Source organism: Commensalibacter sp. M0355 (assembly GCF_016101365.1).
In the GTDB taxonomy this organism is placed as follows: Bacteria; Pseudomonadota; Alphaproteobacteria; order Acetobacterales; family Acetobacteraceae; genus Commensalibacter; species Commensalibacter melissae.
This window is the reverse complement of sequence record NZ_JACFQQ010000002.1, coordinates 179234-294576: the sequence shown is the minus strand read 5'-3', so window position 1 is coordinate 294576 and position 115343 is coordinate 179234. Positions and strand designations below refer to the sequence as shown.

At 36.9% G+C, this 115343-nt stretch carries 97 protein-coding genes, 1 tRNA gene and 1 other RNA gene (2 of these 99 running past the window's edge); 57 read left to right on the top strand and 42 right to left on the bottom strand.

Annotated elements, in window-relative coordinates; genetic code table 11:
• A protein-coding gene (locus H3T44_RS05080) for a glycosyltransferase (protein WP_198196417.1) crosses the window boundary here: on the bottom strand, positions 1-372 show its start. It extends 1638 nt beyond the left edge of the window; the window shows 372 of its 2010 coding nt (coding positions 1-372); it begins with the start codon at positions 370-372; its stop codon lies off the left edge, out of view.
• Positions 373-559: 187 nt separating this feature from the next.
• On the opposite strand from H3T44_RS05080, the gene H3T44_RS05075 reads away from it, so the two are divergent.
• From H3T44_RS05075 to H3T44_RS05065, 3 genes are all read left to right on the top strand, one after another.
• Positions 560-2101 (top strand): OprO/OprP family phosphate-selective porin, encoded by a 1542-nt coding sequence (locus H3T44_RS05075; protein WP_198193356.1) that lies wholly within the window; start codon positions 560-562, stop codon positions 2099-2101.
• Between the two features lie 212 nt (positions 2102-2313).
• Positions 2314-3708 carry an OprO/OprP family phosphate-selective porin gene (locus H3T44_RS05070; protein WP_198196415.1) on the top strand — a complete coding sequence of 465 codons (1395 nt, stop codon included), beginning with the start codon at positions 2314-2316 and terminating at the stop codon, positions 3706-3708.
• Between the two features lie 180 nt (positions 3709-3888).
• A complete protein-coding gene (locus H3T44_RS05065) occupies positions 3889-5391 on the top strand; it encodes an OprO/OprP family phosphate-selective porin (RefSeq protein WP_198196413.1) in 1503 nt (500 codons plus the stop codon).
• A 4-nt stretch (positions 5392-5395) separates the two neighbouring features.
• On the opposite strand, the gene H3T44_RS05060 is transcribed toward H3T44_RS05065, so the two are convergent.
• The 3 genes from H3T44_RS05060 to H3T44_RS05050 all read right to left on the bottom strand — a co-directional run bounded on the left by H3T44_RS05060 (position 5396) and on the right by H3T44_RS05050 (position 11122).
• Positions 5396-9970, bottom strand: a complete 4575-nt coding sequence (locus tag H3T44_RS05060) for an AAA family ATPase (RefSeq protein WP_198196411.1) — start codon at positions 9968-9970, stop codon at positions 5396-5398.
• A 21-nt stretch (positions 9971-9991) separates the two neighbouring features.
• Complete coding sequence (locus tag H3T44_RS05055; protein ID WP_122123344.1) at positions 9992-10624, bottom strand: thioredoxin domain-containing protein; 633 nt, start codon at positions 10622-10624, stop codon at positions 9992-9994.
• Positions 10625-10777: 153 nt separating this feature from the next.
• A complete protein-coding gene (locus H3T44_RS05050) occupies positions 10778-11122 on the bottom strand; it encodes a DMT family protein (protein WP_110438778.1) in 345 nt (114 codons plus the stop codon).
• 260 nt (positions 11123-11382) lie between these two features.
• Between H3T44_RS05050 and H3T44_RS05045 the strand changes: the two genes are divergently transcribed.
• Positions 11383-12342 carry a carbohydrate kinase gene (locus H3T44_RS05045; RefSeq protein WP_122123345.1) on the top strand — a complete coding sequence of 320 codons (960 nt, stop codon included), beginning with the start codon at positions 11383-11385 and terminating at the stop codon, positions 12340-12342.
• Positions 12343-12372: 30 nt separating this feature from the next.
• Here the strand turns inward: H3T44_RS05045 and H3T44_RS05040 are convergent, their stop codons facing one another.
• From H3T44_RS05040 to H3T44_RS05020, 5 genes are all read right to left on the bottom strand, one after another.
• Entirely contained in the window at positions 12373-13356 is a 984-nt protein-coding gene (locus H3T44_RS05040) for a hemolysin family protein (protein ID WP_198196409.1), read from the bottom strand.
• Positions 13357-13358: 2 nt separating this feature from the next.
• On the bottom strand, positions 13359-13856 hold the full coding sequence (gene ybeY / locus H3T44_RS05035) for an rRNA maturation RNase YbeY (RefSeq protein WP_198196407.1): 498 nt from the start codon (positions 13854-13856) through the stop codon (positions 13359-13361).
• A gap of 14 nt (positions 13857-13870) precedes the next feature.
• On the bottom strand, positions 13871-14956 hold the full coding sequence (locus tag H3T44_RS05030) for a PhoH family protein (RefSeq protein WP_370552728.1): 1086 nt from the start codon (positions 14954-14956) through the stop codon (positions 13871-13873).
• Positions 14957-14968: 12 nt separating this feature from the next.
• Positions 14969-16351, bottom strand: coding sequence for a tRNA (N6-isopentenyl adenosine(37)-C2)-methylthiotransferase MiaB (miaB, locus tag H3T44_RS05025; RefSeq protein ID WP_198196405.1), 1383 nt, complete (start codon positions 16349-16351; stop codon positions 14969-14971).
• Between the two features lie 275 nt (positions 16352-16626).
• Positions 16627-17406: a 1-acyl-sn-glycerol-3-phosphate acyltransferase gene (locus tag H3T44_RS05020; protein ID WP_196424224.1), complete on the bottom strand. Its 780-nt coding sequence runs from the start codon at positions 17404-17406 to the stop codon at positions 16627-16629.
• A 458-nt stretch (positions 17407-17864) separates the two neighbouring features.
• On the opposite strand from H3T44_RS05020, the gene H3T44_RS05015 reads away from it, so the two are divergent.
• A complete protein-coding gene (locus H3T44_RS05015) occupies positions 17865-19904 on the top strand; it encodes an autotransporter assembly complex family protein (protein WP_232347515.1) in 2040 nt (679 codons plus the stop codon).
• A complete protein-coding gene (locus tag H3T44_RS05010) occupies positions 19904-24184 on the top strand; it encodes a translocation/assembly module TamB domain-containing protein (RefSeq protein ID WP_198196403.1) in 4281 nt (1426 codons plus the stop codon). The genes H3T44_RS05015 and H3T44_RS05010 overlap by 1 nt, the downstream gene beginning before the upstream one ends.
• Positions 24185-24330: 146 nt before the next feature.
• Here H3T44_RS05010 and dld read toward each other — a convergent pair whose 3' ends face one another.
• The 3 genes from dld to H3T44_RS04995 all read right to left on the bottom strand — a co-directional run bounded on the left by dld (position 24331) and on the right by H3T44_RS04995 (position 27856).
• Positions 24331-26061 (bottom strand): D-lactate dehydrogenase, encoded by a 1731-nt coding sequence (dld, locus tag H3T44_RS05005; protein WP_198196401.1) that lies wholly within the window; start codon positions 26059-26061, stop codon positions 24331-24333.
• Between the two features lie 207 nt (positions 26062-26268).
• A complete protein-coding gene (locus H3T44_RS05000; protein ID WP_122123352.1) occupies positions 26269-26856 on the bottom strand; it encodes a CarD family transcriptional regulator in 588 nt (195 codons plus the stop codon).
• A gap of 118 nt (positions 26857-26974) precedes the next feature.
• On the bottom strand, positions 26975-27856 hold the full coding sequence (locus tag H3T44_RS04995; protein WP_110438787.1) for a bestrophin family protein: 882 nt from the start codon (positions 27854-27856) through the stop codon (positions 26975-26977).
• Between the two features lie 407 nt (positions 27857-28263).
• On the opposite strand from H3T44_RS04995, the gene H3T44_RS04990 reads away from it, so the two are divergent.
• Positions 28264-30132 (top strand): site-specific DNA-methyltransferase, encoded by a 1869-nt coding sequence (locus tag H3T44_RS04990; RefSeq protein WP_198196399.1) that lies wholly within the window; start codon positions 28264-28266, stop codon positions 30130-30132.
• Between the two features lie 10 nt (positions 30133-30142).
• Entirely contained in the window at positions 30143-32788 is a 2646-nt protein-coding gene (locus tag H3T44_RS04985; RefSeq protein ID WP_198196397.1) for a DEAD/DEAH box helicase family protein, read from the top strand.
• A gap of 94 nt (positions 32789-32882) precedes the next feature.
• On the opposite strand, the gene H3T44_RS04980 is transcribed toward H3T44_RS04985, so the two are convergent.
• Both H3T44_RS04980 and H3T44_RS04975 read right to left on the bottom strand, forming a co-directional pair.
• On the bottom strand, positions 32883-33602 hold the full coding sequence (locus H3T44_RS04980) for a GNAT family N-acetyltransferase (RefSeq protein ID WP_198196396.1): 720 nt from the start codon (positions 33600-33602) through the stop codon (positions 32883-32885).
• A 113-nt stretch (positions 33603-33715) separates the two neighbouring features.
• Positions 33716-34627 carry an AraC family transcriptional regulator gene (locus H3T44_RS04975; RefSeq protein WP_198196395.1) on the bottom strand — a complete coding sequence of 304 codons (912 nt, stop codon included), beginning with the start codon at positions 34625-34627 and terminating at the stop codon, positions 33716-33718.
• 187 nt (positions 34628-34814) lie between these two features.
• On the opposite strand from H3T44_RS04975, the gene H3T44_RS04970 reads away from it, so the two are divergent.
• Both H3T44_RS04970 and H3T44_RS04965 read left to right on the top strand, forming a co-directional pair.
• The gene (locus H3T44_RS04970) at positions 34815-35840 is read left to right on the top strand and encodes an aldo/keto reductase (protein ID WP_198196394.1); all 1026 of its coding nucleotides are present in this window, start codon (positions 34815-34817) and stop codon (positions 35838-35840) included.
• 77 nt (positions 35841-35917) lie between these two features.
• Positions 35918-36907 (top strand): aldo/keto reductase, encoded by a 990-nt coding sequence (locus tag H3T44_RS04965; RefSeq protein ID WP_198196393.1) that lies wholly within the window; start codon positions 35918-35920, stop codon positions 36905-36907.
• Between the two features lie 131 nt (positions 36908-37038).
• Here the strand turns inward: H3T44_RS04965 and rlmN are convergent, their stop codons facing one another.
• The 3 genes from rlmN to H3T44_RS04950 all read right to left on the bottom strand — a co-directional run bounded on the left by rlmN (position 37039) and on the right by H3T44_RS04950 (position 40717).
• The gene (gene rlmN / locus H3T44_RS04960) at positions 37039-38244 is read right to left on the bottom strand and encodes a 23S rRNA (adenine(2503)-C(2))-methyltransferase RlmN (protein WP_198196392.1); all 1206 of its coding nucleotides are present in this window, start codon (positions 38242-38244) and stop codon (positions 37039-37041) included.
• A gap of 35 nt (positions 38245-38279) precedes the next feature.
• Positions 38280-39515 (bottom strand): bifunctional glutamate N-acetyltransferase/amino-acid acetyltransferase ArgJ, encoded by a 1236-nt coding sequence (gene argJ, locus H3T44_RS04955; RefSeq protein WP_198196391.1) that lies wholly within the window; start codon positions 39513-39515, stop codon positions 38280-38282.
• 251 nt (positions 39516-39766) lie between these two features.
• Positions 39767-40717, bottom strand: a complete 951-nt coding sequence (locus H3T44_RS04950) for a peptidylprolyl isomerase (RefSeq protein ID WP_198196390.1) — start codon at positions 40715-40717, stop codon at positions 39767-39769.
• Positions 40718-41002: 285 nt separating this feature from the next.
• Here H3T44_RS04950 and secA point away from each other — a divergent pair, with 285 nt between their 5' ends.
• The 16 genes from secA (at position 41003) to glmM (ending at position 58710) form a co-directional block, all read left to right on the top strand.
• Positions 41003-43645, top strand: coding sequence for a preprotein translocase subunit SecA (gene secA / locus H3T44_RS04945; protein ID WP_198196388.1), 2643 nt, complete (start codon positions 41003-41005; stop codon positions 43643-43645).
• Positions 43646-43708: 63 nt separating this feature from the next.
• The gene (locus H3T44_RS04940; RefSeq protein ID WP_122123364.1) at positions 43709-44458 is read left to right on the top strand and encodes a YebC/PmpR family DNA-binding transcriptional regulator; all 750 of its coding nucleotides are present in this window, start codon (positions 43709-43711) and stop codon (positions 44456-44458) included.
• A 5-nt stretch (positions 44459-44463) separates the two neighbouring features.
• Entirely contained in the window at positions 44464-44970 is a 507-nt protein-coding gene (gene ruvC / locus H3T44_RS04935; protein WP_198193336.1) for a crossover junction endodeoxyribonuclease RuvC, read from the top strand.
• A complete protein-coding gene (gene ruvA / locus H3T44_RS04930; RefSeq protein WP_155567929.1) occupies positions 44967-45593 on the top strand; it encodes a Holliday junction branch migration protein RuvA in 627 nt (208 codons plus the stop codon). Before ruvC ends, ruvA begins: the two co-directional genes overlap by 4 nt.
• Positions 45590-46648, top strand: coding sequence for a Holliday junction branch migration DNA helicase RuvB (gene ruvB, locus H3T44_RS04925; protein WP_155580231.1), 1059 nt, complete (start codon positions 45590-45592; stop codon positions 46646-46648). The genes ruvA and ruvB overlap by 4 nt, the downstream gene beginning before the upstream one ends.
• 5 nt (positions 46649-46653) lie before the next feature.
• Positions 46654-47118 (top strand): YbgC/FadM family acyl-CoA thioesterase, encoded by a 465-nt coding sequence (locus tag H3T44_RS04920; protein WP_196424922.1) that lies wholly within the window; start codon positions 46654-46656, stop codon positions 47116-47118.
• A 152-nt stretch (positions 47119-47270) separates the two neighbouring features.
• Positions 47271-47996, top strand: coding sequence for a protein TolQ (tolQ, locus tag H3T44_RS04915; RefSeq protein ID WP_155566679.1), 726 nt, complete (start codon positions 47271-47273; stop codon positions 47994-47996).
• A 5-nt stretch (positions 47997-48001) separates the two neighbouring features.
• A complete protein-coding gene (tolR, locus tag H3T44_RS04910; protein WP_110438801.1) occupies positions 48002-48457 on the top strand; it encodes a protein TolR in 456 nt (151 codons plus the stop codon).
• Between the two features lie 25 nt (positions 48458-48482).
• Positions 48483-49484: an energy transducer TonB gene (locus tag H3T44_RS04905; protein WP_370552727.1), complete on the top strand. Its 1002-nt coding sequence runs from the start codon at positions 48483-48485 to the stop codon at positions 49482-49484.
• A gap of 55 nt (positions 49485-49539) precedes the next feature.
• On the top strand, positions 49540-50898 hold the full coding sequence (tolB, locus tag H3T44_RS04900; RefSeq protein ID WP_198196384.1) for a Tol-Pal system beta propeller repeat protein TolB: 1359 nt from the start codon (positions 49540-49542) through the stop codon (positions 50896-50898).
• A 224-nt stretch (positions 50899-51122) separates the two neighbouring features.
• A complete protein-coding gene (gene pal, locus H3T44_RS04895) occupies positions 51123-51608 on the top strand; it encodes a peptidoglycan-associated lipoprotein Pal (protein ID WP_110438805.1) in 486 nt (161 codons plus the stop codon).
• Between the two features lie 149 nt (positions 51609-51757).
• Positions 51758-52696, top strand: coding sequence for a hypothetical protein (locus tag H3T44_RS04890; RefSeq protein WP_198196382.1), 939 nt, complete (start codon positions 51758-51760; stop codon positions 52694-52696).
• A gap of 14 nt (positions 52697-52710) precedes the next feature.
• On the top strand, positions 52711-53991 hold the full coding sequence (gene tilS, locus H3T44_RS04885; RefSeq protein ID WP_155571796.1) for a tRNA lysidine(34) synthetase TilS: 1281 nt from the start codon (positions 52711-52713) through the stop codon (positions 53989-53991).
• A 201-nt stretch (positions 53992-54192) separates the two neighbouring features.
• Positions 54193-56166 carry an ATP-dependent zinc metalloprotease FtsH gene (ftsH, locus tag H3T44_RS04880; protein WP_155571797.1) on the top strand — a complete coding sequence of 658 codons (1974 nt, stop codon included), beginning with the start codon at positions 54193-54195 and terminating at the stop codon, positions 56164-56166.
• Between the two features lie 118 nt (positions 56167-56284).
• Positions 56285-57304, top strand: coding sequence for a dihydropteroate synthase (gene folP, locus H3T44_RS04875; protein ID WP_198196380.1), 1020 nt, complete (start codon positions 56285-56287; stop codon positions 57302-57304).
• A 50-nt stretch (positions 57305-57354) separates the two neighbouring features.
• Positions 57355-58710 carry a phosphoglucosamine mutase gene (gene glmM, locus H3T44_RS04870; RefSeq protein WP_198184843.1) on the top strand — a complete coding sequence of 452 codons (1356 nt, stop codon included), beginning with the start codon at positions 57355-57357 and terminating at the stop codon, positions 58708-58710.
• Between the two features lie 9 nt (positions 58711-58719).
• Here the strand turns inward: glmM and H3T44_RS04865 are convergent, their stop codons facing one another.
• Positions 58720-59415 (bottom strand): type 1 glutamine amidotransferase, encoded by a 696-nt coding sequence (locus H3T44_RS04865; RefSeq protein ID WP_198196378.1) that lies wholly within the window; start codon positions 59413-59415, stop codon positions 58720-58722.
• A gap of 130 nt (positions 59416-59545) precedes the next feature.
• Complete coding sequence (locus H3T44_RS04860; RefSeq protein ID WP_110438811.1) at positions 59546-60082, bottom strand: peroxiredoxin; 537 nt, start codon at positions 60080-60082, stop codon at positions 59546-59548.
• A 116-nt stretch (positions 60083-60198) separates the two neighbouring features.
• On the opposite strand from H3T44_RS04860, the gene H3T44_RS04855 reads away from it, so the two are divergent.
• Together H3T44_RS04855 and ykgO are read left to right on the top strand one after the other, a co-directional pair.
• Positions 60199-61116, top strand: coding sequence for a hydrogen peroxide-inducible genes activator (locus tag H3T44_RS04855; protein WP_110438812.1), 918 nt, complete (start codon positions 60199-60201; stop codon positions 61114-61116).
• 86 nt (positions 61117-61202) lie between these two features.
• Positions 61203-61328, top strand: a complete 126-nt coding sequence (ykgO, locus tag H3T44_RS04850) for a type B 50S ribosomal protein L36 (RefSeq protein ID WP_110438813.1) — start codon at positions 61203-61205, stop codon at positions 61326-61328.
• Positions 61329-61415: 87 nt separating this feature from the next.
• Here the strand turns inward: ykgO and H3T44_RS04845 are convergent, their stop codons facing one another.
• The 4 genes from H3T44_RS04845 to H3T44_RS04830 all read right to left on the bottom strand — a co-directional run bounded on the left by H3T44_RS04845 (position 61416) and on the right by H3T44_RS04830 (position 64897).
• Positions 61416-62156 carry an OmpA family protein gene (locus H3T44_RS04845; RefSeq protein ID WP_198196376.1) on the bottom strand — a complete coding sequence of 247 codons (741 nt, stop codon included), beginning with the start codon at positions 62154-62156 and terminating at the stop codon, positions 61416-61418.
• 58 nt (positions 62157-62214) lie between these two features.
• Positions 62215-63042, bottom strand: a complete 828-nt coding sequence (locus H3T44_RS04840; protein WP_198184981.1) for an inositol monophosphatase family protein — start codon at positions 63040-63042, stop codon at positions 62215-62217.
• 170 nt (positions 63043-63212) lie between these two features.
• Positions 63213-63779: an elongation factor P gene (gene efp / locus H3T44_RS04835; protein WP_110438815.1), complete on the bottom strand. Its 567-nt coding sequence runs from the start codon at positions 63777-63779 to the stop codon at positions 63213-63215.
• Positions 63780-63865: 86 nt separating this feature from the next.
• Positions 63866-64897 carry a lysine-2,3-aminomutase-like protein gene (locus H3T44_RS04830; protein WP_198196374.1) on the bottom strand — a complete coding sequence of 344 codons (1032 nt, stop codon included), beginning with the start codon at positions 64895-64897 and terminating at the stop codon, positions 63866-63868.
• 105 nt (positions 64898-65002) lie between these two features.
• On the opposite strand from H3T44_RS04830, the gene epmA reads away from it, so the two are divergent.
• Positions 65003-65989 (top strand): EF-P lysine aminoacylase EpmA, encoded by a 987-nt coding sequence (epmA, locus tag H3T44_RS04825; RefSeq protein ID WP_155571803.1) that lies wholly within the window; start codon positions 65003-65005, stop codon positions 65987-65989.
• A 139-nt stretch (positions 65990-66128) separates the two neighbouring features.
• On the top strand, positions 66129-66866 hold the full coding sequence (locus tag H3T44_RS04820) for a fasciclin domain-containing protein (protein ID WP_155569083.1): 738 nt from the start codon (positions 66129-66131) through the stop codon (positions 66864-66866).
• Positions 66867-67269: 403 nt separating this feature from the next.
• Here H3T44_RS04820 and thiE read toward each other — a convergent pair whose 3' ends face one another.
• On the bottom strand, positions 67270-67905 hold the full coding sequence (gene thiE / locus H3T44_RS04815; RefSeq protein WP_110438819.1) for a thiamine phosphate synthase: 636 nt from the start codon (positions 67903-67905) through the stop codon (positions 67270-67272).
• A gap of 112 nt (positions 67906-68017) precedes the next feature.
• Here thiE and H3T44_RS09190 point away from each other — a divergent pair, with 112 nt between their 5' ends.
• Together H3T44_RS09190 and H3T44_RS04805 are read left to right on the top strand one after the other, a co-directional pair.
• The gene (locus tag H3T44_RS09190) at positions 68018-68401 is read left to right on the top strand and encodes a GtrA family protein (RefSeq protein ID WP_370552726.1); all 384 of its coding nucleotides are present in this window, start codon (positions 68018-68020) and stop codon (positions 68399-68401) included.
• A 66-nt stretch (positions 68402-68467) separates the two neighbouring features.
• Complete coding sequence (locus H3T44_RS04805) at positions 68468-69424, top strand: glycosyltransferase family 2 protein (RefSeq protein WP_198196371.1); 957 nt, start codon at positions 68468-68470, stop codon at positions 69422-69424.
• A 73-nt stretch (positions 69425-69497) separates the two neighbouring features.
• Here H3T44_RS04805 and H3T44_RS04800 read toward each other — a convergent pair whose 3' ends face one another.
• Positions 69498-70412, bottom strand: coding sequence for a class I fructose-bisphosphate aldolase (locus H3T44_RS04800; RefSeq protein ID WP_110438822.1), 915 nt, complete (start codon positions 70410-70412; stop codon positions 69498-69500).
• A 112-nt stretch (positions 70413-70524) separates the two neighbouring features.
• Positions 70525-70767 carry a hypothetical protein gene (locus H3T44_RS04795; protein ID WP_198196369.1) on the bottom strand — a complete coding sequence of 81 codons (243 nt, stop codon included), beginning with the start codon at positions 70765-70767 and terminating at the stop codon, positions 70525-70527.
• Between the two features lie 303 nt (positions 70768-71070).
• Between H3T44_RS04795 and H3T44_RS04790 the strand changes: the two genes are divergently transcribed.
• The 5 genes from H3T44_RS04790 (at position 71071) to H3T44_RS04770 (ending at position 73306) form a co-directional block, all read left to right on the top strand.
• Positions 71071-71346, top strand: coding sequence for a hypothetical protein (locus H3T44_RS04790; protein ID WP_198196367.1), 276 nt, complete (start codon positions 71071-71073; stop codon positions 71344-71346).
• A gap of 39 nt (positions 71347-71385) precedes the next feature.
• Complete coding sequence (locus tag H3T44_RS04785; protein WP_122124259.1) at positions 71386-71727, top strand: cell division protein ZapA; 342 nt, start codon at positions 71386-71388, stop codon at positions 71725-71727.
• A gap of 8 nt (positions 71728-71735) precedes the next feature.
• Positions 71736-71892, top strand: a non-coding RNA gene (gene ssrS / locus H3T44_RS04780) — 6S RNA.
• A 20-nt stretch (positions 71893-71912) separates the two neighbouring features.
• A complete protein-coding gene (locus H3T44_RS04775) occupies positions 71913-72485 on the top strand; it encodes a 5-formyltetrahydrofolate cyclo-ligase (protein ID WP_198184853.1) in 573 nt (190 codons plus the stop codon).
• A 2-nt stretch (positions 72486-72487) separates the two neighbouring features.
• Positions 72488-73306 carry a TIGR00282 family metallophosphoesterase gene (locus tag H3T44_RS04770; protein ID WP_198196365.1) on the top strand — a complete coding sequence of 273 codons (819 nt, stop codon included), beginning with the start codon at positions 72488-72490 and terminating at the stop codon, positions 73304-73306.
• 13 nt (positions 73307-73319) lie between these two features.
• On the opposite strand, the gene H3T44_RS04765 is transcribed toward H3T44_RS04770, so the two are convergent.
• Complete coding sequence (locus H3T44_RS04765) at positions 73320-74576, bottom strand: energy transducer TonB (RefSeq protein ID WP_198196363.1); 1257 nt, start codon at positions 74574-74576, stop codon at positions 73320-73322.
• A gap of 150 nt (positions 74577-74726) precedes the next feature.
• On the opposite strand from H3T44_RS04765, the gene H3T44_RS04760 reads away from it, so the two are divergent.
• A complete protein-coding gene (locus tag H3T44_RS04760) occupies positions 74727-75395 on the top strand; it encodes a DNA-3-methyladenine glycosylase (RefSeq protein ID WP_232347514.1) in 669 nt (222 codons plus the stop codon).
• 2 nt (positions 75396-75397) lie between these two features.
• On the opposite strand, the gene H3T44_RS04755 is transcribed toward H3T44_RS04760, so the two are convergent.
• The gene (locus H3T44_RS04755; protein ID WP_230882835.1) at positions 75398-76414 is read right to left on the bottom strand and encodes an NAD(P)H-quinone oxidoreductase; all 1017 of its coding nucleotides are present in this window, start codon (positions 76412-76414) and stop codon (positions 75398-75400) included.
• A 156-nt stretch (positions 76415-76570) separates the two neighbouring features.
• Between H3T44_RS04755 and ruvX the strand changes: the two genes are divergently transcribed.
• Positions 76571-77038 carry a Holliday junction resolvase RuvX gene (gene ruvX, locus H3T44_RS04750; RefSeq protein WP_110438828.1) on the top strand — a complete coding sequence of 156 codons (468 nt, stop codon included), beginning with the start codon at positions 76571-76573 and terminating at the stop codon, positions 77036-77038.
• On the opposite strand, the gene H3T44_RS04745 is transcribed toward ruvX, so the two are convergent.
• Positions 77024-77401, bottom strand: a complete 378-nt coding sequence (locus H3T44_RS04745) for a hypothetical protein (protein WP_198196361.1) — start codon at positions 77399-77401, stop codon at positions 77024-77026. The genes ruvX and H3T44_RS04745 overlap by 15 nt on opposite strands.
• Before the next feature lie 314 nt (positions 77402-77715).
• Here H3T44_RS04745 and H3T44_RS04740 point away from each other — a divergent pair, with 314 nt between their 5' ends.
• Complete coding sequence (locus tag H3T44_RS04740; protein WP_198196359.1) at positions 77716-79353, top strand: chloride channel protein; 1638 nt, start codon at positions 77716-77718, stop codon at positions 79351-79353.
• A gap of 77 nt (positions 79354-79430) precedes the next feature.
• Here the strand turns inward: H3T44_RS04740 and H3T44_RS04735 are convergent, their stop codons facing one another.
• The 5 genes from H3T44_RS04735 to H3T44_RS04715 form a co-directional block, all read right to left on the bottom strand.
• Positions 79431-80096, bottom strand: a complete 666-nt coding sequence (locus tag H3T44_RS04735) for a transaldolase family protein (protein WP_122123392.1) — start codon at positions 80094-80096, stop codon at positions 79431-79433.
• A gap of 356 nt (positions 80097-80452) precedes the next feature.
• Positions 80453-81898, bottom strand: coding sequence for a type I glutamate--ammonia ligase (gene glnA / locus H3T44_RS04730; protein ID WP_155566629.1), 1446 nt, complete (start codon positions 81896-81898; stop codon positions 80453-80455).
• A 145-nt stretch (positions 81899-82043) separates the two neighbouring features.
• Positions 82044-82382 carry a P-II family nitrogen regulator gene (locus tag H3T44_RS04725; RefSeq protein WP_198184983.1) on the bottom strand — a complete coding sequence of 113 codons (339 nt, stop codon included), beginning with the start codon at positions 82380-82382 and terminating at the stop codon, positions 82044-82046.
• A 294-nt stretch (positions 82383-82676) separates the two neighbouring features.
• Positions 82677-84191, bottom strand: a complete 1515-nt coding sequence (locus H3T44_RS04720; RefSeq protein ID WP_198196357.1) for a hypothetical protein — start codon at positions 84189-84191, stop codon at positions 82677-82679.
• A gap of 40 nt (positions 84192-84231) precedes the next feature.
• Entirely contained in the window at positions 84232-85740 is a 1509-nt protein-coding gene (locus tag H3T44_RS04715; protein WP_155566631.1) for an aminotransferase class V-fold PLP-dependent enzyme, read from the bottom strand.
• A 255-nt stretch (positions 85741-85995) separates the two neighbouring features.
• Between H3T44_RS04715 and H3T44_RS04710 the strand changes: the two genes are divergently transcribed.
• Together H3T44_RS04710 and H3T44_RS04705 are read left to right on the top strand one after the other, a co-directional pair.
• Positions 85996-86550, top strand: coding sequence for a cysteine hydrolase family protein (locus tag H3T44_RS04710; RefSeq protein ID WP_198196355.1), 555 nt, complete (start codon positions 85996-85998; stop codon positions 86548-86550).
• A gap of 26 nt (positions 86551-86576) precedes the next feature.
• Entirely contained in the window at positions 86577-87839 is a 1263-nt protein-coding gene (locus H3T44_RS04705; protein ID WP_198196353.1) for a hypothetical protein, read from the top strand.
• A 2-nt stretch (positions 87840-87841) separates the two neighbouring features.
• On the opposite strand, the gene H3T44_RS04700 is transcribed toward H3T44_RS04705, so the two are convergent.
• Both H3T44_RS04700 and uvrA read right to left on the bottom strand, forming a co-directional pair.
• On the bottom strand, positions 87842-88780 hold the full coding sequence (locus H3T44_RS04700) for a GlxA family transcriptional regulator (protein WP_198196351.1): 939 nt from the start codon (positions 88778-88780) through the stop codon (positions 87842-87844).
• 46 nt (positions 88781-88826) lie between these two features.
• Complete coding sequence (gene uvrA, locus H3T44_RS04695) at positions 88827-91691, bottom strand: excinuclease ABC subunit UvrA (protein ID WP_198196349.1); 2865 nt, start codon at positions 91689-91691, stop codon at positions 88827-88829.
• A gap of 141 nt (positions 91692-91832) precedes the next feature.
• Here uvrA and ssb point away from each other — a divergent pair, with 141 nt between their 5' ends.
• From ssb to H3T44_RS04665, 6 genes are all read left to right on the top strand, one after another.
• Positions 91833-92348 carry a single-stranded DNA-binding protein gene (gene ssb, locus H3T44_RS04690; protein WP_155580256.1) on the top strand — a complete coding sequence of 172 codons (516 nt, stop codon included), beginning with the start codon at positions 91833-91835 and terminating at the stop codon, positions 92346-92348.
• A gap of 446 nt (positions 92349-92794) precedes the next feature.
• On the top strand, positions 92795-95518 hold the full coding sequence (gene gyrA, locus H3T44_RS04685) for a DNA gyrase subunit A (RefSeq protein ID WP_370552730.1): 2724 nt from the start codon (positions 92795-92797) through the stop codon (positions 95516-95518).
• 3 nt (positions 95519-95521) lie between these two features.
• Complete coding sequence (coaD, locus tag H3T44_RS04680) at positions 95522-96043, top strand: pantetheine-phosphate adenylyltransferase (RefSeq protein WP_110438841.1); 522 nt, start codon at positions 95522-95524, stop codon at positions 96041-96043.
• Between the two features lie 37 nt (positions 96044-96080).
• The gene (locus H3T44_RS04675; RefSeq protein WP_198196345.1) at positions 96081-96566 is read left to right on the top strand and encodes a peptidylprolyl isomerase; all 486 of its coding nucleotides are present in this window, start codon (positions 96081-96083) and stop codon (positions 96564-96566) included.
• A 97-nt stretch (positions 96567-96663) separates the two neighbouring features.
• A tRNA-Lys gene (locus H3T44_RS04670) sits at positions 96664-96739 on the top strand.
• 443 nt (positions 96740-97182) lie between these two features.
• A complete protein-coding gene (locus tag H3T44_RS04665; RefSeq protein WP_198184865.1) occupies positions 97183-98874 on the top strand; it encodes an alpha-keto acid decarboxylase family protein in 1692 nt (563 codons plus the stop codon).
• 69 nt (positions 98875-98943) lie between these two features.
• Here the strand turns inward: H3T44_RS04665 and H3T44_RS04660 are convergent, their stop codons facing one another.
• On the bottom strand, positions 98944-99705 hold the full coding sequence (locus H3T44_RS04660; RefSeq protein ID WP_198196343.1) for an ABC transporter ATP-binding protein: 762 nt from the start codon (positions 99703-99705) through the stop codon (positions 98944-98946).
• 5 nt (positions 99706-99710) lie between these two features.
• The gene (locus tag H3T44_RS04655; RefSeq protein ID WP_198196341.1) at positions 99711-100559 is read right to left on the bottom strand and encodes an ABC transporter permease; all 849 of its coding nucleotides are present in this window, start codon (positions 100557-100559) and stop codon (positions 99711-99713) included.
• Between the two features lie 337 nt (positions 100560-100896).
• Between H3T44_RS04655 and mqo the strand changes: the two genes are divergently transcribed.
• Positions 100897-102384: a malate dehydrogenase (quinone) gene (gene mqo / locus H3T44_RS04650; protein WP_198196339.1), complete on the top strand. Its 1488-nt coding sequence runs from the start codon at positions 100897-100899 to the stop codon at positions 102382-102384.
• Positions 102385-102429: 45 nt separating this feature from the next.
• Here mqo and H3T44_RS04645 read toward each other — a convergent pair whose 3' ends face one another.
• The 3 genes from H3T44_RS04645 to H3T44_RS04635 all read right to left on the bottom strand — a co-directional run bounded on the left by H3T44_RS04645 (position 102430) and on the right by H3T44_RS04635 (position 105193).
• Entirely contained in the window at positions 102430-103731 is a 1302-nt protein-coding gene (locus tag H3T44_RS04645) for a multidrug effflux MFS transporter (protein WP_198196337.1), read from the bottom strand.
• Between the two features lie 170 nt (positions 103732-103901).
• Positions 103902-104723, bottom strand: coding sequence for a fructosamine kinase family protein (locus H3T44_RS04640; protein ID WP_198196335.1), 822 nt, complete (start codon positions 104721-104723; stop codon positions 103902-103904).
• Entirely contained in the window at positions 104720-105193 is a 474-nt protein-coding gene (locus H3T44_RS04635; protein ID WP_198196333.1) for a low molecular weight protein-tyrosine-phosphatase, read from the bottom strand. The genes H3T44_RS04640 and H3T44_RS04635 overlap by 4 nt, the downstream gene beginning before the upstream one ends.
• 308 nt (positions 105194-105501) lie before the next feature.
• Here H3T44_RS04635 and H3T44_RS04630 point away from each other — a divergent pair, with 308 nt between their 5' ends.
• From H3T44_RS04630 to H3T44_RS04610, 5 genes are read left to right on the top strand one after another with little or no spacing between them, the layout of a single operon-like run.
• On the top strand, positions 105502-107976 hold the full coding sequence (locus H3T44_RS04630; RefSeq protein WP_198196332.1) for an adenylate/guanylate cyclase domain-containing protein: 2475 nt from the start codon (positions 105502-105504) through the stop codon (positions 107974-107976).
• Positions 107973-109001, top strand: coding sequence for an ABC transporter permease (locus H3T44_RS04625; protein ID WP_122123409.1), 1029 nt, complete (start codon positions 107973-107975; stop codon positions 108999-109001). Before H3T44_RS04630 ends, H3T44_RS04625 begins: the two co-directional genes overlap by 4 nt.
• Positions 109002-109003: 2 nt before the next feature.
• The gene (locus H3T44_RS04620; RefSeq protein ID WP_110438850.1) at positions 109004-109693 is read left to right on the top strand and encodes an ABC transporter ATP-binding protein; all 690 of its coding nucleotides are present in this window, start codon (positions 109004-109006) and stop codon (positions 109691-109693) included.
• A gap of 45 nt (positions 109694-109738) precedes the next feature.
• Positions 109739-110695, top strand: a complete 957-nt coding sequence (locus H3T44_RS04615) for an MlaD family protein (RefSeq protein ID WP_110438851.1) — start codon at positions 109739-109741, stop codon at positions 110693-110695.
• The gene (locus tag H3T44_RS04610; RefSeq protein WP_110438852.1) at positions 110692-111636 is read left to right on the top strand and encodes a hypothetical protein; all 945 of its coding nucleotides are present in this window, start codon (positions 110692-110694) and stop codon (positions 111634-111636) included. Before H3T44_RS04615 ends, H3T44_RS04610 begins: the two co-directional genes overlap by 4 nt.
• A 17-nt stretch (positions 111637-111653) precedes the next feature.
• On the opposite strand, the gene H3T44_RS04605 is transcribed toward H3T44_RS04610, so the two are convergent.
• Complete coding sequence (locus tag H3T44_RS04605; RefSeq protein ID WP_198196330.1) at positions 111654-112052, bottom strand: DUF423 domain-containing protein; 399 nt, start codon at positions 112050-112052, stop codon at positions 111654-111656.
• A 410-nt stretch (positions 112053-112462) separates the two neighbouring features.
• On the opposite strand from H3T44_RS04605, the gene H3T44_RS04600 reads away from it, so the two are divergent.
• From H3T44_RS04600 to H3T44_RS04590, 3 genes are all read left to right on the top strand, one after another.
• Positions 112463-112984, top strand: coding sequence for a hypothetical protein (locus H3T44_RS04600; RefSeq protein ID WP_198184875.1), 522 nt, complete (start codon positions 112463-112465; stop codon positions 112982-112984).
• Positions 112984-113592 carry an NUDIX hydrolase gene (locus tag H3T44_RS04595; protein ID WP_198196328.1) on the top strand — a complete coding sequence of 203 codons (609 nt, stop codon included), beginning with the start codon at positions 112984-112986 and terminating at the stop codon, positions 113590-113592. The genes H3T44_RS04600 and H3T44_RS04595 overlap by 1 nt, the downstream gene beginning before the upstream one ends.
• Before the next feature lie 239 nt (positions 113593-113831).
• Positions 113832-115343, top strand: the 5' portion of a protein-coding gene (locus H3T44_RS04590; protein ID WP_198196326.1) for a glucan biosynthesis protein G. The gene runs 45 nt beyond the window's last position; 1512 of the gene's 1557 nt are visible here — the first part of the coding sequence; it begins with the start codon at positions 113832-113834; its stop codon lies beyond the right edge, outside the window.

Sequence of the window (115343 nt, the reverse complement as noted above, 5' to 3'; positions counted from 1 at the left end):
TTTTATAAAAGTAAAAGGATTTATAATAATTAATATTAAAGCCGTCGTTAAGCGGCTCAGAGCCCGAATTTTTACTGATGAAACTGATTGTAAAGCGGAATTAAAAATTTTGGCGATTGGATAGATTCGTAAACAGTTCGTTTTCTCAGGAAGATAAACAAGAGATACACGCCAAAAGTTGGGAAGAAACCTACCGGAGACAAGATAAGTTAAAGGTTCAAATGTTGGGTCATCCCTATGGTTTATATATAGATACAATGGGATCGTTTTGGGTAATTTTTTATGTAATTTTACGGAAATCAGGCACCATTTTTTTTGATATTTAGAGGGTAATAACCTTTCAAAATAGAAAAAATCTCGGAAAAGTGACATCTCATCTCACGTTTGTTATTCGACAATTATTTTAAATTATAAAATTATTAAAAACTTAATTTGGTTTATTTTAACATTTTTGAATAAAAATTGAAATATTTGTGAAATTATATTTCAATCTTAAGTGGCTTATAAATGGGTATTGAGCTTATTTTCGTCTAATAAAATTATATAGGGGTCATTGATAATGGTAAACAATATTGAAGCCGTACAAAGTAACCTCTCATATGGACGTAAAAAAGGGTTTTTACGATCATGTACAATGGGTATTCTTTTTTTGAAGATCTCGATTTCATTTTCTTATGCAAATGTCTATCAGACTAACCGATGGAGATCAAATATAACTCCTTTTTTAAATAAAGAAAAAGAAGAAAAAAAAGACAAAGATGAAAATGATCAACAGGCTGAATATATTTGTTATGAAAAATCCATCCGTTGCACAATGTGGAATGCGGATAGGGTCGTAAATGTTGATCCATATAAAGACCTTCATTATCAAGTAGGTTATTCAACGCTTGCCTTTCCAAAGGGAAGACCGACATTTTATTCAGCGAGTAAAAAACTTAGTATCGCTTTTGGTCTTTATATTAATTACGACATTGGGGCTTTATTAGGTCCAAACAAACGAGCGAATGGACCAAAAGTTTCAAGTTATCAAGGAACTTTACGTCGTGGACGTCCGATTATTGTTGTAAAATATACTGATTTCGCCTTAACGGTTACACCAGATATTGGACGTTTTGGACTTGAACATCATGATCTGTTCGGAGCGGATTTGAAATATACAGGTATTAAGAATCTGGTAATTGGAGGGGGTTTACTCCAACCCACTTTATCAATGTTGGATTCTGAAACTTCCAGGGGATTTTTTCTTGCAGAACGACCCATGGTTATTGATATGTTAAGAAATGTTGCCGGAGGGGAACCTCGTGCTGGTTTCAATGTTATTCATTGGGGGCAGCGATACCTTATCAGTGTTGGCTATACAGGGCAACGCGTTGGTAAAAAATTTACCAATTTTCAACAGGGGCAGAAGGGAGGCGTTTTAAGATTGGCGGGTCGTCCAATAGCTTCAAGAAATATTGATCTTCATTTGGGCGTAACAGGAACATTTGCCGTTCATGGTGAAAATAGAAAATATTCTATTGTAAGTTATAATGAATCCCGTCTTTTCCCTTCCGCGGCAGATTTTAAGACAGGAACCATCAATGGTGTCAACAGTATATGGGCTGTAGGTCCTGAATTTGCCTTACGATGGAAAAGGTTGATTTTTCAAGGGGAATATTATTCATTTTTTATGCCAAGAAAGAATGAGGGATATGGACATAATGATAATCTTCATTTTTGGGGATGGTATGGAAGTTTAAATTACGCGATTTTCGGGGCTCATCGTCATTATTTACCGTCTCGCGCTATTTTTGCAGCACCAGAAGGTTCACTGTTTAATCCTGCCGCTGGGGATTGGGGAGCTTTGGAATGGTCAGTCCGTTGGAGTTATCTGAACCTCAATAGTCATGCTGGGGATTATGAAAATAACAAATATGCAGCAGGGGTGCAAGGTGGAAAACAGAAAGTCATAGCAACGGGGTTTAACTGGTATCCGTCACCACATTTCAGGGTGATGATTGATTATAATCATATAATTTCATCACGTTCTAGAAACAATTTATGGCATTTAAGAAAAAAGGATAGCAATCTAATAATTTCACGTTTACAACTAACTTTTTAAGGTTTTGAAGTGCTATTTTTAAAATTTATTTAACATGAAAAATTATTTTTTCCAAATATTATAATACTATATTTTAACGTAAATAAAAATATATTACAAAAATATTGTATACATAATCAATACTGGATACATTAATATTTGAAAAAAATAATTGAAAATTCTTTCAAAGATTAAACAGGTCTTTATTAAAGAAAATCCATGGAAATTGTAAAATGCGAAAATCTTATGAAACTTCTATGGCTTTTTCAAAATTCGGGATTTATTCAATATCATTATATTTTTTATTGAATTGGGTTTCAGCCGCTAAAGCCAATGATGATTCTTTATTCCAAACAAATCAGGTTACTTATTTGGATCCATATAAAAATATAATTTATGATATGGGTGATTTTAAAATCAGCTTTCCCAAAGGTAGATTTTTATTAAAATCAATGAATAATCATTTCAGTCTATCAATTGGAACGTCCATTCAATATGATATTGGTGGTTTCATAGGATCCGATAAAAAACATAATCAACCCGATATGGGTGGGTCACAGGCTGTATTGAGGCGTGCAAGATTTATCATAACAATTGCCTATGATAACTTTAAAATTATTGTTGCTCCTGATGTTGGACGTGGTGCATTGGTTAATGATTCATTTCATGAGATTAATCTTAATTATACCGGGTTTCATCATACAGATTTATCCATTGGTTTGATACAACCATCAGTCACTTTGCTGGGATCTGAAACATCTGCAGGATTTACCCTGGTAGAACGCCCCATGATCATTGATCTTGTAAGAAATATAGCTGGTGCGAATGCCAGAATAGGATTTACAGCCTCTCATTGGGGAAAAAATTATTATATTGGCGCTTCAGTTACCGGACAGCGTTTTGGTAAATTTTATCAGGATTTTCAAAAGAATCAAAAAGGGGGAATTATTCGTGCTGTCATCCATCCAATAAGATTTCAAAATTATGATTTGCATATGGGAGTGAGTGGAACGGTCGCATTTCATGGAGATAATCGGAGATATTTCATGAATGCACTGCCAGAGGCCTTTATCTGGCCGGGGCGTCCCTATATTCGTACCGGAAAAATTAACGGGGTAAACAATGTTTGGGCAATAGGTCCTGAATTCGCCTTTAGATTCAACCGTTTTATTATTCAGTCAGAATATTACTCAATTGATTTGCAAAGAAATTCGGAAAATAATTCACGCCGATCAAATTTAAAGTTTGCTGGATGGTATGTCAGTACAAATTATGTCTTGTTTGGTCAACCAAGACAATATTTTTCCGAACGTGCCTATTTTTCTGCACCAAAAAATGCACTTTTTAATCCAGCGGTAGGGGATTGGGGAGCACTGGAATGGACAGCACGCTGGAGCACCATGAATTTAAACAGCCATCGATACGATTGGGATAACGGCAAACCAAAAAATATACATGGTGGAAAACAGCACGTTATCGCAACAGGTTTCAATTGGTATCCAGCTGATCAGATGCGATTTTCGCTTGAATATAATTATGTTTTTGCCACTCGTTCAAGAAATAATTATTATAATAGTGCTGGTCGTAAAAGTAATATTCTCATTTCTCGTATCGAATTTAATTTTTAGAAATTTAATTCTCCCAAGGGCTTGATTTTTAGAGGTAAGGCTTTAAGCTGTTTTTGAGAATATACAAATTTAAAAGGATTTGAATGATTATTCATTACTGAAATGAGACAAAATTTATAAACAGAACTGCTCTGTTTAATCTTTCTTCAGTTTAAAGCTGTTAATACAGTAGGATCCTTCATGGTTCAAAAAAATCGAATAAATAGTGTAGAGGCCTTATATAGGAATATAAGACCTATTTTGTCATGTTCATTTAATATTATTGTTTTAAAAGCTACTATTTCTTTTGCCTATGCTCAAACAGAATGTATTTCTAATTCATTGATTTCTGCGTTGCCTAATTCCAGAAACAAACAATCCATCTACCTATGTTTGGATCATAAACAGGATTGTACAATGTGGAATGCTGACAAAATTCGAAACATTGATATTTATAGGGATATTTCTTATCAAATAGGTCATTTCAATTTGAATTTTCCCAAGGGACGTCCAACTCTGGTCTCCATTGATCGTCGATTCAGTATCTCTCTTGGGGCAAGTATACAGTTTGATATTGGTGGGATTATAGGTCCGGATAATAAACGCAATGGATCCAGAATGGATGGTTCACAGGCATTTTTGCGTAGGGGGCGATTTAATGTTGCTATCCGCTATGATGATTTCATCATTAACATAACACCGGATGCAGGGCGCCCAGCATTGGTTAATAATTCCATTTATGAGGCCTATTTAAAATATGTCGGATTTGAAAACACTATTATCGCTATCGGTCTGTTACAACCTCCCATAACTATGCTGGATACTGAAAGCTCAAATGGATTTATTCTGGTTGAACGTCCAATGATTGTTGATCTGGTTAGAAATTTAACAGGATCAGATGCCCGTCTTGCCTTGATGATGACTCACTGGAATAAACGGTATTATCTTAGCGCTTCAGTTACCGGGCAAAGGTTGGGAGGAACCTATCAGGATTTTCAAAAAAATGAACTTGGCGGTATTGTAAGAGCGGCGGTAAGACCTTTAGCTATCAATCATTATGATATGCATTTGGGTTTATCAACAACTTTTGTGACACATGGTGATAGCCGAAAATATTCATTAAGTACGGGACAGGAGGGGCAAGTTTGGTTGGGCCGTCCTTATTTGCGAACAGGAACTATTCAGGGTGTAAATAATATATGGGCAATAGGACCTGAATTTGCGGTAAGATTGAATCGTTTTCTGATACAGTCTGAATATTACTCCATGTTTTTGCAACGGGTTGCGGAAAAGTTAGGCAATAGGCCCAATTTGCATTTTTCTGGCTGGTATATTAGCGTCAATTATGTCCTGTTTGGACAACCAAGATCTTATGATGAAAGTAAAGCTGTTTTCACTCCCCCTGTCGGGAGCTTTTTCAATCCTGTCGCGGGAGAATGGGGAGCTTTGGAATTGTCAATCCGATGGAGTAACATGAACCTTAATCATTATAAATATCGTATGAATGAAAACGGTCATTATCTTGGGGTTCAAGGAGGAAAACAAAATATATTTGCAACAGGGTTGAATTGGTATCCCTCGTCACATATGCGGATATCACTTGATTATAATCATGTAATGGCGACACGGTCTAGAAAAAATTACTATAATTCAACTGGACGCACAAGTGATCTGGTTTTGTCCAGGGTACAATTTACATTTTGACAAACTAATAAAGTTCCAGTTGTTCATGTTGTTTATTTTGTTGAATTTTAACAGCATCTTCAAGATCAATTGAAATCAGTTGGCTTATGCCGCGTTCCTGCATCGTGACACCATAGAGGCGTTGCATGTGACTCATGGTAAGTTGATGATGGGTTACAACTAAAAAACGTGTCCCTGCCTGTGACATGTCAGACAACAATTTACAGAAACGTTCAACATTGGGATCATCTAGAGGGGCATCAACTTCATCAAGAATACAAATTGGAACAGGATTACATCGGCTGACAGCAAATACAAGTGATAAGGTTGTCAACGCTTGCTCACCACCAGAAAGTAAAGAGAGCGTTGAAAGATTTTTTCCTGGAGGTTGAGCATAAATTTCCAAACCGGATTGTAATGGATCTTCATGAGGTAAAAGCTTAAGATAGGCTTGTCCGCCATTAAACATACGGGTAAATAATTCCTGAAAATGATGATCCACTTCCTTAAAAATAGCGTTTAATTTGCTTCTTCCCTGTTTATTAAGTTTACAGATAGATTCACGTAACTGTTGGATTGCTGTGGTTAATTCATTGAATTCGTTTTCAAGATGGTTAAGTTCTGTCAGTTTTTCCTGATATTCGAGGTCTGCCCGCAAATTGACAGCTCCAAGCGCTTCCCGCTGTGCCTTTAATGATGCAATTGAATTTTTTAATTTTTTTTCTGCCTGATCATCCAGATCATGATCATTTCTTTCGTTTGACAGGTTTTTGATTTCGTCGGTAATGTCGCTATCAAGTTGAGCAAATACAATCTCGGCTTGTTCTTTTTTGGTTTCGGCTTTTATAAGTTGTTCTTGAATTTTATTTTTTTCCAGCTTTATATTTTGTAAATTCTGTTCGGCATTTTTTTTTGCTTGATCATATTCTATATTTCTTTTTTGCAATTCTTGATAATTTGCAGCAGATTGCCGTTCTGCATTTTTAAATTCATTAAGTTTGGATTTTAAGATCTCAGGTAGTTTATCTATATCTTTAAGTTGAATTTCAAGATTCAGTATTTTTTTAAGAATTTGCTCTTTTTCGTTTTGTCTTTCCCTGAAATGTTCTTGCCATTTGTCCAATTGCTGAGCAAGGGATTTTTTTTGAATGTCCAGATTATCTTTTTCTTGAAGAATTAAATGATAGTCAAGCCGTTTTTTTTCTTTTTCTGTTTCATTAATTCCATAGTCCTCTTTCAGTTTTTTTAATTTATTTTCCATTTCTTCACAATTAATGCGATGATTAAGATTATATTCTGCTTGATGAAAAAGAACGGAAATTTCTTTTAGATCGTTTTCAAGTTTCTGACATCGTGGAGTCAGGGCATCCAGTCGGCTTTGCTGCTGAATAGTAATTTCCTTAAGAGATTGATAAGAAAGCTGAGCCTGATTTAATTCAGTTTCCGTTTTTAGAAAAAATTCATTTTCATTATCTAACTTTTTGCTAAGCGTATTGATCGTATCTTCAATAACATGAACAGATTGGAACATTTCTTTAGGATTTTCTGCTTGATTAAGTTGTCTTTCCAAATTATTTAAATTTTCCCTATTTCTATCAATCTCTATTTCAAGATGTGCAAGTTTTTCCTGTAGAGATTCAATCTGGATTTTGTTTTGTGCATTTTGGTTCAAGCGTTGTTGATATTGTTCCTTGACTAAGGAATATTGATGTTCAAATCTATTAAAATCCTCTTTTTTTTGCTGAACAATCCGTTCTTTTTCTTGTTCTATACGTAAATATTGATAAATTTTCTCTTTATCTGGCAAGGGTATCTGGGTCTTTTTATGTGCTTGTTCAAAATATAATTTTTTTGTTTTAAGTTCGTTTTGAGCCTGTTGGACAGCAGGTTCAATGGCGTTAAATTGAGTCTCGGCCATTCTGGCTTCATTTTGCAAAGCGTAAAAATCCTGAGTAATTATTTGTGCCCGTTTTTCAATATCCCTATATTTGCTTTTGTTTTGCAATAATTTATTTTTAAATTGTATTTGTGTATTTTTTAATTGTTCATACAACTTTTCTATCTGTGGTGATTTTTGTAAATGACGTTTTAAATCCTCTTCGATATTTTGCAGAAGGTGTTTTTGAATCAATCGTTGAGCAGATTTGTTTTGAATGGCATGTGTTTGGTAATAACCATCCCAGCGCCAGATATCTCCTTGTTGAGTAGCCAGCATTTGTCCTGGTAAAAGATAGGGAAAAAGTTTATTCCCTTCTTCAACTGAATTTACAATTCCAATTTGCTGAAATGCTCTTTGTAAGGGCGGAGGCGGGGAAATAATATCAAACAGGGTTGGCAATGCACCTGTTAATGTTGTCTTGATATTACTTAGGGTAACCCAGCCCCGGGATGCATCAAGACCAGTTGGTGCATCAATAGTGTCGTCAAAAATTGCAGCTATAGTTTTTATCCATTTCTGAGGTATTGATAAAGGATCAAGAACGGCTGGTAATTCAGTATTGATGTTTTCCTCTGATGTTTGTTTAAGGATTTGTGCCAATCCTTGTTGTCTTGCTTCTAAATTACGAATTTCACTTTCATGTTGTTGGACAATGGAAGACTGTTTTTCCAAAGCTTCTGTATTTTTCTTTAGATTACTTTCAATTTGTTCAATTAATTGATGCTGTTTTTTTAATTGTAAATTAATATTTTCATATTGTGTTTGTTGTTCCTGAAGATATTCAGGAGCAATTATCTGTTTTGCCAGATATTCCTGTTGTTTGGTTAAAGTCTCGAATGAATTCTGTGCCTGTTGCAAGTTGGTATGGATTATGTCAAGATTCTTTTTGTTTTGATCATGGATCTGTAATGCTTGATTATAAGAATTTTCCTGTTCAAGGCGTTTTTTTATGGCTGCTTGGTGATCCTCGAGTGCCAAATCAATTTCTTTTTTATTTTTTTCAAGAGTAATTTGTGTGTTGAACAACTTTTCCTGAAATTGCTGTTGTTCTTCTGTTGCTAAAGACTGACTTTGCAGTTGAGTGATCTGATTTATAACATTTTGATAATTATCATTTAATCGCTTTTCTTGTGATTTGATTTGTCTTATTGTCTGATTGAGATCATTATAATTTTTTTCTACCTGTTGAGAATGATAAGTTTGTTTTTCCTTTTCAAATTCCTTGGACTGAATGGTTTTCTGAAGAATTTTTCGGTTTGCTTCAATCTCCTCTAGTTTTTTTTCGAGAATATTTAGTTGCTCTCGTTTTTTTTGCAGTTTTTCAGCTGAAGGAAGTTTTTCAAGACAACTTTTTTGTTCGGATAAAAGCTGTTCATATTCGGATTGAAATTTGGTTTTTTCATCATTCACCTGATTAAAATATTGCGTTATCTCATGATTTTTATTTATAGATGCAGACAGTTTTTTTTCATCTTCATGGATTAAATCAAGCAGGATAGCACTTTTTTCTTCTAGGGTTTTAACCTCCTGTTCAATCTGGAGAATTTTTGTTGGATGATGGTCAAGTTTTTCATTAATTGTGTTGATTTTGATTAGAATATTTTCCTGATCGGATTGATTATTTTCAAGATGAGACTGTATGTCTATCAGTTGGGTTTTGTTTTCTCTCAGCCGGTCATTCAATTGTTTTATTTCTTGTGTTTTCTGATTTAATTCATTTTCAAGTCTAGAAATCTGCTGGCGCTGATGATCACAATGAACGCGCGTCTGAATTTCCTGTTGATGCAGGGTAGCAGATTCTTTTTCCATAGCTTTCAGATTGTTGTGCAAATCCAGAATACAATTTTCTTTTTCCCTAATTCTACTTAGAATAATTGAAATTTGCATTTTAAGATCAAGAAGCTGTTTTTGCGCTCGTTGGTAATAAAGTATCTGCAAATTGGTTTCTTTATCGCGTACAGCTGTAGATATCTCACGGTATCTAGTGGCTTGTACAGATTGTTCTTTAAGTGTTTGGGTTTGATTTGTCAGCTGCTCTTTCAGGTCATTTAATCTGTCTAGATTTTCTTCAGTTGCTTTTAATTTCAGCTCTGCCTCTCGTCGACGGTTATATAACCCAGATATCCCTGCAGCCTCTTCTAGAACCTGTCTTCTTTCCTCTGGTGAGGCGGAAATAAGTTGTGCTATGCGATTTTGACTTATAATTGCTGTTGAACGTGGACCTGATCCAAGATCAGCAAATAGTGTTTGAATGTCCCTGGCGCGTTGTATTTTTCCATTAAGGCGATATTGACTGCCTCCTTCCCGTTCAATTTGGCGGGAAATCTCAATTTGATTTTGGTTATGAAAACAGTTTGGAATAACCTCATCAAACCCGTTTTCGGTTTGGTTTTTAATATTTTCAAGAGTTATTGCAACTTCGCCAATGTTAAAGGCTGCACGTCGTGCAGTTCCTGCAAATATGACATCATCCATTCCTGTACCCCGCAGGGAACGGGCGGAACTTTCCCCCATAACCCAGCGAATAGCCTCTACAATATTTGATTTACCACATCCATTGGGACCAACTATACCAGTTAATCCGGGTAAAATATCAAGTGAAGTCGTATTTGCGAAACTTTTAAAACCAGAAATTTTTAAATGGGTAAAATATATTGGCATATAAGTTTGTTGGTAATGAAATTATGAAGGTACAGTTCTTGTCAACGCATCATTAACTTCCTGATCAAATTTATCAAGCGTTAATTCACCGACAACCTTTTTACCGTTGAAGATAAAGGTTGGTGTACTGTCTATTTTGAAATGTTTTTCAGCGTAATTGCTTTCTTCCAATATTATTTTTTGAATTGCGTCATCATGAGTTACCTGCTGAAAACGCTCTTTGGACATACCAGCTAAAATTGAATATTTTTGCAATTCTTGCAAGGGATCAGCATTTTCATTGAAAGCCCATTGATCAAGATTACTCAGGAGGGCTGTAATAAACGGTTTATATTGATCTACTGGTAGGGAGCGTGCCACAATCGCGGCTTTTAGAGCTACTTTATCTAGGGGAAAATCTTTAAAAATGTAGAAAACTTTGCCAGTATCAATATATTTTTTTTGTATTTGGGGAAGTATATCATGTGCAAAACGTCCACAATGCACACAGGTTAGCGAAAACCATTCTTCAACATGAACTTTTGCATTGGAATTCCCGAGTGTACGAGGAGTTGAAAAATTTTTAGGTATTTCCGCATGAGTGGGAATTTTGGTCGCCATAATAGTCAAAACAGGCAAAACTGAGGCTAGTAAGGAGCGTCGTGTTATGGACATGATATTATTTCCAGTAAAATAAGTTCAAGTATGAGAGAAATTACAATTTAGATAATAATCCAAAGGATTGGTAAAATTATTAATTATTTCTCATTTATAATTTTTATAACAAAGAAAAACCATACAGTTCTGGAAAGCAAGTTAAAAAAATTCTCAACCACTACGAAATATAAAGTATACAGCACCCATAACGCATAAACCGGCCCATAAATAATCAAGCTTAAAAGACTGATGCATGAAAAATATGCTGAAAGGGATAAATACGGAAAGAGTTATTGCTTCCTGCATGATCTTTAACTCACCAAGGGATAGTTTTGTAAACCCAATCCTGTTGGCAGGAACCTGGATAAGATATTCTCCAAGAGCGATGCCCCAGCTGATTAATGCAGCTATATACCAGGGTTTGCCGGATAATGTTTTTAAATGACCATACCATGCATAGGTCATGAACAAATTTGAGCAGACAAGCATCAATGCTGTAATAAGCCAAACAGGCATATATTTTCCTTATGTTCGTAGGGTTGTTGGTGATATCAATCTTGGAATGATTGAAATGAATAAGGTGTAAAGAGTAATATTATTTCCAATATAATTTATTTAAAAATGAATTTTTAAATAAATTGGGATTGTTATTTGTGTCTCGATTTCTATTTTTTAAAATATTAATACTGGTTTTTTAATTTGTATTCCCTAATATAATGTTGGTAACATCTTGGTGATTCATCAAAATATGCAGTATTTTCAAAAAGGAGATTTGGATGATTATTGTTTGTGGTGATGTTTTAATTGACTTCATTCCCGATAAAACAAAAGATGGTGCAGATTGCTATTGTCCAGCCCCGGGCGGATCTTGTGCAAATATATCTGTTGCAATAGGTCGTCTTGGTGGCGCTGTCGGATTTATGGGAGGAATTTCCACTGATTTTTGGGGTGAGAAATTGATGGAATTTCTCGAAACATCCAACGTTGATGTAAGATATGTTGCCAGGGGAAACCAACAAACAACCCTTGCCTTTGTTGAATTGGGCAATGAAGAACCCGCCTATGCCTTTTATGATGAAAATACTGTATCGAGATTATGGGTCCGTTCACAATCACCCGGATTTTCCGACGATGTCAATTTGATCCACATTGGTTCTACTTCTCTGATTGAACCTCCTATTTCTGAATCTTGTGAGCAGATGTTCAGAATGGAAAAAGGAAAAAGAATTTTATCAATTGATCCAAATTGTCGACCCAGCAATACACATCATCCAGCTGTTTATAGAGCACGTATGGCACGTCTGACAGCCATGGCGGATATTATTAAATTATCCAAATCTGATCTGGAATTCTTATTGCCTGACACCAGAGTTGATGATGCTGCCAAACATTGGATCAATCAGGGTACCTCCATTGTTATCATTACACGTGGAAGCCAGGGTGTTCTTTGTTATTTGCCAGGTCATGAAGTCATTGAGGTTCCACCTGATTATATTGATAATGTAGTGGATTCAATCGGGGCAGGGGATACCTTTATGGCGGCAACCCTGACCTATTTACAAAAAAATGGATTTTTGACACTTGACAAAATTAAGACTATCACGCCTGCTGAAATTACCAAAGCCTTAAAATATGCATCGGTTGCTGCGGCAATGATTTGTGAACGGCGTGGAGCCAATCCTCCTTGGGAACAAGAGGTTGATGAACGGATTAAAAGGAAAGCTATAAAATTATAGAGTGATATGAACCCTGTTTGATAATCAGGGTTATATATTGTTTGAATTGGTTTCTGATAGGGTGTCTGAATCGTTGGATGTGGGTAAAGACCAGTTCTGAGGGATATGCATTCGCAGACGACGTATATGTCGCGGGTCAGCCTCCAGAACCCTGAATATCAATCCAGATGGGTGAGTTAATACCTCTCCCTTGGTCGGAATATGTTCAGCCAGATGGAAAACAAGTCCACCCAACGTATCCATATCTGAATTTTTTTCTTCTTCGGTCAAGAATGTTCCAATTTTTTCCTCAAGATCTTCAAGATGTGCTCTTGCATCCACATCCAGCGTATTGTTTCCCCGTTCGATAATCATGTTGGCCTCAGGTTCATCATGTTCATCAGCAATATCGCCCACGATTGTTTCCACCAGATCTTCAATCGTTATCAATCCATCAATGCTGCCATGCTCATCAATTACCAGCCCCAAATGAATCCGGTGTACACGCATTTGTAGCAGGAGATCAAGAACTGGTATTTGAGGTGCGATAAAAAGGGGCTGTCGAATGACTTTACCAAAATCGAAATCTTCACTGTGTCCAATATAGGAAATAAGATCCTTAACGTGCAACATCCCCTGGATATTGTCTAATTCCTGATGATAGACAGGAACTCGGGAATGATTTTCATGCTGCATAATTTCCAGTGCCTGCTTGAAACTGATTGAATCATCAATGGCAAATATATCAGCCCTTGGTATCATTACATCATCAGCCGTTTTATCTTTCAATCTCAATATATTGGAGATCAGTAATCGCTCATGCGGATTGAATTCCTCCTTGTTGTCATCGGGAATTGTAGTTAAATGATTGTTTCTGTCATCTACAAGGTTGACAATTGATTGTCGCAAATTGTGCTGATGTCTTTGATGGAACCAACGTTTAAAAAAAGATTTGTAACGGTTTGGCTTTGTGTTTGATTGTGACTGTTCTGATGCGGTATTATTCGGCGCATTATTACCTGGCGCACGAAACATGGCTATATACTCCCAAAAGACGAGTTTTTCCAGGGATTCGGGATCCCGATTTTACCTAAAAGATAGGATTCCTTCATTTCCATGGTTTTTGTTTCATTACATTTAAGGTGGTCATATCCCTTTAAATGCAATAAGCCGTGAAAAATAAGGTGTGTCAAATGATGGCGCATTGGTTTTCGGGCTCGACGGGATTCTTTTTGAATGGTTTCCAGGGCAAGAATAATGTCCCCTCCATAGGATTGGGGATCTGGATGCTCAAAAGTAAGAACATTTGTAGGCTTATTTTTATTCCTGAATTGGCAATTCAATTTTTGTATTGTCTGGTCATTGGCAAAACAAAGCGTGGTTTGTTCAGCAAAAGGTTGCAGGGTATAAATACGGTATATCAATTCCTTGAGATCAGGAATCAGTTTATACCACCTCTTGTCTTGTATAATTACTACTTCATTAAAAAGAAAATCAAGAATTTGATATCGATATTGCCGGAAGAGGGATGTCATCAGGAAATTTCTTTCTAGGATTTATTCTCGGAAGATATTTTTAATTTTGCTGACTGTTTGTCATAAGCCCTTACAATACGATTAACAAGAGGATGTCTGACAACATCTTCTGCCTTGAAACGAAGAATCTCAATACCGGAAACACCCTGTAATGTATCAACTGCATCCTTTAATCCTGATTTGATCATGGGTGGCAGATCAATTTGGCTAAGATCGCCGGTTATGACCATTCGTGAACCAGCCCCTAACCGTGTCAAAAACATTTTCATCTGAGCAGGAGTGGTATTTTGGGCTTCATCAAGTATGACATAGGCATGTTCAAGTGTTCTACCTCGCATAAAGGCAAGAGGAGCCACTTCAATTTCCCCGCTGGTCAGTCTTTTGACAACTTGATCTCCTGGCATCATGGCGTATAGAGCATCGTAAAGGGGACGAAGATATGGGTCAATTTTGTCTTTCATATCTCCAGGAAGAAACCCCAATCGCTCGCCAGCCTCTACAGCGGGACGAGATAGAATAATACGATCAATCTGACCAGATAAAAGCATGGAAACTGCCTGGGCTACAGCAAGAAATGTTTTTCCTGTTCCAGCGGGGCCAATTCCGAAAACCATTTCATTTCTTGCCAGCATTTTCAAATAGTTTGCCTGTCCCGTTGTGCGAGGTGAAATGGTACCTTTACGTACAGAAATTGTTGGAATTGATTCTGGTTGTTTGAGTTCCATGGATTCAGGAGGTTCATTTTGTTTTGATGGATAAAGAATGGATAAGAGTCCGTTATAGGCCATGCGTATGAAATTATTAACGATGGTAGAGTTAATTTCATTATGGGTATATATATGTTGATACAGATTGCTTACTACTGTTTTAGCAAGTTCAACCTGTTGGATATCCCCTTCAATGACCAGATAGTTTCCCCGACAACCCATGGTGACCTGAAGTTCGTTTTCAATTTGAACCAAATAGCGGTCATGATCTCCCAACATTTGAGCCAGTAATAAATTGTCAGGAAATTGCAGGGTTGTTTTTAAAAAAGATTCGTTTTTTACTTCTTCTGATAAAAGAATGGGATAAATCTGTAGGGAAACTTTATTATTCAAAATGGTTCCTTTTTAAACTAATGTTCCTGAAAGCGAATTTGTCAAAGATTTATCAATTCTAACTTGACATTCCCGACCGATTAGCGATGTGTCACCCTGAATGTGAACCGCTTGCAAATAGGGGGATTTTCCCGTTATCTGACCTTGTTTTCGACCTTTACCAACAAAAAGGATGGGAATGGTACGTCCGACCGTATTCTGGTTAAATTGATCTTGCTGTTCTCTTAACAAAGTCTGTAAGGCCTGAAGACGAGCATCTTTTTCTTCTTCCCTAACCTGATTCATGGAAATAGAGGCAGCCGTTCCGGGTCGGGGAGAATATTTAAAGGAAAAAGTTTGTGAAAACTGAACGTCACGGATAAGCTGCATGGTATCTTCAAAATCTTTCAGGTTTTCACCCGGATGACCGACAATAAAGTCTGAAGATAAAGCAATATCAGGACGTGCCTTGCGTAATTTATCAATAATCTTACGGTATTCATCAGCTGTATGCCCACGGTTCATGGCCTTGAGAATACGGTCTGATCCGGACTGAACCGGCAAATGCAGAAATGGCATTAACGCAGGTAAATCACGATGTGCGTTGATAAGGCTGTCATCCATATCCCTTGGATGGGAAGTAGTGTAACGAATACGGCTTAATTCTGGTAATGTTGAAAGTTTTTCTGCGAGACGAGCCAGATTCCAAATGTTTCCGTCGGGACCCTCTCCATGATAGGCATTGACGTTTTGACCCAGTAAAGTGATTTCCTTTACGCCAATACTGCAAAGATGAGTAGCTTCATCAAGAATTGCCTGAACTGGACGACTGACTTCAGCACCACGTGTATAGGGAACAACACAGAATGAACAAAATTTGTCACATCCCTCTTGAATTGTTAAGAAAGCACTGTAACCTGTATTTTCCTGAGGTGTGGGCAAAAAATCAAATTTGCTTTCAACAGGAAAATCGGTTTCGATTATATTCCCCGATTGCCGGGCCACTTCCAAAATCATTTTTGGAAGACGGTGATAAGTTTGAGGACCTAACACGATATCAACATAGGGAGCCCTCTGAAGAATGATATTCCCCTCAGCTTGAGCTACACATCCAGCCACTGCTATAAGGGTGGGGTTCCCCAGCTGATTGCGATATTCCTTTATCTGTTTCAAACGTCCTAGTTCTGAAAAAACCTTTTCAGTGGCTTTATCGCGTATATGGCAAGTGTTAAGAATGAGAACATCCGCCTTTTCAGCTTTATCCGTTACTTTGTATCCTAATGGACGCAGCAAATCGACCATTCGGTTGCTGTCATAAACATTCATTTGACATCCCCATGTGATTATATGCAGATATCGCCGTGATGTTTCATTATCTAAATTTGCATTTGTCAAAGTAAAGTCTCGTTGAACCATATCAGGATTTGGCCTTGGTATTAGGATATTTTTGAATTACAATAAAATACACTTTTTATAAAAAGACAGGAATAGATACAAGCTATTTATCCATTAATATATGAAAATTAATATTCAAATTGAAGATAAGTAAAAGGTTTTTATTATTTAAATATGAATTAATATTTTGTATATCAAGAAATGTTGCAAGAAAAAATTGAATTAGTTCATTAACATTTATATAATTTAATACAGGTATGATAAATCGTAATTCATATTTTATCGGATAGAAAATATTAAATTATTTTCTTTATTTCATCTTTAGAATGGTTTGATCTTAATGCAACAGTACCCTTGGCAATAATATCCCAGGTTTCCTGCGCAAGATGTTTACGGGTCTTGAAATTTTCTGGATATAAAGGATCATGAAAAATAACGGATGCATGCATATCGGAATATTGACTGAGATTCCATAAATGTGGTGCCAATTCCATATCACCATACCAGCAGTAAATGGGTCGGGTGAACCTGTTGACAGGTAACATGTCCAAACGATCATATGTAATTGAGATTGGTTGAATAATGGGTGTTTTATAAGTTATGGTGTTCTTACCATGGGGTTTTGCCAATGCAAAAAAAGAGGACATAAAAGGGTATAAATGCGATCCATCAGAAGAGGTGCCTTCTGGAAATAAGATTAGGCTATCATTGTTTCTTAATCTTGATTGTAGTTCAATTTGTTCTTTAGCTGTTGAGTGTCGTTGTCTGCTGACAAAGGAAACGCGGCCAAGTTTACATAAAATACTGATAAGAGGCCAGGTTCCGACCTCCTTTTTTGCAACAAAACATCCAGGCAATAATCCGCCTATAGTGACGATATCCAGCCATGAACAATGATTGGCAATGTATAAGATTGGACGATCCTGTCCTTTTTTTGAGTCCAGGGCAATAATCTTGCCGAAGGTATGAAGGCGTAGCCCCAGTAATTTTCCCACAATATACCAATAATACCTTGCAAAATTGGTTTTTAATTTTCCAGGGAGTTTGACAAAGATTGATTGTACTGGAATAGCCATTCCAGTCCATCCCAAAATGGTGAAGATTCTGAGTATTGCCCTAATTTTTTTCAAAAATTTAGGATTATAGGTATTAACTGCATTTTCATTATTGTCAAATAATGAATTGAAACCTATACGTGACCTATCTTTAATTTTTTTATTATTTGACTGAAGAATAATATTCTTAATTTTGGATAACATAAATAACAAAATTCATAATTTTAACAAAAAATAAAATACAGTTTTCTCAGTATTGTAATATAATAGTAATAATCACGGGCTTTATAATTGTTATCTGAAAATATGTGTAACGACAAGATTTATTCATAAAGAAAAATTTAAAATAATTTACCAAATTTTTGGCGTTTTTTTATTTTAATGTATTTTTCTTTTGAAGAGTTCCTTTAATGTTTATAAAAGAAAATACTTTTTATAAAATCCAATTTTTATTCAGTATACTATAGGGAATATGCGTTTTGTCATCTTTGTGGTTTTGGTTTGAAAACGAAAAATCCATACAATATAAAGGTGATAATACAAAATTAGGCATTCGTGATTATTTCATATTCATAGTGTTATTTATTTTGAGCTGTTTTAAGCAGGGAGTAGCTGCAGATCCTCAATATTATAGAGTGAAAATATATTCAACAGGAAATGAGACAATTGATAAAGTTTTGTCAAACACATCCAATTTGGTTACTTTACAAAAAACAAATGCTGTAAATGCGTTTGCGTTGGCTGGTCGAATTAAAAGTGATTATGCCCGTTTTAAAAATGCTATGGACAGTTTCGGATATTATGATGCGAAAATCAGTATCAAGGTTGGAACTGCGGCTGCGTTACATAATCAAAAAAATGTAAAATTGAATAAAAGAGAGCAATCCGATGATATATTCAAACATGAAAAAGATATCATTGCCAATGGAATAATTGATGGTGCAAGTACGGATTTACCAAATTTTATTGATAAAGTGCCTGTCCAGCAGGATGTTATCATTATTGTTCATATCCAAAAGGGATCCCAATATCGCATAGGTCAGTTAGAGTTCAAGAACTTACAAAAAAATGAAATCATCCAGTTATCAGCTAGGCAGCAAAGGGAATTCGGATTGAAAATTGGTGATCCTGCCGTTTCCGCTGATATCGTTGCCGCTCGGGACAAACTGATCAAGGGGTTGCAGGAAGAGGGACATGCCTTGGCTAAAATGGGAGAGCCCGTTGCCTATCTGCATCCAGACAATAAAACCTTGAATGTTGTTTTTGATATGAATATGGGTCCTGTAGTGGACATAGGTGATATCGATTTCAAGGGTTTGAAAAAGGTCAACGCGAAATATATTCGTCGCCGGTTGTTATTGCATGCTGGACAGTTATATCAACCCTCAACTATTGAAAACGCACGCATGGATCTTTCTTCAACTGGTGTTTTTTCGAGTATTGATATGCACGTTGCAGATCATGTTGATCAATCGGGTCGAATACCATTAACCATAACCTTTAAAGAGGCTAAACGAAGAACCGTAAGTGTTGAAGCGGGATATTCGACGGATCTTGGGGGAAGGTTAGGTGCAAAATGGACGCATCATAACATATTTGGTAATGCCGAACAGTTAAAATTGGCAGCCATAGCGACGGGTATAGCAGGAACAGCCCAACGGGGACTGGGATATGATGTGTATGCGGATTTTACAAAACCTGATTTTGGACATCGTAACCAGGATTTTAATGCACGTGTTGAAGCTGTAAAACAGAAACTGTACTCGTATAATCAAACAGCGTTTCTTGCAAAGGTTGGAATGACAAGAAAATTTGGTAAATGCTGGAGCATGTCAGCTTATTTGGGTGGAATACAAGAACATATTATTCAGCGAGGTGAAAGAAACAATTATACCATGATCAACCTTCCACTGGGTGCGGCATATGATGGAACAGACTTGGCCAATCCAATGATGTCTCCAGATCACGGAATGAAAGCGTCTGTCTCTATAACGCCGACGGAATCTTTTGGAGACAAGACTATATTTTTTGCAATCATGCAAGGAACAGCCTCTACCTATTTTGATTTAACGCATCTGGGATTAACGAAACCTGGTCATTCAATTTTTGCATTTCGTGGAAACATTGGCAGTATTCAAGGGGCCTCACGAATGAATCTTCCTCCTGACCAACGTTTATACGCAGGAGGTACTTCAACTGTAAGAGGATTTCGTTTCCAGGGTGTCGGTCCTCAATTTAAGGGGAGTAAATATGCAAAAGGGGGAAAGGCAATGGATACGGGAACGGCTGAATTCCGGCAAAGAATACTTGGACAATTTGGTGCCCAAGCCTTTATTGATGCCGGTCAGGTCAGCAGTGACAGTATGCCTTTTGAGGGGAAGGTTCAGGTAGGTGTTGGTGGTGGATTTCGATATTATACGCCTATGGGGCCCATACGTTTAGATATCGCAGTACCCGTTAAGCGACCATATCGAGGAGATCGGTTCGAAGTTTATATAGGTTTGGGGGAAACCTTTTAATGTCTCAATCTAGTAAGGGATCTGAAAAGAAGCAATCCATTGACAAAGTGCCAAGGAATATAAAGGTTAGAAAAGTCAAATATTCTATAATCAAGGGTATATTATGGTTTCTGGCAAGTATACTCATATTGCTCGTAGCTATGGTTTTTGCATTATTCATTTATCTTAATACGCAGAGTGGAAAAGAATTTCTTTCAGATAAAATTGATGTTTGGACCGATCATTCCATAAATGTTAAGGGGATTCACGGGAATTTTCCTAATCATCTGATTGTTGAAGAAATCACGTTGAAAAAATTGCCATCAACGGATAAACCGTGGTTAATATTAAAAAAAGTCAAACTTGATTGGTCTTTTTTTGAATTACTGTATAAAAAATTATTTATTCAAAGTATTTTGGCTGAAGAAATAGATATTGAGGATTTACCAAAATCCACACAATCACCAGAAGCATCATATTCCACATCATCCGATTTGTCATTTTTTTGGTTATCTGCCTCGATTAACCATTTACAAATTAATAAATTGCATCTTGCTCAGACAGTTTTTTCAAAAACGTTTGATTTAAAAGTTAACGGAAAACTATCGACTTCTAATTTATTATTCTTTCTAGATGAATTTAAACTGAATGCATTGCCTGACACAAATTTGGAGCTTGATGGTGAAGAACTTAATAAATCAACAAATCTTTCCTTGAAGTTAACAGTTAAAAATCATCAGGTTTCAAAAGGACAGTTAACTTTTTTGGCAAAATCCAATCCAGATGGAATTCTTGAACGTTTATTAAAGTCCGATCAATTAACTCCTTTATCATTTAATTTGTCGCTTGATGGACCGTTTGATTTATTGAATACAAAAATGGAACTGAAATCAAATCAGACGTATTTAAGGGAAAATGGACATATTGACCTTAATCATTCAAAAATGAATGTTGATTTATCCGGTCATTCTCCAGCAGTGACCTTGAATCCACAAATTCATTGGGATGGATGGGATCTAGATGCCAGATTGACTGGATTATTAACAAAACCAATCGGTCAGGGAAAATTCAAACTGGTCAATCTAGCGGCTGGTAAAATGTTTTTGAATAATCTTATTGTTTCTTTTTCGGGAGAGCAAAATGATGATTTGCAAGCCATAAATTCAAGGCAAATCGATAGAGCCCATATACATTTAATTGCAGAAGGGTTGCGTGTTCCCGGAAAACATCCAATGATGTTTGCCAAAGTCCCAATTATAGCTGATGCTGTATATGGAATAAATGAACCTGAACAATCAATTGATTTTCGAGTTCAACATGACCTTGTGAAGGCTGTGGGACATATCTTTTTTCAACCTGTCTTAAAAGGATCAATTGATCTGGCTCTACCACATTTAAGTGATATAGCCGAATTTACAGGTGTTAGGTTGGGAGGTCAATCAGTATTCAATCTTGCTTTTACAATGCCAGAGCATGCAGATAATCCAATTTTATTTGATTTGGATGGTCCCATACAGGTTAATCAAGGATTACCTGAAATAGTAAATATGGTTGGATCCAAGGGACATCTCGGTATTCATGCACGTATTTTCCATAAAGAAAAACCTGATATCTATTTGGATAATTTGACAATATCAGGTCAAAATTTATCAATTCAAGGTAATGGACATTTATTGGATCAACAGGTCAGGGCGGTTGTTAATCTTAATATAAATAATCTTATGGCACTTTCCCCGTTATTGACGGGTCAGGGAAAGGCGGTTTTAAAAGCTGATGGATCTCTGGAAGATCTGGGTTTGAAATTTGAAATGGATACTAAATTTCAAACATCATCAAAAAGAGATTATGCAATAGCGCCAAGCGATTTAAAAATGAAGGCTGAGCTGAATCATTTATTTGCGCTACCAACGCTTTTGGTATCCTTGAACGGAAATCTTGACCGTTCACCGATAGAAATGGAACTTTTGGCAAGTCAAAAGAAAAATACTGATAATTATTATTTTAATTTAAGAAAATTGAATTGGCGATCCTTGAATGGTCTCGCTGATTTTAGTATTTCCGGTAAAAATATAATTCCTAATGGTAACCTTGATATAAAAATAACTCGACTGGCCGATTTTAAAAAATTGGTTCGACAGAATATTGAAGGCAATCTTGCCTTACAAATCCATTCCTCACCGCATACAAACCAAAAATTATTCGTTAATGCAATTAGCAAAGTGAATATGCCTAATTACAGGTTCAATAATTTGCTTTTAACGGGTTATCTTGATCATCCATTAGACAAACCCTTAATCAATTTAAAGGCGCAAATTTCGGATTTTCAGCTTCCACAGGCAAAAGGTAATATCCGGTTAAGTGCCAATGGTTTTATCGATAACTTGAAAGTAATGGCAAATGCTGATTTTCCTTCGTTAATGCAAAGTAAAGGTGCATTTGATACAGCACTAGTGTTGGATTTGAAGAAAAAAAATGTTTTTTTACAAAAACTAAATGCATTGGCAAAAGGTGAAAATATACACCTGACTGTTCCAGCCAAGGTGGATTTTGGGGAGAAAATAGCCATAGATCATTTTCGTTTAACCTTGGCTCCTCCAAATGCGCCCTTGGCCATTATCGATTTGACTGGAGTAATTATGCCAACATTAAATTTGAATGCTAGTATTCAAAATGTGACTCCTGCCATTTTAAAACCTTTTTTACCTCAGTTACAGGCTAATGGAACCTTGGATGCCCAGGCCAGGTTAAAAGGGACGTTGGAAAAACCCACAGGTTCAATTCAAATTAAAGCAACGAATATTAAAATGCTTACAGGAGAAGTCGCCTCTCTACCTGTTGCACAATTGATTTCTCGGACAAATTTGATGGGTAAAAATGCCCAAACGCATACGCATTTACAGATGGGAAAGAAATTTGATTTGAATATGAATGGTTTAATACCTTTAAATTCAAATGGTAAGATGGATTTGAATCTCGAAGGGAAAATTGATTTGGGATTGGGAAATGCGATTGCGGGTGTCTATGGTCAGCAAGTCAAGGGCAATATCAATCTTGCCATGCAAATTGCGGGTAGTTTTATGGAACCGATTGTTAATGGAACTTTACAGCTTTTCAAAGGAAGTTTTAGAGATTACGCACAAGGGACAAGTATTCAGGATATACAGGCAAAGCTTGTTGGGAAAAAAGATCATATAACCCTTGAATCACTTACTGCCAAGGCGGGACATGGGGATATATATGCCAATGGACAAATTGGAGTTTTTCAACCGGGTATTCCGGTAAGCTTGCATATGAATATGAAAAATGCCCGTCCATTGGTTAGTGATTTGTTAACAGCCATTCTTGATGGCGATATCGATGTTAGTGGAATGGCAAAATCAAAAATTGATATGAAGGGAATAATTCGGATCAAACATGCCGAGATTAATATACCGCATTCTATTTCAAGTTCTGTTGTTCCATTAAAAGTAATTCGTCCAGGTGACAAGATTGAAACAGAAAGCAGGCCAAATCTTCCAGGACCCATTATCGGTTTGGATTTAACCATTAAATCTGCCGGTCAAATCTTGGTTCAAGGTTTCGGACTGTTTACAGATATGGCAGGCGCATTGCATATCACTGGAACAGCTGATGCGCCTTCAGTTGCGGGGGGAATGAAAATGCAAAACGGTCATATTGATCTTTCAGGAATATCATTGGATTTCACAAGGGGTGTGATCGGGTTTCAGGGAAGTAATGTAGATCGCAAGATTGATCCCTCTCTGGATTTTGAGGTAAAAAAAACGGTTGAAGGAAACACGGCCAGATTATTGATTACAGGTTTTGCAAGTTCACCCAAAATCACGTTAACCTCTTCCCCTCCATTGTCACAAGACAGGGTTCTAGCCATTCTATTATTTGGTGTTGATTCACAAAGTCTTTCGGCAACCCAAATGGCAGAAATAGGATTGGCATTGGCAACGTTGGGTGGACAAAGTGCAGGGATTGATCCCTTGGGTACCGTGAGAAAAAGCCTTGGATTGGATCGACTTTCTTTAGGAGGGGGGAGTCGTAGCAATGAAAATGGAGGCTCCAATAATGGGGCAAGTGTTGCTGCAGGGAAGTATGTGGCAAAAGGTGTTTATATTGGTGCCAAACAATCTACAGGCAATGCAGGTACACAGGCCGAGATGCAGATTGATATCACCAAACACTTGAAAGCTACTGCAGCGGTTGGAACGGGAAAAGATAATTCAAGATTTGTTACCCCAGATAATGATCCAGGTAGTAACGTGGGATTGCTTTATGAATTTGATTATTAAGGTAAATCAGAAAATATAAATTTTAATTTGATATCAAGAATTTATACAACCAATCAGGAATTCGCTTATTTAACATTAAAAAGAAGACGATTTGAATATGTTTTGAAAAGGTATTATTATTCAAGCGTCTTTTTTTCTTAAAGCTGTTATTCTTTCCAGTTTTTTAATTTGCTAGTTTTTCCAATGCCAGGATTGAAAGCATTGCAAGGATCAAGGTCTTTGTAAAAATTCTTCAAAGGATCTTTGGCTGGATAAAGATGACCGACATTATGTTCAGCGGGATATTCCGCTCCTCTTTGATCAAGAATTCTCAACATTTTTTCTTCAAGTGCAAATACATCATATCCTTTTTGAATAATATAATCCTGATGAAAAACGTGACAAAAGAAATGACCGTAATATAATTTATGGAGAATTGGTTCTTCTATTTCTTCAGGCAAATGTTCCACCCATTCTTTATCATTACGGCGTAGGGCAACATCAATGGCCAGAATATTTTCAACCGTATCCGTATGGACATTCCTGTAACGAACAGCAGCGCCTGCCACGGCAAAGCGATGCAGGAATGCTTTGCGACCTTCTTCGGCATTGCATTCAAAAAAGCTTCCCGATGTTTTTTCTTTAAAATAAGATTTTAAATGGGAACGAACAGGTTCAATTTCTTTTTTGCCCACTTTCAATAGCAAATGATGTTCATATTTTTTTGCATATTCGTTCATTCGTTCCGGCAAATGCTGGGGAAATAATTTGCTAAAAAACTGCATTGCCTTGTCACTGAAATGTTTTGGGAAAAACGGGATTTTATTTGTAATAAAATCAAATTTGTTTTTCAGAGAAAATAATTGTGGAATATGTGCAGTACCCAGACAATTTATAAAAATGAATGTATCTTTTCCGTAAATAGCGGCAATATTGTAAGCATCTTGATGGATATACTCACCGGATATGGGAACTATTTTCTTGCTGAGCATATTATATCGAATATTGGTAAGATCATTTGGATCGTTTGTACCGATATAAAAAACTCTTGTTTCCTTTTCCTGTGGAAATGTATCAAGGCGTACAGCAAAAATTGAGAGTTTACCGGCACATCCAGAGGCTTCATATAAATGATTGGGATCGGCATTATAACGGGCGGGTGTAGGGGCATCAACTTCGCAGACATGATCTCTATAATGATGGTCTGAACAGCATTTATCAGATTGTTTTATCAATTCATGATCGAAATTACCGTGATCAAGTCGTCCCAGAATTTCCTCAGGTGTGTTTCCCAACTCAACGCCAAGATGATTAACAAGTTCTAATTTACCCTCTTTATTACATTGGGCATAAAGGGCCATCTCGGTATAGGCGGGGCCTCGCTGTACCAATGCCCCACCAGAATTATTGCTTATTCCTCCAAGAACTGAAGCACCGATGCATGATGATCCGATTACAGAATGAGGATCACGATGATAGGGCCTTAATTTTTGTTCAAGTTCATTTAAAGTCGCCCCGGGAAGACATATTACCTGTTCACCATTATTAATCACATAAATTTTTTTCATTTTCATGGTGTTAATAATGACAATGTCACGATCATAATCATTGCCATCGGGGGTAGATCCACCAGTCAGTCCAGTATTGGCGGCCTGCATGATAATTATTACATTTGATTCTATACAGGACTTGACAACATTCCACTGATCCAGAATATGTTCTGGCGTTACAATTGCTATTGCTTTCCCAGATCCATATCGAAAACCATTACAATATAATCCCATTTTGGATGGGTCAGTTATAACGTTTCTGCTTCCAGATATTTTTGTTAATTGAGCAATCAAATTTTGATTGGATGTATTATGAGAGGCAGAAATCGATTTTTTTTGAAAAAACATTTTGTATACGCTTTTGACAATCTAAAAAATTATTTAGGTTCTAATAATTTTTATAAATAGTTAATAAGCCTTTTATCATACTTGTTTAATATCATTTGTAAAGACTAACAAAATGTCATTATATATTCATTTATTATAAATTAAAGACATGAAAAAAAGGAGAGTAACTCTCCTTTCGTTGTAATTGTAATGATCAATTGATAAATTCTAAGCTGTTTTCATCACGTTTGTTAATTCGTTGAGAACGTCTTCTGGTTTTTTTGATTCCAAAACGGCCACCTCGGTTACAAAACGGTCTTGAGCCGCTTCAAATAGTTTTCTTTCGCTAAAACTGCCATCAAGACTGTCAGCATTTCTGCGTAGATCCCTTAAAACTTCAGCAATCTGCATCAGATCACCAGAATTGATTTTTTCCTGATAAACCAAAGCCCGTCTTGCCCACATACCTTTGCTGGTTTGCGGCTTGCTTTTAATAATTGACATGGCTTTTCCGACAATTTCACGGGAAGCAATTTTGCGTAATCCAGCTTTTTTTGCTTTATCTAAAGGGATACGCAGGGTCATCTGATTATCTGGAAAAGAGATCTGGATCATTTCCAGTTTCGTGCCTGCAATCTCTTCCACGCCAATACGATCAATTCGGCCTACACCATGTGCAGCATAGACAATGGCATCGCCTTCTTGAAAAGGAAAAGAGGTTTTACTATTGGATTGTTGTGCGGCGGTTTCTGCGACGGCTGCTTGAGCCATTTCGTCGGTTACACCACCTTTGGAAGAATTTTTCAATACACTCATTTAATATACTATATCATATTCAGGATAAATTGTCATTTGATATTTTAGAAAAGGCAAAATTTTATATAATGTGTATATAATTTTATATAATGTGTATATATAGGTATTTTATTTTAATTTACCATTGAATTCCGTTAATGGAAGGAATAGGGCGTTGAGAAGATTGATTGATTTGTTCAAGCAAATCGATCTCGATGCTGCGTGACATTGTTAACATGGGCAAGGAATGCGGACTTTCATCAAAGGGATCTTGCAAATCATTTCCAATTCGGTCCAGAGCCAAAAATAAAAAACCCACAAGTGCGGACCCTAATGGTGTGATCCACCCAAGTGTATCCACCATTGAAAAAGGAAGAATGATGCAGATAACTTCACTTAGTAAACGGGGCAGGGTGGAAAACTGGATTGATAAGGGTGTATTTTTAATTCTTTCCAAGGCACCTTGTGCATTGGCCAAGTCAGATAAAATTCTGTCGATTTGAGAGTGAAGGGCGCCGTCAATATTTTTTTGGCGGCTTTCCTGGGTTACCATATAGCCGATCTGAACGAGAATGCCATTAGGCTGGTTGCGCTGATTTTTAATATAGGTTTGAATGGAATGGGGCAATATTTTTTTAACATTATAACTGGTCAGGGAATTTTTATTTCTTAAATGATAGGATAGACTGTATGCATATCCGGCCATGGCATATATAAGCTCGGGTTTGCTATCGAGAATACTCATGCATTGCCTGGCAAATGATCGACAGTTATTTGTGACTGATCCCCAATGTATACGTGCCTCCCACCATCGATTATATGCCGTATTGTTTCTGAAATTCATAAAAAGGACGAGCACAGATCCAATCAGGGCGGTTGGTAATGCCGATTGATCAAACCAGTGTAGATTAAAAATTTTATATCCAATTACGACTAGCATGTCCCAAATAAATAAAATGAGTAAAGGTTTAAAACTTGTCTGTATAAGAAAAAGAAGTCCACGTTTCGGGTTTACAATCATAGTTTAATTTTCATCATTATAATGGATAGTTATTGATTTTATTAAATAAATTAATGGAAAACTATGGTTTATTTTTGTTGATTGTATTTTTTCTTTAAAAATTGATAAGATTAAAAAAATAGCTGATTTACTTTCAAGCGCATAAAATCACCAAAAACTATACAAAAAACGAGTATAAACACTTTGAATTGATTCAAATTATCTTATAAAATTATGCTGATTTTAAATCTGTATAATTATAATACTAAAACATGTTTAATTTGTGTTTTGATGCTAAATTAAGCTACTTTTGTATGTAGAATTCAAACCGGATATATATTGTAGTAAAAAAATTAGTATACAATCAAGTTTGTTTAAAAAATTCTCCATTCATAAGGGGATTTTTTATTAAAGGGTTAATTATTTAAATGAAGAATTCTTTGTCTCCGCAACAAGAAAAATTAGAACAACTAAAACAATTGCTGCCAGAGGTTTTTACGGAAGGTAGGGTTGATTGGGAAAAGCTAAAATTATCTTTGGGAGAAGATATTAATATTGCAAATGAACGTTATGTTTTGAATTGGGCGGGTAAGAGTAATGCTTATAAAGTATTGCAAGAGCCGACATCTAAAACACTCTCCCCAGACAAAAATGAATCCGTTGATTTTGATAAGACAGAGAATTTATTCATTGAGGGCGATAACCTAGAAGCCTTAAAAATACTCCAAAAAAGTTATTTTGGCAAAGTTAAGATGATTTATATTGATCCTCCGTATAACACGGGTAATGACTCTTTTATTTACCCGGACCGTTTCAAAGAAAACCTTGAAAACTATCAAAAAAATGTGGGGGATAAAGACGAGGATGGATATTTAATACAAAATTCTGTTTTTAAGAAAAACAGGAAAGAAAATGGGCAATATCATAGTAATTGGCTTAATATGATGATGCCACGATTATATCTCGCCAAGAACTTACTTAGAGATGATGGCGTTATTTTCATTTCTATAGATGATAATGAGGTTCATAATTTACGTTTGTTAATGAACGAAATTTTTGGAGAGGAAAATTTTGTTGCTTGTATAGTTTGGGAAAAAAGGTTTACAAGAAGTAACAATTCTAAAATGTTTGCTAGTTTAGTAGAGTATTTATTTTGTTTTAGAAGAAGTGAGTTACTATCAGAGCTCAGAGAAAAAAGAAATGAAAAAGCCGATTCAATATATGACAATCCAGATAATGATATTAGAGGCGATTGGACTAGCGTTTCTTATGTAAATCCTGCTACAAAAAGTCAAAGACCTAATCTTGTATATGAAATTGAAAATCCATTTACGAAAGAAAAAGTTAGGCACCCTACTCATGCGTGGAAATATGAAAAAGAAACATATTTAAAACACGTAAAAGAAAATAAATTATACTGGGGAAAGAATGGTTACAATACTTATCCAAGATTAAAAAAATTTCTTGATGAAATGAAAAATGGTATGGTTCCAGTAAATTTGTGGGGCAGAAATGATGCAGGAACTACTGATGAAGCAAGTAAAAATTTAGAAGATTTAATGGGGTGTAAATTATTTGATTTTTCAAAGCCATGTAAATTAATTTTAAAAGCTTTACAATTAATAGATAGTGCTGAGAAAGATTCAATTATCCTAGATTTTTTTGCGGGTAGTGGAACGACTGCGCATGCGGTGATGCAATTGAATGCTGAGGATGGAGGTCATCGCAAATGTATCTCTATTCAATTACCAGAAATATGTGATGAAAAGTCAGAGGCCTTTAAAGCTGGATATAAGACCATTGCTGATATTGCCAAGGAACGCATTCGAAGAGCAGGTAAAAAAATCAAGGAAGACAATAAGGATAAAGAAAATATTGATCAGCTTGATATTGGATTCAAAGTCTTAAAAGTTTCTGATAGCAACTTTAGAGAATGGCGAACCGATATATCCAGTGAAAAACTTGATGAACAATTAGATCTTCACGTTGATCCCATTGCGGAAGATGCTTCAACAGAAAATATGGTTTACGAATTAATGCTTAAAAATGGCAAGGATTTAAATAGTCATATCAAGCATCATAATCATATCTATTCTATATCAGACCAAGAAAATCATGATGAAAACATCCTTGTTTTGCTTCTTGAAGAGGTGAATGAAAGAATTATTGAGAATGTTCTTCAAGAAAATCCCAATAAGGTTATTGCCCTGGATAAACTTTTCAAGAATAACGATCAATTAAAGACAAATACCGCATTACAAATGCAAGATGCAGATATCAAGTTCGAAACAATCTAAGGGTTTGGTTATGAAGTTAGAATTTGAAGCGAATTTAGAGTATCAAAAAACTGCGATATCTGCTGTGGTTGAGTTGTTTAAAGGGCAATCTAAGCATACAGCAGGGTTTAACCTATATTCAAATGGAAATAATGATCCAATTATTGCGGTAAAAAATAATTTGGATATTGATAAAGAGCAAATCTTTCAAAATTTACAGGAAATTCAAGAAAAGAACGGTATTGCAAAATCTCAGTCGTTAGACAGTATGGATTTTTCTGTTGAAATGGAAACAGGCACAGGAAAGACCTATGTTTATTTAAGAACGATATATGAACTCAATGCCCATTATGGGTTTAGTAAATTCATTATTGTTGTACCTTCTATAGCTATTCGTGAAGGCGTTCAGAAAAGTCTTGAAATAACACACGCACATTTCCAGAATATTTATGCAAGAGAGCCTCTGAATTATACTATTTATAATAGTAAGCGACCTGTTGATATCAAAGATTTTGCCCAAAGAAATAATATAGAAATCATCGTTATGAACATTGATTCATTTGCTAAAGATCAGAATGTTATCAATAAAATCAATGAAACAGGCCATAAGCTTATTGAATATATTCAGGCAACCTCTCCTGTTGTGATTATTGATGAACCTCAGAATATGGAGACAGAAAAGCGGAAGGAAGCGATTAAAAGCTTAAACGGTTTATGTCATCTACGATATTCCGCAACCCATAAGCATCAATATAATAGTGTCTATCAGCTTGATCCGGCAAAAGCTTATGATCTGGGGTTGGTTAAGCAAATTGAAGTTGATTCCATTTACAGTGATGCAGCTTTTAATGATGCTTATGTTTTTGTCGGTGATTTTAAGACAGCCAAAACCAGTTGTTCTGTTAAACTTACTATTCATGTGAATGATAAGGTTGGTGTAAAGAAAAAGACCATTTCTGCAAAGGTTGGTGATGATTTATTTGAATTATCCAATCACAGAGAAGTTTATAAAGATGGATATATTCTTAATGAGATGAATGTACAAGATGAAAACATTACCTTTTCTAACGGTATTACTCTCTATAAGGGGCTGGAAAACGGCAATGATGCAAAAGATGATATTAAAAGATTCCAAATTCGAAGAACGATCAAAGAGCATTTGGCTAAAGAAGCCAAATTAAGCAAAGATGGTATAAAGGTCTTATCTTTATTTTTTATAGATAAAGTATCTAATTATCGAGACTATGAAGAGAATCAAGCAGTAAAAGGTAAGTATGCACTTTGGTTTGAGGAAATTTATAGAGAGGAATTCAAGAAATGTTATAAAAAAGATATTTCAGATAAGGAACTTGATCGATTGCATAATGGTTATTTCTCCCAAGATAAAAAAGGAATATTAAAAGATACCAAGGGCAATACACAAGCTGATGATGATACCTATAGTTTGATTATGAAAGACAAAGAGAAGCTTTTAGATATTAACGAGCCGTTACGGTTTATATTTTCTCATTCTGCATTAAGAGAAGGTTGGGACAATCCTAATGTTTTTCAAATATGTACTCTGAATGAAACAACCTCTGAAATGAAGAAACGCCAGGAAATAGGGCGAGGATTGAGATTGGCCGTTGATAAAGATGGGAAAAGAATACGGGATAAAAATATTAATCGTCTGACGGTTATTGCCAATGAATCTTATGATGATTTCGCAAAAGCTTTACAAAGTGAGATTGAAGAAGATTGTGGCGTTAATTTTCAAGGCCGGATTAAAGATAGGGCACAAAGAACAAAGGTTATTTATAAAAAAAATTTTCAGGCAGACCCGTTATTTTTAGCAATATGGAATAAGATTAAATATAAAACAACCTATCGTGTTCATTATGATACTAATCAATTAATAGACAAAGTTGTCGAAGCTATCAAAATTTTACCTAAAATAACAGAACCTATTCTTTATATGGAAAAGGTATCTTTGAATATTGATGAAGAAGGTATCCAGACTAATTATTTAGCAAGTGATCGTAATAAAACTCAAATAATTGCTAAAAATATTCCTGATATATTTGCTTATATTGAAAATAAAACTCAACTGACGAGGACAACAATTTTAGAGATATTGAAAAAATCTGAACGAATTGGTGATATTTCCAAAAATCCTCAAGATTTTCTTGATAAGGTTTGTGATGTTATTTCTAGAGAAATGCAGGAATTAATGATAAATGGTATTCGGTATCAAAAAGTTGGGCTTACTGAATATGAAATGAAGCTGTTTGATAGTAAAGAACTTGAAATCTATATGAATGACAATTCTTTTCAGGTCACAAATACTGGCAAAACCATTTATGAAAATATAGTTCCTTTAGATTCAGAAACAGAAAATCAGTTTGCTAAAGAGTGTGAGACTAGTGAACAAGTTAAATATTATTTTAAACTTCCAAATTGGTTCAAAATAAAAACGCCTATTGGAAATTATAACCCTGATTGGGCATTAGTGTTTGAAAATGATGCAAAGATATATTTTGTTGTGGAGACTAAAAATACAGGAAATGATGTTGTTGATTTATCAAAACTATCTAAAAGTGAGCTATTGAAAATTAAATGTGGCAAGGCACATTTTAAAATTATGGATGATGTTAGGTATGAGGTTGTAACGAAAGTTTCAGATCTTAGTCATATTTAAAATAATTATTACATCTTGTAATTAGACGGTAATTACAACTCATCGTCTTTTTTTAACAATCGGTATGTTTGTGTATTGATTTGATTACATGTTTTTATTTAACATAATTATTCATCAATTTTTGTAAGGATTTCTTCTGAATTCCTTCAGAATCAAAATTGTCAGGATCAAGCCAGTCATTAAATGCCTTGGAAAGTTTTGGAAATTCAAGGTCAAGAATTGAATACCATGCTGTATCCCGGTTACGGCCATGAATAACCAAAGCTTGACGGAATATTCCCTCGAATGTGAAACCATAGCGTAATGCCGCAGCACGAGAGGGTGCATTTAAGGTATCACATTTCCATTCAAGACGACGATAACCAAGTTCCTCGAATGCATATTTCATTAAAAGATAGATTGCCTCCGTGGCCATTGTTGTTTTTTTTAATCGTCCAGAAAAAATAACGCTACCAATTTCTATCACACCATTTGTTGGATCTATTCGCATGAGAGCAATTGAACCGATTGCTTGATTGGAATTCTTGTCAAGAATTGCATAATGAAATGGATCTTTGATATTTTCTAATTTAAGTAGCCATTCCCGATATTCATTAAAGTCATTAAACGGGCCGGATAAAAGATAGGTCCATAGCCCTTTATCAGTACCGTTAAAAAAGGCATCATAAAGTTGCAAAGCATGTTGTCTGACATTTATGCGTTCAAGCCGGCAATATTGTCCCGTGATTGTTTCTTTTTTGGGAAGCTTTGCTTTTTTCCATGAAGGAAGAGCTTGACCAATCGGTTGTTGATAAACATTAAAACGGATCGACATCGTGGACCTTTCTATGAGAGGAATAATTCCAGTCAGGCAAAATTACTGTTAGAAATTGAATAAGCATTTTTTTAGTGGAGCTATACGAAAGAATGACATTCTGGAATGAAAAACTATATTTGATTAAAATTTTTTATATCTTTTTGGGGAGACTTGCCAAATATGGCTTTGTAATCACGACTAAAATGTGAGGGACTTTTATAACCAACCTGATAGGAAGCAGTGGCAGCGTTAAGATTATTATTGATCATCAGACGTTTTGCTTCATGAACGCGTAACCATTTTTGATATTGTAACGGGCTTTTTCCGGTTAGTTGGCGAAAATGATGATGCAAGCTTGAGGGGCTCATGTTAACAGCACTGGCAAGATGGCTTATTTTCAAGGGTTGAGAATAATTTTGTTTAAGCCATTCGATTGCTTTTCTGATATTAGATCCTGTATTACCAGTTGTTATAATCTGTAAAAGAATTGGTGCGGCATCGCTGGTTAACAGTCGATAGTAAATTTCCCTGATGACTAACGGGGCAAGAACTGGAATGGTTTCGGGCTCATCCATTAAGGATAAAAGTCTGTACATGGGTTCCAAAAAGGATACATTAACACTGCAAATAGATACACTGCTACATTTCGTTTTGTTTGAATTCCTAAGATCAATTTGTGTACTTAACTCTGCAATAATATTGCGTTCCAAATTTAAGGAAATTCCAAAACAGGGTTTAATAGGGGATGCTTCCATTATTTGGCTGTTCGTAGGGATGTCCAGAGAAGTAATGAGCAAATGATGTTTGTCGTATGGAAAGATATTTTTATCAATAATTATCTGTTTAGTACCCTGGCATAACAAACTGATACTCGATTGATAAAAACAGGCACATGCTTGACGAGGTATCTCTTTTCTAAAAAGTTTGAGATCTTTAATCAGGGTGGTATGTGCACCCGGTGTTTTTACATGTCGTTCAAGAATATTGATTATTTTTTGATAAAATAATTCGGTTTGACTGTCTGAAGACTGATTGAGTGTCATTATAATGGATTAGACAAATTGATGATTATTCAGATTTTATAAGTAAACATAAATTATTTGCAGGATCAGGTAATTATTACGGAATATCAAGATATTATACAACGCTTTTTTTATCGTATTATTTATTTGAAAATCAAACAATAGAAAAGATTTTCGATAATTTTCATATCATATTTGAGATAAAAAAATGAAGTATACAAATCTAGGTCGTACAGGTCTTAAAGTATCGAGATTATGTTTGGGATGCATGAGTTTCGGTGCACCCAACCGGTTGCCACAAGCCTGGTCAATTGATGAAACTGCTGCACGCCCTTTTTTTAGACAGGCCATTGAGGCGGGAATTAATTTTTTTGATACGGCAAATATTTATTCTGGAGGCAGTTCAGAGGAAATAACGGGGCGAGCATTGAATGATATGGCACGGCGAGAAGAAATTGTGGTGGCGACCAAGGCTTTTTTTCCTTGGCGGAATTCGCCTAATACAGGTTTTCTATCGCGTAAAGCTCTTTTTCAATCAATTGATGACAGTTTGTCACGATTAAAAATGGATTATGTAGATCTTTACCAAATTCACCGTTTTGACCATGGAACCCCGATCGAGGAAACCATGGAGGCCTTGCATGACATCGTGAAATCAGGAAAGGTTCGCTATATTGGAGCATCCTCTATGGAAACATGGCGTTTTGCCAAAATGCAACATATTGCAAGGCAAAATGGATGGACACGTTTTGTTTCCATGCAGCCTCAATATAATTTGCTTTATCGGGAAGAGGAACGGGAAATGTTGCCTTTTTGTGCGGATCAAGGTATTGGTGTCATTCCTTGGAGTCCAATGGCAAGGGGACGATTGACTCGTGATTTTGATGAAGTTACACGACGTACTCAAAATGATGCTTTTGCTTTGAAAATGTATCAGGATGCAGAACAGCAGGATCGAAAAGTCGTGGAGGTTGTCGCAAAGATTGCCAACTTGCATCATGTCCCTCGTGCATATGTTGCATTGGGCTGGTTATTATCAAAAAAATACGTAACGGCACCTATTATTGGGGTAACAAAGGCTGAACATTTGACAACGGCTGTAAAGGCGCTTGATTTTTCTTTAACAGAAAATGAAATAAACAGTCTTGAAGCACCGTATGTACCGCATCCTGTAAATGGAATTATTCCTCCATTGTCAAAGGAACCTATGACGATTACACCGCCCAGGGTTTAGATATTCCAATTCATTTGAATTGCATTATCTGCAAAATCAAAAATATTTAAAATTGCAAACAAAAAGATTGAGCTATCATGAGATATCGATTTTTGGGAAGAACAGGTCTGAAGATAAGTGATTTATGTCTTGGAACCATGAATTTTGGTGATGTCACGGATGAAAAAGAAAGCTGCATGATTATGGATAAGGCAATTGATGCAGGAATTAATTTTTTTGATACGGCAGATGTTTATGGAGGATTACAATGGCCAGAAATTCCTAGGGGATATGGCATTTCTGAAGAAATTATAGGACGATGGTTTAAAAAGAGCGGTCAGAGAGACAAGGTTGTATTGGCTACCAAAGTTTACCAGCCTATGGATTTTGGGCCGAATGACCGGCATTTGTCAGCTTATCATATTCGAAAAGCGTGTGAAGACAGTTTGCGACGCTTAAAAACGGATCATATTGATCTTTATCAAATGCATCATATTGATCGAGAAACTCCATGGGAGGAAATATGGCAGGCAATGGAGTTATTGGTTCAACAGGGAAAAGTTTTATATATAGGAAGTTGTAATTTTGCTGGTTGGCAAATAGCCACAGCTCAGGGATTGGCCAAGGAACGTCATTTTTACGGATTGGTTTCTGAGCAAAGCCCCTATAATCTGACAGAACGTACAGTTGAGTTGGAAGTCCTTCCATCCTGTCGATATCATGGTCTTGGATTTATTCCCTATTCTCCATTGGCAGGTGGACTGCTTGGGGGTGTCCTCTCGAAACAGAAAAATGGCGAGCGACGTTTTAGAGAACAGGAACTGAAAATAATTGAAAAATTAAGATACCAACTTGAAAAATATGAGAATCTTGCTGTTGAACTTAAAATAACTCCTGCAAATTTAGCCCTTGCCTGGTTAAGACATCAACCTGATGTCACAGCACCGATTATTGGACCTCGTACTGAAACACAGCTGGATAATGCTATTGAAGTGCTTTCCATTACATTGTCAGATGAAATAATACATATTTTAAATGATATTTGGCCTAGTATGGGGGGTGAGGCACCTGAAGCCTATGCCTGGTAGAAATTTTTCAAGTCTATAATTATTGATGATAAATTCATATAATCATGTGAATGAATTTATTTCGAAAAATTGTGAAAATAAGATTAAATAAATTATTTTCACAATTTTTATTTGATTTTTAAACACTGTTGTCAGTCAGAAATTGTTTCGTTATGTTTTAAATTTTTAGAAATTTTGGCTTTTTGACTTTCAGTGCGTAATTGTCCGCATGCTGCAAGAATATCACGCCCTCTTGGGGTGCGGATGGGCGAGGAATAACCTGCCTGCATAATGATATCGGCAAATTTTTGCACCTGTTCAGTTTTGGAGGGTTTGTAATCACTGCCTGGCCATGGATTAAATGGAATTAGATTAACCTTGGCATGAATACCCTTTAATAGATGCACCAGTTCACGTGCATCTGATTCACTGTCATTAATTCCCCTTAACATAATGTATTCAAACGTTATACGACGTGAATTACTTGCTGCAGGATATCGACGGCAGGCTGCCAGAACGTCTTTTATAGGATATTTACGATTTAAGGGAACGAGCTCATTTCGTAAATCATCCCTGACAGCATGAAGGGAAATGGCTAGATTAATTGCCAGTTCCCTTCCACATTGATCCATCATGGGAACTACACCGGACGTTGACAAGGTAATCCGGCGACGAGAGATTCCAATTCCCTCATCATCCATAACGATACGCATTGCCTTGGCAACATTGTCATAATTATAAAGAGGTTCGCCCATTCCCATCAGAACTATGGTTGATAGAAGACGGGGTCTTCCAGCGGTCGGGGTTGGCCATTCATTATAACTATCCCTTGCCGCCATGAATTGACCTACGATTTCTGTTGCACCAAGATTTCGAACCAGATTTTGCGTGCCGGTATGACAAAAACGGCAGGACAACGTACATCCGACTTGTGAGGAAATGCAGACAGCACCACGATCTTCTCGACGATCGGGAATATAAACTGTTTCAGCTTCTTGTTTATCCCTGAAGCGAAAAAGAAACTTGCGGGTATCATCTTTTGAGGTCTGTTGCATAACCAGTTCCGGTCGGCTGATCACACAATGTTCTGCCAATTTGGCTTGCAAGGGTTTACTGATTGAACTCATCAAAGAGAAATCGGTAACACCTTTATGATAAATCCAGTGCCATAACTGTTTCGTACGGAAGGATTTTTCCCCCATACCCATTAGGACCTCTTCCAATTCTTCCCGTGAAAGTCCAACAAGTTCCTGTCTTCCATCTGATAATTTCAAGGACGGAGGACTGAAAAGTGCTGACTTTGCTAGAATTCTTTTTTTTTCTTCTTCAGAAAAATCGGAGATAATATGGGTATTCATAAAGAAACGATTCAATTGATAATAAATAAAAGAAATTAGGAACGCAGATAAGAGCCGTTAATTTCAATATAACCTTGTGTTAGGTTACAGCTCCAAATTTTTGCGTGTCCCTCTCCCAGATTCAGGTTGACTTTAATTTTTATGACTTGTTCTTGCATATGCTTGTTAACTTTATCTTGGTCATAATCTGATAAAACCTCACCTTGTTTGGCAACCCAAATATTACCTATTGCCACTGACAAAAGGTCACGGTCGGCTGGTTCGCCGGCTTTGCCTACCGCCATTACAACACGTCCCCAATTGGCATCCTCACCTGTTATTGCTGTTTTCACAAGAGGGGAGTTACCGATTGATTGTCCGATTTTAAAAGCTGATTCATTGTTAACGGCACCTTCAACCTTGATTTCAATCAGTTTTGTTACGCCTTCACCATCCCTAATAACCAAAAGAGCCAATTCTTGTAACAATTTTTCTAAGGCATTTGAAAAATTGCTTAATCTTGGGTCATCAATATCATTGATTTCGGTATTGGGGGTCTGACCCGTGGCAAATAAAAGAAGGGTATCAGAGGTTGATGTATCGGAATCAACTGTTATTGAATTAAAGGTTGTTTTGACCTTTTCATTTAATAATTTTTGTAAGACAGTAGCGGGCAATTTTGCGTCAGTTGTAACAAAACAAAGCATAGTGGCCATATCAGGTGCGATCATACCGCTCCCCTTGGCGATTCCCTGAATAGTGACAGGAATATTGTCAATATCTGTTTTAAGGGAAAAGCCTTTGGCAAATGTATCCGTAGTCAGGATTGCTTGAGCTGTTTCCTTCCATTGATCAGAAGCCAATTTCGAATAAAGTTCTGGAAGATAATTGATGATTTTTTGATAAGGAAGCTGTTCGCCAATAACCCCTGTAGAGGCAACAAAAATTTCTTCGGGTGTGCATTTTATTGTTTTTGCAGCTGCCTGTGCTGAATATTTAACTGCATCAAAACCTGCCTGACCCGTAAATACATTGGCAATACCGGCATTGACAAGTAATCCCCTGGCTTTACCGCGATATAAAATTTTTCTGCACCAATCGATAGGTGCACCTGGACATTTGTTTTTGGTAAATACTCCTGCGACGGTTGTGTTCGGAGCGAATTCCATTAACGATAAATCAAGACGTCCAGTATATCGTAATCCTGCTTGAACAGATGCAAGTTTTACACCGGCAACGGGGCAAAGTTCAGGGAGGGTTACGGCAAGCGGAGAAACAGGATAACTCGACATGGTAGACTCTTTTTCAATAATGGAGCAAAATAATGGATATGACAGGATTGATTCATATCCGGTTATAATGAAATATTTATATTTTACTGAAAATGTTTTTTACAAGTTTTCTTTATAAGAAAAAAGGATTTAATAATATGTTTTTTGAATTAAATTCTTTAGGGATATTAATCAATAAACATTTTGAATTTATAAAAGGGAAAATTTATTTTCCCTTTTATAAAAATTTTTATTGATTTGTTCTGTCAGAGTTATTTTTTTTGTGTGACAGGCATTTGTGTTAAAGAATGAATGGCTTCATCATTTTTGGTAATTTTACTTTGTTTAATTACATTTTCAATAATGGTTTTCATTCTTTGTTGATACAGGTTTTTGCGAATTTCATCTTTTACTTTATTCAATGGTGGTACCGGAGCGTTTCTATAACCAAGAACCTTGATGACATGCCAACCAAATTGGGTTTTCACCGGAGCGGTTGTAATTGTATTTGCTTTCAGCGCAAAGGCTGCATTGATGAATTCCGGTGCAAGAGGGTCATTTTGTTTGACCCATCCCAAATCACCGCCATTTTCGCTACCGCTCTCTTTATCGGTTGAATATTGTTTGGCAAGATTAGCGAAATTTTTGCCTGCATGAAGTTGACTGATGATTTTTACAGCTTCCGGTTGTGTTTTTACAAGAATATGACATATATGCGCCTCTTTAACAGGGGCTGCGTTGGCGAAATGCTGATCGTAAAAAGTTTGAATGGCTTTATCGTCAATTGGATTTTGTTTTAAATTCTTTTCCAATTCAGATTTTTGGAATGTCGAAAACAGGATATCCTTTTGCATGAATTCAATTTGTTGCTTGACCTCAGGGGAATTCTGTAAATTCTGTTTTTCAGCAACTTGTAGGACTGCATTTTGAACAATTAATTGCTGAAGGATTATTGTTGTCAAAACAGGTGCAGGCAGACTTTTATATTGATCGGGCAACATCTTGCGCATATTTTGGACATCATGATACGTAATATTTTTATCATTAACAGTTGCCAAAACAGTATTTTCATCTATTTTGCTAGGACTTGACTGATTTTGAGCGGCAGGTGCTGACGGGGTAGTTGTGACAGCAGGTTCAGCGGCAATAGCTGCTGTTGTCAAAAGGCTTGAGGAAAAAAGAAGGGTTGCTGCAAATTTGAATGATTTGTTGTAAAAAGACATATAGTACCTTTATTATTGAGAGGATTAAAGATAATTTTGAATATGTTTATATCATGGAAAGGTGAAATTGTCCCATTATTTTAATAAAGTTCCTTTCTTGAAAAAAGTTAAACCACTTTTAAAATTTTAAAATGATATTTATGGTGTAAGTAAAGTTGGTTATAATACCGGTGAACTTATTTCTATATGTATTTTTCTGTCTGGATTGAATTGTGTTCTAATTTAATTATAACTAGCCCTTTGTAATGACAGGCAGGATTACAAAGCGTTATTTGGAAAACATTGATGTTTGCAAAATTTGCCCGTGTCTTTTTCGGCACCTCTAATGAGCGTTCATTAAAAGCTTATCAAAAGCGACTACCTGAAATCAATCAATTGGAACCTGAAATACAGGCTCTGGATGATGTTGCATTGGCTAATAAAACGGTTGAATTTCGTCAAAGGTTAGCTGATGGAGAAACACTGGACAATTTATTGCCAGAAGCGTTTGCTGTAGTCAGAGAAGCTTCGAAAAGGGTTTTGGGAATGCGTCATTTCGATGTCCAGCTGATCGGGGGAATGGTTCTTCACGATGGTAAGGTTGCCGAAATGCGTACGGGTGAAGGTAAAACATTGGTGGCAACCTTGGCCGTATATCTGAATGCACTATCGGGAAAAGGGGTGCATGTTGTAACGGTGAATGATTATCTTGCCTCACGTGATGCTGCTGAAATGGGCCGGCTCTATAGTTTTCTTGGCATGAATGTCGGAACGATTATCGCGGATTTGAGTGATATTGAACGTAAGGCTGCTTATGCCGCTGATATTACATATGGGACAAATAATGAATTCGGCTTCGACTATCTTCGCGATAATATGAAATACAGTCTTGATGAAATGGTTCAGCGTCCGTTTAATTACGCCATTGTGGATGAAGTTGATTCGATCTTGATAGATGAGGCTCGTACTCCATTGATTATTTCGGGGGTTGCGGATGACAGTTCAGATCTATATCGTTCTGTTGATGAAATTATAAAAGAGATAGTCAAAGATCCTGCCAATTATGAAAAAGATGAAAAATTCCGGAATGTCATTCCAACAGAATTGGGAACCGAACATATAGAGCAGTTAATGCGTGAAAAGGGTGTATTGAAAGAGGGGGGGCTGTATGACACTCATAATATCGCGTTGGTGCATCATATGCAGCAGGCATTACGGGCGCATACCTTGTTTGCCAAGGATGTGGATTATATCGTCCGTAACAATAAGGTCATTCTAATTGATGAATTTACTGGACGTATGATGGATGGACGTCGATATTCCGATGGATTGCATCAAGCACTGGAAGCCAAGGAACATGTGGAAATACAGCAGGAAAACCAGACTCTAGCTTCAATCACTTTTCAAAATTATTTCCGTCTTTATCCGAAACTTGCCGGTATGACGGGAACGGCAATGACAGAAGCCGATGAATTTGCCGAGATTTACAAGCTGGACGTTGTGTCAATTCCAACCAATCTTAAAGTTCAGCGTAAGGATGAACATGATGAAATCTATCTGACCACGGCTGAAAAATATGATGCGGTTAGCCAGCTTATCGAAGAGGTTCATAAAAAGAAACAGCCTATCTTGGTTGGAACAACATCGATTGAGAAAAGTGAACATCTTTCAAATTTGTTAAATAAAAAGGGCATAAAGCATAATGTATTGAATGCGCGTTTTCATGAAAAAGAAGCCCAGATAGTTGCTCAAGCTGGAGTTCCGGGAGCCATTACAATTGCTACGAATATGGCGGGTCGTGGTACTGACATTAAATTGGGTGGGAATGTGGATATGCTTATCCATCAGCAGCTTTCCCATATAGAAAATGAAGATGAACGCTTGAAACAAGAAACGGCCCTTAAAGAAAAAGTTCAAAAAGATCATGAACTGGTTAAAGAGAGCGGTGGACTGTTTGTAATTGGTACGGAACGTCATGAAAGTCGTCGAATTGACAACCAGTTGCGAGGACGTTCGGGGCGTCAGGGAGATCCGGGAAATTCACGTTTCTTTTTATCCCTCGAGGATGACCTGATGCGGATATTTGGTTCCGAACGCATGGGTGGTATGCTTCAAAAAATGGGCTTGAAAAAAGGGGAGGCCATTGTTCACCCCTGGATCAACAAAGCACTTGAAAAAGCTCAGAAAAAAGTTGAGGCGCGCAATTTCGATATGCGTAAAAACACTTTGAAATATGATGATGTCATCAATGATCAACGTAAGGAGGTATATTCTCAGCGTCGGGAATATATGGCTCTGGAAGATGTTTCAGAAGTGATTGCATCTATGAGACATGATGTGATCAATATGTTGATCGAAAAATATATACCTGAAAAATCCTTTGCAGAACAATGGCATATTAACGAATTAACCGCGGATGTAAAACGGATATTCAATCTTGATCTACCGATTAAGGAATGGTCTGAAGAGAAAGATATTTCAATTGATAAACTTGAAGAGCGCATTACGAAAGCCGCTAATGAAATGATGGCCACCAAGGTCGCGAATTATGGTGTTTCAATTATGCGATATGTTGAAAAGCAAGTTTTGCTAACAACGCTTGATGCTGTATGGAAAGAACATTTGTTACGATTAGATCAAATGCGTCAGGGTATCGGACTGCGCGCCTATGGTCAGAAAGATCCGCTTAATGAATATAAGAAGGAGGCTTTTGTTCTTTTCAATTATATGCTGGATGAGCTTCGTGAACGGATTACCTCACTTTTGGCCAAGGTTGAAGTCAATGTCTCTGATGATGAAGGGGAAAAATCTTCTTCGGATCTTATAGAGGGGGAAACCCCTCAGACATTATCTGATGTACCAAAAGAATGGGCAGATACGCCCAGAAATGCACCATGTCCATGTGGTTCAGGCAAAAAATTTAAACATTGTCATGGTCGGTTTGTTTAAAAATCGGGACATGTTTATTAGATTAAGATTGAAATCAAACTGTAAGAATTAAGAGAAAAATTAATGGCAGGACATTCGCAATTTAAAAATATTATGCATCGTAAAGGGGCTCAGGATGCCCGTCGGGCAAAAGAATTTTCAAAAATAATTCGTGAAATAACCGTTTCAGCAAAATCAGGTTTACCTGATCCAGCCGCCAATCCCCGTTTACGTGCAGCCATTGCAGCAGCTCGTGCTGTCAATATGCCAAAGGATAATATTGATCGTGCGATTAAGAAAGCCGCAGGTGGCGCAGATGGAGATAATTATCAAGAAGTGCGCTATGAAGGATATGGTCCATCCGGAGTTGCCATTATCGTTGAGGCATTGACAGATAATCGTAATCGTACAGCTTCAGATGTTAGGGCCGCATTCAATAAATATGGCGGATCCTTGGGGGAAATGAATTCTGTCGCATTCATGTTTGAACGTATGGGTGTTATTACCTATCCCAAAACGGTTGCAAATTTTGATTCAATATTTGAGGCGGCTATTGAGGCAGAAGCGGATAATGTTGAAGAAAATGATGATGTTTATGAAATAACATGTGCTATGGAAAATTTCTTTGCAGTCCGTGACGCATTGGAAGCCCGGTTTAAAGATCCTGAAAGTGCAAAAATTGAATGGCGTCCATCCAATACAGTTGCATTAGATGAAGATAATGCTCGCACCTTGCTAAAATTAATTGAAGTTCTGGAAGATCATGATGATGTTCAGAATGTTTTTGCCAATTTTGACCTTTCGGACGAGATTGCTGAACGGCTATCGGCTTAAGAGTTGTGGTTAGAATTCTTGGGATAGATCCCGGTTTACGGTTTACCGGATGGGGGATAATTGATGCACGTGACAACCGTCTTACCTATGTGGCAAGTGGTGTCCTGTCTACGAATAGTGATCATTTTGTTCCTCAACGTCTCTGTGTATTAGCATCAGGTTTGGAAAAACTGATTGGTCTTTATCAACCTGAAGAGGTTGCGGTTGAAGAAACCTATGTCAACCGGAATGGCTCTGCCACCTTGAAGTTGGGATATGCTAGGGGGGTGGCATTATTAGTGCCCGCGCAAAAATATATTAATGTTAATGAATATGGTGCTAAAACAGTTAAGCGTGCCGTGGTTGGAACGGGAGCGGCGACCAAAGATCAGGTATCTGTTATGATTCAGCGTTTATTGCCGGGAGCCAAAATTCCAAGAGCTGATGCAGCTGACGCTTTAGCGATAGCGATTTGTCATGCCCATCATCGGATAAGTCAAATTCGTGTTAATAAAGGAACAATAATGGCATGATAGGACAATTGACTGGGCTTTTGATTGACCAAAATGACAGGGATCGTTGTCTCATTGACGTGAATGGGGTGGGATATGTGGTCTATGTTTCAAGCCGGACCTTATCAAAATTGCCTCGTCCTCCAGAAATTGCCCGTGTATTGATTGAAACCATCGTCAGAGAGGATGCCATATTACTTTATGGATTTGCTGATGGAAAGGAACAGGAATGGTTCAGGCTGCTAACAACGGTACAAGGTGTTGGGGTTCGTATGGCACTGGCGATTCAATCCGTTCTTACGCCGGATGAATTGACTTCGGCCATTATGACAGCTGACAAGGCAAGTTTAATGCGGGCTTCAGGCGTAGGGGCAAGATTGGCTACGCGCATCTTAACTGAACTAAATGGTAAAGTGGCTTCTGGTTCAGATGTGATTAATTCAATTACAATTTCAGGTCAGATAACCGAAAATAATGAGACTAATATTGTTGCAGATGTGTTGCTGGCCCTGGAGGGACTTGGATTTCGTCGAATGGAATCCCAACCAATCGTCGGGCGAGTGATTAAAGGTTTAAAAGAGAAAAATCAACCCCTTCAACTTGATCATATTATTCGAGAAGCTTTACGTGAGTTGGCCCGATGAAGTCTGAAATAAATCGTCCCATAGATGCAACAAAACGTCAGGAAGACACTGTGGAGGTCGCGTTAAGACCTCAATCTTTGGCTGAATTCATTGGACAAAAATCATCACGAGAAAATCTTTCAATTTTTATAGAGGCGGCAAGACAGCGAGATGAGGCGTTGGATCATGTTTTGTTACATGGACCACCAGGGCTGGGAAAAACAACCTTGGCGCAGATTGTTTCCAGGGAGTTGGGGGTTGGTTTTCGTGCAACATCTGGACCTGTAATTCAAAGGGCTGGTGATTTAGCGGCAATTTTAACCAATTTACAACCAAAGGATGTATTATTTATTGATGAAATTCATCGATTGCATCCTTCAATTGAAGAAATTCTTTATCCGGCAATGGAGGATTTCCAGCTTGATTTAATAATCGGGGAAGGGCCTGCGGCTCGATCGGTTCGTATAGATTTGCCCCCTTTTACGCTTGTCGCAGCAACAACACGGTCAGGTTTGCTTGCCACACCTTTGCGGGATCGGTTTGGCATTCCGTTACGGTTGATATTTTATACAACAGATGAACTTAAATTGATTGTTGAAAGAGGTGCCTGTAAGCTTGGATTTGAATTGACTGAAGATGGGGCTGCGGAAATTGCCAGAAGATCTCGTGGGACGCCCAGAATAGCGGGCAGGTTATTACGTCGTGTTCGTGATTTTGCATTTGTCAAGCATAAGAGTGAAAAAGCGGTTGATCGCGAGATTGCTGATGCAGCCTTATCAAGATTGGAGGTTGATCAGCTTGGGTTGGATGCAATGGATCGTCGCTATTTATTGCGTATTGCTGAATTTCATCAGGGTGGACCGGTCGGTGTTGAAACGTTAGCTGCGGCCTTGGCAGAATCAAGGGATACTCTTGAAGATGTTATTGAACCTTTCCTGATCCAGGAAGGGTTGGTTCTTCGTACAAGTCGTGGCCGTGTTTTGGGAGAGAGAGGCTGGCAACATCTTCATCTGAAACCCCCAGCATTATTAAATGCACAATTTGATTTGCTGGATAACGATGTGGTGGAGGAATGAAAATCATGGAGATCATTCCTAGTAATTCATTTGACAAAGGTATAAGTAATCCTGCTTTGGTGAAAGAGGAAGTCAAAACTTACCGGTTCAGGGTTTGTTATGAAGATGTTGATGCGGCAGGTATCGTCTATCATGCCCGTTATTTCGGAATTGCAGATCGCGCTCGGACAGAAAGTATACGACGGTTGGGTGGAACAACCAGTGATTTGTACAAGGATTTCGGCTTGGTTTTGGTTGTGAGGGAAGCCGAGATTAAATTCCGAAAACCCTTGTATATTGATGAATTGGTTATTGTAAAAACAAATATAATCACAACTTTGGGGGCAAGTTGTTGGTTATCACAAGTTTTTTTTCGTAATGAAGAAATTGTGACTGAATTAAAAATTCAGCTGGTTTGTCTGAAGAAGGAAACCTATATGCCAGCTCCTTTTCCAGCAGATTGGAAAAGAATTTTTGCTGCCATGATATAGGCAAACCAGTTCGAATAAATTTTTACTCATTATCAAAACAAGATTGTTTTTATTGGAAAAAAAATATATCAAATGGATATTGGAAAATAATAAATAGTCTCAAGTTATATATGAAATTAAATTGAGTGAGACTAATTGTGCAGGAGGCATTTTTGGATCCATCAATTAATGCAGCAAATCTGGCCACACCATCGGCCAGTTTGTCCCCTTGGGCGCTCTTTGTTCATGCGGCGCTAGTAGTTAAACTTGTTATGATAGGCCTGGTTTGTGCCAGTATTTGGGTATGGGCTGTAATTTTTGATAAATATTTTACCCTCCGTAAGGTTAAACATCAGGCAGATGAATTCGAGGATTTATTCTGGTCAGGTGGGAGTCTTGATGAATTATATGAAAATATTGGGGTGAAACCAACCCATCCCATGGCTGCAGTGTTTAGTGCGGGTATGGGTGAATGGCGCCGATCAGCAAGAATTAATGGAATTGAGATGAGCAGTGAGGGAGTCAAACAGCGAATTGATCGTGCCATGTCAATCACTATTACCCGTGAAATGGAACGCTTGGAAAGATGGGTGACTTTTTTGGCAACAGTAGGGCCGGTGGCACCTTTTATCGGATTGTTTGGAACGGTGTGGGGTATCATGCATGCTTTTGCTTCCATTGCACAATCCAATAACACAAGTTTGGCAGTGGTTGCCCCTGGTATTTCAGAGGCATTATTCGCGACGGCACTGGGTTTGTTGACAGCCATTCCCGCTGTAGTGGCCTATAATTTTGTTAATAACAAGCTTAATTTATTTGCTGAAAGACTTGAAGGTTTTGCAGCTGAATTTAGTGCGATTCTTTCTCGTCAATCTGAAGCAAAAGAAAATCAGGAATAAAATCAATGGGATTTTCTTTAGAGGGTCGAAACAGACGGGGGCGTGGCAGACGTCCACAGGCAGATATTAACGTTACACCGATGGTTGATGTCATGTTGGTTCTGTTAATTATTTTCATGGTTGCGGCTCCTATGATGACAAGCGGAATTAATGTTGATTTACCAAAAACTGCCGCGAAGCCTGTAAATGCAGATACCAAACCGATTACTGTTACAGTCAGGGAAGATGGATCCGTTTATTTGGGAGACAATGTTGTAGATATGAATCAATTGGTGGAGCAGTTGAAAGTCATGTCTCAGAATGATTCTGAACATCGTATCTTTGTTAAGGGAGATCAGCATATCAATTACGGCAGGGTCATGGAAGTGATGGGACGTGTTACAGCTGGAGGATTTACGCATGTCGCGTTACTTGCACAAATGCCTGATACAACATCCAACCCTTCTTCAAAAACGCCATAATTGAGGATTATGTATTTTGCTGGGCATGTACCGTTCTGAGAGAAAAATTTTCAGATGCTCTTTTTTGGCATCAATCGGAACGCATTTTGGGGTTATCGTTCTGGCGATTCTATTATCATGGTTATTTCATTTTGCGCCTCCACCCCCACCCCCTGAAGAAAAACCAGTAGAGGTTGAATTTACAAGCGATAATGCAGGACAAGAAGTTCCTGCTAAATCGGAGCAAGATTCCCCGAACCCGAATGCGCCTGCATTAGAAAAACTGGATGCTCCACCTGCGCCAACACCTACTAAAACTGAACCTGTCGAAGAAACGCCTCCACCTCCGCCTCCACCTCCGCCAATGCCCCCTCCACCTGATGCGGTTGCAAAAATGGAAAAACAGGATTCGATTTTACCTAAAGCTGTTGAAACCCCCGCACCTGCAGAGGTAACGTTACCACCTACTGTTTCACCATTGGCATCCTCTTCAAATTCTCATGTTCCATCCCCACCATCACCAATGCCTATGCCCACTGCGTTACCTCAGGTGCAGAATTTCTCTCGATTGACAAAAATGGAAAAAGCAAAAAAAGAAATTCCTGATACACATTCACTTGAATCGACGTTGGATGCCTATCAAGCTGACCAGAAACAAACACATCCTCCCAGAGCCAAAGCAAATCCTAGACAGGGAGGGGCTCCTAATGGTGGTGGAGCGAGAAATGGCGATATCACAAGAGGGCTTTCAGCAGGTCAGCAGGGGAAAATAGCGGCATCTGTTCGTCGATGTTATGTTGAAGACACAGCAGCAAAAGATTATGCTAATTTTGTGGCACATTTAATTGTAACAATTGATGCTTCAGGAGAGGCTAGAATAGTTAAATTTGATTCAGTGACTCAGACAAAAATGAATGCTGATTCAACATATAGGGCATTAGCAGAACGGGCAAGGGACGCCGTGTTAAGTCCTGTATGTTCAAAATTGCCGATACCTTCAAATCTGTTGGGAAAGACGGGTCAGATTCGTTTTGTATTCCGTCCATAATTATGTCTAAATTTGTAAGTTAATATGCATTATCAATAATAGGGAAAATAGGATTATGCGCTCAATAATTTCTGATAATGATGCTGATATTTTACGGGATGTTTTAATTCCTCGCCGAAAAATTTTGTATGGATGTGTAGCAGGTGGAATTGTGGCAACACCTTTATCATCTGCATTTGCGCAGCAAGCTGGCGGTGCAGATGAAATTACAGTTGATCGGGCAAGAAACGAGCCTATCCCTATTGTTATTCCTGATTTTGGTTCTGGGAATGGCGGTGCCATAACTCAGGTATTAACGGATGACTTGAATAATACAGGATTATTTCGAGTTATTAGTAGTACATCACCAACCTCTACACCTGATTTTGCCGCCTATAAAGCCATGGGTGCTCGTGCTATCGTGACTGGATCAGAGGTGAATGGGCGAGTTGAATTTCGGCTATGGAATGCGTTGACCGGTGAACAGATTCAGGGAACAGCCTATTCGATTTCCGGGTCAGGTGCTATAAGTGAGGATCTTCGTCGTGTTTCCCATATGATAGGGGACGTTATTTATGAGCGTTTATTGGGGGATAAGGGATATTTCAATACACGAATTGCATATGTTGCACAGACCGGCCGCCGGTCAGATCCCACAAAACGTCTGGCAATCATGGATTATGACGGTGCTAACAGTCGAATCTTAACCAGCGGGCGCTGGCTTGTCTTGACGCCCCGATTCAGTCCTGTTTCTAATCAGATAGCATTTATGTCTTATGTCAATAACCGTCCTCGAGTTTACTTGTTTGATCTTCAATCAGGCAGACAAAGAATTTTGGGAGATTTTTCGGGTATATCTTTTGCACCGCGTTTTTCGCCTGATGGAAGGTCTGTCATTATGTCTGTAACAAGGGGAGGAGGTTCTGATCTTTATTCTGTTGATCTGGGTTCGGGCAGCAAACGTCAATTAACCAGTTCCGGGGCTATTGATACGAGCCCTTGTTATAGTCCTGATGGATCTCAAATTGTTTTTTCTTCAGATCGGGGTGGAAGACAGCAATTATACATAATGAGTGCCACTGGTGGTGGAGCCCGACGTATTTCTTATGGAAACGGTAGTTATGCAGGCCCCGTATGGTCACCAAGAGGTGACCTTATTGCGTTTGTGAGAATTGGCGGCGGTGGATTCTCATTGGGTGTTATGGCGCCTGACGGTACTGGAGAAAGAATTTTAACCCAAGGTTTTACTGTCGAAAGCCCAACATTTTGTTCAAATGGCCGTGTTATGGCGTTCTGTAACCAATCGTCTGCCGGTGCGCGTGGAAGCGGTTTTTCTTCATCCATCAAGATGATTGATGTTTCCGGTTTTCATGAGAGAAGCATTCCTACATCAACGATGGCGATGGATCCTTCTTGGTCTTCTGGCAACAGTTAAAATAAATTTTGGAAATAAAATAAAATTATTGCGGTAAAAAATTCAATTTTTGCTAAAATCGCTTGTGTATTTAACTTGTTTAGATATAAATGAAAGACTAGGATTGAAATTGATATGTCTTTCATAAAATAAGACTTTTTGGATTTTGATTTTGATTTTTTTAGGCAATATTTACCAACATAAAAGTTGAGAAAATAGAAAGCCGTTTTGTAGGAATACATACAATGAATATAAAGCTTATTAGTGCTTTTGGTGCTGCGTTATTACTAGCAGCATGTTCTGGCGGAGATCATAAAGGTGCGACAACCGGTAATGGTGGTGGAACACAAGCTCCAACCGTGAGCGGTCCAGTTCCTGGAAGTCAAGCTGATTTAGTTGCTAATGTTGGTGATCGTGTTTTCTTTGAATTCAATTCAAACAAATTAACGGATGATGCTCGCGCAACCTTGAATCGTCAGGCTGATTGGTTGAAAAAATATCCAAATGTCCAGGTCATGATTGCCGGTAACTGCGATGATCGCGGCACAGAAGAATATAATATTGCATTAGGGTCTCGCCGCGCAAATGCAGCTCGGGATTATTTGGTATCCTTGGGCGTTGCATCAGATCGTATGACAACCATCTCATATGGTAAGGATAAACCTATTGCTGAAGGTGACAACGAAGAAGCATGGTCACAGAACCGTAATGCGACTACTTCAGTTCGTTAATTCCTAGCTCGATAACTTTTCAATAAAAGCCGGTAATACGTATATACGTTATGCCGGCTTTTTGTTATGTAATGTAAAAGAACGTAATTTATAAATGGTTAAAGCTTTTTGAATTTATTATCAAATGAGGGATAGTAAAGGGTTTGGCAATGATAACGAAGCAAAAATATTCAAGAATTTCTAATTTACTTTCAATTGATCATCCAAAGGTCAAAGGAAGTATAACAGTTTTATTTCTATCAATTATGATTTGTCCTTTTTACAGTAATGCCCAGGAAAATAACAGTCGTCAGGTTATTGCGCTACAAAACCAGGTCGCACAATTAAAATCGCAAATCAGCCAGCTTCAGGCACAGAATACTAATTTTAATGATGATTCTGATAATTATCGTAAAAAAAGGCATAAAGATAAAGATGAGGATGATAGTTTATCAACAAATAACGGTTTACTTCCCGATTTAGTTAGCCGGATAAACAATCTAGAAGATCAGCAAAGGGTTATGAGGGGCGAAATTGATGATTTGTCAAACCAATTGAAAACTCAAAACGATCTTATCAATAAGAAAATTGATGATATGAATTTTGCTGCTGGTCGTGGAGGCGCTTCCAATGGTTCTTCAGATGATGTGGTAACTGATTCAAAAAGTGAGGTTTCTAAAAAATCATCAATTTCGGATGATTCAAGAACAATTAAATCTGTAAAACCTGAAACAGGTTCAACCTTGAGAGATGGTCAACAGGCATTGTTGAATGGTAATTTTCAGATCGCAGAATCCATCGCCCAAAAAATTTTATCCACGCCTGAAGGTGCCAAGTCCCCTAGTGCACGATATTTGCTGGCTCAGGCTCAGGCTGGACAAGGAAATTTCAAGGCTTCATCAGTAAATTATTATGCTGTTTATAAAAATTTTCCTAAATCTCCCAAGGCTCCATCTGCTTTGTTGGGTGTAGGATATTTAATGTTAAAAAATGGCAAGGTTCAGGAAGCTTGTCAGGCTGTAAGTCTGCTTCATAGTAAATATCCAAATGTTTCAACCCAGGTGAAATCTTCTGCCTTGAATTTAAGTCGTAAAGCTAAATGTTCTTGATTTGTTAAATCTGTATGGATGATATTTTAAAACCTGTATCCCAAGATGAATTTAATTCTTGTATTGAGTCATTGGGACCTTGGGGTAATGATGATGAAAAGTTGCCACCCATTGTATTGGCTGTATCTGGTGGTGCAGATAGTTTGTGTCTTGCATTGTTGGCATCCCGTTGGCGACGAAATGTATTTGCTTTAATTGTAGATCATGGAATTCGGTCAAATTCGGCTATAGAGGCAGCACTTACACAAGAAAGATTGAAGGATCTTGGAATTGAATCAAAAGTTCTGACATTAGATAATCTAAAACCTGGAGCCGCATTGGAAGAAAGAGCGCGTATTGAGCGTTACAAAATATTAATTCAGACATGTTGTAAAATGGGAAGCATAGATTTGCTTTTGGGTCATCATGCTGGGGATCAGGCGGAAACTGTACTGATGCGAATACGTGCCGGAAGTGGTGAGGATGGGATTGCCGCTATGGCTGCTATTACGGATTTGCCGCAGATAAGGTTAATAAGACCTTTACTATCGATTGCACCACAACGTTTGAGAATAACCTTAAGACAGGAAGGGATTATATGGGTCGAGGATCCATCCAATCAGGATCTAAAATTTCAGAGAAATCAGGTGAGAAAGGAATTGTCATCGGCCTGGGCATCTTCAGGATCTGTCTCAATACTATTACATCGCTCGCGGGAAGAGAGTAAAAAAAGAATGAAAAAAGATCAGGATCAGGCTGTTTTTGTTACAGAAAACATTTTGATCAGATCAGAAGGATTTGCTTATTTTTCCACCAAAGGTATGGATGAAAGAACGTTGGGTGCTTTAATCAGAACAATTTCCGGTTCTGTTTATGCACCCTTGCAGAAATCAATTAATCGGCTTGTTCAATCAATGCGCAAAGTTACTCTTGGTGGCGTACAGATTATGCCAGCTGGAAGGTTGGGAAATGGTTGGTTGATGATTAGAGAGGCAACTGTTATTGAAAAGGCAAAAATGGCTCGGTCAAATACGATTTGGGATTATCGTTTCCGAGTTATTATGCCAGAATATGATATTAGTGATAAAGTTACGATTGCTGCATTGGGTAAAGCTTACAAACAGTTTTCATGTAGAGAGGGATTGCCTGTTTGCATTTTGAAAACATTACCTGCTTTTTGGTATAATGATAAATTATTGGCTGTACCTCATTTGGGAATATATTCGGACGAGTCCGTGAAAGAATGGGATATTGTTTTCCAGCCTAGACAATCCTTGACACAAAGTCATCTTTTTTCGACCACAAAATTAGCTTAATTATGTAATTATGTTTATAATAAATCGGTTTAAATTCAATATTTTTAAGGAAAAATATTTTTTAGGGTAGGAAAGATTTGTTTCAGTTCTTATGTTATTAAGTAAGAGATAAATTGTAATATGAAGAATATAAAATGATATATATTAAATATTCTTTTTTTAAAAACGTGTTTATCCTAAAACATGGAAATATAAAGTAGAATGAAAAATTTTGGGCGTAATTTAAGTTTATGGATACTCGTTATTGTATCAGTAATGTTAGTGGTTGGATATTTTCGACCAAGCAGTAATGTTGTTGTGGACAATCAAGTTAGCTATTCTAAATTCCTGGGCGATGTTAACGCTGGAAATGTTAAATCAGTTGTCATACAGGACCGGTATTTAACTGGAACAAGTCAGGATGGCAAGAAATTTCAAACCTATTTGCCAACACAGGATACTTCGCTTTTATCAACCCTCACTGACCATAAAGTTACAATAGAGGTTAAACCTGTAGATAATCATCCAAATCTTTTTTGGCAGCTTGTGTTGAATTTATTGCCAACCTTGCTGATTATCGGTTTATTTATTCTTCTCATGCGCAATATGCAAAGCGCAGGGGGAAAGGCAATGGGATTTGGTAAATCCAAGGCCCGTTTGCTGACTGAAAAACAGGGACGTGTCACGTTTGCGGATGTGGCGGGAATTGATGAAGCTAAAAGCGAGCTGGAAGAAATTGTTGAATTCCTTAAAGATCCACAAAAATTTCAGCGGTTGGGTGGCAGAATACCAAAAGGGGTCTTGTTGGTTGGCCCTCCTGGAACGGGGAAAACCTTATTGGCGCGTGCGATTGCTGGTGAGGCAAATGTTCCATTTTTTACAATTTCAGGTTCTGATTTTGTAGAAATGTTTGTTGGAGTGGGGGCTTCTCGTGTTCGAGATATGTTTGAACAGGGTAAAAAAGCTGCTCCCTGTATTATTTTTATCGATGAAATTGACGCTGTTGGACGTCATCGTGGTGCCGGTCTCGGTGGTGGTAATGATGAGCGAGAACAGACTTTAAATCAGATGCTGGTTGAAATGGATGGATTTGACAGCAATGAAAGCGTAATTCTCATAGCCGCAACGAACAGACCTGATGTTTTGGATCCAGCATTGTTACGTCCAGGAAGATTTGATCGTCAGGTTGTTGTGCCTAATCCTGATGTCGGTGGTCGTGAAAAAATCCTTCGCGTACATATGAAAAAGGTTCCGTTAGCATCTGATGTTGATCCAAGAGTAATTGCCCGTGGAACACCAGGTTTTTCTGGTGCTGATCTTGCAAATCTTGTTAATGAGGCGGCTTTGTTGGCTGCACGGTTAAACCGTCGAACAGTATCGATGCTGGAATTTGAAAATGCCAAAGACAAGGTCATGATGGGTTCAGAACGTCGTTCACTGGTCATGAGTGAAGATGAGAAAAAAATGACCGCTTATCATGAAGGCGGACATGCCATTTGCGCATTATTTACTCCTGGATGTGATCCAGTACATAAGGCTACAATTATTCCACGTGGACGCGCATTGGGAATGGTGATGAGTCTACCGGAAGGCGATCGCTATTCAAAAAGCAAATCGAAATGTTTGGCTGAACTGGTTCTTGCCATGGGTGGACGTTGTGCCGAATCAATGATTTTTGGTCCGGAAAATGTTTCAAACGGTGCATCTGGCGATATCAAAATGGCGACGGATCTTGCACGACGGATGGTTACTGAATGGGGTATGAGTGAAAAAATTGGACTTGTTTCTTATGCTGAAAATGAACAAGAGGTTTTTCTCGGTCATTCCATGGGACAAGGTAAAAATATTTCTAGTGAAACCGTTCATGAAATAGAAGCCGAAGTTAAACGTTTGATTGATGATGCACATAAACGTGCAACAGCGTTGTTAGAAGAGCACAGGGAAGATCTTGAAAGATTGGCTCAAGGTCTTTTGGAATATGAAACTTTAAGTGGAGAGGAAATTAGACAGGTTCTTCGTGGTGAAAAAATTGAACGTAGCCTTGTTGATGACACGACAAAAAAATTGAGATCATCAATCGATGTGGCTCATCATTCAGGTGATAATGTTGGTTCTGATGAAATAAAAAAGGATGATGCTGGTCATGCTGATAATCCTGTTCCTGCAACAGGTGTTAATTTTGAGGAACATAACTAGGGTTTTAATTTTATGGATTAAAACTATTTTTTTAAGTGAAAAGAATATATTCTTTTCACTTATTTTGTTTGAGATTGATATTAGATGACACTGTCATGATTATAGCGTTAAGAATGATATGATTATAAATCCTACAGGATTTTTATTTGGAAATTCAGCCCGGTTTGCAATCAAAAATGAGCTTGCATTACCTTTTGCAGGTCAAGAAAAAAAAGTTGCCTTTTCAATGATTGAGATAATTGAGAATCAAAAACTGGAAATTGGGTATGTTAAAGATTGTTTTCATTCACCCTTATATTCTAATCAGATAAGAAAAATAACAACTGCCTCACCTCTGGCTGGATTGCCTGAAGGTTCTCTAATTATGGGTATACTGAATGTAACGCCTGATAGTTTTAGCGATGGTGGCAAACATTATTCAAGTTCAACTGCTATTCGGGCCGCTCATAAAATGGTTGAGGATGGTGCGACAGTAATCGATATTGGTGGTGAAAGTACACGACCTGGCTCTCAACCTGTTTCAACTGAAGAGGAATGTCGTAGAATTATTCCTGTTGTTAAAGCATTAAAAGGATGTGGTGCCTATTTGTCTGTTGATACGCGTCATGCTGAAACAATGAAATATGCCTTAGATGCAGGAGCTGATTTAATTAATGATATTTCTGCTCTTGATGATAGGGAAAGTGCACAGGTTATTTCTCAGGCTCAATGTCCTGTGATTTTGATGCATATGCGTGGAAACCCCCAGACAATGCATCAATATAAGAATTACAACAATGTTTTGGTTGATGTTTTTGCAGAGTTGCAAAGAAAAATTCAAAAAGCGGTAAATGCAGGTATTCGTCGTGAAAATGTAATACTTGATCCAGGTATAGGTTTTGCAAAGAATAATTTTCAAAATATGGAACTTTTAAAAAAATTCGCCGCTTTTGCTAACTTAGGTTGCCGTTTGCTTCTAGCAGTCTCCAGAAAACGTTTTATTAGGGAAGTTGCTGGAAAAATGAATTTTGAGGAATATGATGCCGCTACCATGATAGCGTCATCTCCAGCATTTTATTTTGGAAATTCAATTATTCGTGTTCACAATGTGCCCGCTGCGGTACAAAGCATAAAAATGTGGCAGACTTTATATGGCTGATTTCTGTCATATCAATTGTGATGTTTTATTGTTTAACATGGGAAAAGTTAATGAAAAATCATAGATTACTTTTTGGAACAGATGGAATTCGTGGTACAGCCAATAGTGATCCTATGACGGTAGAAGTGGCACAGAAGCTTGGCCAAGCTGCAGGATTGATGTTCATGGCTGGAAAAGACCATAGAAGACATCAAGTTTTGATCGGAAAAGATACACGTTTATCAGGCTATATGATTGAAAGTGCCTTGGTTGCCGGTTTTTTATCGGCAGGAATGGATGTGATTCTGGTTGGTCCGATGCCTACGCCAGCGATTGCAATGTTGACTCGCTCCTTGCGTGCTGATCTTGGGGTTATGATTTCTGCATCACATAATCCATTCCAAGATAATGGAATAAAAATTTTTAACAGAGATGGATTTAAGCTTTCCGATGCACAGGAGCTTGAAATTGAAGCTATGATGCGATCTGATTTGTCAGGTCAATTGGCTGGTAATGAACATATTGGTCGGGCCGTACGTCTGGATGATGCAGCAGGTCGCTATATTGAGCATGCAAAGGCTTCTTTTCCCCGTGGGTGTCGCCTTGATGGTTTGAAAATCGTTATTGATTGTGCAAATGGTTCCGCTTATCATGTGGCTCCCAAGGCATTGTGGGAGTTGGGCGCAGAAGTTATATCGCTTGGATGTAAACCGAACGGTTTAAATATTAATAAAAACTGTGGCTCAACACATCCAGAAACGTTAATCAATTCTGTGTTGGAGCATAAGGCTGATTTGGGAATAGCTCTTGATGGCGATGCTGATCGTATGCTGTTGGTTGATGAAGAGGGCAAGCTTATCGATGGTGATCAGATTCTGGCTTTAATTGCATCTTCCTGGGATAGAAAGAAGATGCTCCAAAATCATTCAATTGTAGCGACAGTGATGTCCAATATGGGACTCGAGCAGTTTTTGGATGATACCGGAATTCAATTAACGAGAACCTGTGTAGGTGATCGTTATGTTGTTGAAAAGATGCGTCAACTTGGATGTAATGTTGGAGGGGAACAGTCTGGGCATATGATCCTTTCTGAATTTTCAACGACCGGTGATGGTCTTATTGCTGCATTGCAAGTATTGGCAGTTATTATTGAAGAGGGTAAAAAAGCAAGTGAAGTATGTAGAATGTTTATGCCGTTCCCTCAAAAGTTATATAATATTCGTTTTAACGGAAAAAACCCTTTAAATACCGAAGCAGTTAAAAAGGTCGTAAGGGATTCGGAATTGAAATTGGGTAAAGAGGGAAGGGTCCTTCTAAGGAAAAGTGGGACAGAACCCTTGATTCGTATTATGGTTGAGGCAAAAGATAATCAGCTTGTGGATCTTGTGTTACAGCAATTAAAACAAGTGATTGAAAATAATATCTAGGTATTGACTTTATGTAGTTAAATATGAAAGCAGGTTGTCTATTATTTGATGATTTATTGAATAATGTTCCTTTGGGACAGAAAGTATCTCTTTTATGCTTTGAACGAAAGGAGAGAGGGTTTTATCCTGATCATAACAATTTTCAATCATGTTTTGAATCATTGTTAAAGTCATTTCCGGATGGAACTGTAATCCAATTACATTATTCTTTATCATAAAGGCCTGATGTGGGCAACCTTGACTAAATGCGAGTAATTTGGCATGTGCTGGAATATCAAATTGTTCACCATGCCATAAAAATGTGACAAAATTTTCAGGCCATTTGATTTTCTTACTCTCCTTGGATTGCATTACCTGAATAGGAAACCAACCAATTTCTTTATGCTTAGCGATTGTAATATGGGCATCATAAACGTCAGCAATTAATTGAGCCCCCAAACAAATGCCTAGAGTTGGAATATTTTTATTTATTAAGTTTTTAATTAATTGTTTTTCTTTTGATAACCATTTATATTTTTTTTCATCATGAACACTCATGGGACCACCCATGATAATTAAAAGATTGATGTTATAGGAAAGAGGAATGTTTTTTTCATCCATTTCGTACAATTTCAAAATAATTGTTTCATATTGATGTATTTTTAGCCAATCAAGAATATAACCCGGTGTCTCAAAAGAAGCATGCTGCAAGATTAATGCCTTCAAGATTGTTTCCTTTGGTATGAATGTTTATGTTAAAAATTTTGATGAATTATAATAATATTATTGGTAAATTGAAACAAAAAAGCCTCTTGATATGAGATCAAGAGGCTTTGATGATTTATCAATGGATAAACTAAAGAGTTTTATCCCCTTTGTGCCAGCTGCAAGGACAAAGCCCCCCGTTTTGCAAAGCATCAAGAATGCGGAGGAATTCTTCTGGATTGCGACCAACAGACAGGTCATTTGCACTGACGTGACGGATAATCCCTTCTGGATCAACAATATATGTCGCTCTTAAATCAACACCAGCTTCATAATGAAGAATACCTAATGCTGCAGAAAGTTCACGCTTGTTGTCAGCCAACATTGGAATCTTCAGATTTTTTAAAGTTTCATTATGAAGACGCCAGTTTAAATGAACATATTCAGAGTCAATCGATACACCGTAAACAGCAGTGTTACGTTCTGAAAATTCTGTTTCCATGTCGCTAAAAGCCGCGATTTCCGTTGGGCAAATGAATGTGAAATCCATAGGCCAAAAGAAAAATAATTTCCATTTACCCTTGTCGCTTTGATTATTGATCGTTATAAATTCTCCATTCAGTCCATCAGGACCAGCAGGAACAGTTGTAAGACTAAAAGACGGAAATTGATCACCAACAGTCAACATATTATTTTCTCCTAATAAAATAACATTATAAAATTTTTTTGGTTCCTCTATTAATATGTGTAAAAAATGCTAATATTTCAAATGAAATATTTAGTAATGAATGATTGAAAAAAACGATGGAAGCACTCCCTTCGCCGCAACAATTACGTTATCTTATTGCATTGTCAGAATTACATCATTTTGGTCGTGCGGCAAATGCCTGCTCTGTCACACAGTCAACATTATCTGCAGGAATTTTAAGTTTAGAACGTCAGTTGAATGTCTCTATATTGGATAGAACAGCGGGAAAAAGGGTTGTATTTACACCATTGGGACAGGAAATAGCTGAACAAGCAAGAATTGCATTACAGGGTTTGGAAACGGTTCGTGAAATGGTAAGTTTTGCGCATGAACCACTTTCCTCTTCTTTGAGGCTTGGAATCATTCCCACAATTGCACCTTATATTTTATCTTTTTTGGTTAGGGAAATTCGGAAAACCTATCCAAAACTAACTTTGACTATTCAGGAAGATATAACAGAAAATCTAATGGAAAAATTATTCATTGGATATCTCGATTTATTGATTATTGCAATGCCCTGTTCCTGTGGAGGTGCGGATACCTATGCGCTTTATAAAGACAAATTCTATTTAATAACACCCAAGGATCATGTCTTAGCCTCTTTGGATAGGGTGTCATTACATCAGATTGATCCAAAAGAAATTATAATGTTGCAAGATGGTCATTGTTTACGCGATCAGACCATTGATATGTGTCGACAAAGTCAGACCATGAAAGCGGTCAACGATTTCAGCAACAATTTTGTCGCCTCTTCTCTGGATACGGTAATAAGTATGGTTGAAGTCGGTTTGGGAATTGCATTTATTCCCGAAATGGTTATTAAATCCGGTGCAATAGTAAACAAGGATGTAGCTGTCTGTTCTTTAGAGGGAAATCCAGCCTGGAGAACAATTGGCCTGGCCTGGCGTAGAAATTCATTGAGATCGGCAGAATTCAAGCAATTTGAAAAAGTTTTCCAAAAGCTTAAACTTTAGAAAATAATCGCTTTGCATTTGACATTTTTTAATTTTTCTTTATATAAAAAGGGACTTTTGTATTTATTGCCTGGGATGAATTAATTATGAAAATCAGAAATAGTTTACGTTCTGCGAAACTCCGCGATAAAGATTGTCGCATTGTTCGCCGTCATGGAAAAGTATATGTAATCAACAAGAAAAATCCGCGTATGAAAGCACGTCAAGGTTAGTTCTAAATTTGTTTTACTTTTTACAATCCTCTGTTTAAGAGGATTTTTTATAGAATATACAATTCAAACAGTATGCGTTTAAAAAAGTTATTTTTTGTCTTTTACTAAATCTGAACGTACCATTTCAACATAATCTGGATTTGCATTTGTATTTGATTCCGGTATGCCTTTTGCAATCAAATAAATGCGAGTGGCCGGAATACCCTGATTAATTAAGACAGCACGTATAGTAAGCCCACGATTTAAGGCGTTTCTTCTTGGTGTAGATATATCATCAACAGTTCCATGACTATATGCATTAAGGTAAATCTGAACGTTAGGATTCCGCTTAAGTACATTAGCCATATCCATTACCGTTTTCATCATTATTTCGTTTAATTCAGATTCATCTCCCTTAAAATTAATGATGGTGTGTTGATCATTAACCACGACATTTCCTTGGACTTTAGGATTAATCTTAGGCATGGCAGGAGAGGCTGGTGGATGTAAAGGTACGTTTAACTCTGGATCTCTAAAAACAGGGTTGGGAGGTGGGGAATTGGGAATTGACGGGATGGCAGCTTGTGTTTGTTTTGGCTTTGACGGCGTAATTTTGGCAGGATTTGTTGGTTGTTTTGTGTGTTTGGAAATAGAAGTTGCTTTTTTATTTTTTGTCGATTTTGGTTGGATATTTTTTGCAGGACCTAGATTATTCAAGGCTGAATTATTGACACTAACCTGGGCAAAAATCATGTTATTCCAAGAGGAAAACAATACGGTTGAAAATATGGTCAAATAATAAAGATGCTTTTTTTTTAGTGCTGGTGCAGAAGATGATAAAAAAAACATTGACGAATTCTCAACCTGTTAGAATAAAAGAATAACTAAAATTAATTATCATTAATTATCAAGGTTTGGAAATGTTTTCTAATATTGTCTCCCTAATTTTAGGGAAAAGTGCTGCATTTCCTGCAACGGTATTAACGGACATTTTTAGATCATCTAATGGATTTCCTTCAGGATCGGTTACATATCCGCCCGCTTCCTTGACCAATAGAATTCCTGCGGCAACATCCCAGGGTTTTAAATCCATTTCCCAAAAACCTTCATAACGGCCTGCTGCAACCCATGCTAAATCCAGGGCAGCGGCACCATAGCGTCTTATGCCTGCAATTTTTGGCATAACTGATTTAAGGATTTTTACAAATTTTTCCTGTTTATTAATGTCGGAAATGGCAAAAGGAATGCCAGTGGCAAGTACAGCCTGAAACATGTCTCGTCGAGAGGAAACGCGAAGGCGACGTTCATTCAGAAAAGCACCGACACCCTTTTCAGCCCAAAACATTTCATTGGCAACCGGGTTATAAATAACGCCGGCAACGATTTCAACCTGCCCTTTATCATTACGTTTCTGAAGGCCTATGGAAATTGCCCAATGTGGTATTCCATGTAAAAAATTAGTTGTTCCATCAAGAGGATCAACAACCCAGCGCCAGTTCCAGTTATCTCCCCCAGAAGCACCGCTTTCTTCCATAAGAAAGGCATATCCAGGTCTCGCCTTACTGAGTTCTGTTTTAATAGTCGATTCGGCCTTTAGGTCTGCCTGTGATACGAAGTCCCCGGGACCTTTGACACTCACTTGCAACATCTCAACTTCATTAAAATCACGAAGAAGCGTGCGTGCAGCTTTTTGTGCTGCATTCTGCATTACGGTCATATGAGGGGAAAGTCGAATCGCCATTAATTTTTCCTAGAATTTACAAAAGGCATTTGAATTTTTCAGTTAGTATTTAACCTAACTTAATAATGCAAATTTAAAAAGATGTCTTTCTTAATTGACTAAGATTTGACATCTTTTCTTTAGATCAAAATAAAAATGGTTTAGGTTTAAAACTATAAAAAAGCCTAATTTTTTGCTCTTTCAACATAGCTACCATCTTCTGTTCGCACAACGATTTTTTCTCCAGCCTCGATAAAAGGGGGAACCATTGTTTTTACACCATTGGATAACATGGCGGGCTTATAGGAAGAACTTGCTGTTTGACCTTTTACCACAGGTTCGGCCTCAACAATTTCCAAGGTTACCTGAGGGGGCAATGTGACGGAAATGGGATCGCCCTCAACCAAATTGACTATGACCTTCATATTATCCTGCAGAAACGCAACCTGATCCCCAAGTATATCTTTTGGCAACATAAATTGTTCAAAAGTTTCCGGATCCATGAACACAAGATTATCACCATCTTCATAAGAGTAATTATATTCCTTGTCTTCGGTTAACAGACGTTCGACGGTATCGGCAGTACGCCAACGTTCATTGGTTTTGTTGCCTGTTTTAAGATCACGCATTTCGACTTGAATAAAGGCACCGCCTTTACCAGGTGTGATGATTTGCTGCTTAAGGACAGACCACCGACGTCCATCATGTTCAATAACCTGACCTGCACGGATTTGGTTTGCCTGTTGTTTCATAATACTCTCTGATGATTAAAATACTAAAAAGACGGTTTATCGTTCTTTTTATATAAAATGGACTAGGCGTTGCTGCAAGATATAATTTAAATTTTATGATTATGATTTTTAGGGTCAAGAATCGAGGATGGTTTTTCGGGATCATAATAGTCTGGTCCCAATGGAACTTTTCCATACCCTCCAGGAATATCAAGAACATAAGTAGGCCAAGCTATACCTGTAACGCGCCCTCTTAATGCACGAAGTAATTCCTGTCCATTATTAATGGGTACATAAAATCGATTGGTGCCAGGCGCTTTATCCAGCTGATGTAAATAATAGGGCTTTATCCGCCATTCAACAAAAGATCTTAATAGGTTTTCCAGCGTTTCAATATTATCATTCACATTTTTCAATAATACGGATTGGCTAAGAAGAGGTATCCCTCTCGAGAGCAAACTGCGAATGGCCTTGAATGCGTAAGGTGTGAATTCAGCTGGATGATTGGCATGAACAACGATCCATAGCGCCTTGTCTGTGTCCAGACTCTCAATAAAGATCTTGTCCATAAGAGAGGGTGCGGAAAAAGGGACACGTGTATGAATCCGTATGGTTGAAACATGCGGTATGTTATTTATTTTTTGTATAATCAGTTTCATTCGACGTGGCGAAAGAATAAAGGGGTCGCCCCCTGAAAGAATAACTTCACGAATTTTGGAATGTTTTTCAATCCATTGAAGTGCTGCAATCAATTCCCTGTCATTAAGTAAACCGTGATCTGGGCCAACATGTTCCCTGCGGAAACAGAAGCGGCAATAGACAGGACAAATCTGTAGAGGTTTCAATAATACACGGTCTTCATAACGATGAACAATCCCTTTGATTGGTGATAATGCTTCATCTCCAATGGGATCATGCATTTCATCCGGGGTAATTTTCAATTCATCAGGATGAGGAATGTATTGTAGACCGATTGGGTTGGGGTCATTCTTTTCAAAATCATGAATAAGATTCACCATTTCAGGAGAAATGGCGGTGGCATAAAACTGTTCCAATTCTTGCAGAGGCTTTCTAATGGTTTGATCAATTAGCCTGGAATCAATTAAATCCTGAACATTTCGAAGTGTTTTTGATGTCATGAATTTTTTCTTGCTTTGAAGAGGAAAGCTTTTATTTAATTTAAATTGTTACATATTTAAAGACATAAATAAATTTCTCAACATAATAAGGAACCCTGCAATATTATGTCTGATCTTAGAGTATCGATAGCCGATCGTTTACCTTTATTGAAACGTCGTCAATGGATCATGAAATCCATTCGCAGTTTTTTTGATGCTCGAGGATACATGGAAATTGAAACGCCTTATTTGGTCAAAACTCCTGGGGAGGAAGTCCATTTACATCCGTTTCATTCGGTATATGAAACTCCCCAAGGAGAAAAATACAATCTCTTTCTTCATACCAGTCCAGAATTTTCCATGAAGAAGGTAATGGCAGAAATTCATCAGCCTATTTTTCAGTTGGCACGGGTTTGGAGAAATCAAGAGGGAGGTAATATTCATTCATCAGAATTCACGATGTTGGAATGGTATAGACCTAACTGTTCCCTTGGTGATCTTATGGATGAAACAGAATTGCTGTTAAAGAGGTTATTGCCACCTTATATTGATTATAATCATTACAAGCTTGATTTTACCAAACCGTTTCAACGTCTGACAATTCAACAAGCCTTTGAGATTTATGTTGGTATTGACTTGCTTGATCTTCCTGAAGATGTTGCCTTATTGGCAAAGGCGGCAAAGGTTGATGCAAGGAATAATGAAACATGGGAAGATTTGTTCTTTCGTCTTCTATTGGAAAAAGTCGAACCGAATATAGGAAGACAAAATCCAACGTTCCTGACCCATTGGCCTTTAAGCCAAGCAGCTCTGGCAAAAAAGGATCCCTTGGATCCGCGGGTGGCTTTGCGATTCGAATTATATGCAGGAGGTCTGGAACTGGCAAATGCATTTGAAGAATTGACCGATCCACTGGAGCAGAGAAAAAGATTTGTTTACGATCGTCAGCGTCGTTCTGAATTATATCCTGAAATGAAATATTGGGAGATGGATGAGGAATTATTGCTTTCGCTTGAAAAATTACCTGTGTGTTCGGGAATTGCCATGGGTGTAGATCGATTGGTCATGTTGGCAACAGGTGTGACCAATATACAGAATATATTATGGGTATGAATAACGTAGTTTTATTGATAGAAATAAATGATTGAATGCTTGTCGAAATGTTTATTACAAGTTAAATCATAGAGATATTATGTCTAAAGTTTATTAAGCGCTGGCAAGAGTAAGAATTTAATATAAGGATTTTGACAGGATGAGACATTTAAACGTTGGTAATTGGGCTGATAAAAATTATTTAAAAAAAATTTCAATTCGAATTTGTGGTTTTATAGGACTACTCTCATTAGTTAATTGTTCCAATAGTGGTGTCCCCGAGCATGAACGAGAATGTCAATGGCATGGGAGCCCATCCTGGTATTGCCGTCATACTGCCAAAGTTGATACATATTATACGAAAGGGAGCACAAAACTTTATTTTATTCCTTCTTACAATAATGTTAAAGAATTTCCAGTGCCCAATATGCCTGTTTATGCTGACGAATCATTGGATCAAACAGTAAGAGCCTCTATCGTGTTGGCGGATTATACGGCGGCATTGCGGAAAACAGGTCTGTTATCGATTATTGAACGTCGGGGTCCCTATACGCTTTTTGCAGTACCAAATGCACCAATGGAAAAGCCTAAATTTTTTGTGAATGGTTCATTGATGGACGTTCAGAATGAATCTTATTTGAAAAGATTGATGGGGTATACAATAGTGTTTGGAAGTTATTCACCTGAATATCTTAAAAAACTGGTATTGCAACATAATGGAACTTACACTCTAACAACCTATTATAATGATCCATTATATATTTCCTTGGACGATACCAAACAGCAATTGATAGTTAAAAACAAGGTTGGAGAGAGAAATAAAATCTGGGTAAATGGTATTCCCCAGGCCAATGGTTTCATATATGTGACTCAGGATTTACTGAATGTTGTTCCATAACTGGAATAAATTTTGTAAATCGCAATAAAAGGGATGAAAGTCATTTTCAAATATAGGTTCGTATTATTTTTTTTATATAGTTTTCTATATTTCTTTCCCTTTCATTGCGTGGTCATGCTAGATTCAGACCGATCATGATACACGTTAAAAAATTGAACAGATAATACACAATCCTTGTTTAATAATTTTTGATAAAAGAACAGTAATTTATCAAGTTTCAGCATTATATTTAACAGTTCATAATTATGATTTCAGAAGTGATTTAATTCGTATTGGATATTCTTCCTCTTAAAAAGCTGGATGTTGCTTATGTCGGTATTATTAGAAAAAAAACGAATTTTTTTAGTTAATAATTTTATCCAAGATAATTGCAGATTTATTTTTATTACTAATTATAGAATGGTTATTCTTGCTCAGCCTCGTTTATAGATTTTAACATTTCTTTGATTCCTTGGGCTGGACCTTCAGCATGTCCCCATACAGCATTTATAACTGCAAGAAAGTCTGCGCCAGCCTTTACAAGGGGTTTGCAATTTTCAGGTGTAATGCCGCCAATTGCAACTACAGGAAGTTCCATTAATTCTGACCACCATTTTAAGAGTTCAACAGGAGTGCGAATTTCTGTATTTTTGGTTGGTGAAGGAAAAAAGGCGCCATAGGCAATATAATCAGCGCCACTTTCACCAGCTTGCATTGCCAAGTCTTTACTGTCGTAACAGGAAACACCTAATTGTAAATGATCCCCAACAATTTGTCGGGCTTGTTGTATAGGCATATCTTCCATACCTATATGAACACCGTCACATTCAAATTTTTTTGCCAGATCTGGACGGTCATTAAGTATAAAAGCAATATCACGTTCCTGAACGACAGGTTTAAGAATTTCAATTGCTTGGCATATTTCAAGGTCCGTGACGTTTTTTAAACGAAGTTGAACAGCAGCAATAGGTCCGGCTTCAAGGGCTTCAACTAGTAAGGGTTTAAATTTTTCTGGATTAAGTTGGGGTGGTGTTAATAAGTATAACTGGCAATTAGACATTATCTTGTTAATTCGATATTGGATTGTTTTTGATAAAAAGATAGGTTAGAACCTGTTTAATAAAAAGATATAGATATGTATAGAGAATAAATAATGTTCCATTTCTGTTTTAATGAAAATAATGTTGGTCACTTTTACTAAATATATCGTTGTTGGAATAGCGAATACCCTCTTAACTTTAGGTATTAGTTTTATTCTTATATATTTTAAAGTCAATTTGTATTTGGCTAATATTATTGGATATATTTTTGGTTTTATTTTAAGTTTTATATTAAATTCATTATTTACTTTTTCAGTACAATTGACTGTTTTAAGGTTTTCAAAATTTTTTATAACTTTTTTATTTTGTTATTTTTTAAACTTCTTAGGGATGAAAATATTCTTAGATTATTTTTTGATCTCTTCTAATTTAAAAGCCTATTTTGCCCAATTGATTGGAATGGTCGTTTATACTTTGAATAGTTTTTTTATTAATAAATTCTGGGTCATGAAATAAATAATACATTGATGTTATTGTATGAGAATGGAAGATAAAAGGGATTTTTATAAAGCGGGGTGAAATATGGACAAAGAAACAATTCCCTCATTAGCTCTGATCGTGCCTTGTTATAACGAATCGGATATATTTAAACATAGTTTAAATATTTTAAAAAACTTTCTCAATTGCCTGGTTGAAGAAAAAAAAATCAGGGAAAATAGCTATATTCTTTTTATTGATGATGGAAGTGAAGATGATAGTTGGCAGCAAATTAAACTGGCTTCACGTGAATTATCCTGTGTAAGAGGAATAAAATTATCCAGAAATTGTGGGCATCAAGTTGCACTGATAGCGGGTTTATCTTCGGTTGATACGGACATATGTATCAGTATCGATGCAGATTTGCAGGATGATATACAATGTATAGACAAAATGGTTGAAAAATATAAACAGGGATTTGAAATTGTTTATGGCGTCAGAAAGGATCGTTCCACGGATACTGTATTCAAAAGAGGAACCGCAACTTTATTTTATCAATTAATGGAAAAAATGGGGGTTGAACAAATTGCCAACCATGCGGATTATCGTCTGTTAAGTTATCGTGCTTTGCAGAGTCTACTGAAATTCAAAGAACGTAATATATATATACGTGGTTTGATACCTTTACTTGGTTACAAACAAGCCAGGGTCTATTACACAAGAAGTGAACGTCTGGCGGGTGAATCAAAATATCCATTGAAGAAGATGTTGGGACTTGCACTAGAAGGGATTACCTCTTTTTCAATAATACCTTTGAGAATAATTTGTTTTATTGGATTTATAACTTGTTTTATTTCACTAATTGCAATTGGCTATATATTGACTGAAAAAATGATGGGTTATGTTGTTCAGGGTTGGGCTTCTGTTCTTATATCAATCTTTTTTTTAGGTGGAGTGCAACTTTTTTCTTTGGGAATTATAGGTGAATATATTGGAAAAATTTATATGGAAGTAAAAAAGCGTCCCAAATTTTTTATTGAAGATACTATAATGAAAGGATAATAAATTATTAATTAAAAAAAAGCGTTTTAATTATGTAATAAAACGCCTTTATATTATATGCAAACTATAGTTATTATTTTTTAAAGATATCAACAAGTTTATTTAAAATTTCTAAGGCTTCATGACGTGGGCGCTGAAAGACATTACGTCCAATTATAGCTCCGTTTGCACCGCCATCTTTTAGTGATTGATATGTTTCTAAAAGATTTTTTTCCGAGGTATGGGTTCCGCCTGAAAAAATAACCAATCGACGTCCGGCAAAAGCGGATTGCATGATATGTTCAGTGCGTTTGGTTAAACTGGAAATGTCAATTTTTTCTTTTTCATACACTTTTTTGGCTTCAGGCAAATGTAGATGAGCCGTGGGTGGCTTAATTTTAATAATATGGGCACCCATTTGAGCGGCAATATGTGCGGCATAGGCACAGACATCAATGGCGGTTTCACCATCTTTATCCAGTGAGGGGCCGCGTGGATAACTCCAAATGACTGAAATTAATCCAACGGATTTTGCTTCCTCAATAATTTCCTGAAGATTTCTCATCTGATCATAAAAATAATCACTTGCGGGATATATTGTATATCCGATACCGACACAACCTAAACGGAGAGCTTCCTTAACTGAACCTGTTATTCCCTGATTTTTTGCATTGTTCAGGCAATTTGCATTGTTAAGTTTAAGAATGGTTGGGATTTGATGGGCATAGATGCCGGCCCCACATTCCAACGCTCCCAATGGAGCAGCATAAGCGTTCAATCCTGCGTCAATGGCAAGTTCATAATGATAATGAGGATCATAGGCCGCTGGATTGACAGCGAATGATCTTGCTGGTCCATGTTCTACCCCTTGATCAACAGGGAGAATAATAAGTTTGCCTGTTCCCGATAGTTTACCGTGCATTAACAACCGTGCAAGATTACGTTTTGTTACCGGGCTATCACTTTCGTAATTATTAAGAATATGTTTAATTTGAGGGGTTAGTTTCATTGTTAGACCTAAAAACAAATCATTAGAGAAGTGAAAAATTATAATATTCTTTTCCAGAAAGGATAGTAAAATTAAGTTTATGTGATTTTTTGTAATATGAAATAGTCATTACTTAGAAGTAAGAGAATCTTAATTCGGTCAAGTCAAAACTTTCTGAACGTTTGGTTAAAATAGTCGCTTGAAGTGAGTCCGCACGATTTTTGAGGAGGTTAAACTGTTTTGATTTTGAATTAAAGAGTATTTTTTTTTGGCCAAGTCTCAAAGCCGCCAATGCCAATCCGGCATTATCGTAGCAATCGAGTGCATCATCAATTGGATTTGAAAAAAGTTGTTTGCCAAATTTTATAAGTTGCATCCACCAGCGTACACCCATATAAGCAACAGCATTCTGGGGAGAGATGAAAGTTATAGGGCAGTAATTATTTTTAATATGTGAATTAATAAAGTAAAATTGGGATAAATGATTGACGGTAAAAAAGTATGCATTTGTATCAGTAGTGTATTTATTAAATGAGAAAATTATATTTTTTTGTGATATAAAAGTGAATTTATGGGCTTGCATTTTGGATAAGTGTCTTTTTTTAAGTATTTAATCGATAATTACCTTTAAAAAATAAAAAGGTTTTTATTATTTGGATATCATATAAGGTGTAATAACATGGAAACGCATGAAGTCATTAGTACAATTGAATCTGATAATAAAAACAATTCAGAAAAAATAAATATATTGTCCATAAACAATACTGAGGAGGGAAATAATCAGGATTCATCAGATAAAAAGCTTGAAAAGGCGTTTGATAAAATAGAATTTTTTTTAGACAAAAAATTATCTTCACCTGATTCTATAATTTCAAATAAAAATGCAGATAAAATTTTAGCAAATTTAGACATTTTAATTACCCAGGTAAAAGATGTATTATTAAAAGTGGATTAGTTGGAAAATAAAATTAACAAGATCGTTAGAGATGAAAGAATGGCGCAAGTAACAATTTCCATTAATGGTTTTAATTATACAGTTGGATGTGAGGACGGGCAGGAAGGTCATTTACAGGCAATGGCCAATATTGTTGAACAACATATAGATATGATACGAAAGATAGGGGGCCAGAGTGGTGAGGGACGCTTGTTGGCTCTGGCAAGCCTGATTATGGCGGATAAGCTTCATGACATAACTAATCAATTGAATGCATTGGAAAAAAAACAAAATGAGCATGAGATTGAGGTTTTAAGAAACAAGAACCGTGAATTGCAAGAACAATTAAAATATTTCTCCGAACGGGCGGAGACTATTGCAGACAGGATTGAAATAGCCTAAATATATAATGGAGGCTGCCTGGTTCGTTAGAAAGTTCATCTCCTGGGCCGATAATTTCTTCCAAGGGAGCTGGCGCTGACGTAATCGTGGTTTCGTTATTCTGGCACCCACCTGTATTTGCAGGTCCGGAAGAGCTGACAGTTCGACGGCTATGGCGGCTTCTTTATTTTTATTAAAAGACATAGATGCAAAATATTTCAAATCAAAAAAAAATGCTGCGACAAAAAATGCGGCAATTGAGAATTGAAAATCAAATTTTACAGCAAAAAAAAAATAAACAGTTAAATCGAAATATTGTTCAGTATATTCATAAAAAACATTTTCGTAGCCAGAAAGTTGCGTTTTTTTGGCCTCTTGAATTTGAAGCGGACATACGGGATAGTTTGCATGAATTATATCGGCAGGGATATCGTATTCTATTACCCGAAACGCCACCGGTGGGATTGGCCTTGCAGTTTCACTTATGGTATCCGGAAGTGCAGTTGAGGCCTGGACGGTATAAAACCTTATATCCAGATACGGAAATCATGCACCCCCAGATAATTATGCTACCCTTGCTGGCATTTGACCGGAAGGGTAACCGATTGGGTTATGGTGGAGGGTATTATGATAGAACATTGGCTGTTTATCCGACGGTTAAAACCGCTGGTATTGCTTTTTCCTATCAAGAGGTATCAACCGTACCGGTTGAAAAATTTGATTGTTCTTTACAAACGATTATTACTGAAACAGAGATTATTCACAGTCAGAAGGATTAAAGGTGCGTATTGCTTTTCTAGGGGATATAGTAGGTCGTAGCGGTCGAGAAGCCGTTATAAAAGAATTGCCCATGTTAAGATCTAAACTATGTTTGGATCAGGTTATTGTAAATGCAGAAAATGCCAGTCATGGATTTGGGTTGTCTCCTATTATCGCACAGGATCTTTTCAGGGCGGGTGTTGATGTTATTACCTTAGGTAATCACAGTTGGGATCGTAAAGACCTGATTACCTATATCGCACAGGAACCACGTATAGTCAGACCTATTAACTATCCCACTGGGACTCCGGGGCAGGGCTATTATATCTCCTTTACAAAGGATGAAAAAAAAATATTGGTTATCAATGCAATGGGTCGTCTATATATGGATCCGCTTGATGATCCTTTTAAAATGATTGAAACTCTTTTGATATCCTATCGGTTGGGTGAAACAGTAGATGCCGTATTGATAGATATACATGCCGAGGCTTCAAGTGAGAAAATGTCTCTTGGATATTATCTGGATGGAAAAGTTTCTGCGGTTATAGGAACGCATACGCATGTTCCTACCGCTGATTATCGGATTTTGCCGTTGGGTACTGCCTATCAAACGGATGCGGGTATGTGTGGGGATTATAACAGTGTCATCGGTATGCAGAAAGAAGCGGCCATTAACCGTTTTGTTACAAAAATGCCTGGATATCGTTTTCAGCCAGCCGAAGGATCAGCCACTATTTGCGGATTATTCATTGAAACAGATGATGCAACGGGATTGGCAAAACGTACGTTTCCCATTCGTTTCCAAGGTGAACTGGACACTTTTTTGCCTGATATAAAATAAAGCAGAATACAACTCATTGTCGCAATAAAATATAATTGATCTTTAAATCCATATCAAAATGATCTGGAAGATCCGGAGGGATTTTGGGTAGTTGTGCATTTCTGAACATTCCAAGGATTGCCGCATCCAGAGCGTCAGAACCTGAGGAGTTGGTAAGATTTATCGAGAGAACCTGTCCATCCCGGCTGATAACGACATGAACGGAAGGACTGCCATCTTCTCCTTTACGAATAGCATCAGGTGGATAATACATATGTTGTTGGATCCAGGCTGCAATTAAATCACTGTAATCGGAACTTACCCCTTTAATAGTAAATTTATCTGCATATGGAGTATTGATTTTACCATTTTTGACTAGAGGACCAGTGGACATATTAATGGCTGAACGTGACCCCTGGGGTCTTATTTTTGCCATTCTGCGATGAGAAGCGTTTGGATTTTCATTAAAATCCAAGTTTGTCAGGTTTTCAAAAGGCGATTGAGATCTTAGGGGATGAGCAGTTTTTCTTTTGATCCGTGAGGGAATATTTTTATAAAAATATTTATGTTCTTGATTTAAATTGATTTTCCTGTTTTTGTGTCTCGATTTTTCTTTTTTGGATAATATTGGTTCTGCATCGGGTTGTGGGACTGTCATTCTGTTTTCAGATGGGTTTTCATCCGGTTTTGGAACTGAGGCTATTTTTGGAGGTACAGGAAGCGAATCAGGAATGGGAGGGGGAGAAATCGCCTTGCTTGGGGCCGGTTCCCCATTATATCCTTCACCTTTTAATCCTGATTGTCCTGTTGATCGAGGTAGGAAAACGACATCTACTGGTTTACCCTGATTACTATTTCCATATGGATTGGTATTTTTGTGATTTATATAGAGGCTTCCCATAAAAATAAGAATTACAATAATTCCATGAAAAAAAATGGAGGTGGTAAAATCTAAAAAAAAAGGATGTTTTTTTGATTGGTCAGGAATATGAAGACAGGAATTTTTATCTATTGGATATTGCAAAAATCGACCGGTTATAATTTCCTTAAGTTTATTGTCCATATTATCGGAAAGTCTAAAATTGCTATTGAAAGGTTCTTTGCGAAGGAGTTTGAATCCTTTCAATAAATGGTTATAATTTTTAGGGCGATCCAGCAAGGAAGGTTTTAAATGGCATACCGATTGATGATGAATTACTGATCGATCTGATTTTTGAACCAAATTCCAATATAAATGACGTTTGCTTTTTCGTCTGCCAGATATTGGGGAAGGGTGTCTACCAATGTTCATTCGACTGTAATTTTCTTCGGATGGAATGTTTATTGACTAAAACCTTATCTATTTAACATAATGTAATCTAAAAAAGAATAAATCTTCGATTAAAATAATAATTAATATTATTTCTATATATTATCGTGTCATTAAACTGGATATGAGATAATGACTATTTTAATGATCAAATCATCATCTGACATTGAACAGGGAATGCGGTTTCTTGAAAAAACAGATCAAGATCTAGCAAAAATTATTGATAAAGAAGGACCCTGTCGATTGAAAATCGATAGGAAAACGCCTTATGATGCCTTATTACAGGCCATAGCGGGGCAGCAATTGCACGCAAATGCAGCTAATGCTATTTTAAACAGGTTGAAATTGGCTAATTCAGGAGCTTTGCCAGATCCTGGAGCTTTGTTAAAATTAAGGCCGGATCAATTACGAGATTGCGGTTTTTCATTCCGCAAGATCGATTCCCTATACGCTCTGGCCATGGCTACCCTGGATGGTATTGTTCCAGACTATGAAGAGGCTTTAACTTTATCAGATCAAGATCTTATTGACCGTATAACCGTTCTGCCGGGAATTGGATGTTGGACGGTTGAAATGCTTTTAATTTTTACACTTGGTCGTATGGATATCATGCCAAAAGATGATTTTGGAATTAGGGAAGGCTGGCGCATTTGTAAAAATCTTGCACTGCAGCCTAAACCCAAACAACTGGAAATTGCCACCAGGATATGGAGTCCATTCAGGACAATCGGGGCATGGTATTTATGGCGAGCTGTTGAGCAATCAAAACCTTTGAATAAACGTAATCCTTTAACATTATAAAGTTAATCAGAAAATTGTGATAGATCCAGAACAATTTTTCCGATATGCTTATTGCTTTCCATCAATTGATGCGCCTTTCTGACTTGTTCAAATGGAAAAATCTTGAAAACTTGAGGTTCAATAATTCCGGTATCTAAAAGTGGCCATACATGTTTATGTAAAGCGCGCGCGATTTTTCCCTTAAATTTTGTATCACGAGGTCTTAAAGTGCTGCCTGTAACAGTAACACGCTTCATGGCGATCAATCCCAGATTCACATTTTCCGCCTTTATACCTCCTTGGAATGATATGATAACCAAACGTCCTTCTTCACTGAGAGATTTAATATTATCACTGAAATAAGAAGCGCCCATAATATCTAAAATCAGATTAACACCTTGTTTATTCGTAAGCGATTTGATTTTTTCATAAAAATTATCTTTTTTATAATTTATAAAGTCTGTTGCGCCCAATTTTTTACAAAAACTCCCTTTCTCTTCAGTGCCAACAGTCGTATAAATGGTTGCTCCAAAAGCTTTGGCTAATTGAATTGCGGTAGTGCCTATTCCGCCACTGCCGCCATGGATCAGAAGGGAATCATTCGGTTTTAGATTGCCGATTGCAAAAAGGTTTGTCCAAACTGTAAAAAAAGTTTCAGGTAAAGCCGCCGCTTTTATAGCGTTATATTGTTTGGGCCATGGAAGACACTGTACGTAGGGAACAGAACAGTATTGTGCATATCCACCACCATTTGTTAATGCACAAACTTTGTCTCCGATGGAAAAATGGGAATTTGACGGGGATGAAACAATTTCTCCTGCTATTTCTAAACCCAAATGTGGATTTGCATTTTTGGGAGGTGGATAATTGCCCTGTCTTTGAACGATGTCAGGACGATTGATACCGGCAGCTTCAACCTTTATTAAAACTTCATTTCTTCTTGGTACGGGGATGGGAATACTGGATAATTTCAAAACGTCTGGATTACCCGGTTGATCAAAGATTACCGCTTGCATCATAGAGGGAAGAGAAATGGACATATATTAATGCTTTCATGAATAAGGAGTAATTACAGTTTATTTGACCATAAAAAGGAATATTTTATAATAAAATGTAATTTACATGGAAAAGATAGATGAAACTCTGTAGATTTATCTTTTCAATTCACTCTTATATTTCTCTAACATATTGATTACATGCTTTATAACAGTTTATCTGATTTAGTGGCCGGTTTACCCAGACATTATCGTTTATTGGGAATAGATCCTGGTAAAAAACAAATTGGGTTAGCCTTATCCGATATAACCCTGATGCTTGCTTCCCCTTTTTCTGTTGTAAAAAGAGGGAAACTATCAGTTTTTGCTCAGTACTTGAAAGAATTATCTATAAAAGAAGAAGTTGGGGGTCTTGTTTGCGGATTACCTTTGTCGCTGGATGGTGACTTTGGGCCTGCAGCACAAGCAGCTAAAGATTGGATTATGGCTGTTTCTAATATGAGTGGTCTTCCGGCCTGTCTGTGGGATGAACGGTTGTCTTCCAGCGCAGTTAACCGCTTTTTGATTAATGAAGCGGATTTAAGCAGGAAAAAAAGGGATGAAATTGTAGATAAAATGGCTGCAAGTTATATATTACAAGCCGCTCTTGATACTTTAAAACCCAAGTAAATTATCTTTTGTTGCAGAAGTGGCGCCCAATGCATTGAGATATGATCGATAGATATCAAGCCTTTTTTTTGATTCTTGAATTTCGGCTTGGGGTAGGGGCTTTGTTTTGTCATATCTTGATCGAAGGTTTATTATAGATTGATAAGCCTCATAACGATACCGTTTGAGCCGTTCAAATGAGACTGGATCGGCTTTACCATAAAAATTGTGCATATAACGCTCATTCAAGTTAACTATGTTTTTATATTCATTTTGGACATGCTCGAGAATTGATTGCTGTTTTTTGGATGCACATGCAAATAAAAAAGGAAAGCAGATGAAAAAAATGAAATATTTAACATATCGTTTTGGCGTTTGTGTCATATGAAATTAATTCTTTATGAAATATGGCCGATTAAAAATGGATCAATCATCAATACAAGATGTATATCTATAATTATACTAGGCATGAATGATCAAGATGAAAATAGTTATAAATAAAAATCAATTGTTCGTTCATTATAATATATTCGTATAATAAAAAATTTTCCTTTAAATGACAAATAATGATGATTAACGCAAATAACCCATATTTAAAACAAGTTAAGCGATTAATATTCAAGCAAAATGTATATTTTTTTATTCTTGCGTTTTGCAGTGGACTCATTGGGGCAATTTCAGTTCAGCTATTAAATATTATGTCCCTTACTCTCCACAAATTCTTATTTCATTTGGATGGAAATGGTCATTTGTCGGGATTAAGTTACGTTAATCCATGGTATTGTATATGTATTCCCATGATCGGAGCGATAGGTTTATTCCTTGTCCGTTATTATATGGGTCAATTTTTCAGTGCAAAAATTGCAGATATAATTGAAGCAAATGCATTATACGGTGGTAAGCTTTCTGTCAAAGACAGTTTTTATTTAACGCTGCAGACCCTTTTGTCCAATGGGTTCGGTATTTCCTTGGGATTGGAATCTGCCTATACACAGGTTAGTGCCGCAGCAGCATCCAAAATCGGACGCTTCTTTAAAATTAGACAGAATAAATTGAGGATACTTGTTGGCTGTGGAGCGGCAGGAGCCATCGGTGCAGCCTTCAACTCGATTTTAGGAGGGGCTTTTTATGGATTTGAAATTGTTTTAGCCTCATATAATTTTATAAATTTCCCCTATATCATGATTGCTGCAATGTCTGGATATATAATGATTCATTGTTTGGGTGGTGCAGGACCCGTTTTTCATATTGTTCCGGATTCTATCCATTATATTGATTATGGAATTGTATGTATTTTCTCACTGATTTGCGCAATAATTGCCATTATGGTCATGTATGGTGCGACACGTATTGAAATTTATATAAATCAGTTGAGAATTCCGAAAATTTATGGACTGGTTGCTGGAGCCCTGATGGTGGGAGGGATGGGTATCCTGACCCCTGCTGTATTGGGATCTGGTCATGGTTTTCTTTGGGTTGTCTTGGATCATGGTATTGCCTTTAAATTGGCAGTTTTTATTTTGTTTTTAAAGGCAATCGCCTCATCCGTTTCCCTGGGAGTGGGATTTAGGGGAGGATTGTTTTTTGCTTCAATGATGCTTGGTGGAACAGCGGGAATTGTTTATGGCAATATTGTATTATATCTAGGGATTCATACATTTTCCCCTCTTGTATATGCGGCAATAGGGATGGCGGTCATGTCGGCGAGTATTATTGGCGGTCCCTTAAGCATGATGTTTTTATCTCTTGATATGACGCAAAGTTATTCTATGACAAGTGTGATTATTTTAGCTGTTATTGTGGCTATCGTTACAGTGAGAAAAATATTTGGATATTCCTTTGCAACCTGGCGTTTCCATTTAAGTGGAAAAAAAATTCGCTCAGCTTTGGATATCAGTGGATTGACGAGAACGACCGCACAGACATTGATGAAACCTGTTGATTTTACGCTTGATTATAATTTACCTCTTAATCAGGTTATACATTCGCTGCAATTTCATCATAAAGAGTTATTAATATTAAAGAATGAGGAGAATGAATATGCAGGATTGGTCGAATTAAAAGATATATTTGAGAATTTAGTTCATTATCAAGAACAAATCGGGGAACTTGCAATCAGAAAAAATCGGGTTTTGACCCCGGGTATGAATATCAAAGAAATGATGGATGGTTTTGATGACATACATGAATGCCCATGGCTAATTGTTGTGCGTGGAACCGACAATTATGAAATAATGGGTATTGTAAATGAGGATGATGTTCTGAATCGATATAATGAAATTCTTGAAAGACAAATAAAAGATCTGACAGGAATGAAATTATATAGAGAGCTATAATAATGATATAAGGCACTCAATAAAGTGCCTTATAAATGAAAATTGTGTCAGATCAATGAAATAGAAAGTTATTTGTACTAGTCAAGTGTGTGACGGTTAAAAGCCTTGAACCATTGGTTGCCAAATTCAGTTACAGCGGCAAGAACTGCTGGATCAGCAATGAAAAGATCAAAAATGCTTGGTGGCAGGGTAATACCAGCAGATCCGATCATCATGCATTCTAAAGCCTGACGGGGGCTTTTGAAGCTTGCATTAACGATTTCAACATCTGGTTTGTGTTGGGAAATCAAGTTTTGCAATTCTTTAACGGTTTCGGGGCCATTTCCACCTTGTGCATCAATTCTGCTAACATAAGGGGAAAGATATTTGGCACCTGCCAAAGCCGCCATAAATCCTTGAGCGGCACCATAGATTGAAGTTCCCAGGGTTGGGATGCCTTCCTTGGTTAATTCTTTGATGGCAACCAGACCGTTAGGGGTTACAGGAACCTTAACAATAAGGTTTTCTACACGAGAGGTCAGTGTATGAGCGTCTTTGATCATACCTTCTACAGTTGGAGAGATAACTTGAGCAAGCAACATTCCCTTTCCACCCATTGCATCACGGATGGCTGGTAACAAATCGAAAACGGACTTGCCACTTGCTGCAACAATACCGGGATTGGTTGTAACACCATCAACAGGTACCATCGCACAAATTCTTTTAATGTCTTCTACATCAGCTGTATCAAGTAAAAATTTCATATTTTATACACCTTTTTAGAATTATTTAAATGATTTAAATTCATTATATGATAAATAATATGTGAACATTAATAATGCTAGTGTAAAAAATGATTTTTGTTAAGTTTTTTGATAAAAAAATCAATTTTTTGTGATATTTATTTGATTCAATTTATAATTGAACAGTTTTAGGGCTCTAATTGGTAATAAAATTACAAAAATTGATAGAATCAGTTATTATTTTTAAATTGTGATTTTATTTAAATTTTTAAAATAATAATTTTTTAATTGACATTTAAAAATTTAATAGTTCGTTTTTTTATATCCTTGCTGTAGGAATGACTGATTAAAGATCAGCAAGGATATTTATTTAAATTTTAGACTGAGTAATACATATCAAATTCGACAGGGTGAGGCGTGTGTTCGAAGCGATATACTTCTTCCCATTTGATTTTGCAATAACTGTCAATCTGGTCCTGAGTAAATACATTTCCCGCCAATAGGAAATCATGATCAGCTGCAAGAGCTTCCAATGCTTCACGTAAAGAGCCACATACGGTTGGAATTTCTTTAAGTTCTTCAGGAGGTAGATCGTAAAGATCCTTGTCCATTGCATCACCAGGATGAATTTTGTTTTTGATGCCGTCAATTCCAGCCATTAGCATTGCCGCAAATGCGAGATATGGGTTTGCTGTTGGATCGGGGAAACGGATTTCAACACGTTTTGCTTTAGGACTGGTCACATATGGAATGCGACAGGAGGCGGAACGGTTGCGAGCCGAATAGGCTAACAAGACAGGAGCCTCAAATCCTGGAATCAATCTTTTGTATGAATTGGTGGATGGATTTGTAAAAGCGTTTAACGCTTTTGCATGTTTAATAATTCCACCAATATAATACAGGGCTTGATCTGAAAGGTCGGCATAGCCATTTCCTGCAAAATTTGGAGTGTTGTTTTTCCAGATAGATTGATGGACATGCATACCAGTGCCATTATCACCATAAATTGGTTTTGGCATGAATGTTGCAGTTTTGCCATATGAATTTGCAACATTATGAACGCAGTATTTATAGATCTGCATAAAATCAGCGGAACGTACTAGGGTGGCAAAAGCCACTCCCAATTCGTGTTGAGACTGGGCAACCTCATGATGATGTTTTTCGATAGGCAATCCCATCTCACCCATCGTGCTAAGCATTTCTGCACGCAAGTCATTTTCCGTATCAACAGGTGGAACAGGAAAGTAGCCTCCCTTCACCCGAGGACGATGTCCCATGTTTCCTTCGGGATAATCTTTTAGGTTTGCATCAGGGCCTTCTATACTATCGAGTTGATAGATACCATAATTGGAACCGACACCGAATTTGACATTATCGAAAATGAAGAATTCTGCTTCTGGCCCAAAATAAGCCGTATCGCCAATTCCTGTTGATTTTAGGTATTGTTCAGCCAGTTTCGCAGTGGAACGAGGATCACGATTGTAAGCGGTTCCCGTTGCAGGATCAATGATATCACAAATAAGAATAAGCTGGGGTTTTGCCGTAAATGGATCCATAACTGCTGTAAATGGATCAGGCATTAAAATCATGTCACTTTCATTAATCGCCTTCCATCCGGCGATGGAAGAACCGTCAAACATAATGCCATCCTCAAAAATATCAGGCTCTATGGTTGATACATATTGTGTGGTATGATGCCATTTTCCCCGTGGATCCGTAAAACGGAAATCAACAAATTCTACAGAATTTTCCTGAAGCAGATCCATAATTTTGGCAATAGCCTCTTCTTTGGAAGCTGAAGAAGAAATCAATTGGTCGGCCATGTACTATTAGTCCTTATTATATGATAGAAATTTATGCATTCAAAAACGTAACAGTGTCATCCATAAAGATAATATTTTTCTTCCCATATGGTTATAACTCTCAAAGGGATACTTCATTTTGTCAAAATGAAAAAGATAAAATTGATTATAAAGCTTCAACCCCACTTTCACCTGTACGAATGCGAATGGCATTTTCCACAGGAATAACAAAAATCTTTCCATCACCGATTCGGCCAGTTCTTGCTGTATTGAGGATGATTTCAATTGCACGTTCGACGATATCCGCACTACAGACAAATTCGATTTTAACCTTGGGCAAAAAATCAACGACATATTCAGCACCACGATAAAGTTCGGTATGGCCTTTTTGGCGGCCGAACCCTTTTACTTCTGTTACCGTAATTCCTTGAAGGCCAATCTCTTGAAGCGCTTCTTTAACCTCATCGAGTTTAAAAGGCTTAATAATGGCTTCGATTTTTTTTATCATCTTGTTTCTCTATATTCATCAAATAAAAATTATATAGCGATAATACTGTTACTGTTTACGATAACAATATTAAAGAATGTTTGGAAAGTTCTGTCCAGTGTAAAGATATAGAGAATTTTTAACAATGAATAGAACAATTTAATAAAAAATGTCTATTATTTAAACATTATGCCTATTTTTTATATTATTTATTTAAAATTGCTATAAAATAGACAATGATTTGTAGGGTTTATGTAATTTTTTTGCCTAAATTTTTATCATAAAAAATTTTAATTCATAAATTGCAAATTATTATTTTTTATAAATTAAAGGCGTTTTTCCCACATCTGTTCGATATATCATGGAAGATTCTTTTTCAACAAAATGAATATTGAATTGGCATTTATGTTTCAATTTTTCAAAAAAGGAATGTGATAGAGTGTTTTTTTTATCAGATTCAATCAATGATCGTATCATTATATCGCAAATTTTGTCTTTATGTTTATCATATTGATTCTTCATTTCATAAAGATTTGAAACCGCAATTATTAAATTTAAGGTTTCAGAATTTTGGTTTATTTGGAATTGAAATTCCTCAGCAATTTTGTTGAAGCTAAAAATGGAATCAATCTCCAGTTTCTTAGATAATAATGTCAGGAAATGTGGAACATAAAATTGATGATTTATCAAAGAGATAAAATCGTCACTGCGGCCTACATATTCAAACTGTATCGAATTGAGAAATCGACTGGTATAATTTGGACGCCTTATGACGCGATCCCCTAATCTATAACGCAAGACAGGGGCTTCATTTGCAAATAATCTTGTGACGACAAGATCTCCTTCTTCGTTTTCTTGAACCCATTTACCGTTTTTATCGACAATTTCTATCAGATGTAAACCGGGAACAGCTGTTAGAATTGAACTTTCCGGATTGAGTTGTAAACCTATAGTTTCGGCCTGTGTGGCAGCAAAAAAACTCAATATGATTAAATTCTGATAGATATCTTTTAGATCAGATTTAATTTTTTCTGGAAGACATCCACTGCCATATAGAGCTATTCTCAAACTATCCTTTTGTTGATCATTTAATTCACTTGCATAAGGAACGAGCAGGGCGATATCGCGGACAATGCCCATGAAACCTTTTTGTCCCGGATTTTGCATAATACGCTGATAAATTTTAGCGGACATGGGTCCGATACCAAGATAATTAACATTTGGAATTTCTTGTAAAACTCCACCAACCATGGTTCCGCTGCTCCATAATTGACTGTCAGAGAGAGTGGTGCCAATCCATTTGGCCTGTTGTTCTTCCATATAACGTGAAATAATATGTTTTCCGATAAAATTTCCTGCCCATCTGTAAGTATCCCTTAATTCTTTTTTTGAAAATACGATTTCGGAAGATCTTCCTGAGGCGGTACCTCCACTGTTGGCAATTTGAAAATTACCATTTTCGATCGGGACAATCATACCTGGACGTTTGCCAGAAAATAAATCTGTATAAATTTCTTTATCAGTAAGCGGAATGGCGGAAAAAGTTTCAAAATCGTTTAATTTTTCCTTGCCAATCGCTTGATCAATACGTTCTTTCCAAATAGGGTTGACTCGACATATCTCGATCAGCTGTTTTAATCTTTTAAGAATAAATTCGTTCTGTATTTCAAATGGAATTGCATCAAAATAAGTTTCCGTTAACCGTTCAAAATAGCGAATAGTTGATAAAAACGTTGGAAATTGAGCAATATTTTGGATTGATTGTGGATTAAACAAAAAATCAGGAAAAACAGTTTTCAGTAATTCCTTGTTTGGATGGATATGCAAGATAGGGGCTCCTTGGGTAAAATATGGGGATGGAATGAATTTAAAAGGTTTTAAGAATGGAATTTGCTGCGGTTTCAATATGTTTGGTCAGGTCAGCGATATCATCCATTGAGATTTCATGATTCATGATAACGATACGGAGGGCGGTGATATGATCTAGATCCACTTTTGAAATGAAATACCGTCCTTCATCACGGATTTTATCTCTTATTTTTAATTGTAAATAATTCAGTTTTTCTTTCGATAGTTTTTTTTCATTTGGCAAATATCTGAAGCAAAGAATGTTGGATTCAGGTTTGTGCAAGGTTTCAAAATTATCTAGGGTCTGTAGATATTTGTATGCTTGAAAGGTTGTTTTGACTAAAAGGTTTAATTTGGTTTCAAAAAATTGTTGACCGTATAAAGACCAAACAACCCATAAATTTAAAATGGAAGGCCGTTTGGTACATTCGAAATTTTTAGTTCCACTTTCGAATTTTGTTATTTCATCTTCAAATTCCTCTGTAACATAACTGGCTTGAATCGGAAATGTAAGCTTTGTTTTATCACCATTTTTATAAAATAATAATGTACAAGCCGCAGGAACAAATAATGTTTTATGAGCGTCAAGACAAAAAGAGTCAGCGTATGTTAAGCCTGCTACTCGGTTTCTCAATTGATCGGAAACTAGAAAGGATCCGCTATGTGCTGCATCAACATGAAACCAGGCTTTATATTTTATGGCGAGTTCCGACAATTCTTTTAAGGGATCAATAGCCCCAATGCTTGTGCTACCTGCAGCAGCGATAATACAGAAAATATCTTTTCCGTTTTTATGGGCTTTATTTAAAATTTGCCTTGCTTGTTTTATACAGATTTGTCTTTGAGCGTTCAGGGGTAATAAAATGATATTGTCTTGACCAAGGCCAATAATGCCAGCAATCCGGCTGACAGAAAAATGTGCATCCGTTCCTATAGCTATGGTAGGTACAAGGTTTTTTTGACCAGCATTTCCTTTTTTCCAGATATTTGGGTATTTGTTATTGCGGGCGGTTATTACCGCGGTTAAATTGGCCAAACTTGCTCCAGAGGTTGAAATCATGCCATAATTACTATTTTCCCATCCCAAAAATTTAGCAAATTTTTCCGCAATTATTTTGTCTGCTACATTAGGTAGGGGGCCGCATTCATAAAATGATGCTGGCTGGGGGCAAAGAGAATTTACAACATCATAAATGGCTGAAACAGGAATGACCGATGAAAATTGTCTGGCCATATATCCTGTAGAATTTACTTTGATTGCAGTATTGATGTGTAAATCAACAATCTGGTTCAGTCGTTCAATAATTGACTCACCGGATTTGTGATCTGTCAGATGAAGGGCAATATTGAGGAGTTCATGCGGAGTAATACAATGAATTCCTTTCTTGGTTTTATCTTGAAGCAATTTATAAAGTTTTTGTTGAATTTTTTCAAATAAAAATGAAATATTATTTGGGTTAAAAGCATCATATAATATTGAGTTATTTTTATTTATAATTTTATTACTGGATACCTTATAGTTATTCATTGAAATACTTTCTTAATATTTATAATTCAATTTTTAGGTTGTATATTATCCATAATAAAATAAGTATTACATAAATTAAAAAGACAAATAACAGTCAAAAAAAGAAAAATTGTTTAGAAATTACTTAACAGGATTATTAATAAATTATTTATATTTTGTCTGAAATACATTGATATTTGTCAATTTTACTTATTATTAATTTACCTAATTGGACTGTATTTTAATAAAGCCTGTTATTGCATGGAATTTACATTGATGAAAAATACAGTTCTTATCATTATAGACTTACAAAATGATTATTATCCAAATGGAAAATTTCCATTATTTAATATGAATTCTGTTGGTAAAAGCAGCATGAAAGTTTTAGCTGCCGCACGGCAACATCATATTCCAGTCATCCATATACAACATCAGTTTCCCATGAAGGATGCACCCTTTTTTGTTCAGCATACTGAAGGGGTGAAAATTAATAAGGATGTAAAACCATTGAATAATGAAATATGTATTACAAAAAATTATCCTAACGCTTTTAAGGGAACGGAATTGAAGTCCGTTCTTGATAGACATAATTATAAAAATCTTATCGTTATAGGCGCCATGTCCCAAATGTGCGTTGATGCGACAGTCAGGACAGCCTTAGATTATGGATATCAGGTGACATTGATCCCTGATTGTATTGCGTCAAAAGAAATAACCTTTAACGATGTTGAAGTGCCTGCACCAAAGGTTCATGCTGCAATGTTATGGATATTATCTTTTGCTGGTGCCAAAATAATGCCCAAAGATGAATTTTTGGCACATCTATCTTAAATGAAAATGAATTACGATATATTATCATGTTTGACCGTTATCTAAATACGATTGAAACAGTGATGGCTAATAATCATGCTGTTTTTCTGGGAACATCTCAAGCAGTAACTTTGCTCTATCTGGATTATAAAATTTCATCAAAACAATTTAAAATTGCTTTGGAAAATTACATAAATAAAAATCCATTACTGCAACAAAAACTGGTCATTCAGAATAAAAAATGGTGTTTGCAGAAAAATTCTCATCCCGTTTCTAATTTTGAAGTTTTTAGATACGAGGACAAAATTAAAGATTTTGATTTGATTCTTGAAAAAGAAGTTAATAACATTCTTGATTATAATCAAGTTTTATCAAAACTGAAAATTATCTATCCTGTCCAGAATAAAGGTTGCATAATTATCCTTACTCAACATCATGCTATCATGGATACCTATTCAGCAAAAAAAATTCTTAAAGATTTAATAGATTCAATTTCTATTGACGAAGAAGAAAAACATTATGAGCATTTTCCTGTATGGAAATATTTCAATGCAAAAGAGGTGGCCGATTGCGATATCCGTCAAGTTCATAAACCTGACAATGATTTTTCACAGGCTTTGAAAATCTTTGATAATCCCTTGCCTCTAAAATGGACCGCTGTTGATACATGGATTATTAACCCATCGCTCTTATCATCCATGGAATATTATGCAAAGAAATTGGATTGTAGACTTAATTCCCTTTTGACTGTCATTTATTCAATTGCTGTAATGAAACTTTTAAATATTAATAACATTAATACTTATAGTGCAGTAACCTACCGTAAATATAACGATTTGATGAATCAATTGGGTTGTTTATTGGATGTTGTGAATATCAATGTAAAAATCTGGGATATTGATGATTCAGTCAGGAGATTTGAAAGGGAAATAAGTTATATTAAGAAACACTTATCCAAGGAACTGGAAACAACCAGCCAGATTCTTGCGGATGCAAAAAAACAAAAGCTGTCTTTTCAAAAGGCTGTAAGATTGTGCGAAGGATTGGGATTCACCAATAGTGGTAGAACAGATACCTTAAAGTTTGAAAATGATATAAATGTTCTTGCCTATCGGTCTGTTGCCAATCGCACATCTGGTGCATTGTTATTTACGTATCATATGTCATTTCATAAGGGAAGTTTGATAACAAGTGTTTTAACATCGCAATTATTACTGGATAAAAAATCCATTCAGTTATTTATTCAAAATATCAATAAATACATTAAAATAATTGATCAGAGAGTGAAGTTGATGAAAGCTCAGGATTAAATCTATCTTGAACGGATTTTATATTTGTTTCGATAATCCCTTGGAGTGAGACAGGTGATCTTGGTAAAATTTTTTCTGAACGAACTTGAATTAGCATAACCAAGATTCCATGAAATTTGTTCAATAGGCATATCGGTTGTTTCAAGAAGGCCTTTGGCATATTCAATGCAAAAATTCTGTATGTAATTTTTTGGAAGCAGTTTGGTGGCTTTTTTAAAACGTCTTAAGAAAGTTCGTTCTTCAAGTCCCGATTGAATAACAAGATTTTTGACGTTTATATCATGAATATCTGCATTCATAAGCCAATATTGCGCCTTAAGGATAGCTGTATCATTATGATCCAGTTTTGGAAAAAAAGACATATATTGATTTTGAAGATCTCTTGGTGGATCAACATTCATGAATTGAGTCGTTTTTAGCATTATATGATGGCCAAAAAATTTTTCTACAATATATAATCCAATATCGACCCAGGACATGATTCCACCACTAGTGATAAGAGTTTCGTTATCAACCAGAAGTTTGCTTTTATTTACAATGATTTTTGGAAATTTTTTTTTAAGGGTATCAGCATATAACCAATGGGTTGTGGCTTCCTTTCCATTCAACAATCCCGTTTCAGCTAGAATAAATGTTCCAACACAGATTGCCGCAATTATGGATTGTTGAGAATGATGATGTCTAATAAAATTAATTATTTCGCCAATATTATCCGGTGTATGGATTCCGCTCATACAGGGAGGAATAATGATCACGTCTTGTTTGGTTAGAAAATTTGTAAAATCGTGATCGTTGGAAATTACCTTGACCTGAATTTTTTTAAATGAGTTACACGCATATTCTGCCAGATTAAATAAATCAATCAAACCGTTGATAGCTGTCTGTTGATGATCTGAATAAGAAATAATTACAATTTTTAAGTTAAATTGATTCGTCATCATGGATTAAAACCAAATTTGTAGGGTATCAATTACCCTACAAAATAAATTATTGATTTAAAAGTGGTTTTAAAAAAACGCCTGTATAACTATTTGGTGACTTGGCAATTTGTTCTGGTGTTCCTGTTGCTACGATTTCACCACCGCCACTTCCACCTTCAGGTCCGAGATCAATAACCCAATCAGCGGTTTTGATAACCTCCAAATTATGTTCGATAACAATAATGGTATTTCCCTGATCAACCAGTGTATGTAAAACCTCCAGTAACTTACGTACATCTTCCGTATGTAGTCCTGTTGTGGGTTCATCAAGAATATATAGGGTTCTTCCCGTTGCCCGCCTTGCCAGTTCCTTGGAAAGTTTGATACGCTGTGCCTCTCCTCCTGAAAGGGTGGTGGCCTGTTGTCCAAGATGAATGTAGCCAAGTCCAACCTGTTTTAGTATGTTTAGACGGTCGTAAATTCTGGGAGCGGATGAAAATAATGGTATGGCTTCATCTACTGAAAGATTTAGAATATCGGCAATGGAGTGGCCCTTGAATTTGATTTCCAACGTTTCCCGATTGTATCTTGCTCCTTTACAGGTATCACAGGTAACAAACATATCTGGAAGAAAGTGCATTTCAATTTTTATGACTCCATCTCCTTGACAGGCTTCACATCGTCCGCCCTTGACATTAAAGGAAAAGCGTCCTGGCTTGTAACCTCGTGCACGGCTTTCTGGCAGCTCTGCAAACCATTCTCTAATTGGTGTGAATAAATCTGTATAGGTTGCCGGGTTGGAACGGGGGGTGCGTCCAATGGGGGATTGGTCTATGTCAATGATTTTATCAAGTAGTGGAATATTCTTGATGGATTTATATGGAGAGGGTACAGCATTCGAACCCATCAATTGTCTGGAAAGGGCCTTATAAAGCGTATCAATGATCAGGGTGGATTTTCCACCCCCCGAAACACCCGTTACGGCGATAAAGGTTCCAAGGGGAAAATCAACAGTAACATTTTTTAAATTGTTACCTGTTGCGTTACACAGTGTTAATATTTGCTTTTTATTCATTTTCCTTCTTTTTTTGGGAATGGCAATGAATTTTCGGCCACTCAGATAATCGCCGGTAAGGCTGTCCGGATTTTTTTCCACTTCCTTGGGTGTGCCCATGGCAACGACATGTCCCCCCATGATGCCAGCCCCGGGGCCCATATCAATAAGATAGTCAGAAGCCTTGATCGTGTCTTCGTCATGCTCAACAACGATCAAGGTGTTTCCAAGGTTTTTTAAACGATCAAGAGTGCCGAGCAACCGTTCATTATCCCGTTGATGTAATCCGATTGACGGTTCATCCAGAACGTATAAAACCCCTGTCAGTCCAGATCCAATTTGACTGGCCAGACGAATGCGCTGGCTTTCACCTCCAGATAGTGTGGCTGAACCTCTGGATAATGTAAGATAATCAAGGCCGACATCATTGAGAAATTTCAAGCGGTCAATAATTTCTCGCAGAATTCGATGGGCAATTTCTGCTTTTTGAGGGGATAGAGTTTCTTCAACACTGGAAAACCATTTTAATGCTTGATGGATGGGATAATCTGCAATTTCTGCAATGTTTTTATTGTTTATTTTGACACATAAAGCTTCGGGTTTAAGTCGGGCGCCATGACAAGCGTGACAAGGATAATCCGCCCGAAAGCGATTGAGATCTTCCCTAATGATATGACTGTCAGTTGAATGATAGCGTTTATCTAGATTTTTGATCACCCCTTCAAAAGGTTGAGTTACAGTATAGGATTTTTTTTCATCATGATAGTGAATCGGAATTTTTTCATCTGTACCATGCAGAATGGCATGTTGAATTTTTCCAGGGATTTTTTCCCATGGCGTGTTGATTTTAAAATGAAAATGTTCGGCTAGACTTGCCAAAGTTTGTTGATAATAGGGCAGTGAAGTATTTTTCCATGCTGAAATAGCCCCTTTTTCCAGTGAAAGTGCAGGATTGGGAATGATTAGGTCTGGGTCGAAAAAGCTTTCAGTCCCGATACCGTCACATACTGGACATGCACCTTGGGGTGCATTGAAGGAAAAAAGTCTTGGTTCAATTTCTTCAAGAGTAAATCCGCTTTCAGGACAAGAATAACGTGATGAAAAGCTTAAATGAATTGATTTTCTTTTTTCATCTTTACGTAAGACCTCCTCCACTTGTGCAAGACCATCGGAAAGGGATAAGGCTATTTCAAAACTATCTGCCAATCGATTTTCTATACCCTGTTTAACGATGATGCGATCAACAACCACCTCGATCGTATGTTTAAGTTTACGATTTAATTCCGGCGCTTCTGAAATGTCATATAGTTTCCCGTCAATTTTAACCCGTGTAAAACCCTTGCGTTGAAGTTCCGCAAGCTCTTTTCTGTATTCCCCTTTACGACTTCGTACAATGGGGGATAACAACATCAATCGGGTGCCTTCGGACAACTCTATTACTCGATCAACCATCTGGCTGACGGTTTGTGCTTCAATTGGTAATCCCGTAATCGGTGAAAAAGGGGTTCCTGCTCGTGCCCATAACAGGCGCATATAATCATGAATTTCAGTAATGGTGCCAACTGTTGAACGTGGATTGCGGGATGTTGTTTTTTGTTCGATTGATATCGCGGGAGACAGCCCCTCAATGGATTCAACATCGGGTTTCCCCATTAATTCCAAAAACTGGCGTGCATAGGCTGAAAGGCTTTCAACATAACGTCTTTGTCCTTCCGCATATATAGTGTCAAAAGCCAAAGAGGATTTTCCCGATCCGGAAAGGCCCGTGATAACCGTCATCTTGTTTCTGGGAATATCAACATCAATATTATGTAAATTGTGGACTTTTGCTCCACGCACTTTAATATGGGTAAGCGCAGTCGGTGATTTATTTTTCATGATATGATTGTTATATGGTTTTGTATCTTGTGATTACTGTTTTAAAAAAATTACAGGATGGTATAGAAAGAATATAATTCTTTTAAAGATGGAAAAAAAGTAAAGATATAGCATTTTTTACTATAAAGAAATGAGGATAAAATGGCAGGAAGTGTTAATAAGGTGATTTTGGTTGGAAATCTTGGACGAGACCCTGAAGTTAGAAGTGCGCAAACAGGCGCCAAGATAGTTACTCTCGCAATTGCCACAAGTGATACATGGAACGATCGTCAGACTGGTGAACGTAAGGATCTGACAGAATGGCATAGAGTGGTAATTTTTAATGAGCGTCTTGCTGATGTCGCAGAAAAATATTTACGTAAGGGTCGCAAGGTTTTTATTGAGGGTATATTGAGAACCCGGAAATGGACTGATCAGCAAGGTGTTGAACGGTATAGCACAGATGTGGTTGTTGACCGATTTAGAGGAGAACTGGTTTTATTGGATAGCGCGCGAAGTGGTGGAGATTCAATGGATAATTATGGTTCGGAATCTTCATTTACACCACCACCTGCGGCCCGTCCAGCCAGTAATGCATCATCTGGTAATAGATCCAATTCCAGTTGGGATGCTTCCATGCCTGGTAATAATGATTTGGATGATGAAATTCCCTTCTAAGTCTATCGATGAAGTTTTGATCACTGGAATATTATTGATGTCATTGGTTTGATAATAACTTGTATATTTTTAGTGATCCGCACTCTAACTAAATATAAACAGAATGTTATAAAAAAAGATACGATCTTATTATCGTGACGTGATAATATTAGATCTAAATAGTAAACCCTTTTGTATTTTTGTTTTTAGCAAGCTTTTGATCATAAAATTATTTATTTTCTTTCCACTATAAAACTTATAAGTTTTACTCTATATTATAGGGATATTATTATTTAAGGGTTATTTTGCAAAGATCATAAGACATTCTTACGTTGTAACCTGATTTAAAGTTATTTGTTTGTAGATTAGTTTATAATTAATTAAATGATGGATCTGCCTTGACCGATTTACCAGAAAATACTTCATTCTTTTCAACCGATATTACCCCTGTTACCGTTGAAGAGGAAATGCAAACCTCTTATCTGGCGTATGCTATGTCTGTAATTGTCAGTCGTGCTTTGCCGGATGTCAGAGATGGGTTGAAACCCGTTCATCGTCGAATTTTATATTCAATGTTTGAAAGTGGTTTGACCCCTGATAAACCTTATCGTAAATCTGCCCGTGCTGTTGGGGATGTGATGAGCAAATATCATCCGCATGGGGACTCATCAATTTATGATGCCATGGTAAGAATGGCACAGCGTTGGTCTATGCGGGTATGTCTGGTTGACGGTCAGGGGAATTTCGGGTCTGTTGATGGGGACTCTCCAGCAGCTATGCGTTATACAGAGGCACGTCTGGGGAAACCTGCCATATTTTTATTGGAAGACATAAATCAGGATACAGTTGATTTTCAGCCAAATTATGATGAAAGCGAGCAGGAACCCGTTATCTTGCCCGCAGCCTATCCAAATCTCTTAATAAATGGTGCCTCGGGTATTGCGGTGGGAATGGCGACGAATATACCGCCTCACAACCCTGGAGAAATTATCGATGCCACCTTGGCATTAATTGCCAATCCAGACATGGATCTTGCACAATTAATGCAAATTGTACCTGGTCCAGATTTTTCCACTGGCGGTATCATTCTTGGACGTTCAGGTATTCGTAATGCATTTGAAACGGGACGTGGATCAATACTGGTGCGGGGACGTGCCAGTATCGAGGAAATTCGCAAGGACAGGCAGGCCATTATTATCACCGAGATTCCCTTTCAGGTAAACAAAGCGACTTTACAAGAGAAAATTGCGGAGCTTGTACGTAATAAGCAGATTGAAGGTATCTCCGATATCCGTGATGAAAGTGATCGTTCTGGTATGCGGGTGGTCATTGAAATCAAACGTGATGCTACCGCGGAGGTGGTCTTAAATCAATTATACCGCTTTACCCAGCTACAGACGACTTTTGGTGTGAATATGCTTGCATTAACCAATGGAAAACCTCAGTTGCTGGGATTGAAAGATGCGTTAAATGCCTTTATCTCCTTCCGTGAGGAGGTGATTTTGCGTCGGGCGCGATTTGAATTAAGAAAATCTAGGGATCGGGCGCATCTATTGTTGGGTCTGGTTATCGCGGTTGCTAATATAGATGAAGTTATCGCTTTAATCCGCTCAGCTCCGGATACGGTAACAGCTCGTGATCAATTATTGAATCGGTCCTGGCCTGCGGAAGATATCCAAAGTCTTTTAAACCTTATCCAAGATGAAGGTAATACATTAAAAGACGGAAGGGTTTATCTCAGTGAAGTGCAGGTTCGCGGTATTCTTGAGTTGAGATTGCAACGGTTAACCGGTTTGGAACGTGAAAAAATTCAAAGTGAACTAATGGAAGTTTCAAAACGGATTGAGGAATTGCTGGAAATTATTGCGAGTCATTTGCGTCGTATGGAAATTATGCGTGATGAACTTGTTCGTGTAAGATCTGCAATTGCCTGTGAAAGAATGACCGATATTGTCGATTATGAAGGCGACCAAACTGATGAAAGCCTGATTGAACCTGGACAGATGGTTGTAACCATAACACGTGAGGGATTTATCAAGCGTACCCCACTGGACACTTTTCGTTCTCAAAATCGTGGGGGTCGTGGCAGAACTGGGGCCGGAAGACGTGGAGATGATATAATTACACGATCCTTTAACGCGCATACACATCAATGGGTAATATTTTTCTCTTCTGGAGGAAAGGCGTACCGTGCAAAAGTTTGGCATTTACCAGAAGCCAGTCCAACGTCAAAAGGTAGAGCATTGGTCAATTTATTGCCTGATTTAGGAAATGATGAGGTGACAACAGTATTGCCTTTGCCTCAGGATGAGGAATTGTGGTCAGACTTGCATCTTGTGTTCGCCACCTCATCCGGAAACGTCAGACGTAATCGCCTGAGTGATTTTGGAAATATACGTTCTTCCGGTTTGATTGCCATGAAACTAGATGAACATGAACGGCTTATAGGGGTTGCTACCTGTCAGGAAGGTCAGGATGTTCTTTTGGCTACCAATAAAGGTCGGGCTATACGTTTCCAGATTACCGACAGTTCTTTGCGCGTTTTCTCCGGACGTGGAAGTACCGGTGTTCGTGGTATCAAATTGGCTGATAATGATGAGGTTATTTCCTTAACTGTCTTAAATCATGTTAACATTTTAACTTCTGAACGATTTGATTATTTACGTTACAGTAATGCGAAACGACGTGCGGAAAATGCCGAAACCAGTGATGATGAAACGATTGTTGAAAGTGAAGATCCGTTTGAGGATGAAGTTGAAAATAATGAATCTGCTGTAGAGCTGACAACAGGACGCTTAAGCGAGCTACAACGGTCTGAGGAAATTCTTCTGACGGTAACCAATGCCGGTTTTGGTAAACGGACTTCCGCTTATGAATATCGAGTAAGTGGTCGAGGCGGATTGGGTATTGCTAATATAAATCTGACGGGCAAGAACGGAGATGCCGTTGTTGCAACATTTGCGGTATGGGAAAATACAGATGTAATGATGGTGACGGACAAGGGACGTTTGATTCGCGTGCCAGTTAACCAGATACGGATTACATCAAGAACAGGAATGGGGGTAACTTTATTCCGTATTGATGAAGGGGAAACGGTCAGTAGTGTTTTTCCTGTGATTGATAATTCTGATGACAGTGATGAAAATCAGACAGACACCGATTCAGCCTTATCAAAAGATAAGGATGAATAGGGAATGCCGAGAATAGGATTTTATCCAGGCACATTTGATCCTATAACGAATGGTCATATTGATATTATTAAAAGAGCCGTTCGTATTGTGGACAAATTAATCATAGGGGTCGCTTTAAATGCAAATAAGCAGCCCTTATGGTCTTTGGAAGAGCGTGTGACATGTATTCATGAAGCCTTGATTGAGGAATTTGGTGAAGTCTGCAAAATCTTAAATCATAGCGGATGCGATATTGATGTTATCGGATTTGACAATCTTCTAGTTGATTGTGCAAAAAAATATAATGCGCAAATTCTTATACGCGGTTTAAGACAGGCAACAGATTTTGATTTTGAATTCCAGATGTGTCTAATGAATCAATGTTTGGATCCAAACATCGAAACGATTTTTTTAGTTGCCACTGAACAAAATCGGAGTATAGCTTCAAGATTTGTAAAAGAAGTGGCTTTGTTGGGCGGGGATATATCATCCTTTGTTCCAAAGTCTACTTATAACAGGTTTCAGAAGATGTTCTTGAAATCGTGAAATAACAAATTATTTATGTAAATAAAGTGAAAAAATAATGGAAAATGATAAAAAACTATCAGCAGATACAATTCATATGAAATTGAAGGATGGAACGGTCATTATAAAATTGCGTCCAGATCTTGCACCATTGGCAGCGGAACGTTTGGTCGCGTTGACTGAAAGTGGATTTTACGATAATACCCCTTTCCATCGTGTTATAGAGGGTTTTATGGCTCAGGGAGGCGATCCAAGTGGTACAGGTACCAAAGGGAGTGACTTGCCAGATTTGCCCGCTGAATTCACAAAAAAAGAGGGTTTTCGTCGTGGTACAATAGGCATGGCACGTACAATGGATCCAAACAGTGCCAACAGTCAGTTTTTTATCATGTTTGAAGAGGCACCGCATTTGAATGGTCAATATACAATTGTTGGCGAAGTTATCGAGGGAATGGAATATGTAGATCAGATTAAAAGGGGAACCGGGGCAAATGGTATGGTTCAGGATCCGGACCGTATTGTTCGAATGATTACAGTTTCATAACTAAATTTTTTAAAGAAAATGAAAAATAGTGGTTGACTTCTTCGCGAATAACCACTATTTCAATGCTCACACCGCAAGAAAACAGCGGACTTTCTAAGAGCCGGTAGCTCAGTTGGTAGAGCATTCGACTTTTAATCGAATGGTCGAGGGTTCGAATCCCTCCCGGCTCACCATCAAAGAATGATGGATATCAAATCCCCTTATAATTCAGTATTTTAAACATATGTAAATATAATACAAATATATGTTTATGACGTTGTCAATATTTTCACAACAATTTTAAAAAATATTTTAAATTAATTTTTTTAACATAGATAAATAGATAATTTCTTTAATATGATATAATTTTTTGTATTATATTATTTTCTTTTTGAAAAAAGAAATAATAGTTAAAAAAGTATATTTTTTCTAGTTTTTGTAAGGCTTAATGCATCCAGATTTGTAAAGTTTGGATTGATCTGCCTCTTGCAGTATGATAAATTGGTAACAATTATTTGATAGTGCTTCAGTCGAGTTCTTTTTTCTTTCTTGAGGCACATATTAAAAAAATTGATAGCAAAAATATTGGATCAAATTTTTGCAAATAAATAGTTAAATCATTATCAGGAGAAATTCATTGGTATACACTGTTGGTCAATATCTTGCCACACGGCTTGCCCAACTTGGGTTAAACCATGTTTTTGCAGTAGCGGGTGATTATAACCTTATACTATTAGATGAACTTGAAAAAGTTTCAGAATTAAAACAGGTTTATTGCAGCAATGAGCTTAATTGTGGATTTGCAGCCGAAGGTTACGCTCGTTCACGTGGATTGGGGGCTGCTGTTGTAACTTTTAGTGTTGGTGCATTTAGTGCATTTAACGCTGTTGGTGGTGCTGCAGCTGAGAATTTGCCTTTAATCTTGATTTCTGGTGCACCTAATAACAATGATTATGGCAGCGGACACATTTTACACCATACAACCGGTCATTATGACTATTCATATCAGCTTGAAATGGCAAAATATATCACGGTTGCAGCTGTCTCAATAACGCATGCCGATACAGCGCCAGCCTTGATTGACCATGCAATTCGTCAGGCTTTATATCATCAGAAACCTGTATATATCGAATTATCTTGTAATATTGTTAATTTGCCTTGTGCAAGACCGGGACCAATCACCAGTCTGACCTATGAAAAAAGTAGTGATGTTGATTCATTGGAGGCTGCAGCAAAAGCTTGTCTGGAAAAAATAAACAATGCCAAAAATCCTGTTATTGTAGTTGGCAATAAAACACGCGCTGCAGCTGCAGAGAAAGAAGTGATTGCATTGGCCAAACATTTAGGATGTCCTGTGGCCACTATGGCGCATGCGAAAAGTTTCTTCCCTGAGGAAGATCCTCATTATATTGGAACTTTCTGGGGTGAAATCAGTTCACCTGGTGTCGAGGAATATGTCAAGAATTCCGATTGTCGTATTTATGTTGGCGCGGTATTCAACGACTATTCAACGGTTGGATGGACTTCCCATTTATATGATGAGGATAAGGATATTCTATTTTCTCCGCATCATTTACGTGCTGCAAAAACAGAATTCAGCGGTTTCAAACTAAAAAACATTCTAAAACACATCACACCTCTTATCAAAAAGAATTCAACTGCGTTGGAATCTTTCAAAGCTAAGCATCATGCTGAAAAAGCTGCTGTTGCTGCAGAAGGTAAAGCACCTTTAACAACAGTTGAACTGACCCGTCAAATTCAAGGAATTATTGACAATAATACAACGATTTTCCTTGAAACAGGGGATTCATGGTTCCATGGTATGCATTACAGGCTTCCTAATGGAGCTCGTGTTGAATCAGAAATGCAATGGGGACATATTGGCTGGTCTGTTCCAGCAATTTTTGGTTATGCAGTCAGTGCTCCTGAACGTCGAAACATTGTGATGGTCGGTGATGGTTCATTCCAATTGACAGCTCAAGAAGTTGCTCAAATGATTCGTCATAATTTGAACGTCATTATTATCTTGATCAATAACCAGGGTTATACGATTGAGGTCAAAATTCATGACGGTCCATACAATCGTGTTAAAAATTGGGATTACGCGAATATCATCAACACGTTTAATGCCGAAGATGGTCATGGACTTGGTTTGAAAGCTAAAAATGGAGCAGAATTGGCTGACGCAATGAAAACAGCGCTTAATCATAAACAAGGTCCGGTTTTAATCGAGGTTGCTATTGATCCTCAAGATTGTTCTCCTGATCTTGTTGTTTGGGGCAAGAAAGTTGCCAAGGCGAATTCAAGACCACCACGTGAAAAAAAATAAAATCATCAAATAATTTAGTATAAAACCTTTTCATGATTATTTCGTGAAAAGGTTTTCTTGTTTAGATATTTACCTAAAAAGTTCGCCCACAGGCTGCTTAAGATAGACCGGTAAAACTTCCTGTGGGGTTCCATCCATTTTCAAAAATCCCTGTTCCAACCATATGATCCGATTGCACCATTTTATAAGAATTTGTGGCGAATGAGTTGAAATAATTAAAATTTGTGATTTTTTTACGATATTTTCCAATCTGTGCGTGGCTTTGAGCATAAATCCTTCATCACCTGTCATGAACCATTCGTCCATTAATAGGATTTGTGGATCAATTGCAGTGATGAGACCAAAACCCAATCGCAAATTCATGCCAGAACTGTAGGTTTTTACCGGTAAGTCAATGTAGGGTCCTAATTCAGAGAATTCAATGACCTTTTCTTCGATTTCATTCATCTGCCTATGGGGAACACCATCAATATAACATCTTAATCGTATATTTTCTCTTCCCGTTAATTCAGGATTCATTCCAACTGATGGATCTAATAATGAGCTAATATGACCTTTAATACGAAGATGACCGCTTACCGGTTCATAAATTCCTGACATCGTACGTAAAAGAGTTGTTTTTCCGGCACCATTTGTACCGATCAAACCTACTCTTTCTCCACCCTTAATGCTAAAGCTTATATCGCGCAAGCTTTGAACATAAATTTTTCTATGTTTGTCTTCGCTAAGACGTCCAGAAAGGAAAATATTGGTGATTTTTCGTAAATTACGCATATTTTCATGATATAAAGGAAAAGATATATAAAGATTTTTTACGGTAATACTGGGCATGATATCTAAATCCAGTAGGGAATGCGAAAACGTGTTTTACTGAAAATGAAAATTGCGGTTACCCATAATATCAGGCTGTAAACAATCGCAGCAAACCAGATAGATGAAGACACATATTCTCCAAGAATAGGTGCGCGCACAATTTCAAACAGAGGGTAAAGTGGATCCAGAAGCATATAGTTTTTGTTGAAATGAATGAAATTAATCTTCCAGATAATGGGAGTTATAAAAAACAAAGCTTGCATTATACTGGCTATAATAGGTGGAACATCTTTGAATCTGGTGCCTAGAATACCGATCAATAAACAAATAGCCAAACTATCCAGTGTCCATAATATACCAGAGGGAATTAAAAGATATAGGGTATAGGGCACGACCTTTAGAATGCAGAAGACAATTACAATGACTAACAGGTTATGGATAAGGATTAGGAAATTACTGATGATACTTCGCCATGCATATACGCTGTAGGGTAGACGTGTGGATAAAATCAATTTCTCAGAATTGGTAAATATTGTGCAGCTATCAATTGTTAAAGTGCTTATAAAAGTCCATAAAACCACGGAAAGGGAAACATAGGGAAGATATTCATGAATATTAATGTGTAAAAGATATGCATAAAGAAAACCAATAGTCGCAATTTTGCTTCCCATTATAATGGTGATCCAAAAAGGTCCCAGAATTGATCCCCGATAGCGTAATTTAATATCTGTCCAACCCAACTTACAATTTAACCTCCATTTCATAAATCCTTCCAGAATATCCAACACGGCAAGTTTGATATTTTGTGAAAACTTTACAGGGCCAAGATCAAGGATCGGTTCTTTTGGTAAAATCTGATTATCATTTGACATTGCAAAGTCCGTATATTCATTGGCGATTAAATAATAAATAAAATTAAAATATAGTGTTTAAAATCGCTTTTCAAACAAAAAAACAGCATTGATCGGCTTCAAAATAATTGTATCAATACTTTATAATACTTTTTATTTATGAATATATTTAATGATTATTTATAATAATTGTTAATATTGTAACAATAATAATTTAAATTTAATTTGAAATAATTTCTGCATTATTTGATTTGATCAGTTCTCGAAAATATTATCATAAATTAATAGGTTATTTAGATAACGTGTCGTATAAATAAAAATAGTGAATAATTTTCAGTTATTAAAATATGTTGATCAAATGAAAAATATATCTATGCATGAAGTCAAAGATGCTGTCCTTGTTGGTGCTGGCATTGTAAGCTCTACGTTGGGCACATTATTAAAAGAATTTAATCCTGATTATAAAATTACCATTTTAGAAAGATGTTCCGAAGGTGGCGATGAAAGTTCAGCGGCATGGAATAATGCGGGAACAGGTCATGCTGGTTTGTGCGAATTGAATTACACTCCCTTTATTAAGGGGGAGGAAATAAATTTAACCCGCGCAATTGTCACGAATTCCAGATTTGAGACTTCACGCTTGTTTTGGAGCTATTTGGTCGAGCAAGGGAAATTTACAACGGTTCGGGATTTTATAAATCCAGTACCTCATTGCAGTTTTGTTTATGGGGCTGATAATGTTGCATTTTTAAAGGATCGATATGATAAAATTCGTGAATTTGCAGGATTTGCAAAAATGGAATTCACTGAAGATCATCAAAAAGTTAAGGAATGGGCGCCACTGGTTGGTAATGGTCGAAATGCAAGTGAAAAAATTGCATTGACACGTGTGAAGGGCGGTACAGATGTCAATTATGGTGCCTTGACACGTAAATTATTGGCACAACTTGAAAAATATGATGACGTTTCCATTCAATATGATGAGCAGGTTGTTGATATAAAACGGGTTAATGGTGTTTGGGAAATAAAATATAAAAATCGGATAAGTGGTTACGAAAATATTGTTTTATCAAAATTCGTTTTTATAGGTGCAGGTGGCGCAGCACTATTATTGTTACAGAAATCCGGCATACCTGAAGGACGTGGAATGGGTGGATTTCCAGTAAGCGGTCAATGGTTGCGATGTGATAATCCCACGATTGTAGAACAGCACCATGCCAAGGTTTACAGCCTATCCATGGAAGGATTGCCTACTGTTGTGGCACCGCATTTGGATACACGTGTCATTGATGGTAATAAATCAATCCTATTTGGTCCATTTGCCGGATTTACAACTAAATTTCTAAAAAAGGGTTCATATTTTGATTTCCTTTCATCGGTTCGTTTGGAAAATATTGAACCTTTATTATCTGTGGCGATACATAATATTGACTTTATTCGATATCTTATTCGCCAGAGTACACAAACAATGGACGACCGTATTAATGCTTTACTCCGTTTCTATCCCCAGGCAAAAAAATCAGATTGGAAACTTCAGGTTGCTGGACAGCGTGTTCAAATTATCAAAAGAGATCCATATGGTAAACCAATCCTGCAAATGGGTACCGAGGTTATAACATCCAGTGATAAATCCCTTGCCGCTTTACTGGGTGCCTCTCCTGGTGCCTCTGTATCAGTTTCAATTATGGTGAACCTGATTAAAAAATGTTTTCCTGAGCAAGTCCAGGGAAAATGGGCCAAGAAATTGCATGAGATATTCCCTGCTGAAGAACAGGAACTTCAAAAAGATGCAGGAACTTATAACAAATTGCATGATTTTTCTGATAAAGCGTTACAATTAACTTAGGGTTTTATCTGAATAGTTTTAAATACCCATTTTAAATGGGTATTTTTATTTCAAATCTTTGATAAGTCGATCAAAATTATTATTTCCTTTGTTTACTCTTTCTTGCATTTTTGAAATAATTTTGCATGTCGCATATTGACGCCATAAATTACAAAGAAAGAATCCCAATACTCCTATAAAAACACCTATTGCTACGTAGAGCATGTTATCTTGTGGCAAAAGACCCATGATCCAGCTGCTTAATGCACCAAGAATGAATTGAATGGTTCCCAATAATGCGGACGCACTTCCTATTTTTCTTCCATGTAGGGTAAAGGCAAATATGGTACAATTAGGAAAAATAAATCCTAGGCATCCCATGATTATTACAATTGGAGAACAAACCAATATAATGCCTAGACAATTATGAGGTAGTGGTAAAAAGCAAAGAATAATAAACAGGATTGAAACGATAAATGCTATATTTACCGCACAGTTTGTTAAAAAGCTTGGTTTAAATTTGTTGATTAAAATACCATTGAACTGATTACAACCGGCAATTACAGCGGAATTGATACCAAACCAAAGTGCTAGCTGCAATTTAGAAAAATGCATAACATTACTCAATATATCAGGTGTACCGCTCAAATAGGCAAATATCATGAAAAGTCCAAAACTGGTTATCAAAGTGTTTGAACTAAAGACAGGCTCTTGAACAATGCGAATATATCGCCATAAAATTGATCGGATAGAGGATTGAATGCGGTATCTAATGGGTAAAGTGTCAGGAAGCATTATTATTACTGAAACAGTGCCCAAAAAGCCGTAGATTGTCATTATCCAAAATAGGACACGCCAGGGAAATTTGGCAACAATAAGACCACCAAGTGTTGGCGCTGCAATAGGAACAATCGCACCAACCAATGCCAGTTGTGCCATTATTTTAATGCCTCTCTTTCCGGTGGCAATATCCCTTACCATGGCTCGAGGAACAACCATGGCGGTTGAACCTCCTAGCGATGAAAGAAGGCGGCATAAGCAAAAAAGATAAAAATTTGAAAAGATTGCACAACCTGCCGAACCTAAAGTGAAAAGTAACATGCCTAAAAATAGAGGAGCCCGACGTCCGTATCGGTCAGATATTGGACCAGATGTAAATTGACCAATGGCTAAGCCAATAAACCATACCGTTAAGGTGATCTGAGCTGCACCATTGCCATAACCTGCCAAATCTTGACTGATCTGAGGAAAGGCGGGAAGATACATATCTGTTGCAAGGGGACCAATTGCAGTCAACAGGCCAAGTATGACTATAATCCACCAGGATAAATCTATAGTGTTTAGGTTATCTTGTTTCAATTTATTCATAGTTTCGTTTTAAATTTATTATGTTAATAAATAGATTATTAATGAATTAATTCAATATAAATTAAATGTTACGTATAAAAAATATCGGTTTAATCAGGCTGATGATTTTACCATTTACACCTTACGGATTTTTGTGCATATGATGGAATAAAAGATAAAAACATCTGAATTTATATTTTTAGATCATCAAGAATCTTGTTTAGCATTCGTAAATAATAATTTCCAAAAAGAATGTAATGAATAATCAAAGGGAATATTTGATAAATTGCCAAACGTTTTTGCCATCCTTTCTCAAGAAGATTATAAGATTGATAAAAAATGTCATAAGGATTACCAAAAAGGTTTAACATGGCAATATCAACTTCATTATGGCCATAATAACAGGCTGGGTCAATTAAATAGGGTTGATTGTAATGGGCAAGGATATTACCGGTCCATAAATCTCCATGAAGGAGGCTGGCTATAGGATGATCAGGCAAAAAATCATCAAGTTTGATAATAAGATTTTCTATTTTTTTTGCAGTTGTTACGGGTAAATGGGACAGGTAACATGCCAAACGCCATTCACCCCAAAATTTTACCCAACTAGATGAGGGTGTATTGATAACATTGATTGTTCCAAAAGCATAATTGTATTCCCAGCCATAATTGGAGTTATGGATGTTATGAAGTTTGGTTAACATTTTTCCAAGATTGGACCATGTTTCCAAGGAAAAAGAATTTGTTTCCTTAATTCTTTCCAAAATTAAAATTTCTGAATTGGCAAGAATGACCTTTGGAACATCAATGCCATTACTTGCAAGAAATTTAAGCATTTTTCCTTCACTTTGAGGAGATGCACCATTTTTGATCACATAATTTTTCTTGTTTTTTGTTATGATATGGAATGTTTCGGAAACATCACCCTGGGTTAAGGGTTGTGCTTGTTCTATCTTGTCATTAAGATATTTTTCCGCAATGGAAATGAGGGCAGAGGGAGGGTAAATATTCATGATATTTGCTGTTCAAAATAATTTGCCAGATTATGACAAGCCTCGTTTATTTGAGACCATGTTCGTGAAAAAGCATCTTGATTTCTGTAATAGGGATCTAAAATTTCTTCATTCTGATGATTGGGAATATAATCAAGCAATAATTTTATTTTACTATCAGTATCATATGGTGCCAATTTTTTTAATTGAACGATATTTTTATGATCCATGCCAATTATATGCGTAAAATCATGAAAATCCTGTAGCTGAATTTGCCTTCCAAGATAATGGCGAATGTCTATTCCATGTTTCATGACCTCATGTATGGTACGCGGATCTGGGGGTTGATCAATATGCCATGCTCCCAATCCTGCAGAATCAACAAAAACTGGCAATTTCTTTTTTTTGACTTCTAGACTGAAAGCAGCTTCAGCCATGGGAGAACGACAAATATTACCCAAACAGACAAACAATACTGAATATAAAGCCATAGAAAACTCAATGTTATGATAATAAATTGTTGAGGAATATATTGATTTTGCAAATCTATTTTTATGTTAAAATACTTTTGCTATCATGACAATGCTAAGCTTCATAAGTTTTTTAACTGTTTTAATAAGCAAATTTGGTAATTTATGCAAATTAATATATAGTAACTGCTATAATTATGATGATTCACATATCAGTCTATTATAATTTATTTTATGTTAGTTATTTTTTCATATAAAATATGGATTTTGCTAATTTAATTATTTAAAATAATAAAAATTCTGAATGGTTTAAATCAAGGGGATGATAGGTGCCTGCTGGTGAAATTGTTGATCCAACCAAAAATCCAGTAAATCGTTTGTGGCGTTTTTTTCTGCGAATTGGTATTCCCGTGCTTGGGGTTATTTTGGTTTCTTTTGTCGTGGTTGGGGTAACCCTTCATTCTTATCACACGACAAAAGCTGGGATTTCAAAATTATCACATGTGATTTTGCAAACTGAACAATCCAGGATTTCCGAAGAAATATTGTCTTATCTCAATCCAGCCACCAAGGGTGGGGGATTGGCAGTTGATATGTTAAGTCATATTCCATCCGAATATAAATGGGGAATGTTTTATAGTTATGCGATGAGCAGTTTACATCGTACGAAACAGGCTGAATCTTTTTATTTGGCAGATAGTGACGGTCGTTTCAATATGGTTGAACGTGTTCCTGATCATCCTGACCAAGTAAGAGTTATAACATTGGAGCCAGATCAAAAAGGTGGACGTTTTTTAGAGGAATATCACATTTTTGATAGTAAAAAGGTTATTAAAACACGTTATATGCCAGCCAATGCCTATGATCCTCGTTTACGTGCCTGGTATCATACAGCTGTTGAAAATAATAAATTGACTTGGTCATCACCTGTTTTGATGCCAACAAAAAAAGGCTTGGCGGTGACGGCATCTATACCTTTTGTGGATAAAGATGGAAAAAAAAATGTTTTTGCAATGAATATCTCCTTGCAAGAATTGACGAAATTTTTGGCTTCCATAAAACTGAGCAATAATGCGCGGATCATAATCATTGACAATACTGGTCATATTATTGCCTCTCCCAATCTATTGACCTATTTTGTTGGAAATGAATGGAATCCCCAAGATTCAAAAATAAATCCTGCGGTAAATCCCGTGATAGCCAGAGCATATGATCAATTTCAGATCCAAGGTTCTGGTATTCATTCCTTTAAAATGGAAAAAAAACCTGATCTTGGTCAGGGACAGGATCAGAAAAAAAATTCAAAAAATATTATTGATAAACAGAAACAAGTCGCTGGCAATTATATTTGCGTAACTTCCAGATTGCCTGATTCAATACAGAAATGGGTTATCATGATTGTTATACCAGAAAAAGATTTTTCTGGTTTTGTAGCTTCAGGTGCAAAGCAGAATCTGCTTTTTTCCTTGTTGGTTGTTGCATTGGCCGCATCAATGGCGGGATTACTGATTTATCAGGGACATCGTATGGATAAACTTGGTCTGCGTTTCCAGCATATTCAAAATGTGGTTGAACAGGAAAGTGACGCTATAGAGATGGTAGCCTCAACTCCGGAAGTTTTTGATCCCAGAAATGAAGCGCTTATTCTTACCGAAAAACTTTGCAAGCTGGTTTCTGCACATCGAGTCAGTATTTGGCATTTTTCAACTGATCATAAATCCTTGATTTGCAATGATATATATGATCGGACAGAAGATAATCATGCTGGTGGATATGAATATTCTATTTCGGAATTACCCAATTTTTTTGAATTGCTTGATGCAGGTGAAACAGTTGTAGTGGACAATGCTGAACATGATCAGAGAACGGCTGCATTATATCGACTGTTTATGAGCTCTGTTTCTACTCGATCGCTGATGATTACCCCTGTTTTAGGTAAAAATGGAACAATAGGGGCAATTCTGGTTGAGGATACGCCTTATCTTTATAATATAAATCATATCACAAAAATTTTTGCTGGGCTGGTTACAATGCGTTTTGTTGCGGCCCAAGTTGAATTTGACCAGATTGGCAAACACCAAAGACTACACTATGAAAATGGTAAAGTTTTTTCTCAGAAAGAATTTTTGAAAAAAACGGTCAAAGATGATTTGGAAAATACGGAAAAAGATATTAATCATGATTATCTGATAGATCCGGGTCAGTTTTCAAAAAATAAAATTAATTTTGGTCAATTTGATAAACAAGGCGAACAAACCATATATCCTGCTGTTGCGATGATGGATATTTCATTTAGTGGGTTTTTGTCTTCTGATATTCAACATACGGTGGAATTAATCAAACCTGTCAAAAATTTAGTCATTGTATTGGAGAAAATCGCACAGAAATATGGTATTTTCTACGTAAGAATTATGGGTGGTCATCTGATTGCTGTGACGGGATGTTCAAAGGAGCCAGATATCACCGCCCCGATCAGATTGGCTCAAGCGGCAATAGATATGCGAGAGGCCTGTCTGGAGATTATCCCCCATAAATATACAAGTTCTACATTTGGGATTGGAATAGATGTTGGTCCAGCAATCGGGTCCTGGTTTGGCAAGGACGCAAAAACTTTTGCATTATGGGGGCCCGTGGTCGGAATGTCTTCATTGATGGCACAAATGGCCAAAGATGATGCAACGATTCAAGTGACACAAGAAGCCTATGCGGCTTTAAGAAACGATTTCCTGTTCAGATCAAGAGGAAATTTCTTTATTCCTGATATGGGTGTTGCTGATATATTTATTCTTGCTGGCAGACGATGAACGATTATCAAAATAATAATGACCAGTATGCCAAAAGGGAGAGTGCTCCCAGATCGGATAAACAGGTCGAAACGATTTTATCGAGCTTGAATGATAATGGTATTCATGATGTTGATCGATATATGGAATCCATTCGTATTCGTGAAGCTGAACAGGGACAAACATTATATGAACGTTTGAAAACTGTAGAACCGGGTTTCTTTTCGATTTTCAGAAAAATCGGAATTGTTATTTTTTGGTACATGCAGCCTGTTCTGAATGTAATTGGTTCAGCAACACGCAGTTATTTTCGGTTTCTTTTGTCTGTTCTGGCAGTTTCATGGGGAGTGCTGGTTGAAAGCATCTCCCCTTTAACATGGCGTAGGACAGTAAAGTATGAATTCAAAAGAATGGTAGGGTTGGCCATTGGCGGTGGATTTTTCAGCACTTTCTTTACGGCTAGTCTTGCGGGTTTGGCTGTGGTTTCTCAAGCGATTTTATGGCTTGGCGCAGCAGGATTAACCAAAATGACTGGACCCATCCTGGTTACAGTTCTGGTTCGAGAACTGGCCCCGGTGCTGGTGGGAATGATTTTATTAGGAAGAAATGGCATTCTGACCGTAACGGAATGCAGTTTACTAGCAATGGGTGGACAGCTTAAATTTTTTACGTCTATGGGAATAGATGCTTTTATAACCATTGTAGTGCCAAGAGCCTGGGCTTTTACTATTGCCAGTTTTACCCTGGGAATGGTTTTTGGTATTATCTCGTTATTCATGGGGTATCTGGTAACTTATTTTATGGGGACAATGCATGATTCCATTTGGATGTTCTACAGTAATATCCTCGCCGCAATGACGGGATGGGATTATATTCTGGTACCCTCAAAATTTATCGTTATGGGTTTTTTGATTGGTGTTGGTTCTTGTATCACTGGTATGAATGTCAAAGTTACAGATGATCCTGCAACGTTATTGCCCAAAGGTTTTACGCGCGGTATTTTGCTCATCATGGTGGTTAATATTTTATTTACAATAGGATTTTAGTGATGGTGGATAAAATATTATTGAATATAGATAACGCCAAACCTTCATTTGAAGAGAGCGCGTTGCCTTATGTGCCATACAATTTAAAATTGCGGGCAGGCGAATGTATCATTGTTGAAACGGGCAGTATGGAGTTATCAACTGCTTTAGCAGATTTATGTAGTGGTATTGTCAAGTTAGATGAAGGAAGTGTCAAATTTGAGGGGATGGAATGGTCTTCTCTGAATGAGCCAAGATTATCTGCCTTAAGGGGAAGAATAGGTCGTATATTTCAACAGGGTGGTTGGGTTGATATGTATCCTGTCGCAATCAATATCTTGATGCCAATGTTGCATCATTCCTCTTTAGCTATCGATAAATTGACCAAGCAGGCTTTGACACTATGTCGAATTTTTGGTTTGCCTGGTCTTCCCATGGATACGCCTCGCCATATGATGCCGGTAGATTTACATAGGGCTGCATGTGTGAGGGCCTTGTTGGGAAACCCTGATCTAATTTTATTGGAGCACCCTTTTGAAGGATTTTCAGAAGATTTGTTATTCCCACTGTTTGAAATGTTGAATACGGCACAAAATAAAGGGGCCGGTGTTATTTGCTTTACACAACAGTTTTCTTTGTGGAATTATTATAGGGAACGGGTGACGCATTGGATGCGGTTGCAGGAAAAAGGGTTAACATTGGAAAATCAATAAGAATATTTATCCTTAATTGCATGAATGATACGGTTATAAAATAAAATGTTTAACAGCAAACGATACACAAAAGCGCGACAGTTATTTCAGCTAAGATATGCTAATGAGTGGACAGGTGGTCTTGTTCTTTTATGCTTATTGGCATTTATTGGTGCAATTATTGAAGCTGGTGTATTACGGGACTGGCTTACCCCTGCGGCACAACTGAATATTATCCTGCCACAAACAGGTGTTGACAATCTATCGGTTGGAGATGATGTGGAGGTATTCGGTATTAATGCGGGGACCATACAAAAAATCAATGTCAATTCTGATGGTGGTTTAACAGCAATAGCAATGCTGGATCCTCAGATCAGAACTTTTATCAGACGAGATAGTACAGTCACCATCAAACGTAAATTTGCCGTAGCAGGTGCCGCTTTTGTTTCTATAACAAGAGGGTATAGTACGCCGCTAAATTGGCGTTATGCTGTTTTGTCGGCGAAGACAGAGCCTAATCCTGCAGACCAGATTTCACAAATGGTATTGCAAATTCATAAACGTATTGTTCCAATTATGGATAGTGCAAAAAATATGATGGCTTCACTTGAAATGACAGTTGAGGGAATTCAACAGGGGCGTGGAACAGTCGGTCGTTTGGTTAATAATGATGAATTAATCAGAAGAGCTGAAAATATGGTTCAAACAATCAACAATGTTATTGAACAATTGAAACCGATTGAAAATAATATTAATCATGTTGTTAAAAATTCTGATAAGGTCATGGTTAATTTCAAAAAAGTTTCCAGAGATTTAAGCAAGGCTTCACCTTCTTTGAAACCGATAGCTAAAAATGTTCAAGATGCAACGGCAGAGTTGCCGGATATGATGATTCAATTGCAATCAACAATGGGTGATCTACAACGATTGATTATACAACTGAAAAGTATGTGGATATTGGGTGGAAATGGAAAAGCGCCTCATAAAACAAAACGTCTACATGCAAGAGAGGTAAGACCATGATAGGAAATTTAGGAAAGATTCCGTTTTGTCTTACAGGTTTTCTATTTCTGGCAGCATGCGGCGTTACACAAAATGATCCACCTAGAGATGAGCCTTTGCAACGAACTATGGACGTTGCCAAACAGGGAGTATTTTATAATCGGTTAAAACAGGCTGAAATAAATTATCTAAAATCATATCAATTTGCTTTAACCCGTGATGATCAGAATGATATTGAGAATGCAGGTTATAATTTGGCTGTTGTTCAGTTGGATATGAATAATAAGCAGAAGGCTTATGAAACTGTTCAGGCTGTCCGTAACGAATTATATATTAGAGACGAAAAAAATAGTCCTCAACTGGATTTAGTTGAAGCAGCCATTTTATACCGGTTGCATCGTCAAGACGAGGCTTTGAGACTTTTACAAAATGCGGTACAAACGTCGCAAGATGATATACGGGAACGGGCTTATTTTTTCATAGGATTGATTGCTAACGATCAAAATAATATTTCCCTGTTGGTTAAAGCTTCTCAAAAGCTTGATCAATTAATTCTAAAAGATAAAAATGCAAGAAAAGAGGATAGTTGGAAAGCGGATCAAGGTGAATTGCATGCATTGTTGAATTATAGAAATGGGAAATATGATGATGCTATTACCACGTCAAGATTTGTAGAGGTAAGCCGTCGTCAACAAATTGAATATAGAGCAATGGTTAGGGCGCTTGTTATTCAGGCTATGGCTTATGAATCAAAAGGTGATCGGATTCAAGCAGCCAATTTATATATAAGGGCTGGCAAAAGTGCCCGATTTTTAAAAGAATATACAGATGCCAAGAATTATTTGTATAAAGCTGTTGCATTACAGGCTGATCAAATAACTAATAATTTGGCATCTCATGAATTATCAACTGTGAGACAAGAAGAATTTAAAATGAAAGAAAATTCTTTAGATAAAAATTAATGGCAATAATAATAATTTTATTTAAGAAATAGAGCTAAAATCGCTAAATATAGCCAACCAAAAATAAGAAGAGTACCTCCGATTGGTGCTATGGGTAAAAATGGATGAAAACCGGTGAAACTGATGTAAAAGACACCTGAGCAAAACAAAGTTAACCCTAGAATAAATATACATCCGATTAGAAAAAAATGTAAATTCAGTTTCCATATTTTTTGTAATATGGAAACTGATATTAAGGCTAATCCGTGAATGAATAATATATTATCCGCTATTCGACTCATATTTCTGCCATCATTAATGAAATATTGATCTGGTAAATGGGAGGTGAGGGAAGAAAATATAACTGCCAGTAAACAGTAAAGTGCCCCGAAGGCGAGAGAAATATTAATAAATAAAAATTTTTTTTGGAATTCCATTTTTCACCTTATTTATACGATTTAAAGAGTTGAAAAAAAACTATTTATGAATTAAGTATAAAAAAATAATATAAAGATTTAAGATGGCAAAGAGGTTAAAAGAATAATAAAAAAAATTATGTATTATTAATTATAAAATAAAATTATATTAAAAGTATTTTATAAATATTGCAAAATATATTAATTTTTTAGGCAATACTAAATAAAAACGTGTAAGTCAAAAAATAACAATTAAGTTTATTAATTCATTGTAAATAGCGAAATAAACTTGAATATTTGTTTAAAAAATCGAAAATATTAATTTTTCTAGAGATTTATCTCTAGAATTTATCACTTAATAACCAATATAAACCAATAAAAATATTTATACTTAATAATAAGCATGATTTTTAAAGTGGGAATTTTTTTTAATGAGAACTGATAATAAAGAAGAAAAATTTTCGAATATAACTGATATAGATGCTGTTAAAAGGGCGTTGGAAAGTATAGGGGATTCTACAAATAAAAAGATAGTGAAAGAAAAAGGAAATGATAATTTTCCTAAAAGACGGTTTATCAGGGATCAAGGAGTAATTGTTAAAAAACAGAATTCAGAAAAATTTTCTAGAAAAACATATTTTCAAGATTTTTCTGTTGATGATAAACTGTCAAAATATAACCGAAAATTATCGATAACAAACGAAAAAGATGAAAATAATTTCAAAACCATTCTTAAACATGTTGAAATACTTGTCGAGAAAATGACATTGATGCAAAAACAAGTCGAGAATTTGGAAAAATTGAATATTCAACTTTCAGAACAATTTAAGAGTGTGACATCCAGTTTTAATAAACCAAATGAAATTGAGACTGTTGAGATTATGGAAGATGATGATATTGTTGATGAATTGGGACAAAAACCGGTCAAATGGTGGATTAGAAAGCTTGACTAATGTCCAAACTGATTGTTAAACATTATGAAAATTTATGGAAAGGACATTTTAAACTTGATAGAGCAGAAGCTGTTCAGAAATATTCGGATGGTAATGAAAAGTCTATCAAGCGTGAAATATTAAGAGTAAATGACAGTGTTGCGGTTTTATTATTTCGTCATGATAATAGAAACATTATTTTAACTTCACAATGGCGGGCACCTGTTCTTGCAAGAGGTGACGATAATAATCCGGTTATAGAAGTATGTGCAGGCAACATAGATTCATCAGATTATGATCCCTTAAAAAAAAATCCATTGGAAGCGGCTTATCAAGCTGCTTACCGAGAGGTAAAAGAAGAGACAGGTTGGCATATAAGTCAGTTGTATCATTTATTTTCCTTGTATAGTTCGCCAGGAATCACAACAGAAAAATTATATTATTTTATCGCTTCCGTGGATAAGCAAGATCAAAAAGGTGGTGGATTACGACAGGAAGGCGAAAATATTGAAATATTGGAAATGAAATTGACGTTGGCCTTTGAATGGATCAAAGAAAATAAAATTGTTGATTTGAAAACGGTATTTTTGTTACAATATTTCCGTAATAATATTAATCTATTTATGTAAGACCAAATATTTATATGTAATTAAAATAATCTTTTGGCTGAAAAATCAATATAATTATATCAGTATGTATCATGTGTTGTAGGAAAAAAAAGTCGTGCAGACGAAAGATTTTATATTTACCTATCTATACGGTTATATTGTTTTTAATTGTAATTAGTGCTGATTTTAACTAGTATTTACTCGTTTATAAATTTAAAACGTGTAAAGATAATTTGTAACAGAAGAATAAGGAATAAGTCGTGGTATTTCGTCGGGATCTTTTGCGTACTACAGCAGGAGCCTCCTTGGTTGGAATAGTTGGTGGAATAACAAATATTTCCCCAGTATCTCTTGCAAAAGCAGATGAACATAATTCTGTGGATCAGGGAAAACCATTTGATCAAACTACGGTAAGACAATTGGCAAAATCAATGGCGCAACGTGCGTATAAGGCACCTGATGATCATTTGCCAGATGTGATTGACAAACTAGATTTTGATGGATTTAGGGGAATTGAATTCCGCCATGAAAGAGCTTTATGGAATAATGAAAATTTAAATTTTGCTATAGAATTCTTTCCGAGAGGTTTTTTATATCGACCACGTATAGATATTTACGAGGTAATTGATGGAGTTTCCAAGCCTGTTCAATATCATTCTGACATGTTTTCCTATGCGGATCCTAAACACAAAATTGATCAGGATTTAGGATTTTCTGGCCTGAAATTGATGACCAAACTCAATCAATCGGAAACGATGGAAGAATTTGCAGTATTTTTAGGTGCATCCTATTTCAGGGCGATAGCCAAAGGTCAACAATATGGTTTGTCTGCGCGTGGTTTTGCTAAGGGAACCGCGGATCCACAAGGGGAAGAATTTCCTCTATTTCGGGCGTTCTGGATTGTCAAGCCTAAAAACGGCATTGAATCGTTGGTTATATATGCATTGCTAGACAGCCCTTCATTAACCGGGGCATATTGCTTTACAATTCGCCCAGGTAACATGACAATATTCGATGTTGAAACCCATATCTATCCCCGTAAATTAATTTCTAATGGTGGAATTGCTCCTCTGACTGGCATGTTTTATTTTGATGCCAATGACCGTAATCACATTGATGATTGGCGTCCTGCCGCTCATGACAGTGAGGGTCTTCTTATATGGACGGGTACAGGACAACAAATATGGAGACCTTTAACCAATCCAGTTGATTTACAATATTCTGTTTTTGTTGATAACGCGTTAAAGGGTTTTGGCCTAATTCAACGTAAACATGCCTTTAGCCAGTATGAAGATCTGTCTTTGCATTATGAATTAAGACCAACCGCTTGGGTTGAACCCGTGGGTGAATGGCAAGCGGGTAGTGTCAATTTGGTGGAAATACCTTCCCCCAGTGAAGTCAATGATAATATTGTGGCATTCTGGCGCCCCAAAGAAGTTTTTAGAGAAGGAAAAGAATATACCTTTACTTACCGTTTATATTGGGGATGGGATAATCCATGGACAACATCCTTATCTCGTATTGCTGCAACCAGAATAGGGGCAGTTGTTGATAAACCGGATGTAAGATTTATTTGTATAGATTTTTTTGATGGTCCATTGAACGGCTATTCATCGGACAAACAATTGCATGTCAATGTATCCTCTTCCACGGGTCAAATTAGCAATATAAGCATGTATTCAGATACAAATTTGCATAAATGGAGAACGACTTTTGAGTTCGATCCTAAAGGGGCCAAAATGGCTGAATTGAAATGTGTTTTAATGGATGGG

Coding starts and splice junctions, on each gene's coding strand:
- H3T44_RS04710 (WP_198196355.1), top strand. CDS start 85,996: ATGAAAAATACAGTTCTTATCATTATAGACTTACAAAATGATTATTAT.
- gyrA (WP_370552730.1), top strand. CDS start 92,795: ATGCAAACCTCTTATCTGGCGTATGCTATGTCTGTAATTGTCAGTCGT.
- H3T44_RS04820 (WP_155569083.1), top strand. CDS start 66,129: ATGAGACATTTAAACGTTGGTAATTGGGCTGATAAAAATTATTTAAAA.
- secA (WP_198196388.1), top strand. CDS start 41,003: ATGTTTGCAAAATTTGCCCGTGTCTTTTTCGGCACCTCTAATGAGCGT.
- ykgO (WP_110438813.1), top strand. CDS start 61,203: ATGAAAATCAGAAATAGTTTACGTTCTGCGAAACTCCGCGATAAAGAT.
- H3T44_RS05010 (WP_198196403.1), top strand. CDS start 19,904: ATGTCTCAATCTAGTAAGGGATCTGAAAAGAAGCAATCCATTGACAAA.
- rlmN (WP_198196392.1), bottom strand. CDS start 38,244: ATGAATACCCATATTATCTCCGATTTTTCTGAAGAAGAAAAAAAAAGA.
- efp (WP_110438815.1), bottom strand. CDS start 63,779: ATGAAACAACAGGCAAACCAAATCCGTGCAGGTCAGGTTATTGAACAT.
- H3T44_RS04760 (WP_232347514.1), top strand. CDS start 74,727: ATGACTATTTTAATGATCAAATCATCATCTGACATTGAACAGGGAATG.
- dld (WP_198196401.1), bottom strand. CDS start 26,061: ATGTTTTTTCAAAAAAAATCGATTTCTGCCTCTCATAATACATCCAAT.
- H3T44_RS04675 (WP_198196345.1), top strand. CDS start 96,081: ATGGAAAATGATAAAAAACTATCAGCAGATACAATTCATATGAAATTG.
- H3T44_RS04640 (WP_198196335.1), bottom strand. CDS start 104,723: ATGAATATTTACCCTCCCTCTGCCCTCATTTCCATTGCGGAAAAATAT.
- mqo (WP_198196339.1), top strand. CDS start 100,897: ATGAAAAATATATCTATGCATGAAGTCAAAGATGCTGTCCTTGTTGGT.
- H3T44_RS05000 (WP_122123352.1), bottom strand. CDS start 26,856: ATGAGTGTATTGAAAAATTCTTCCAAAGGTGGTGTAACCGACGAAATG.
- H3T44_RS05020 (WP_196424224.1), bottom strand. CDS start 17,406: ATGGCTATTCCAGTACAATCAATCTTTGTCAAACTCCCTGGAAAATTA.
- H3T44_RS04855 (WP_110438812.1), top strand. CDS start 60,199: ATGGAAGCACTCCCTTCGCCGCAACAATTACGTTATCTTATTGCATTG.
- H3T44_RS04805 (WP_198196371.1), top strand. CDS start 68,468: ATGGACAAAGAAACAATTCCCTCATTAGCTCTGATCGTGCCTTGTTAT.
- H3T44_RS04645 (WP_198196337.1), bottom strand. CDS start 103,731: ATGAATAAATTGAAACAAGATAACCTAAACACTATAGATTTATCCTGG.
- miaB (WP_198196405.1), bottom strand. CDS start 16,351: ATGGTTCAACGAGACTTTACTTTGACAAATGCAAATTTAGATAATGAA.
- ssb (WP_155580256.1), top strand. CDS start 91,833: ATGGCAGGAAGTGTTAATAAGGTGATTTTGGTTGGAAATCTTGGACGA.
- H3T44_RS04795 (WP_198196369.1), bottom strand. CDS start 70,767: ATGCAACTTATAAAATTTGGCAAACAACTTTTTTCAAATCCAATTGAT.
- argJ (WP_198196391.1), bottom strand. CDS start 39,515: ATGTCGAGTTATCCTGTTTCTCCGCTTGCCGTAACCCTCCCTGAACTT.
- H3T44_RS04745 (WP_198196361.1), bottom strand. CDS start 77,401: ATGACACAAACGCCAAAACGATATGTTAAATATTTCATTTTTTTCATC.
- H3T44_RS04980 (WP_198196396.1), bottom strand. CDS start 33,602: ATGTCGATCCGTTTTAATGTTTATCAACAACCGATTGGTCAAGCTCTT.
- uvrA (WP_198196349.1), bottom strand. CDS start 91,691: ATGAAAAATAAATCACCGACTGCGCTTACCCATATTAAAGTGCGTGGA.
- H3T44_RS04975 (WP_198196395.1), bottom strand. CDS start 34,627: ATGACACTCAATCAGTCTTCAGACAGTCAAACCGAATTATTTTATCAA.
- H3T44_RS04755 (WP_230882835.1), bottom strand. CDS start 76,414: ATGTCCATTTCTCTTCCCTCTATGATGCAAGCGGTAATCTTTGATCAA.
- H3T44_RS04615 (WP_110438851.1), top strand. CDS start 109,739: ATGTTTAACAGCAAACGATACACAAAAGCGCGACAGTTATTTCAGCTA.
- H3T44_RS04790 (WP_198196367.1), top strand. CDS start 71,071: ATGGAAACGCATGAAGTCATTAGTACAATTGAATCTGATAATAAAAAC.
- H3T44_RS04860 (WP_110438811.1), bottom strand. CDS start 60,082: ATGTTGACTGTTGGTGATCAATTTCCGTCTTTTAGTCTTACAACTGTT.
- H3T44_RS04800 (WP_110438822.1), bottom strand. CDS start 70,412: ATGAAACTAACCCCTCAAATTAAACATATTCTTAATAATTACGAAAGT.
- H3T44_RS04700 (WP_198196351.1), bottom strand. CDS start 88,780: ATGATGACGAATCAATTTAACTTAAAAATTGTAATTATTTCTTATTCA.
- H3T44_RS05055 (WP_122123344.1), bottom strand. CDS start 10,624: ATGTCCATAACACGACGCTCCTTACTAGCCTCAGTTTTGCCTGTTTTG.
- H3T44_RS04965 (WP_198196393.1), top strand. CDS start 35,918: ATGAGATATCGATTTTTGGGAAGAACAGGTCTGAAGATAAGTGATTTA.
- H3T44_RS04660 (WP_198196343.1), bottom strand. CDS start 99,705: ATGCCCAGTATTACCGTAAAAAATCTTTATATATCTTTTCCTTTATAT.
- H3T44_RS05075 (WP_198193356.1), top strand. CDS start 560: ATGGTAAACAATATTGAAGCCGTACAAAGTAACCTCTCATATGGACGT.
- epmA (WP_155571803.1), top strand. CDS start 65,003: ATGTCTGATCTTAGAGTATCGATAGCCGATCGTTTACCTTTATTGAAA.
- H3T44_RS04920 (WP_196424922.1), top strand. CDS start 46,654: ATGGAGATCATTCCTAGTAATTCATTTGACAAAGGTATAAGTAATCCT.
- H3T44_RS04775 (WP_198184853.1), top strand. CDS start 71,913: ATGCAAAATATTTCAAATCAAAAAAAAATGCTGCGACAAAAAATGCGG.
- glnA (WP_155566629.1), bottom strand. CDS start 81,898: ATGGCCGACCAATTGATTTCTTCTTCAGCTTCCAAAGAAGAGGCTATT.
- H3T44_RS04620 (WP_110438850.1), top strand. CDS start 109,004: ATGGTGGATAAAATATTATTGAATATAGATAACGCCAAACCTTCATTT.
- ruvX (WP_110438828.1), top strand. CDS start 76,571: ATGCTTTATAACAGTTTATCTGATTTAGTGGCCGGTTTACCCAGACAT.
- folP (WP_198196380.1), top strand. CDS start 56,285: ATGATTATAAATCCTACAGGATTTTTATTTGGAAATTCAGCCCGGTTT.
- H3T44_RS04785 (WP_122124259.1), top strand. CDS start 71,386: ATGGCGCAAGTAACAATTTCCATTAATGGTTTTAATTATACAGTTGGA.
- H3T44_RS05060 (WP_198196411.1), bottom strand. CDS start 9,970: ATGCCAATATATTTTACCCATTTAAAAATTTCTGGTTTTAAAAGTTTC.
- H3T44_RS04830 (WP_198196374.1), bottom strand. CDS start 64,897: ATGACATCAAAAACACTTCGAAATGTTCAGGATTTAATTGATTCCAGG.
- H3T44_RS05040 (WP_198196409.1), bottom strand. CDS start 13,356: ATGTTTCGTGCGCCAGGTAATAATGCGCCGAATAATACCGCATCAGAA.
- H3T44_RS04995 (WP_110438787.1), bottom strand. CDS start 27,856: ATGATTGTAAACCCGAAACGTGGACTTCTTTTTCTTATACAGACAAGT.
- H3T44_RS04990 (WP_198196399.1), top strand. CDS start 28,264: ATGAAGAATTCTTTGTCTCCGCAACAAGAAAAATTAGAACAACTAAAA.
- H3T44_RS04905 (WP_370552727.1), top strand. CDS start 48,483: ATGTACCGTTCTGAGAGAAAAATTTTCAGATGCTCTTTTTTGGCATCA.
- coaD (WP_110438841.1), top strand. CDS start 95,522: ATGCCGAGAATAGGATTTTATCCAGGCACATTTGATCCTATAACGAAT.
- H3T44_RS04625 (WP_122123409.1), top strand. CDS start 107,973: ATGAACGATTATCAAAATAATAATGACCAGTATGCCAAAAGGGAGAGT.
- ruvB (WP_155580231.1), top strand. CDS start 45,590: ATGAAGTCTGAAATAAATCGTCCCATAGATGCAACAAAACGTCAGGAA.
- H3T44_RS04595 (WP_198196328.1), top strand. CDS start 112,984: ATGTCCAAACTGATTGTTAAACATTATGAAAATTTATGGAAAGGACAT.
- H3T44_RS04970 (WP_198196394.1), top strand. CDS start 34,815: ATGAAGTATACAAATCTAGGTCGTACAGGTCTTAAAGTATCGAGATTA.
- H3T44_RS04715 (WP_155566631.1), bottom strand. CDS start 85,740: ATGAATAACTATAAGGTATCCAGTAATAAAATTATAAATAAAAATAAC.
- H3T44_RS04735 (WP_122123392.1), bottom strand. CDS start 80,096: ATGAAATTTTTACTTGATACAGCTGATGTAGAAGACATTAAAAGAATT.
- H3T44_RS09190 (WP_370552726.1), top strand. CDS start 68,018: ATGAAAATAATGTTGGTCACTTTTACTAAATATATCGTTGTTGGAATA.
- H3T44_RS04740 (WP_198196359.1), top strand. CDS start 77,716: ATGTCCCTTACTCTCCACAAATTCTTATTTCATTTGGATGGAAATGGT.
- ftsH (WP_155571797.1), top strand. CDS start 54,193: ATGAAAAATTTTGGGCGTAATTTAAGTTTATGGATACTCGTTATTGTA.
- thiE (WP_110438819.1), bottom strand. CDS start 67,905: ATGTCTAATTGCCAGTTATACTTATTAACACCACCCCAACTTAATCCA.
- H3T44_RS04845 (WP_198196376.1), bottom strand. CDS start 62,156: ATGTTTTTTTTATCATCTTCTGCACCAGCACTAAAAAAAAAGCATCTT.
- H3T44_RS05045 (WP_122123345.1), top strand. CDS start 11,383: ATGATTATTGTTTGTGGTGATGTTTTAATTGACTTCATTCCCGATAAA.
- H3T44_RS04890 (WP_198196382.1), top strand. CDS start 51,758: ATGATAACGAAGCAAAAATATTCAAGAATTTCTAATTTACTTTCAATT.
- H3T44_RS05065 (WP_198196413.1), top strand. CDS start 3,889: ATGGTTCAAAAAAATCGAATAAATAGTGTAGAGGCCTTATATAGGAAT.
- H3T44_RS04985 (WP_198196397.1), top strand. CDS start 30,143: ATGAAGTTAGAATTTGAAGCGAATTTAGAGTATCAAAAAACTGCGATA.
- H3T44_RS04940 (WP_122123364.1), top strand. CDS start 43,709: ATGGCAGGACATTCGCAATTTAAAAATATTATGCATCGTAAAGGGGCT.
- H3T44_RS04765 (WP_198196363.1), bottom strand. CDS start 74,576: ATGAACATTGGTAGACACCCTTCCCCAATATCTGGCAGACGAAAAAGC.
- tilS (WP_155571796.1), top strand. CDS start 52,711: ATGGATGATATTTTAAAACCTGTATCCCAAGATGAATTTAATTCTTGT.
- H3T44_RS04610 (WP_110438852.1), top strand. CDS start 110,692: ATGATAGGAAATTTAGGAAAGATTCCGTTTTGTCTTACAGGTTTTCTA.
- H3T44_RS04950 (WP_198196390.1), bottom strand. CDS start 40,717: ATGTCTTTTTACAACAAATCATTCAAATTTGCAGCAACCCTTCTTTTT.
- H3T44_RS04705 (WP_198196353.1), top strand. CDS start 86,577: ATGTTTGACCGTTATCTAAATACGATTGAAACAGTGATGGCTAATAAT.
- H3T44_RS05050 (WP_110438778.1), bottom strand. CDS start 11,122: ATGCCTGTTTGGCTTATTACAGCATTGATGCTTGTCTGCTCAAATTTG.
- tolR (WP_110438801.1), top strand. CDS start 48,002: ATGGGATTTTCTTTAGAGGGTCGAAACAGACGGGGGCGTGGCAGACGT.
- ruvA (WP_155567929.1), top strand. CDS start 44,967: ATGATAGGACAATTGACTGGGCTTTTGATTGACCAAAATGACAGGGAT.
- pal (WP_110438805.1), top strand. CDS start 51,123: ATGAATATAAAGCTTATTAGTGCTTTTGGTGCTGCGTTATTACTAGCA.
- H3T44_RS04605 (WP_198196330.1), bottom strand. CDS start 112,052: ATGGAATTCCAAAAAAAATTTTTATTTATTAATATTTCTCTCGCCTTC.
- tolB (WP_198196384.1), top strand. CDS start 49,540: ATGCGCTCAATAATTTCTGATAATGATGCTGATATTTTACGGGATGTT.
- H3T44_RS04655 (WP_198196341.1), bottom strand. CDS start 100,559: ATGTCAAATGATAATCAGATTTTACCAAAAGAACCGATCCTTGATCTT.
- H3T44_RS05070 (WP_198196415.1), top strand. CDS start 2,314: ATGCGAAAATCTTATGAAACTTCTATGGCTTTTTCAAAATTCGGGATT.
- glmM (WP_198184843.1), top strand. CDS start 57,355: ATGAAAAATCATAGATTACTTTTTGGAACAGATGGAATTCGTGGTACA.
- H3T44_RS04600 (WP_198184875.1), top strand. CDS start 112,463: ATGAGAACTGATAATAAAGAAGAAAAATTTTCGAATATAACTGATATA.
- ybeY (WP_198196407.1), bottom strand. CDS start 13,856: ATGACATCCCTCTTCCGGCAATATCGATATCAAATTCTTGATTTTCTT.
- H3T44_RS04635 (WP_198196333.1), bottom strand. CDS start 105,193: ATGGCTTTATATTCAGTATTGTTTGTCTGTTTGGGTAATATTTGTCGT.